Origin of the sequence: Paenibacillus apis (assembly GCF_018333295.1) — a bacterium.
GTDB lineage: Bacteria > Bacillota > Bacilli > Paenibacillales > Paenibacillaceae > Fontibacillus > Fontibacillus antibioticophila.
On record NZ_BORS01000009.1, the window covers coordinates 57,672 to 173,014 of the forward strand.

Genomic DNA, 115,343 nt, shown 5'->3' on the forward strand with positions numbered 1-115,343 from the left:
TTCGATGGTCTCCTGCTTGTGGGGCAAGATGGCGGAACGGGATGAGTCAGGCGTCTCCACATGTTCATCCAGCACTTTAAATACCCGCTGCGCCGAAGCTGTAGCTGCCTGAAGCTGCGAGATAACACCTGTCACCTCGTTAAACGGCTTCGCGAACAAATTGGCGTAGATCAAGAAGCTCGACAAATCTCCGACCGTAATTCTCGCTGCAATGACCATCAAGCTTCCGACAGTCGCGATGACAGAAAAGGTAATATTGTTCACGAGTCTTGTGGATGGATTGGAAATCGAGCTGATAAATTGTGATTTAACTCCTGTCTCATACAAGCGCCGATTCATATCCGAAAACTGCTCATAGCTGCGTTTTTCGTATCGGAAGGCTTGAACGATCTTCTGGCCGCCGATCATTTCTTCCGCATAGCCGTTCAATTCCCCTACAATCTTGGCCTGATCGCGGAACAGCTGCTGGGAGCTTCTTGTAATGTAGCGGGCTACATAATAGGAAGCCGGAGCGGATAACAGAACAGCCAATGTCATGATCGGACTGGTGTACAGCATGAGAACAATTGAACCCACTATTGTTACGATCCCTGTGAGCAGTGTTGAGAAGCCCTGCAATAATCCATCGGAGATCGCATCCATATCGTTGACAAACCGGCTTATACTGTCTCCTTGCGGATGATTATCATGATAGGTAAGCGGCAGATTGTTCAGTCGGTCATACATTTCCTCACGCATGGAGTTGACCGTCTGATAAGCCAGACGGTTCGTCAGATAAGCAAGCAGCCAGCTGAACAGACTGCCCAGCGCATATATAATCGCAAGCCAGCTCAGCAAGCGGAACACAATATCAAATTCCACCGCTCCCTGCCCGAGCATCCGGTCGATGGCTTTACCGATCAAGAGCGGTCCGGCCAGGCTTGCCAGGACGCTGATCAAGGCGCTGAGCGCGGAGCCGAGAAGCAGGAGTCTATGGGCTGCCATGTATTTGAAAATTCTTAACCAGGTTGACTTCATGTTCATCCCTGAACGCCCTCCTCTTCCGACAGCTGTGAATGGCAAATCTCGCGATAAGGCTCACAATGCTTCAGCAATTCCTCATGAGTGCCGATTCCCGCAATTCTGCCTTCTTCCAGCACGATGATCCGGTCTGCATGAAGTACGGTGCTTACACGCTGTGTGACCAGAAGCATCGTCGTATCGGCATGGTATTGTCTGATGGAACGGCGAAGCGCCGCCTCAGTCGCATAGTCCAGTGCACTGGAGGAATCATCAAGAATCAGAATCTCTGAACGGGCCAAAAGCGCCCGGGCGATCGTAATCCGCTGCTTCTGTCCTCCCGACAGGTTCAGCCCGCCTCGTGCCACTCGGGTCTGATACCCCTCCGGCAGCTTGTTGATGAACTCCTCGGCCTGGGCTGCACGCGCAGCCTCCGCAACCTCCTGATCTCCGGCATGCTCATTGCTCCAGCGGATGTTATCAGCCACCGTTCCGGTGAAGAGAATCGCTTTTTGGGGAACCAAGGCAACCTTGCTCCGCAGCTTCTCCAACGAGTAATCCTTCACATTAGTGCCTTCTACATAGATAGCACCCTGTCCGGTATCGTAGAACCTTGGAATCAAATGAATGAGGGAGGACTTTCCTGACCCGGTACCCCCGATAATCCCGATGGTTTCCCCACGATGAACCTTAAAGGAGATCTCCTTCAAGGCTGGATCGCCAGTCGAGCTGTATCCGAAGCTGACATGATCGAACTCGATTAGCGGAGCTTTCGTGTCCGCGGCAGTCGAATACTCCACGTCCGCCGAACCATCGATAATCGTCGGATAGGTATCAAGCAGTTCATTGATCCGTGCTGCTGACGAAGCGGCTTTTGTAAAGATAATAATCAAATTAGAGACCACGATAAGCGCAAGCAAAATCTGTGTTACGTAATTTATAAAGGCGATAATTTCACCGGAGGACAGACTGCCCTGATTAATGTGAACACCGCCCGCCCACAGAATAGCAATGATAGCCGCATTCACCACCAGCATTGTCAATGGACTTAGCAGGGCCGAGATGCGCCCTACCCGAATAGCTGTAACCGTGATGTCGTCGGCGGCTTCCTTGAAGCGGCTTTGCTCTTCCCTTCTCTTGGCAAAGGCGCGAATCACTCTTACCCCGCCCAGGCTCTCACTCAGCACAAGCACAAGCTTGTCGAGCTTCTTCTGGTACAGACGGTACAGCGGCGCTGATTTGGCAATAATCAAATACAATACAACTCCAAAAATCGGTGTAGCCGCAAGCAGGATAAGGGATAAACGAAGATCAAGAATCATCGCCATGATAATCGCCCCGATACAAATAAACGGCGCGCGGATCACCAGCCGAATCAGCATCGCTACAGCCACTTGCAGTTGGTTGACATCATTGGTTACCCGATTGATCAGCGAAGGCGTGCCAAAGCGTTCTAAATCCGAGAAGGACAGCGAGGAGACATGACGGAACAGCCGATTGCGCAAGGTAGTGCCAAACCCTTGCGAGGCTCTTGCTGCGTAGTATTGGCAAATCAAAGAGCTTCCGTAACCAAGGAGCGTCATCGCCAGCATCAGCACGCCCATTTTAAGAACATAACTGCTGTCCCGGTTGCCGATTCCGTGATTAACGGTTAGCGCAACGATGGTGGGCAGCAGCAGTTCCAGAATAGCCTCCAGCAGCTTAAACAGGGGGCCAAGAATCGTTTCTTTCTTATACGGTTTCAGAAATACAGCAAGTCTGAACAAAGCTGAATCACCATCTCTTATTCAATATTGTCACCGGCGTATTGACTTTCTTCCCGTGACAAATATGATTATGACATACCCTGTGACATAGTTAAAATATTGCTTTCATATCTCTATCATACGTTTTCAATATATCAAAATGGGAGGGATAGCTATGGATCTTAAGCAACTCAGATACTTTCTGACCATCGCCGAGGAGGGACAAATTACAGCTGCTGCTAAGAAGCTCCGAATGGCACAGCCTCCTCTTAGCCAACAACTCAAGCTTCTGGAGGAGGAGCTGGGAGTCAAGCTAGCCGAACGGGGCCCTCGAAGCATTCAACTGACGGATGCCGGGGAGATGCTTCGGCGGAGAGCCCAGCAGATGATCGACCTGGCCGACTCCACTGCAAGGGAGATCCGTGATATTTCCAAGGGGCTAAGCGGAACGCTGCAAATTGGAACCGTCTCTTCTTCGGGAGCGGCCTTGCTTACCGAGAGACTGATCGACTTCCTCCAGACCTATGAGGGGGTTAAATTCGAAATTCACGAAGGAAACACCTTCCATATTATTGATTTGCTGCAGAGCGGCGTAATTGAGATCGGGATTGTCAGGACTCCCTTCCATGCCGGAGGGTTGAACTGGATCACGATGAAGCAGGAGCCGATGATCGCTGTGATGGCTCCAAGATTTGACTGGAATTCCGCGGCCGACAGCTGCGATATTGCAGACCTTCAGGGAAGGCCGCTCATCATTTATCGACGATTCGAATCTCTGATTCGGGAGACCTGTGGGAAGGCCGGATTTGAGCCGGAGCTGTTCTGCAAAAATGACGATGCCCGAACCACGCTCCAATGGGCCCATGCTGGACTGGCAATAGGGATTATTCCCCAATCTGCTCTCCGGCTATCCAATCACACCGGGCTTATCGTCAAGACGATCAACAGCGAGCCGCTTCGGACGCAAATTGCCGCCATCTGGTCCAAGGAACGGTACTTGTCTTCCTTGGCCAAACGGTTTATCGGCAGCTTCAGCGAGCATGGATAGAGCTGCTTTATTCAAATGGATATTTAAGTCCCCACTGGTCCCGAATTTCATCCAGCAGCTTCATAATGCTCAATGATTCGTCCAGCGGGATCAACGGGCTCTCCTTTTCCCCTGTCAGCAAGCAGCGGCCCACTTCCTCCGCTTCATAGGCATACCCCTTCGACTCGCGGTCATCCGTGACCTTGATGTCCTCTTGCCCTGCCACCCGAAGCGTCGCCTCCTTGGCATTAATGAAGGAAGGGATATGGATCATCCCCTCTGTGCCGAATATCCATGCGTCGTTGTTAAGACCGAGACGGACTGCTCCGTTTAACGAAGCGGTTCGCCCTGCTCCAAAATCCAGCAAGACAGAGAACTGCTCATCCACTCCTGTCTCCCCAATCCATGCCGTGCTGTTAACCGACTGCGGAGTAGAGCCAAATATCATGGAGGCAAGAGAGATCGGATAGATGCCTACATCCAGCAGAGCTCCTCCGCCAAGCTGCGGATTTAACAGTCTCCCCTCCGGATTCCAGTCGGTGCGGAAGCCAAAGTCTGCCTTCAGCATCCGTACTTCCCCGATCTTGCCTTCCTTCAGCCATGCTCTGACCTGAGAAATAACCGGCAGGAATCTTGTCCACATCGCTTCCATCAGGAATAACCCCCGGCTGCGGGCAGCATCTATCATTTCAGCCAGCTCACGGCTGTTCACCGTAATCGGCTTCTCACACAGTACGGCCTTCCCGGCGGCAAGCGCCAGCAATACATGCTCTCGATGAAGCGGATGGGGTGTTGCGACATAAATAGCATCCACATCAGGATCTAAGACAAGCTCCTCGTAACTCCCATAGGCCTTGGCCAGTCCGAATTTCTCAGCGAAGCGTTCTGCGCTTTCAAGCGTACGCGAGCCTGCGGCATATCCCACTCCGCTGACGGTATGGACAAGATCGCCAGTAAACTGCTCCGCGATCCAGCCGGTGCCCATGATTCCCCATTTCACTTTATTCTCAGAAGATTTATCCATCCTCATCGCCTCCCGTAATTCGATTCTTTCTTCATTGTAAACGAGCAATGGGCTTATTCAAAGGGATACTTTAGTCCCCACTGCGCTCTCAACGCATCCAATAAGCGCATGACCTCCAACGACCAATTCGGTGCAAGCCACTCACATTCCTTCCTGCCGGCAAGCAGACTTCTCCCTACTTCGTCCGCTTCATATTCATAGCCCTTTCCCTGGCGCTCATCGCTATAAGTCTCCACCTCCCGGCCCTCTTTGTAGAGGATAGCGGAAGGAGCTTTATTCATTGAAGGAAGAACAATACAGCCCTCCGTACCGTGAATGACCGCTTCATTTCGCATGCCCAGCGTGATCGATCCATGCAGGGAGGCGGATTTCCCTGAATCATATGTCAGCAAAGCGGAGAACTGCTCGTCGACGCCAGTCTCTCCGATGGATGAAGTACTCATGATTTGTGACGGCTGAGAGCCATAGATGGCAGTGGCTAGGGCCACAGGATACACACCAACATCGAGCAGCGCTCCCCCCGCTAATTCCGGATTGAGCAACCGGCCTTCCGGCTCAGCGTTTCCTACAAATCCGAACTCCGCCTGTACAAGTCTGACCTCGCCGATTCTCCCTTCGGTTATCCATTGCAATGCCTGGCGCATCGGAGGCAAAAATAACATCCACATCGCCTCCATCAGAAACAGATCACGCGCCCTGGCTTCAGAGATCAGCTCCTCAAGCTCCTGACGATTTACCGTAATCGGTTTTTCGCACAATACAGCCTTTCCGGCTCTAAGGCTATTCAGTGAGTTCTCCAGATGATACCGGTGCGGGGTTGCGATGTATACCACATCCACCTCCGGATCTTCGATCAACTCTTTATAACTCCCATAGGCCTTAGGTATATCGAAACGTGAGGCAAAATCCACAGCCTTGCTCATTTGCCGTGATCCTACCGCATAGGGGGTCCCCGTGCTGGTGAATGCCAGATCCGCAACAAACTGCTCGGCAATCACGCCCGTGCCCATGATCCCCCATTTGACTTTCGAGCCTTTTACCATACAAGTTCCTCCCGTTCTTCGCAGAATTCTTCCGTTGATGTACTTGTACCCCAAATCGCTTGCTATGAAGAACGAAAGGCATTCCTTTGCTTCCCGCTTGGAGAATCATTATACTTGTTCATGGGAGCTGTCGGCTCCCTATCCATATCGCTGACCGGAGGCGGATTATGCTATCCTTTGATCAAAAATTGAACATCCTGGATTCATTCCCTGAATTGGAGAGAAGATCCGTATCCCTTGGACGGGTTAATTATCATTTTGAAGGGAGCGCCCATGAGAAAAAAACCGTAGGCTACCACCTTCATCCCAACGGCAACGGATTTATCTATGCCGGTCTGCTCGAGGAATATGACAAGGATCAAAAAGGCTACGTGAATATTCGCGATTTCTCAGAGCCGGATCTGCGCAATCTGGTTCGTCAGTCCATCGATTCACTTGCCGTGCGAGATGAAGCTCCCGCCGAGGTTGCTTCTTCACCTGCTTTATTACATAAGCCTTCATCATCCGGAGGTAACTGGGTGAATGCAGAGGGACATGCACTTACACTGAAGTGCGAGGACGATCTCTGGTATATTTACTCCGGCATTCAGCTGGAGATGGTATTTGAGACCCGTGAAGAAGCAGGAATTTATCTGGAAGAGGAAGGCTTTTACCCTTATAAAAAGTAATCTGCAGGACCTCGCCCCGCTCACGGGGCTATTTTTTTGCCCAAAATCATAAAAAGTTCAAAAAAATGTTTGATTTTAGTCACAAAATGTTCAATAATTAAGTAAGACACAAATTGTTCACATTTAATCAACGACGAATGAAGGAGTTGAATAAGTATGTGGGAACCTGGGAGCAGCAAGTATAAGGGCAATGTATTTGGTATCATTATCGGACTGGGGATCTTCTACGCCGTTTTTTATATCGTGTTTACCTTGTTTGCGATTCATGGCCAATAAACCCGGAAATGTAACCGCTAACAAATGTGTGGATGCCTAAAGGGGCCGGTAACGGATGATCGTTCGGCCCTTTTTTGTTCTTCTCCGTCATCGCGCTATTTCAATCACTTCTGGAGGCAGTTCTATCGCCTCAATCCCGTTAAAATTGAAGAAGGTGCTTCTATCTATCTTTCTTTGCACCATGAGGTTCTCGCCCTCGCCAATCTCCGTCTCACTCTCCATCGATAATTCATGTGGCAAAAGGCTGTCCTTATTGGCCTTGAAGCCTACTTTCATCTTCTTTACTGAATAAGCGGCTGTCAATGAGGGCGCGTTTGAGGACTCGTTCGCTTCCAGACCTGCGTTCGTCATCTCGTCTATCCGCACAAGCTCTTCCTCAGGAAGCTCAAGCGTCATCACATAATAATTGCCTTCCTGCGTAAAAAGCACATCGCCCTGCAGTCTCTCTAGCATGTCCAGCAGTTCCTCCAGATTTTGCGAGTACATTTGTATATCGATTATCTCCCCGTCCAGCTCCTCGCCTGCGAGCTTGACCCAGCCATTTTCTCCGATGCTAGAGAAGCGGCCTGTACCTGGAATAAAATATTCCTCTATTGTCATAGGTTGCATTCCTTCTGTCTTGATCTCCCCCAGCAAATGATATTGAAGCGGCTGCTTGATCCACTGGGCTTCCGTTATCATTTCCGACTTCATGATTGATACTTCTCCATTTAGGGTTCTCTCTAGTTCTTGCTGAGTTTCACCCTTCACGGAGTAGCTGACTGCCTCTTCAAAGGTATCAGCCACTTGACGAATTACTTCACCTGCGGTTAAGAGAGTGCGGCTTTCACTAGGACCTGCCTCTTCATGATCAGTTGCAGATTCCCCCGCCCCGCATGCAGTTAGCACAAGAACCATCCAGAGAATAAGGCCTTTAAAATACCGCTTGTTCATCATTCACGCTCCAGTAATATCCATTTATAGTGACAGACTAGCATAAACCCTGTGATCAGAACAGTGATATAATAGTCAAACAAGCTGTGAGATTTGTTGGACTGCCCTGCAATCGAAAGGAATGACTACTAGTGAAGAATCTTCTTATTACCGGCTATCGCGCCCATGAATTGGGGATCTATAATAATAAGCATGAAGGAATCCCTTACATACGCAAGGCGATCAGGGACCGTCTCCTGCCGCTGGCTGAAGAAGGCCTGGAATGGGTGCTCACACCGGGGCAATATGGCGTCGATCTGTGGGCCTGCGAGGCGGTTCTGGAATTGAAGCTTGAATATCCCGAGTTAAAATGCGCCATCATTACCGCCTTCCAGAGTCAGGAGGAGCAGTGGAGCGAGGAGAAGCAACATTATTTCCGCGATTTGATTTCTAAAGTGGATTATTTTGCATCCATCAGCAAAGAAGGCTATCTGGGACCTTGGCAGTTCTCTGCCCGGGATGATCTGCTGCTGCGAAAAAGTGACGGTATTCTGCTTGTTTATGATGAGGACAGCGGCGAAGCCAGTCCCAAGTTTATTAAACGCCGGGCAATGCAAAAGCAGCATGCGGAAGGCTACCTCTATCTGCAGCTTGGTCTTGAGGATATTCAGTCGGTCGCGGATGAAATGCGAGTATTCCTAGACGTCGACCCAGTGGATTAAGCACAGCAGGTTCACCTTTCCCGGAATCGTTAGGGCCACTCCAAATTCGCCTCGCAATGCAAACGTTTGATCTCAAAAAAGAGAACACATTCCTAAATTCATAATGATTTTTATAAATTTTTAAAAAAATTTGGGTTGATCGGTGTAATTTCCTATCGCATCCGTCATAAAATATGCTAAAATAATCCTCGAAATCGCTTTCACATTGGCAAGCTGCTTTCTATCGGACAAACGTTTGCACAAATTCATCTACTTTCTGAGCGAAACCATCTGCCGGTGTATTTATGAAAAAATACGAGGAGGCTTTTGCAATGAGTGAAAAAAAATTGCCTACTGTAGCGTACTTCAGCATGGAGTACGGGCTGCATTCCGATTTTAAGATGTATGCAGGAGGGCTAGGAATTTTAGCCGGGGATTACATCAAGGGAGCCAAAGATATTGAGGCGCCGATTGTAGCCATCGGCATCAAATGGAAGCAGGGGTACACCGATCAGCGGATTGATGAGCATGGCAAGCCGTACGATACTTATCACAACTATGTATATGATTTTTTGGAAGATACCGGGGTCAAGGTTACGGTGAAGGTACGAAATACCGATGTCGTCTGCAAAGTCTGGAAGACAGAGCATTTTGGCAACAACCCGCTCTACTTGCTCGATACGGACATTCCTGAAAATGGCGATGCCTGGATTACCGGGCAGTTGTACGGATGGTTCGGCGAGGAACGGATTGCTCAGGAGATCGTGCTTGGTATTGGCGGTGTAAAGGCAATGCGTGCGCTTCAGATTCCAATCGATGTCTATCACTTTAATGAGGGGCATGCGGCATTGGCAGCCACGGAGCTGATCCGCGAGAAGATGTGTGCCGGGCGAACCTTTGAAGAGGCTTGGACGGCTACACGCGAAGAGGTTGTCTTCACGACGCACACGCCAATCAAGGAAGGAAATGAGACGCATCCCCTGGATCGTCTGGAATATATGACGGCATTTAACGGCTTGACACGTGATCAAATGGAGCGCATCGGTGGCAGCCCGTTCAACATGACGGTGGCCGGTCTGCGCCTGTCCCGTATTTCCAACGGGGTTGCAGCCCTCCATGCGGATACCTCCAACAAAATGTGGAAGGAAGTCGCCGGACGCTCGAAGATCATCGGAATCACCAATGCCATTCATACGCCAACCTGGGTGGATGATCGGATGACGGCCGCATATGAAAATGGCGGAGATCTGTGGAAGACGCACATGGAGATCAAACGTGAGCTGATCGCGTTTATTCAGGAGCGTTCGGGCATTGCACTGAATGAAGAGAACCTGCTGATCGGATTCTCCCGCCGTGCCGCTCCGTACAAACGCAGTGACTTGATTTTCTCCCAGCCTGAGATCATTGAGCCTTACCTGGAGTCCGGCAAAATTCAGATTGTCTTCTCCGGGAAGGCGCACCCATTGGACGACACAGGCAAGAAAATCGTCAGCAATCTTGTAGCCATGATGAAGAAATATCCAAAGAGTGTCGTCTTCCTTGAGAACTATGACATGACGATCGGCGCCCAATTAACAAGAGGCTCCGATATTTGGCTCAACAACCCGCGCAGACCGCTGGAAGCCAGCGGCACCTCCGGCATGAAGGCTGCAATGAACGGCGTACTGAACTGCTCTATTCTGGACGGCTGGTGGCCGGAAGCCTGCATCGACGGGGAGAATGGCTGGCAAATCGGCGATGGCTTCGAGACGACCGACTTTGCTGTCCTTGACCAGCATGACAGTGACGCACTGTATGATACCCTGTTGAACCGGGTGCTGCCAACCTATTATGAGAACCGTGCCAAGTGGGTAGAAATGATGCGCAAGAGCATCGAGACGACGCGTGAGGCATTTGCCACCAAGCGGATGCTGGAGGAATACTACAGCAAAATGTATATCAAGCGCTAATCTCAGCGCAAAAAGGCTGCTGCCCCACCCACCCCGCCGGATTCCGGTTGGGTGTGGGCAGCAGCCTTTGTATTGGCGCGAGGCGGCTGTACTTTTGGAAAGTGTGCTTTCGATCGCTGTTGTTCGCGGATTTCTATGATTGGACTAAGTTCTAACAAGGGATAAATCCGCTCACAAAGGCGAACGCTGACGCTTGATGCTTCCGAAGTAGCTTTCTTACAGAAAGCTTGTAACACTTCACACTTATGCCCTGATCACTTGGCCTTCGCAGTTTAACTTCAAATACAATGCAGTTTGCACATGACTGCGTCATAGCTGCATTGCAATAAGCTTACCATCTGTAGCAAGCAGGATACTCCGTGCAAGCCTCCTCCCCACTCCCCTTGCGCCAGGCTCTCCTTAGCTAGGCATTACGAATGGAAGTCCGCGCGATTCACTTTACGCACAGCCCAATGGAATACTGGGCGCCTGGAGTTGCGCCCGCTCGCACGTTGCTTCGGCCTTGTTCCGAGCTTCACTCATCCCGCTTATTCAGCCCCAACTGGTCGCGCTCCAATGAAATAACTTACCTTAAATTCTTCATTTGACGCTCGAACTCACTTTTAGTGAAAAAACTTACCTTAGATCGCCAGTAACTAACCAAACCCACGTTTTAGTCAAATTTAAGTACAAAAATTTCACTATATCCGCATTTCTAGCATTTCCACTGAATTTAAGGTAACTTTTTTCACTACATGCGTACGGTCTATATTTTCATGCGGTCGACGAATCGGATCACCGTCATGATGCGAAACACCGCGCGCTGAAAACTGCGCTCGGTGCGAGGTGTACGCATGCGTACTTGGCGGGTATTGCTTAATCTACTGAAATAACCCTTGCTATGCGGGCTTGATGAAATTGGGTATCCCCAATGATGATGCTGTGTAGTCTATTCACTGTTCGAATGCACTCGCAGCATAGAGAGTGCGGTGATTCAGCACTATAAAGCCGAACTAAACTGCCTGCGTAATGGGCATAAGTGTGAGGTGTGCTGTAGAAACGGAGTGTTCGCCTTTGTGAGTGGATTTCTACCCTACTATTTCAATCAAAGAAATCCGCGAACAACAGCGATCGTAAGCACACTTCACACGTTGCCCCTACACGCAGGCAGGATCATCGGTCGGTTTTATGGGCTGTTACTGCGCTCTCGCACAAGATCGCAAAAATGAGCTCGCAGCGCAATTCGATTAGCGCAAATCCGCCGGGAAGGTCAGTCCCATCTGGTGCCGGGCTTCCTCCATAATCTCTGCCACAATCAACGAGTTGTGCAACGTATTGACTGTGCTGTCCCTTCTGCCGGTCTGGATCAGCTCAATGAACTCCCTTGCCTCGTAGAACATGGACTCTTGCATTTGCGGCTGGCGCAAATCCTCAATCGTCCCGTCACGATAATAGATTTTCACATCATAAGGCTGATTGATCTTGTCGATAACCAGGGTTCCGTTCTCCCCTTGAATCTCTGCGGGGGCATAGGAATCCGCGATCTTGGAATACATCACGACCCCGTCCATGTCTGGATAACGCATGAGAATGCTTCCCTCACCATCCACACCGGAGGAGAGCATAATTCCGCTTGCCTGAACCTGCTCCGGCTTCCCGAACAGGGTTACCATCGGATAAATACAGTAAATGCCAAGATCCATCAGCGCTCCATTGGAGAACTCCGGCTTGAATGCATTAAGTACTGTTCCTTGCTTGAAGGCATCAAATCTGGAGGAGTATTGGCAATAGCTTGCAAAATAACGCCGTACTCGTCCGATCTTATATAAGTTGTTCGCAATGACTCTAAAGTTCGGCATCAGCGTCGACTTCATTGCTTCCATTAGCAATACGTCATGATCCTTCGCCGTTTGCAGCATCGCTTGAACCTCTTTTACATTCGACGCCAGGGGCTTCTCGCATAATACATGCTTGCCATGCTTCATGCACTCAATCGCCTGTTCGGCATGCAGCGAGTTCGGGCTAGCAATATAGACAGCATCCAGTTCATCGCTTGAAGCCATCTCTGTTAAATCGGTGTATACCTCAGGTTGGTTGTTGTATTTCGCGGCAAATGCTCTCCCCTTCTCCTCCGTCCGTGAGTATACCGCTTTCAGTTCAAATTGCTCAGTCTCTTCCGCCGCTTGAATAAAACGTTCCGTGATCCAGTTCGTTCCGACAATTCCGAATCGAAGCAAAGAAATGTCCTCCCTTTTTAAACATGATCTCCTTAGTATTCTCTCACTCTGTACAGTCTATGTCTAGCTTGGAGTATCCGAAGTCAGGACATCTGGGTCGAGCAAAAGACTGCCGTAGATGCAGATTCGCCTTGCTTCGATCTCCACGCTCAACTAAAATAAGGTTATCAGGATATGAAGCGGGGTGATTCTCATGAACAGAGACAACCAGAATGTAATTAACGCAATCGCTGCAACCAAATATATGATTACCGGGGATTCCATCTCTAAAGGTGTCATTTATGACGAGATACGCAAAAAATATGTACTGTTAGAAAATAATTATGTAACGCTCCTGCAGGAAAAAATGATGGGTGCGGTGCGAAATACCGCGCGCTTCGGCAATACCTTGATCAAGGGCGTCACCAACTTGAAGAAGGATATCCAGAAGGAGAAGCCGCATATTGTACTGATTGAATACGGCGGCAATGACTGTGATTTCAACTGGGATGAGATCGCACTGAATCCCGATGCGGAGCATCTTCCCAAGACGGATTTTAATATGTTCGAGAAAATGCTGACGGAGACCATCTCCTTCCTGCGTTCCGAATACATTACGCCGATTCTGATGAGTCTTCCCCCGCTTAATGCGGACAGCTACTTCAAATGGGTCAGCAAAAATGATCCCGTCGCTGAACAGAACATCTTAAAATGGCTTGGCAGCATTACCAAGATCTATTGGTGGCAGGAAAGATACAACACCATGATCGTGAAGGTTGCCGAGATGACAAAGACCAAATATATCGATGTGCGCGGCGCCTTTCTTGAGCATCCCGACTTTACCAAGTTTCTATGCTCGGACGGCATTCATCCCAATGAGGCCGGACATCAAATCATTTGCGATAAAGTACTGGAGTTCGTGCAGAACAACTACGGGTTCCTTTTAAAAGACAACAGCAGGCTCGCCCTGGAATAGTCTTCTGAACCATACTAAAAGCTTGCTTGGGGCTGTCCAGTCAGCTCCCAAATAAAAGTTGGACGAGACCTAAGTTCCGTCCAACTTTTTTTCGTTCACTTTCTGTAGGGAAGCAGCGCCGTAATTTCCTCATGTCATTTATAATCTACAGATGCTTGCGGGATTGCAAATCTCTCCATACTTTCTTATTGCTGTACTGCTTATCGGTACTGATATCCTGGCCGAACCACTCCGGCGGTTCAAAGCTTGTCGCCTCTTCCTCCGATTCGAATTCAATCTCCAGCACCATCAGTTTAATCTGATGATAATCGTCAATCTCCAGCATATAATCATTCCATTTGACCGTTGTCCGCTTCTTCACCAGCGGAATTGCCCCGCGGCTATGAATCATTTGCTCGTAAATCCCCGCAGAAATCGGATACTCTACTTCCTCCCGAGCTAGTCCGAATCCCCGTTTGAAGGTATGTGTATAGCTGATGTCCCCTGTAGCCAAATCCTTGATTCTCCGTACCCGGAGCTCCTGATCTTTATCCAAAGCCAGGTAGGTCTGATCGATGACCTGCTCCTTGACCAGGACGATGCTGCCATCCTCAAGGAAAGCCTTCGGAAATTCCGATATCAGAAACTTGCGTTCAATTTCAAGTGCCATGTCCATTCTCCTTACACTGTTTTCACCAGTCTAAGTGTATCATATCCCGGGCTTTGTCGACGACCCCGGCCTCCTCTCATCAGTTCGGATTCACCGTCTGAAGTCCAAGAACATAACAAAGCGGCAGCCGCGTTTGAAAACCAGCGCGGCTGCCGTGAAATATTTTTACGCCATGACCTTGCAGATATTGTTCGTGAACTCTACCGGATCCTCGATTGGCAGACCTTCAATTAGAAGTGCCTGATTGTAGAGCAGGCTGGTGTACAGAGCAAGCTTGTCCTTGTCCCCTGCATACGCCTCTTTCAGGGAACGGAAGACTTCATGGTTGACGTTAATCTCCAGCACTTTATCTGCCTTGACCTCCTGGCCGTTCGGCATCGCATTCAGCACCTTCTCCATCTCAATGGACAATTCGCCTTCAGCCGACAGGCAGACAGGGTGACTCTTCAGTCGCTTCGATGCCTTGACGTTCTTCACCTTGCCGCTAAGCAGGGTGTTCATGGCCTCGAACAGCTCCTGATGCTCGCTGTCGCCTTCCTTCGCATCCTGTTCATCGGATTCGGATTCGATGCCGAGATCCCCGCTGGATACGGATTTGAATTCCTTCTCCTTGTAGGTCATGATCATCTTGATGGCGAATTCATCGATATCATCCGTAAAGTACAAGATCTCATAGCCCTTATCCAGCACCATTTCCGTCTGCGGCAGCTTCTCCAGCCGGTCTACCGATTCACCGGTTGCATAGTAAATGTACTTCTGATCCTCCGGCATCCGGGATACGTACTCATCCAACGTAACCAGCTTCTTCTCTTTCGAGGATGTGAACAACAGCAAATCCTGAAGCACATCCTTGTTCATACCATAATCATTGTATACGCCGAACTTCAACTGGCGTCCGAACGAGTCATAGAACTGCTCGTACTTGTCACGCTCATCCTTGAGCAGCGCCAGCAATTGGCTCTTGATCTTGCTCTGGATGTTCTTCGCAATCAGCTTGAGTTGACGGTCATGCTGGAGCATTTCCCGCGAAATGTTCAGCGACAGATCCTCGGAGTCGACCATCCCCTTGACGAAGCTGAAATAGTCCGGGAGCAGATCGCCGCATTTGTTCATAATCAGCACGCCGTTGGAATAGAGCTCCAGCCCTTTTTCATATTCCTTGGTGTAGTAGTCGAACGGAGTCTTCTCTGGAATGAAGAGGATAGCGTTATAGACAACCGCTCCGTCGGCCTTGATATGGATATGAGACACCGGCTTGTCAAAGCCGTAGCGTTTCTCCATGTAGAAATTCTCATAGTCCTCATCTGTCAACTCACTCTTATTCTTGCGCCAGATCGGAACCATACTGTTAACCGTCTGCTCTTCCTGAACCTCCTCGAACTCGCCTTCCGCACCCTCTTTAGGCCGCTGGGTGGTGACCTCCATCTTGATCGGATAACGGATGAAGTCGGAGTATTTCTTGATGATGGATCTCAGGCGGTACTCCTCCAGATATTCATCGTACTGATCATCTTCGGTATTCTCTTTAATGGTCAAAATAATATCGGTACCGACACTCTCCTTCTCCGTCTCGGAGATCGTGTACCCATCCGTTCCTTCCGACTCCCATTTATAGGCTTCACTGCTGCCCAACGCCCGGCTGATGACCGTAACCTTGTCTGCAACCATAAAGGCGGAGTAGAAGCCGACGCCGAATTGACCGATGATATTATGTCCGTCCTTCGCTTCGTTCTCATTCTTGAAGGCAAAAGAGCCGCTATTGGCGATAATGCCAAGGTTATTCTCCAGTTCTTCTTTCGTCATTCCGATCCCCGTATCGGAAATGGTCAGCGTCCGAGCCTGCTTGTCCGCCTTCAATCGAATGAAATAGTCATCCTTGTTGAACGTCAGATTCTCGTCTGTCAATGCCTTGTAATAGATCTTGTCAATAGCATCACTGCTGTTGGAGATCAATTCCCGGAGAAAGATTTCCCGCTGCGTATAGATGGAGTTGATCATCATCTCCAGAAGTCGTTTGGATTCCGCTTTGAACTGCTTCTTGTCCATGGTACTGCTCCTTCCTTTCTTCGCCTGCAAAATTATTAGCACTCTAAAGTTTAGAGTGCTAATCTTATAGTTCTATATTAAATTTCCTCTATTTTTATGTCAATACGGATTCCTCATCCCTATCGATTTATTCGCGTCCTGAGTTGCTGCACGGCATTCCGCACCTGATCGCCCGGAAGCCCTGCCACGGCCGATATCACGGCAATGCCGTCCGCACCGGCTGATATCACCTCCCCGGCACGCTCCAGCGTGATACCTCCGATGCCGACGAGAGGAAGATGAATGCCCGCCTGGCGCAGCCCGGGCAAAATTTGCAGGCCGTGGACGGCGTGAGCGTCCGGCTTGGAGGACGTCGGATAAATCGGCCCGATCCCCAAATAGTCGGCTCCTTGCTGAACCGCACGCTTCGCTTCCTCCAACCGATGAACCGAAACGCCCAGAATTCCCCCTCCGATCCGGGAACGTACCCATTCGGCATCCGCGTCCTCCTGTCCGATGTGCACTCCGTCTGCCTGGAGCTGCAGGGCCAGCTCCACATCATCGTTAATAATGAAGGGAACGCCCGCCTTCCGGCAGAGCTCCTGAAGCTGAAGCCCCAGCTTTATCCTGGCTGCTCCAGTCAGCGAACCGTCGCCCTTCTCCCTATACTGGACCATGGTCGCCCCGCCCGCCAGCGCCTCCCGGATTACGTACAACGGATCATCCTGACAGTTCGCACTCCCGATGACAAGATAGACCTTCAAACACTCGCGCATCACATCCGCAGAAATCTTCCGGCCGTGAGCATTGAAGCGGCTCCCCGAATTGATATGCCCGTCCATCAGCCAAGCACCGCCTGTCTGCGGCGGTATGCCCAATGATTCGTCGGACCATGCCCCTGTCCAAGGCCGAGCCCGTCCTCGATAGCCGCCTGAATGAAGCGGCGGGCAAGCGCGGCCGCTTCGATGCCGGGCAGCCCCTTGGCTAAGCCTGCCGTCAGCGCCGCCGAGAACGTACAGCCAGTGCCGTGCGTGTGCGGTGTCTGGATTCGCGGATAGCTTAGCTCCGTAAAATGCTGCCCGTCATACAGCAGATCGACTACCTGCTGCTCCCCCGGGCCGGAGTCAAGAGCCTCATGACCGCCCTTGATAATGACCAGACCTGGCCCCAGATCAGAAATTCTGACCGCCGCTTCCCGACGGTCCCGGAAACTGTGTATCGGCATACCAGCCAGCACCTCCGCTTCCGGGAGATTCGGCGTCACAACCGCTGCCAGCGGAAGCAGCACCTCCTTCAGTTCCTTCACCGCATCGCTCTGCAGCAATGAGGCTCCTCCCTTGGCGATCATGACGGGATCGACAACGATGCGCTTCATGCCTTGGCTTTTGAATTCCGCAGCCACGGCATGAATGACCTCCGCATCGAACAGCATTCCCGTCTTGACGGCATCTACGCCAAGGTCCTCGGCGACGCTGCGGATCTGCTCCGCCGCTGCTTGTGCCGGCAGAGGATAGACCCCGCTGACGCCTAACGTATTCTGCACCGTCACAGCCGTTATAGCCGACATCCCATAGACTTCTAGCTCCTGAAAGGTTTTCAGATCCGCCTGGATCCCCGCTCCGCCGCCGCTGTCCGAGCCGGCCACCGTCAGTGCTCTAGCCAGTGTCATTCCGTTCACAGCCATCCTCCCGCTTCCGCGGCCGAGAATTCGGCAACCGCCGCATGACCTTTTAGGGAATGCGGATGCAGCTTGGCCAATTCATCCAGGAATGCCGTCTGGAAGCTGCCTGGCCCGAGAGCGGCTGTCCGCTCCGCTGCCCGGGAGGCTGCGGCGCCATAAAAGGCTAAACCTGCCGTCCCTGCCCGCCTCAGGTCGGGTTCTACAGCTGCGAAGGCTCCGAGCACCGAGGTCAGCAAGCACCCCGTCCCCGTCACTTGTGTAAGCAAAGCATCCCCTCCGCTAATGATCCGGGAAATACTGCCGTCCGTAATCACATCCACCTTACCGGTGACCGCAACAACCGAACCGAACTGCTTCGCCGCCTTTCGCCCAATCCCTGCTTGATCAGCACCGCTGTTCTCCCCGGCATCCACGCCTTTGATCGCCAGGTTCTCGCCGAGTAATTGGGCGATCTCGGCGGCGTTTCCGCGCAGGAGCGAGATACGTACTTCCCGCAGGATGCGGAGGGACGATTCCGTGCGAAACCTCGTGGCTCCCGCTCCGACCGGATCCAGCAGCACCGGCACCCCTGCAGCGTTTGCGGCTTGGCCGGCCAGGATCATCGCATCCACCTGTTCCCGGCTGAGCGTCCCGATATTCAATACCAGCGCACCCGCCTGGGCAGCCATGTCGGCCACCTCCTCAGGCGCATAGGCCATTACCGGAGAAGCCCCCAGCGCATAGAGCCCGTTGGCCGTAAAATTGGTCACCACAACGTTAGTCATGTTATGGACGAGCGGCTTTACCTGCTGCAATTTCGTGATCAATCCTGCGAATTCGTTCTCCGGAATGCTTGAACTCTTGCCCATATTCCAATTCATCATCATCAACCCTTCACCAAAGTATTCGATTCTACCGGCCATGTCTCCACCCGCCAGGCCATATCCCAAAACATATATTCCAGTTGGCAGCTATGACGGAAATGCTCGGCCATACGCGCCCGTTCGCCGGCGGTAGCCTCCGCCGCCAAGCGATCCGCAAGCTCGCATAACCGCTCCGTGCTTCCTCCGGACAGCTTGCCGTAAAATTCGATCCACTCCCGGAACGGGTGAGCTTCTTGCGGCGGCAATTCGGCCATGAGCCGTTGTCCGATTTCGACATACGTCCAGGGACAAGGCAGCAGGGCGGCTGCTATTTCGCCGAGGCTCCCCTCATGTGCCACCGTCAGCATATGGCGGATATAATGATGCGCCGACGGAGCAAGCGGATCTCCCTGAAGCTCCTCATAGCGCACCCCGGCCGCCGTGCAAAAATTCTGATGCGGATGCACCTCGCTGTGAAGAATAAACCCGATCTGCTCTTGAAACATAGCGATGTCTTCCCGCCGGGAGCATTTTGAAATCGCAATTCCATAGATTCGCATAAACGCATTCAAATATTCATAATCTTGCTTCACATAATGGATCAGCTGCTCCCTGTCCAGTTTCCCTCCGGCTATTCCCCTTACAAAGGGATGCTTGAAGATCGCTGCGAACAAGTCGTCATTTTCCTTGCGCAGTTGCTCGGTAAAGCTCATTTCCCCACCTCCGTCAATCCTTGAATTGGAATAATCAAAATCCACGCGAAAAAGCCGCCCCGATAGCGGAGCGGCTGTTGACTGATCGACGAAGTGCCGATAAATCGGACAGATCGAAAAGTTGACCGGCTCCACTTCCCTACGCTAGTACGAACTAGATCAGGTTCAAAGGGTCCAAGATCACTCTTGTCTCAGCCGCTGCCGGCTCCCCTAGTGGAATTTCTTATTCACTTGGTTATTAATCTATCCATATTTTCCCTGATTGTCAATAAGCCGGCTACTTTTTGTCCACCTGTACCACGGTCACATTTTTCACAGCATACGTGTCTTTGATCTTCTCTTCGGAAATAATCTTAAGCTTGATCAGACTGGAAATCTTACTGTTATCCGGCTTGGACAGCATCCGCCACAGCTCCAGATCGGGCAGGGTCTCATATAATCGGTTCTCGTCATATTCTCTTCGCTGCTGGACAATCAGTTTGATCTCATAATTCTCCAGCTCCAAGCGGTTCGAGTCCTGCTCCTTACAGCTGTCTAAAATCTGTTGCCGGAGCTCTGAGAGTTCCTGATCCAGCTCCTTTTGCAGCACTTTGATCTCAAAGTACCGTTCTGCAATTCCATCCAGCTTCTTGTCCTCTACGCTCACACGCCTCACACTCCTTGCTTCAAGGATATGCGGGCAGCTCTTAAGTTAGGACAGAGAAGGAGCAGCCTCCCAGCTACCCAGCTAGACAGCGTTGGCCGAAGGCTCACAAAGCGGCAGGGTGATGGCAAATTCCGTCCCTTGCCTCGGCTCGCTTCGAACCTGCACACTTCCTCCCAGCTCCTCAATGACCTGATAAGAGAAAGCCAATCCCAGCCCGGTACCGGTTGTCTTTGTCGAGTAAAAGACGGAGCCCAGACGCTCAGCCTGCTCCCTGCTCATCCCGATGCCATTATCCCGCACATAGAGAAGGGCCTCGTTATCAAGGGGCTCAAGCGTTAGGGACACAACCGCATTTTCCGTATCATAGCAGGCTTCAATTGCATTTTTAATCAGGTTCATCAGCACCTGCTTAATCTTCTCCGGATTCCCCATCACTCTGCAGCCCCCATCCTCATGCTGAAGTTGGAGCTCTACATTGTTCATATTTGCATACGGGCGCATGACATCCGCCGTAATTTGCAGAATCGCGTTCAGATTAACCTGCTCCCGTCGGTCGGTGGACGGCTTGGTGATTGCCAGATACTCAGAGAGAATATATTCCGCCCGCTCCATTTCGCTAACGCAAATCTCAATGTATCTGTGCACCTTCTCCTGATTGCCCGAGGTCTCGCTAATCAGCTTCAAAAATCCTTTTACGGCAGTCAAAGGATTTCTTACCTCATGGACCAGCGAGGCCGCAACTTGGCCGATCGTCTCCAGCTTTTCCTTCTGCGCATAGATGATCGACAGATTCTTATCAATCACCGCCCGCTGAAAGAGAGAGAGCAGCAGCCATATTCCTATAAAGTTCAGAAGGGGCACGTAGAGTAAATAAAACAGAAGACTTTCCTGTAAAATATCAGGATTGTATAGATAGAGCATTACTGTCGGAATCAGCGAAATAAGCAGTGCGGAGACCACGAAAAATAACGGTCTTCGCTTCACTCTGCGGTATAGATGACTGAGCAGAATCGAAACCGGGAACGATACCAGAATCGTCCCCATGGCGATCTCTACGCCAGGCCCCCCCAGGTATAGACGATACACCATGAACCCGGCAAGCAGCACAAAGCCTATACGTAGTCCCCCGAATAACAGACCGAAGAACATCAGGATATACCGGGCATCATAGATGAAGCCGTTAACGGCCACCTTGTTGAAGGTCATGGATAAAAAAAGACTGATCCCGGTGGTCAGCAGGATGAACGCTGGGGAATAGTTATGCGCCTTGTTACGGTAATACACGTTGTAGCATAAGAACGGCAACAGGGTAAGGAACAATTGCAGAATCATCTCTTTTAAACCGGGCATGTTCATTCACCTTCTTCACCAAACAGAATATAAGACTTCAGACGATTCTACAATCATTAGTTCTTCTGTTTTTGCAGCTGCAACCTTTTTACCCGTTTTTCGTCTGGAAAGTATAGGCATGATTCCAAAAAACAACTGGACCTTATAACTGGAGGATCGAAGAGATGAAGAAAATGAACAAGACAATTGCGGCTGTATCCGTGCTCGCGATGACTGCCCTTCCGATCGCGGCATTTGCACAGACTCAACCTGTGGACACGATTCAACCTATCTCCGCCCAGATACAGCCGGAGTCTAAAGTTGTCCCTGCAACCATGGGATTGATTACCGAATTTCAGAATGACCAATCAGGCAAATTCATTACGGTGACCGGCCGGGGCCTTGCCGCGACTGACCAGAGCGAGATCATCCTTTCCATTACCAAGGATACCAAGATTATTGATGCTAAAGGAAAAACAGTACCGCTGAAAACGGTGATTGATGAAAAGCGGGTCGTCAAAGCCTTTTACGGCCCCAATATTACCAAGAGCCTGCCTGCCCGCGGCACCTTGTTAACCCTGGTTGTTCAAGATTATACGTTCACGGCTATTGACGGTACAGTAGATTCTCTTTCTAAGGCTGGTTTTCTCGTCAAGGGCACGGATACTTACAGCGGCAACGATCAAGAGATCATTCTGAGAGTCGGAGACCAGACCAAGCTGCTGGATCAAAACGGCAACCCGATCACCGAAGATAAAATTCAAAGCGGGATGACGCTGAGAGCTTTCTATGGTCCGGAAGTCATGGAAAGTTTCCCCGTACAGGCCGTAGCTAGCTATATCCGTGTAAACACGGAGATTGCTGAAGAAAATGAGGCAGAACAAGAAGCGCCCGGTACAGATGGAATTATCACCTCCTATAACGACGGAAAAATGACCGTGGCCGGTCACCCGCTGGAGCAAGGAGGCACCAATTACATTATTCTAAGCGTGGATGAAGCAACGCAGATCGTTGACGAGGAAGGCAATGTATTGAACAAGGAAGCCTTGAAGGAAGGAGCTTATGTACAAGCCTTCTATCCTCAAGTCATGATCATGATCTATCCGGCTCAATCCCATGCCGATAAAATTATCGTGCGAAAGGGAGAAGCGCCGAAGGTAGAAGGCACCATTGAAGCTTCGGATTTTGCAGGGGAAGGCAAAGTCTATGTCAATGTCGGCTCCGATTCGGTCAAAGAGAACGACATTGTACTGAATCTGTCGGACGATACGGTTATCATTCCTGTTATCGGCGGAGATACCGTGCTGAAGCCAGGTATGAAAATCACAGCCTTTCACTCCATGGTGATGGCACTCTCTATGCCAGGCATCACGAATGCCGAGGTCATTCTTGTTCAGGAAGACCCATCCGTGTCTCTTCCTGAGTAATTGCAAGTGCAGCAAGTATAAAACAGCTAACGTTTCTGCGTGCCGGGGTAACGTGTGAAGGTTGCTTTCGATCGCTGTTGTTCGCGGATTTCTTGGATTGAACTAAGCCATCATAAGGTAGAAATCCACTCACAAAGGCGAACGCTCCGCTTCTGCAGCAACCTTCTCACTTATACCCTTTTTACGCAGGCTCTTAGTCCGGCTTTATAGCTGCCGAATGCATGATAGTAGCTCTCACACGGCCCCTCCATGCAGTGGCAAAGCACTTGAATCGCTCAATATACATACAGGCTCGTTATACATGCAGGCTCGTTCATCCGGCATATGAGGCGCCGGATGGTGCTGATGCAATAAATACTTCACTGGACCGTGACCAGAATGAGGTTGGTCAGGTAGGGCGAGTGAAGTTCGAAGCAAGACTGGAATGCCAATTGGACAAGCGATGTTTCGAGCAAGGCCGGAACGCTGTGACTGCAATTTAATTGCGCGCTTGTTTCTCCGCATGGGCGCCCGCTCCTGCTATTTAATTGCCTTTCGGCACTTGTTTCTCCGCATGGACGCCTGCTCCTGCTATTTAATTGCTTTTCGGCACTTATTTCTCCGCATGAGCGCCCGCTCCTGCTATTTATTGCTTTTCGGCGCTTGTTTCGCTACATGGGCGCCCGCCATAAGCGCCTGCGTGTGAGACGGAGCGCAATTCCAGGCACGGTCGATATGTATGCCTCCGGCGAAAAAAGAATCGTGCAAAGTGCTGTGTGTGCTTTGCCCAAGGCTTGCGTGCAGTACCTGCTTGCATGGTACGGGGGACTAGCTTATTTCCATTGCAGCTTATTGCGATGCAGCTTATTGCGATGCAGCTTAGGCTTAGTTATTTGCCAATTGCATTGTACTTGAACTGCAGAGGCGAAGTGATCTGGGCATAAGTGTGAAGTGTTACAAGATTTCTGTAAGAAAGCTACTTCGGAAGCATAAAGCGGAGCGTTCGCCTTTGTGAGCGGATTTCTCCCTTGTTAGAACTTAGTCCAATTAAAGAAATCTGCGAACAACAGCGATCGAAAGTACACTTCACACGTTGCCCCATCTAACTCGTCCTTCGCCTTTCGTTGCATGCCAGTCTCTTAACATAGAAGGGGCTTCCCGCCAGATCAAGTCCTTTGGGAAGCCCTTTTTCTTTTATCACGCCTTAGTGAACATAAATAACTGCTATTGGCGAAACCTGCACAGGAATCTCATGGCCGGCCCGGTCTCTTAGAACCACCTTGGACAATTCAATCACATAATAACCTGGTTCGCTTGCCTCGAACGTCAACCTGCCTAGTGAGCCGGAGCCTGAATAGCCGTCCGTTCCTTCCAGGCTGATGAAGTATTCATAACGGGCTGTCGCGCCGCTTGCATCAAGCGGAGTACCAACTAAGGTCAGCGGTGTATCCGGCTGATGCAGTGCCTGGTGCGCTTCGAGCTCCGGCCCCGCCTGAATTCCGGTCAGCGTCAGACTCGTACTGTATTGAAGCTCTATGCTGGCAGAATAAACGGCTTCAGGAACCGTGAAGAACAGGTCCAGATTGAACGGCTGATGATTGCCGACAGCTCCGGGAGTGGCTGGAACGACTTGCCCCCCGTTGTTGTATTCAATGACTTGAACCGGCTCAATTGCACCATTGCCTGCCAAATCATACACATACACCTCATATTGATTGCGGCCAGGCTGTACCGGCACCTGAATTGTAAATCGGCCGCCTGCATCAATACTGCCGTCTGACTGAATCCATTCCCCGTTCGCATCCTGATACAAAGCGGCCACACCGATTACATCCCCGTACGCAAGACCTCTTTGCAGCACAAATAAATCAATAAGCAGATCACTCGTTACCTGTCCACGAATCGTACCCTCCGGCAATCCGCCGGTGTGCTCCAATTCTCCGAATACCTCCGCAACGGGTGCTCCTGTGTCGATTACTAATGGAGCTGCCTGACTCAATAGAGGCTCTGCCTCTTGAAGCGACGTTCCTGCATATGGGACGACAAAATACAACTCATCCGGGATTGGAGGCGACCAGCCGCTTAATTTATAGCTGTTTGGCGAGAGTCCCTCATCTGCTTCCACAATCGTGCCCAACCATTGTCCTGCTGCCGAGAATAAATCAAGCGAGAAATAAGCCGTATATTCATGAATGGTGAAGGTAATATCCGCAGCATCCTGTACTCCATCCCCATTCGGCGAAATAATCTCCGGCGTTAACGCCAGATCGGATACCACAATCACTTCTGGCGCTTCCCCGACATAGATCGAAACAGGCATCCGGATGATGTGGCTGCTTGCCGGATTTGATAGAATGAGTTCACCTTCTGCATAGGTTTCTGTAGTGCTGGCAGGCACGGTCACCGTAACATCAATAGACTGCTCTCCTCCTGCTGGAACAGATACATCATTGGAAGAAACCGAGAGAGAGATTTCCGACTCGCTATACCACAGGGATTGGACGCTGTAATTCGACGCCACTCCCTTGATATCCTTGATTACCACGCTCTTGGAGGAGGTGCCTCCCAAGCCAACATGACCATAAGACAAGCTGCCGGAGTAATGTGTGGTTGGCAAATTATGCTCAACCGACTCTGTTGCCTCTTCTGTCATAGCGATGGCCGGGGCGTCCAACACCTGATCCAGTGCGATTCTTCCTGCACCCTGATCCATGTGCGTGTATCGAGCACCGGTGCGATCCGTAAGCTTGACTGTATTGTTCATCAGCAATGCCTTAATCTCCGATGGAGCAAGGTCCGGATACTTCTGCTTCAAGAGTGCAACGGCACCTGCCACATGCGGAGCAGCCATGCTTGTTCCATTTTGCGCTTCATACCAGCCCTCATATTCCGGCACACTGGATAAAATAGATACACCTGGAGCCGAAATATCCGGCTTCAGATCGAAGGACGGCTTTGACGGACCTCGCGCACTGAAGCTTGCTATCGTATCCTGCTCTATGGTCTGGCCGAAATTAACGTTGACGATACCTGATGCCAGAGCCGATGCTAGTTGGTCGCCATAGACGCCTGACAAGGCATAGATTGGAATGGTCACATCCGTGCCGCCCAACGTCCCGCTCTCCAGGGCTTCCGGTGAATTGTTGTAAATAATCGCTGCCAATGCCCCCGACTGGATAGCATACAAGGCCTTATCTGCGAAGGAAAATTCGCCCCGTTTGATCAAAGCGATTTTACCCGTCATATCCTTGCCTGCATAATCTGATTCATAGCCAAGCCCAACGTCCACTAATTCATACGTATCAGTCAATGCCTCAATTCCGAAGGACTTATCGAACGTCTCCATAAAGAAGCTGCCGACCAGATCTTCCTCCGCAGTTTCGGCCTGCACAATCGGTGTTAACAGCGGCGGTTTTGATGCTCCCACAGTAATCGCCATTTCCGCACTTCCCGGATCAGCGACAGTCGCTTCATCCGGCCCGGAATTGCCCGCAGCGACCACGGCAACGACACCTGTCTTCACTGCATTATTAACCGCAACCGAATCGGCGGACCGCTCATTATTCGACTCAGAGCCGAGCGAAAGATTAATAATATCCATCCCGTCGTCAACAGCCCGTTCAATCCCGGCAATCACGTCTTCGGTCGAGCCATTGCCGTAAGGACCAAGCACCTTATAGGCGTATAGCTCCGCTTCCGGGGCTACGCCCGTAACCGCCCCTTCTCCCGGGATACCGGTTCCTTGACCGGCAACGATCCCGGACACATGTGTTCCATGGGAAGTGTAGTAAGGCTTTCCGTTCTCATTGACCTCCGGGATCGACGGGTCCGCAGCCTGCGCTTGTTCAAAGTCCTGCTTCGTTGTCTCATAAGGTTCAAGATCCTCATTCACGAAATCATAGCCCCAGTATCCGGAAGGATTTACTACCGCCCCCGTCAGATCAGGATGATCATAGGCAATTCCCGTATCGATGACCCCTACCTTGACGCCCTCTCCGCGAATATTCTCCGCCCACAATAACTCGCTTCCGATAAAGCTTGTACTGCTTGGCGGTTGAAGAACAGATTCTGCAGTCTCCCCTATATCGGTTGCAAATACCGTGCTATTGGGATAAATCGCCTTCACACCGGGCATTTGCAGCAGTTCATCGACACGGTCTGCCGGCAGATTCACGACTACCCCATTGAATACACCGGAATACTCGCGTCCAAAGTTGACCGGCAACCGGTTCAACGCTGCTTTCTTGAATGCTTGCTGCTCCAGATTGATCTTCACCTTCTGGGCTGCTCCTGCCGAAGCGCCGGAGGAGCTGCGTTGCTGGATCTGAGCTTGTCCGGCCTCAACAACTTTAGCCGGTTCTTCCTGCAGCTCTACGATGACAGAGGTTTCTTCAGCAAGGTCTGAATGCGGGACGTAATTCTGCGGCCCTTGCCGGGAGATGCCTTGTTCCTGGTCTGCTTCCAAGGGTTCAAGGGCAAGCGGTCCGCCTATATCGGCAGAACGACGGAAGGATTTCGCCTCCGCCCGCTCCCTCTTGCCAATCTCGATCCCGGTCCGTTCAAAAGGAAGTGCAGCATCCGAAGCGGTTTCCAGTTGAAGCCTGGACTCAATCTTCCTCCCGTCATGATCCAAATAGACGGTTCCTTCTTCAGCCCTAACGCCTGGCATCAAAAGCGTAAATGCCAGCATAAAGCTCATCAAACCTGCGACTGCTCTCCTCTTCATCATCTCATCTCCTCTTGTCTTTAATTAGTGATGTCAAACAAGATGTCGATGATTAATTCATTCGCCACAATCCATAAATCCCCTTTTAATTTTTATGATTTTCTTGAAATATTTATTTTTTGTTACATAATATTACATTCGATGATAAAAAAAGCTCGCCCTATCCTTTATTACTTGGACAGGACGAGCTTAAGCAGCCTATTGTTCAGCCTCGAGCTACTTAATGAAAAATTGGGTATAACTGTGTCCATCCTTGGTCTTCTTGACCTCGAGAATGGCAGGAATGGCCTGTTTTAACTCCTGGACATGAGAGATGACGCCAATCATTCGGCCCGTCTGTTGCAGGTCAATCAGGGTATCAATGGCTTTGTTCAAAGACTCTTCATCCAGTGAGCCGAAGCCCTCATCAATGAACATGGTTTCAAGCGATATCCCGCCCTCATAGGCCTGGATCACGTCAGCCATGCCCAGCGCAAGACAAAGGGAAGCATTGAACTTTTCTCCCCCGGATAACGTCTTCACATCCCGAAGCTGGCCGGTATAGTTATCATAGACATCGAAGCCTAGCCCGCTTTGCTTGCCCCGCTTCTCCATCCGGTCACTACGAATGAGATAGTATTGTCCCCCTGAAATCCGCTGAAGACGTTGATTGGCCTGATGAATAATCTGCTCCAGAAACTCCACCTGAAGATAGCGCTCAAAGGACAGCTTCTTGCTGTTCTCCCCGCGAATCACATCATGCAATCCACGGACCAATTGATATTCCCGTTCAGCCTCCTGCCACTTGGCTTCAGCCGCTTGAATCTGTTCCCCGCTCTCCAGACATTTCCTAAGCTTCTCTCCGGCATCCATCGTGCCTGCCCGGGTTGCTTCGATCCGCTGCTCCAGCTCCTGCATCTGCTCCTCCAATTGGGAGAGCATCAAGCGCTCTTTACCGGCTAGCTCTGCCGATAATTCCTCCAGCCGTTTGCGGTTCAGAGCAACCTCTGACTTATACTCCTCAAGCTGCTGCTGCAGCTCCAAGAACGTCGATTCCGGAAGCTTGGCTTCCTTATACCGTTCTTCGGATGCAAAGCCTGCCCGCTCCAATGCTTCATAATAGCTGAGCTGCGATTTTTTACAGGCCGTCTCCGTGTCGATTTTTAACCGCTCCGCATGCTTACGGGTCTCCGTTGCCTGCAACGAGCGGTCCTGGGCCTCGCGGTAGCGTCTTTGCGCTTCCTGCCAGGAAGCCTCCAATTGCTGCTTACGCTGTTCGGCTTGCAGGATGCCTTGCTGTAATTGCTCCAGGCTTCTTAATTCCTCCGGCACCTCGGCCAGAAGCTGCTCCAGCAAAGCCGACTCGCGGGCAAAGCCTGTCCGCAGCTCTCCCCAATGCTGCTGCAGCTGCTCGCGCGCGGTACGGGTATCCTCCTGGCTGCGTTCAAGCGCAGCCAACTGCTGCTTCCTTGCTGGCATGCCGGCAAGCTCTTCCTTCAGTTGCTTCTCTTCTTCCGCCAGTTGTCTCCCTTGTTGAACAAGACGATCAAAGAGACGCTCCAATTGATCCAGGGAGATTCCCTGCTCGCGGGCAAGCGCCTCCTTCTCCTCCAGCTGCTGCTGCAAGGCTTTGCAGCCTGCCTCTGCCTCCAGGTAGTGCCGCTCCGCGTCTGAACGTACCCGGCGCAATCGCTCCAGCTCTTCACGATCCGGAATGTCTTGCTGCGTCTCCGCCTTCTGAGGATGCTCCATACTTCCGCAGACCGGACAAGCCTCCCCCTTATGAAGATGGCGCGCCAGCAGCCCGGCCTGTCCGCCGATCCAGCGCTCTTCAAGCTTCCTGTAAGCCTGATCCCCTTGCTCGAACGCTGTACGCAGCTCGGTTTGAAGCTGTAGCTGGCCCTTCAACGAAGCGTTCAGCTTCGTCAGTTCCTGAATCAGCTTGGCTTGCTCCCTTAGCAGCCGGAGCTTATCGGTTACAGCAGGCAGCTCCGCCGTTCGCGCTTCACTGACTCCGATCTCTTCACTAAGCTTCTGACGATCCCGAGTTAATCCTTCCAGAATCCCCTGCTGCTCCTCCAGCTTCCGTGCTCCTTGCTTCACCTCGGCATCCAGTTCACGAACGACCCGCTCCTTCTTTCGAAGCTCCTCGGCCTTCGGCAAATAGCCTTGAAGACGCTCAAGTTCACGTGCTTGTTCTTCCCGGACCTGCGCAAGCTGCTCCTCCGCTTTGAAGGCAGTCTCCGCTTCACCTAGCTGCTGCTGTGTCTGATGAAGCGCAGTCTCTGCTTCCGCCAGCAGCTTTGTTCTGCGGGCAAGCTCGTCGACTGCCTCCTGGTAATGCTGCTTATGCACCTGAAGCCGCACGGCTTGAGTTGCCAGCTTCAACCGCTGCTCAAGCTCCTGCATAGCCGGCTCCTCAGCCGCCAGCTGATGGAGCTTACTCGAAAGCTGGTCCAGCAGGTCAAACTGTGCATTCAGCACTTTAGCCTGATGATAATGTTCTGCCAACTGCTTGTGCTGAGCCGTCTCCTGCTCCAGCTTGCCTTTAAGCTGCTTCGTAAGCTCTTCGTAATATAAGACCTCTTCACTCAGAGCCTCAAGAACCTGATGCGCATTACAGAATTCCTGCTGAAATACATGCTCAAGCAATGAACCTTCCCTGACCGGAATCATCTTTTTAATATGATCGATATAGCCATCCCGGGTCTGCTGCAGCGCCAACCCAATCTGCTGCATTTCCTTCCGCTTTACATTCAAATGATCGGCGACATGCTTGTAGATCCCGGTCCGGAAAATCCGCCGCAGAATCTCTTCCTTATCCTCGGTCTCCGAGGTCAGCAGCTTGCGGAATTCGCCTTGCGGCAGCATGACGATCTGGCTGAATTGCTCCCGGGTCAGACCGATCAGCTGCCTGATCTTGTCGTCGACCTGAGTGACAATAAAGCGGTCGGTCAGCGGAACAGGCTCTCCGCCGGAAAGCTGATACAGCTCGTAACGATCTCCTGTAGCCCCTTTATTTCCTTCCTTCACATGGGCGAGCTGCCGGAATACCCGGTACACTTGCCCCTTCAACTCAAATTCCAGTTCAACCGAGGTGTGCACCTGATCCTCTGCAAAATGGCTGCGCAGCATCCGGCTGTCATTGCGGTCTTCTCCACTGGCGCTTCCATAGAGCGCGAAGCAGATCGCATCGAAGATCGAGGTTTTACCGGCTCCCGTATTTCCGGATACCACGAACAGACGGTTCTCCGCCAATTCGCCAAAATCGATAATCTCGGTATCCTTATACGGCCCGAACGCCGTCATCGTCAGCTTGATGGGCTTCATGGCGCTCCCCCTCCTCCAGTGCAATTTCCCGCAGTGTCTCCATCAATAGCCTCTCTGTATCAGAGGATGGAGGGCTTCCCGTCACATCCTCATAGAAAGCCTTAAAGAGCGATAAGCCGTCCATCTTGGCTCTTCCGGTGGTGGAGCCGGCCTCCCGGATCCCGGCCAATTGCTCCAGTGCCGGCTTCCGCTCAACATGCATGGCATTCGGGTAGACAGCACGGATTCGTTCCATCGGCGATGTGACCGCCGCTTGATCCAGCAGCCGGACGAAGACATAATCCTCGTTGACCGGATGGCGCTCCAGGTCCGCGATGAAGCCCTCTACCGCCCGCATATCGCGGCGCGGCGACAGCTCCCTTTTCTCAACGGATACCTTGCCCTCCGCATCCAGCTCCACCATCAAATATCCTTTCTTGTGATGCTCCTCCGAAATGGAATACTTGAGCGGTGACCCTGCATATTGCACATGCTCTTGCCCAACGAAATGAGCCTGATGAAGGTGGCCCAGCGCTGTGTAATGGAAGCCGTCAAAGTGCGCCGCACTGACATGCTCCGCTCCGCCAATCGTGAGAGGCCGCTCCGAATCGCTTGTATTCGGTTCTGCTTCTCCATGAGGGGTCACGAAGGCATGTCCCACAAGCACATGTCTTGCCGCCGGGTCCATCTCCTCCCGAATTCGGTCCGTAATCGCCCGCATCGCATCGTGATGGGAGCGTACCGATTCATCGCCGGTCATAAACCGGACAATTCCAGGCTCCGTATACGGCACCAGATGAAAATCCACCGGGCCGAACTCGTCCTGAAGCCGCGCCGTCTGAACCGGAAGCGTAAGCTCCCCGGCCATATGCAGCCCGGAAGCACGCATAATCCGGTTAGCGAAATTAAGACGTGCCGGGCTGTCATGATTGCCTGCAATCGCCAGAACGGGAACCCGAAGGCGCAGCACGATCCGCTCCAGTATTTCATCCAGCAGCTGCACCGCCTCTGTGGGAGGAACTGCACGGTCATACAAATCCCCGGCGATGATCACGGCATCCGGACGCTCCGTCTCGATCACACCCAGCAATTGCTCCAGCACGAACCGTTGATCCTCGGTCATATAGACCCCCTGCACCAGCTTGCCGAGGTGCCAATCTGCGGTGTGAAGTATTTTCATAATTCAAACCTCCATCTCGCCAATTTCTTCATTTTCGCTCCTCATGCAGGTCTAGCCTTTGCCGCAGCATTTCTTATACTTCAAGCCGCTGCCGCAGGGGCAAGGATCATTGCGGCCTGGCTTGGCGCTTGTCGCCATTGCCGCCGGACGCTCCAGCTCCTTGAGCGTATGTCCGCCAAGACGCCAGAGGCGTGTCGTCTTCTGAATATCCTTCAGCAAGCCAAGAACTTCCTCGCCCTGCCGCTGATGCTTGAATAGGATATCTCTTCGCTCAAACTCATGCAGCAACGCCTCAAGCGGCTCTTCCATCGCACAGAGCATTTGAATATCATCCGCCAAATCCTCTGCAGTGACCTCGTCACATGCCATCCGGTCCTGAACATAAACCTTCAGCGCCTCAAGTTGCGGCGTAACTTCAAAATATCCTCCGTCCGCATAGTTCATCAGCATTTCCTGCCCGGGAATGTAGTGCGGTCTTCCTTTCGTCTGAGAGATCAACTGCTCCAATGTTCCTGCTTCCGCATGGTGCGCAAGGCTGGAATCAACGATGAAGCCGCGCTCTCTGACAAATTCCTGCTCTCTCCGCAACAGGAAAGAGACGGCCTCTTCCATCTGCTGGAGGTTTACCTGTTCTGATGGATGATGCCGATTGAGCATCTCCGTCAGGCTCTCCACGGTAAAGATCCCGTAGAAATGTGTCATAGCCGTGAGGTATTTGAAAATCAGCGACATTCTGCTGCGATTCATTTGGAATACTTCGTCATTCAGACGCGTATAAGCGGCCTTGACTTCCTCCGGCATGACCATAACAACCTGAGCATCGTAGAAAAAAGTAGACACGAAACCGTGCTCCAGCAAAAACCGGTAGTAACCGAAAGGAACCCGCTGTACGGATAATTCTTCCACGCGATAAGCATCCTCAAATACAGCCCACTCTTGTTCATCCAGGATCAGCAGAACGTTAGCCAATTGCTCCGGATCCTGAATTGCTTCTTCTATTGCCGTAAGCTGCTCTTCCTTGGACATCCGGGTCTGGCCCGAGATTTCGTGCGCCTTCGCAAGTGCAGACAGCCTGCCCCGGTTCCATAGCTCCAGACATCCCCGCAGGGTATGCTGAGGGACGCCAATAATGGCCTGCTGTATATTCAATTGCTCGATCGATTCTTCAATTTCATGATTTAACAACCAACTTACCTCCATTGCATAGACTGACTCCAATCTCATTATTCTACCACGAATCCCTCTTCCCTCCATAAGAGGCAATTCAGAAAGTCATCTTTGTGATCAAGGAGCAGTAGAAAAAAAGCAGCCTCCTGTGCAAGTTAGCCACAGTTGACTGCCATTCCTATTAAATAGTGCGTGTTCAAAAAGCGGACTTTTTGAACAACTCCTTATAGCCGGACTTCATATTCGCAGCATTCGTCCCCATTTACATTACACTTGATCTCCTTGACATGCACCGCTTTATTGAAAATCCGGCTCAAGGCCCCCTCCATTATGGCACCTTCCAGATCGCAGACAAGGCTTTCCTCAAGCTCGGGAAGTCCTTTACAGAAGCAATCCTCCACCGCAATATGAAGCTTCCGCTCTTCTTCCAGCACGATGCGCGGATCCCCGATCTGAAGCTCTCGGAAAAAGTCCAGCAGCTCGTCCACAGATTGAACCGGCAAGCTGTCGCCGATCTTTCTGCCAATCGCAGCGGTCGTGCTCTTTCCCTTCAACGGCAGGGCCTGATACATGCCGATCAGACGGATCGCCCGGTACAATTCAAGCGGCACCGAATTCGGCAGCTTCTGCCTGCCTGTCTTTTTCATATCCTCATATGTAAATCCTTGAATGGAATCCCTAGTCTCACGTAAAATACTCATAGCTCTTTTCTCCCTTTCTAGATGGATTTCTTTACATTGTAAGGGAGGTTTATTAGGAGTACGTGACTAGAATCACAAAAAGAACCGGGCAATCATGTTATTTTAAATTAAATTTGAAATATCGTTGAAATTAGCCTCAAGAAAGGAGAACTATTTGGCTATGAGAATTTCCTTGCATTTTGATTCCCATTCCGAGGCTCGGCTGCGCGAGCTTCAGGTTCAGACTCCGTCCGTATTCAAGCTATTATATGACACCGAGGACTGCGGCTGCAACGGAGTTCCCGCCATACAGATTATCCGGCAGCCGCTGGACACCGATTTGCCCATTGACGCGGCCCCCTTCACATTTGTGGTCGATCAGCAGCAAGCCTCCCTGTTTGATGCACAGATGCAGCTTGAAGCGAACCTTCCGCTTCCTTCCTTTAAGCTCAGCAGCCCATCCGGCTTGTTCAGCAGCAATGTCCGGCTGCAGGATCTGCGTTAAAACTTGAACCGCCCCGTTAATTCCTCCATCTCCCGGACGACCTCGTTCAGATCATCGGTCGAATGGGAGATCTGCTCCATCGTCGCCAGCTCCTGTTCAATGGAAGCTGAGATTTCCTCCGTGGATGCCGTCGATTCCTGTGTAATTGTTGCAATGCTATGCATTGCCAGAACCGTACCGTCCTTATCCTGATTCAACTGATGAATTCCCTGGACCAATACTTCAATGCCTTGAATAACCTCGGCCACCGAATGTTTAATCTCGCCAAAGGCTTGTCCGGTATCTGCAGAAGCCTCCGTCGTTCTGCGGGCAAGGCGAGTACCCTGATGCATGTGATTCTGCGTCTTCACGATAGCCCCGTTCACCTGCTGCACAATCCCTTCGATGTTCTGAACAGAGCTTGCCGTCTGCTCAGCCAGCTTCCGAATCTGATCGGCGACTACAGCAAAGCCTCGTCCCTGCTCGCCGGCTCTGGCGCTCTCGATCATCGCATTCAAGGCCAGCAGATTCGTCTGCTCGGATACGGCTCTGATCACAGCGGTAATCTCTGTAATCAATTCCGACTTGGATGCCAGGTCATCCATTTCCTTCCCGATCTCCAGGGTCAGTGCTGCATTGTTATCTACAGCCTCCTGAAGCTCCCGAACACTATTCATACCGGAAATACTCGCTTCGTCGACTTGCTCAATTCGAGCCTTCATCTCTTTGGCTTGATCCGTCAGCCGAATGATCTCATCGGCCAACGTCTGTAATCGATTCAAGCCCTCCTGAGAGTAATTCGCTAGCTCTCCTGCCCCGGCAGCCAGTTCATCCGCAGCTCTTGAAATTTCCTCTGTCGAGCTGGCGCTCTCACTAATAACGGAGCTCAGCATGTGCGAGTTGTCTGCAATCTGCTTCGAGCTGCGCTGGATATTTGTCACCAGGACTCCCAGCGTTTGTCTCATATTAGCCAGATCCCTGGACATCACTCCGATTTCATCCTTCTGTTTGAATTGAAGCTCACAGGTGAAATCGCCTTCCGCATATTTCTTTAATTGCTGCGACATACGGGTAAGCGGATGGATAATTTTCTTAGCGGCAATGATCCCGATCAATACGGCTGCGATCATAATGATCAAAGAAATCGTAAGCGTCCAGACGAAGGATTGCCGGATTTGATCATACATATTTTCCAGAGAGATACCGACATTCAGCACACCGGACAGCTCCTGATTATAGGCGAAGTCCGTTGAAATGTTATAGACCTTCTCACCCGAGGGCATTTGCAGAATCGTCCCGATCGCTTCCTTATTCTCCACTACCTTCGCAACACTGCTGTGAGCAGTTGTTGAGGCTGCCGAGGTTGCATCTCCTTGGCTTGCCGATTGGCCTTGGTCCAACTGGCTGTTATCCGAAACAATCAGATTGGAATTCGAATCCGACAGAGACACGTAGACGATGTTGCCTCCACTGTCCTCTTTGATCGACTGGAATATATTTTGCAGATCCTCCGGATTGAGAATCTCGTCCTGAATGACTGCACGCTTGATATTGGCGACAAGTGTGCTGCCGTCATCCTTCATCTGTCGGGTCACGGATTGTTGAATTTCAAAGGATGATATGGCGGTAAAAGAAATCGTGCATGCCGAGATCAGCACGACGATAATAAGCAATATTTTTCCGGTTAACGATTTAAACATGTTTTTTCGAATCTCCTTCTTCATCAGTTCTGTACCATTTTCAATGAAATTTCATAAAAAAACTGTGATTTATATAATACCTGATCCGGCATGCTGTAAATAAAGGGACTGTCCTAAAACCATCGTAGGTGATTGGGGACACCTTTTTCAAAGTGAGGTTAAGCCGTGCGTTGCGTAACAAGTGTCGATAAGCCCTAAAATGATTGGCGAGGATGTTCGTGCGGCGATTTTAGTGCTAAAAGGCATTAAAATTCGCTGGCGTGGGGCTTGGGCGGCGATTATATTGCAGAATGCTAAAGCTTCAATGCTTGCCAAAAGTAAGTTTTGAGGTCGGGCGGATTTCCCCTCGCTCATAACTTGATCAAGAAAGCCGCAGTGGACGCAAGAAACCAAGGAATCAAGCGAGAGAAGGCCGCTTAGCTCCTTGGTTTCTATATAAATATCACCCTATGTTTCTATATGAATACCACCCTATTTTATTATTAAGGATGTACAGAACTTTACTTTACTTTCGGGATACCCTCTTGTTCATTTCCTCTATGGCAAGATATTCATTAATGAACAATTATCTCATAAATCGACGGTCCATAGGGAGGGAAATGGCGGTCTGTCATGAAAATCCGCACATATCTTCCCCTTATATTTTTCCCGCTCAGGTCAATGAATTGGGTCCATCTGTCATCAACCGCACCCTCCAGCTGGAGGGATTCGACGGTCGTCCAGCCCGAATCATCCGCAGGCAGGGTATCAGCAACCTGAAGCTCCATAGCCGCCGGATAAGCCCGCTCCCAATCCACTTGGATCAGGTTCAGGTCATGTACCTTTTCCAAGTCAATATAGACCCACTCCGTCACACTATTTTGATTGTAGTCCGCTTCCCAGCGCGTGTCGGTGTTTCCATCGGTGATCACTGCGGGATTAAAGCTCGTATTCGAACTAGAGGCAACCACCTTCTTATTAAGTGCAAGATTCTCATCACCGGCAGGGGGCTCCGGCGAAGCCGGAAGCTCCCTCAGGACTACATCATCAATCCAGACAATATGCTCTTGATCTGCAGTTGCTTCATCTTCGAAGATGACATTTCCGAGCAGGAACTTTAGCTCGAATGCAGCATCATTTGCGGGTCTGATGACCGTCCGGTGCTCCTTCTCCCGATTGTCCGTCAACGAGAAGGGCAGCTTGTCACCGCTATACCCCGTAAGCTCGATAAAAATCGGGCGATCCATAGATGACCAAGCTCGGAAGGATAATTCATAAGCTTTTCCCTGCTCAATTTTGACGCCCTTTTGGACGAGCTGGGTATACCAGCTTACGGGCACGGGGTCTCCCCACTCTGTAGTTACGCCGCCATAATAGCTGATCTGAATTTCGGCCGTTCCATCCTTTACTTCAAATTGGGAATCCGGGGGATTATTGACCAGCAGCTCCCAGCCCGCAGTTCCGGCAGAGAAGCTGCCATTTGCCAGCAGGTTGCCATCCCCGGCAATCATCGTCTGAGTTACTTTGGTATAGGCGTATCCGTCAGCCAGAACCTTCACCGTATAACTGCCCGAATCCGGGAATACCTCGGCGGCCAGTTTAAGCCGGCTCGCTTCTACCGTATATTGGTCCGCTTCAAGCGGTTCATCCTTTACAAGGACTGTGCGAATATGGCTGCGCCAATCCGGATGATCTGTAAAGGTCAGCTCAATAGGCTCACCAATCCTATTATCGATTTGGTCTGCCTTAAGAAGCGGCGGACGCTTGAGAGGAGCGTCCTTCATTTCGAGCACCACGTTCCGGATTGAAACCTCATGGGCATTTGGAAGCTTGGCATTGCCCAATTGCAATTTGAACGTGGACAATTCATTCTTCGTAACTTTGAATGTATAATCATAGGTCTTCCAAGCGGTTCCGAGAGCGATGCTGCCCGAGTCAAACTGGCGCTGATAGGCCGCATCCTCCAAGGTGAGCAGCGCATTTCTGGCCTCCGAGGATTTAGCCTCGAAGGACAGCTTGTAAGTGATTCCTTTACTCAGCTCGAGACCCGGCTGCATCAGCATCACATTCCAGTCCTGACCTCCAGAATTGGCAATTTGGATGGTTGCCGTCCGATCTTCCGTGTGAAAGGTTGCGGATGCATCCTGAACGAACGGCTCCCAGCCTTCTAAATCCGATTCAAATTGCCCATTAATCAACGGATACATACTAATCTCGCTATAATCCACGTTATGATTACTCTTTCGAATCAGCGAGATCTGATCCAACTTGATTGAAGCGGGGCTTCCCCCCAATTCGAAAATCAATTGACTCTCTTGATCGCTAACCCCTTCCGGCATCGTAAACCCTACAATTTTATTAGTCATTGCGACTCCCACACCTATGGTGCTCTCGTGGTATGTGGTCAGGCCATCCTTGCTGGCCAGCTTGACGTTAATTCCGCGCACTGCATCGGATCGGGCATCGAAGGACAGCTCATATTCATCGCTCTGAAGCAGCTCGATCCCCTTCTGGATGAGACGGACAGATTCTGGACTGCCGCCGCCGTCAGCGATCCTCACGTTTAAGGCCCGCTCCTGAGGATCGACGCTTGCCTGAGCAGTCGCCCCTTCGGCAAGGAAGTTCCAGAACGTCATCCGATCCATCGTCCCCAAGTCAAATGAACCATTATACACGTGGTTTCCATTTTCAAGAGGCGTCTTGATCCCGTTGGGTTCTACAAGCTGTTCAACCTCTTCCAGCCTGACATTGCCGATCCATACCGTATTTGTGTCCAGCCCCACATTGAACTCCAGCCGGGCTGTCACATCCGTGGGATGAGACATCTGGAAGCGATATTCAAAATGCTGCGGATCCGCATCTGAACTTAATACGGTGTCGAAATTATCCGAATAAGCTGCCCATCCGTTATCTGCATCCCCGCCCAGCTTAACCGCAATCGAGCGGTTAGCCGAAGCCTTGGCATCAAAGCTGAGCTTATAGATGCGTCCTTTGACCAGAGGCACATGCTGAATGAGTTGGAGCGAATAATTTTGGTTACCGCCATTGGTTGGTATGATTTTGACAAAAGGACTCTGGTTTATCGGTTCAATAGCCGCCGAACCCGCCCCGCCAAATTCAGGGGTATGCAGGAAGTTCCAGTCGTCCGGATCAAGCGCCTGTCCTGGCACTGTGATATCGTTAAGCCCACGTTCAAAGTTGGGATCGGAAATATAGCTTCCATTTATCGGCTTCCGTGCTTCTGCCGGAATCGGATCCTTATTCAGCACGGGTTCTACCGGCGTTCTGTATGGTCTGCCCGCCAATTCATAAGCCCGAACATAGTCGACCTCCATTTGAGCGGGAAGCTTCGAATCCGGAGGGATCCGGTTTCCGTCATAGGTTCCTCCGACCGCCAGGTTCAGGATCATATGAAATGGCTTATCGAACGGCGCAGGGAATGCGTATTTATCCGGCTGGCCTACGCCCTGACTGCTCCATTCATTCAGCTTGTAATACAGCTTGCCGTCTACATACCAGCGAAGCTCTCCCGGCTCCCATTCCACAGCGTAGATATGGTAATCGCTATCGATGGACTGGCCTGCCGGAAAGTCATATTCGCCTCCGACGTACTTGTTGTTGGGCCATGCCTTTCCAAAGTGAGCCGTCCCGCCAACAACCTCAGGCAGTCTCCCCCTGGCTTCCATAATATCGATCTCGCCTGAGGAGGCCCACACACCGTATTCACTATCCTGCGGCATCATCCAGAAAGCAGGCCAGAGTCCCTCGCCCACCGGCATTTTTATTTTAGCTTCAAATTTCCCATAGGTTTTCGAGAAGGTAGGGGAGGTCCAGATCCGGCCGGACGTGTAAGGCTTATTCTCCACATGCTCCTTCCTTGCGGTAATCGTCAGCTTGCCGTCCTCAACCTTGATATTATCCCTTGAGTAATACTGCTGTTCTTCATTGCCCCAGCCATCCAGCCCGTACTGAGAGCCCGTTCCTTCCTGATACCCCCATTTATCGAGGTCAAGGCCATTGCTGTCCAGATTGCTTCCGCTATTGTCGAACTCATCGCTCCACACCAGCCTCCAGAGCTCCTTGTTGCCATTATCGGTTCCACCGCCACCGTTATTGCCGCCTCCTCCAGATTGTCCCCCAGGCACTGCAGGAGCTTGCGGGGTCGGTACGGTGCCTGCTGGCGCCTTCCCCTTTTCAGTCAGCTGGCCTTCAATGACCTGATAGATCGTACCCGGCGTTAAAGCTTTGCCGCCTAAAGTAACATTTTTAGCCGTATCCTGGATGGTCAACTGTTCAATTGTAGAGGTCTCATTCAACATGATTACCGCATCACTGGATAAGGTTAAATGTCCGATCATGCTTCCATCCACGATGAATTCAACGCTCTTACCGTACTGGCGAGCAATCTCTACGGCGGCAATTGTGGAATTGCTAACACGAACAGAATCTCCTCCGTTCACATACATTGTTCCTTTTACCGTCACGCCCTCCAGCGAAATTCCCTTGCCGTCAGCTCCCGGTGTCACCAGCAAGTTTCCTGCGATTGAAGAGTCTTCCAACGCAACCTCCTGGCTCGCAATCAGCATGTTTCCAGTTGCTGCAATTCCCGAGTATTGCCCCGGCTGATGGATAATCTCTCCGGCCGCACGATCCAGCAGCACGAGGAGCTCGGCACGTGATATGACCGCCTGAGGACGAAGTGTTCCGTCGGGAAAGCCCTTCATACTTCCAGCAGCAACTAGCGCGGACAGCGCGTCAGCCACATAAGAAGCAACCTGTTCTTTATCCTGAAAGCCTTCTAACGAAACCGGATTCGAATTACTCAAATAAAACAAGGCTCCGATCACTTTAGCTGCATCCTGACGGGTAACCCTTCCGCCCGGCTTGAAGCTTCCATCCGGATAGCCCGCCATATATCCTGCTTCTTTAGCGGCAGCTACATGACCCGTATACCATTTTCCTTGCTCTACATCGATGAAGCCTCCTCCAGTATTCCCTCCATCTGTCTTATAGCCGAATAGAGCATTGACCAGTTTGACTAGTTCAGCGCGGCTCACCTCATCTCCCGGCCTGAACTTTCCCTCGCTGCCTTCAGCAATTCCAAGTGCGGCCCACTTTCTGATCTGTTCCCCGGCCCAATGACCTTGCACATCGCTAAACGGCGAATTTATAGCTCCGCTGGTCTGAGCCGCAGCCATACTGCCCAAATCAGCCAGCAAGCTTCCAAACAGCATGAGAACAAGCAGAATAGCCATAAACGGTCTGAGCATTTTTTTACCGGATACCATCATCATAAGACTGTCTCCCCCTTCTTAGATTCCTGTTCGATTCCTAAACCGGTTTCGCAAATAAGATAACAAAGGGCATGATAGCGCTTACCATCTGTGGAACAATCCGAACTCTTCAGCCAGAAAATGTCCTCCTTCCAAACCTGAATCTCTCCTGTGCTGATTAGTTTAGCCTCTCTTTATTTCAAGGACAATCCCTTTGACAAAACATCTATGAAAGTTGAAGAAATCGACAGACTCTATAACCTACTCCTAAGGCGCCTCATCAAAAATCTTGTTTTTTTGAGCTCTCGTACCTCAGCTCCTATAGCTTGCTTCTGGATTTAATATATAGGAAGAAACAGAACTTACACCCGATTTAGCTCAAAATTAAAGAGACAAAACCCATAGGAATTAGTCGCACTAAACTGGAAGAAAAGAGCAGTTTATTCCATACCGGAAACGATTCAGTTATTTGTTGAAACAAATATTTAAAAACGGGTAGACGCCATTTCTGGTAGTGGTATAATCGCTTTAGTTTGTTGATTGGGTACAGAATTTTTTCTCTTCAACATGAATCAAAACAAACCAAAGCGGGTGATGGAATGTTCGAACTAAAATGGCTATGGCAAAATCTTGAGGGTAACCGGGCACGGTATATTCTCGCGCTTTGCCTCTCGGTGGTGGGCTCCTCTCTGATGATTGCGAACCCCTACATAGGCCAACAAATTGTCGACACGTTTATTTCGGGCGACAATGCAATTCAGAACCTGACAGATAAGCGGGGCTTGCTCATCACGCTCTGTCTGGCTATGATCGGCTTTACCCTGTTAAGAACAGGGGTGGCTTATGTTACGACGATGCAATATGAACGCGCTTCACAGAACATGCTTTACGATGTGAGAATTTATCTGTACAACAAGATTCAAGGCCAGGACATGCATTATTACGATCACAATCGAACCGGGGATCTTATGACAAAGATGACCGGGGATCTCGACATGGTGCGGCACTCCTTATCATGGATTATCAAGACGATCATCGAATCGCTCACAATTTTCCTTGTAGCCGTCATCTACTTTTTTTCGATTGATGTGCAACTGACCTTATGGCTGCTGATTCTGTCGCCTGCTATCTTTGCGGTAGCCTTCCTGTTCGCCAAGAAGGTTCGTCCAATGTATGTAGACCTGCGGGAAAGACTCTCGCAGTTGAATACGACAACTCAGGAGAACATTGCGGGAAATCGGGTGGTTAAAGCCTTTGCCCGCGAGGATTACGAAGTGGAGAAATTCACCGAGAAAAACATCAACTATTCTCAAGCGAATAAAAAGGCAGCTCTCGTCTGGCTTGATTACTTTCCTTATCTGGAAACCTTTGCGCAAGCCTTTGGCGTGACACTGTTGTTCGTAGGCGGTCTGTTCGTCATGAACGGCCGAATTACCTTCGGGGAATTCGCAGCCTTCTCCTCTTTGGTGTGGGCCATTTCCAACCCGATGCGTAATATCGGGATTATAATCAATGACTTCCAACGGTTTTTCGCCAGCTTGAGCAAAATTATCGAGGTCTATTATGCCAAGCCCGATATTGTCAACGAGCATAAGCTGACGGAGATGCGCCGTTATGAGGGCCGCATTCAATTTGATCATGTAAGCTTCAAGTATGACGGGATTGAGGTGCTCCATGATGTCAGCTTCACGATTAATCCTGGCGAGACTATCGCTATAATGGGGTCGACCGGTTCAGGCAAAACCACGCTGATCAACCTGATCCCGCGCTTCTACGATGTTTCAGAGGGGACGGTGCGGGTTGACGGCAAGGATGTCCGCAAGCTGGAGCTCGATGAATTGCGCGGAAATATCGGGATTGCGACCCAGGATGTACTGCTCTTCTCCGATACCATTGACGGGAATATCGCATTCGGGAACCCGGATTTATCCGAAGAGGATACGGTTCATAATGCTCGTCTTGCGGCCGCCCATGACTTTATTCTCAAAATGCCTGATGGCTACGATACGATTGTCGGGGAACGCGGCGTGGGCCTGTCCGGCGGACAGAAGCAGCGGATTGCTCTTGCCCGGGCGCTGGCCGTTCATCGTCCGATTCTGATCCTCGACGATACGACCTCGGCAGTCGACCTGGAGACAGAGGAGCATATTCAGAAGAGCCTGCGTGAGCTGGATTATCCTTGCACCAAAATTATTATTGCTCAGCGCGTATCCACAACAGCGCAAGCTGACCGCATCTTGATCCTGGACAATGGTCGTCTGGTCGAGGAAGGCTCACATAAGGAGCTGCTGGCGAAGCGCGGATACTACTATGATGTATTCATGCTCCAAAACGAAGGAATCGGAAGGCAGGTGACCGGAAATGGCACGAAATAAATTCGACATCGACGAAAATCTGGAGTCACCATTTGATATACGGCACTTTCGCCGGGCCATGATCTATATTAAAAAACAGAAAAAACCGATGATTATCGCCTTCATTTTGAGTGCTCTGTCCGCGGCGATCGCGTTGTCTGCACCGCTTATCATGCAGCACGTAGTCGACGTAACCATTCCGGCAAAGTCTGTAGGATCGCTGTTCGGCTGGTCTGCACTGATGCTCGCGACCATTGTTGTCAGCGTGTATCTTGCGACGATCCGCTCCCGGATCATGACCCGTGTCGGACAGGACATTATCTTCGATATCCGGACGGATCTGTTCAAGCACCTGCAAGAGCTGCCGTTCAAATATTATGATGATCGTCCGCAAGGTAAAATCCTGATCCGGGTAGTCAACTACGTTAACTCGGTGTCCGATGTGTTGTCGAACGGAATTATCAACTTTATTCTTGAAATGCTTAACCTGATCTTTATCGCGGCATTTATGTTCGCCGTCGACGTAAAGCTCTCCTTCGTCATTCTTGCCGGACTTCCCGTCTTCCTCGGCATTATGCTGCTTATCAAGAACAAGCAGCGCCGGGCTTGGCAGGCCGTATCGAACAAAAGCTCGAACCTGAACGCATATCTGCAGGAGAGCATCAGCGGTATCCGGGTGACACAAATTTTCTCCCGGGAGCAGCATAATGAAGGTATCTTTACCCGACTGGCAACCAATTTCCGTACAGAGTGGATGAGAGCATTACGCTACAACGCCTTGATTCCATTCTCGGTGGATAACCTGGCAACCATCGTGTCCGCCTTGCTCTATCTGGTTGGGCTTCTGGCCCTCAGTCCACAGGATGTTACCTTTGGGGTTATTCTCGCTATGAGCAGCTATGCCTTCCGGTTCTGGCAGCCTATTCTTAACCTGTCTAACCTGTACAATAGCTTCATTAATGCCGTTGCCTATCTGGAGCGTATATTTGAAACCCTGGATGAGCCGGTAACGGTGAGCGATGTGCCTGACGCCAAAGAACTGCCGCCCGTACAAGGCAGAGTCACCTTTGACAATGTGACCTTTGGTTATGACCCTGGGATTAACGTACTGGAAAACCTGAACTTCGATATCAAGCCTGGCGAGAGCATTGCCCTTGTCGGCCCTACCGGAGCAGGCAAGACGACTGTCGTCAACTTGATCTCCCGCTTCTATAATCTGACCGGCGGAAAGATTCTGATCGATGGGCAGGACATCTCCCAAGTTACCTTGAAGTCGCTTCGCAGTCAGATGGGTATTATGCTTCAAGATAGCTTTATTTTCTCGGGAACGATCCTGGATAATATCCGCTACGGACGTCTGGATGCCACGGAAGAAGAGATTATTGCTGCCGCGAAGACCGTGTGTGCGGACGAATTTATTCGAGAATTCGAGGACGGCTACTTGACCGAGGTGAACGAACGCGGCTCCAAGCTATCGCAGGGCCAACGCCAGTTGATCTCCTTCGCCCGGACATTGCTTGCCGATCCGAAGATTCTGATCCTGGACGAAGCGACCTCGTCCATCGATGCCAAGACAGAACGCCTGTTGCAGCAAGGTCTGAACGAGCTGCTCAAAGGCCGCACCTCGTTCATCATTGCGCACCGTCTGTCTACTGTCAGAAACTGCGACCGAATCATGTACGTATCGGACAAAGGCATCGCCGAATCAGGCTCGCATGACGAGCTGATGGCGAAGCAAGGTCTGTACCACCGACTGTACAGCGCACAGAAGATGGAAGTCGTATAATAAAGATATTATATAAGTTGAACTAAAAATATGGCTGCTGGGGGCAACGTGTGAAGTGTTCTTACGATCGCTGTTGTTCCCGGATTTCTCTGACTGAACTAAGCCATTTGAAGGTAGAAATCCACTCACAAAGGCGATGTTCTTATATAATAGGACTGTTCACTACTACAAGACCCCTGATCCTTATTGGCTCAGGGGTCTTGTAGTAGGCTTGGTTAGGTAAGCAATTTGTTTATCATCGCACGTATCTCATTCATTTTGTCATTCCCTAAATGTCCGAATTGACTAGTCACGATTTTCTTTGAGAACGTATATATCTTATCAACTCGGACAACGGATTCGGTTTTCAGTCTTCCTTCGGATAAATCATCAGGAGCAATTAAAACTGAAAAATCACGCATACTAATATTCGAAGTTATCGCCGCAACGATAATATCTAGGCTCGTATGGTTATATAAATCGTTCGAAAGAACAAGAACCGGTCTTTTCTGACGGAAGAAAGTCACTAAAAGGAAATGGAATAAGTAGAATATCTCCGGCTCTATACCTCATTCCATACCTCGTCATCCACCGGATTGTTCCAGAAATCCATGCTCGTTTCACTTATACGTTCAGGTTCCTTAAGTTCCTTTTGTTCACGTTTCATTTGCAAATATTTAATGAAATCATACACTTCTTCTGCATCTTGATCATGAATGCCGTCAATTAGTTCCTTCAAATCCTCCCTATTCACACTCAAGAAAGACACCACCCTGTATCAAAATGTATACTCCCATTGTAGCATGAACAATTACAAAATCGAAGCAAATCCGGGAGTGAAACTTTAGTCACAGTCTCTCCAGCAGTTGTTTCGCCAGAAAAAAGAGGAGCCCTCAAAATCTAAGGCTCCTCCCCATACTTACTTCAAAATTTCTTCAATCCGCGCCAACACATCTTCGCTTAATTTCACACCCGATGCCTTCGCGTTCTCGATTACCTGTTCAGGCCGGCTTGCGCCAACCAGAGCGCTTGCCACGATCGGCTTGCGCAAAATCCAGGCGAGTGCGAGGTTGCCAACGGACAAGCCCAGTTCAGCCGCAACCTTCTCAAGCTCCCGGACCTTGGCAAGCTTCTCTTCCGTAATTCCTTTACGCATCCCATCCAGCTTCGCAGCCCGGCTGTCCGCTGGAAGGTCGGTGACGGAAGTGTACTTGCCTGTCAGTAGGCCTTGCGCCAGCGGCGAGAATACGACCTGGCCAATTCCGTGGCGCTCGCTGAGCGGCATCACTTCCTGTTCGATGTAGCGCTGGAACATGTTGTAGATCGGCTGGTTAACAACGATCCGGTCGAGCAAATATCGATCCGCGACCGTAAGCGCCTCGGCGATCTGGGAGGCTTGCCATTCGCTGACCCCTACATAGAGCACCTTGCCCTGACGAACCAGATCATCAATCGTGCGAAGCGTTTCATCAAGAGGCGTCTCGGGATCATGGCGGTGACAATAGAAGATATCCACATAATCATGGCCCAGACGCTTCAGGCTGGCGTGGACTTGCTCCATGACATGCTTGCGGGATAAGCCGCGGTCATTCGGTCCATCGCCCATCGGCCAGAAAGCTTTCGTAGCGAGTACATACGATTCTCTAGGATAGGCCTTCAAGGCTTCTCCTACAAGCTCCTCTGCTGCGCCTTTTTCATAAACATTGGCGGTATCAAAAAAGTTAATTCCGAGATCATAGGCAGTTTCGATGGAACGGACGGCATTTTCTTTCTCCACATACCCGCCGTATGTAAGCCAACTTCCCAGGCTGATTTCACTGACCTTCAGGCCTGTACGGCCTAATTTTCTATACTCCATTGAATTTCCTCCTTCAGCAAGTTGATTTGCATTCCTAATCCATTATATACCTTTCCGGTCTCTCTTGCAGAAGGAGGCATTCCTGGCTTTGATTATGAGGTTAATTCACGTATTTCCCGTAATCGGGAACGGCCAGCCATTCGAATTCTGCAGTCAGCCGCTTCAAGCCTTCCGATAATTCGCTTCCCGAGACAGGAATACCATGACCCGTAACAGCTACAGCCGGGTTCAAATCCGCCAGCTTTTTTACGGATTCCTTCGCAGCCGCCCAATCGGTAGTCAAGTATCTCGGCGGGCCGCATATTTCCAGCTTTTGAGTCAGCACCTTGTACAGTTCGTCCTGTCTGACCGTAACAAAAGCATCCCCTGCAATTAAAGCCCGATCCTCTGCTCTGAACAGAGAGATGTGCCCCGGCGAGTGGCCCGGCGTATGGATCCAGCGAAAGCCTTCCATGTAGGGAACCAAGCCGTCCGCAGGCAGCAGACGAAGCCGATCGCCAAGATCGATCGGTTCATTCGGGAATATCGGCGACATCTTCGCAATCCATCCCCCTTCGACGGTTGGATCCGGTTCGGGATAGCTTTCAGTTCCGTTCAGGTAAGGCAGCTCTGCCGGATGGGCATAGACCGGGACCTCCCAGTGCTCCACGAGATCAATGAGCGATCCGACATGATCAAAGTGCCCATGCGTAAGCAGGATCGCCTCCGGTCGGCAACCGGCTCCGAAGCGGGCTTCGGCGACCGAGATGATCTCCTTCGCCGAGCATGGCATTCCTGCATCCACCAACACAAACGACCCTCTACCCGGCTCGCCGAACAGGACAAGGTTTACAATCTGATCGGTGTAGCAATAGACGTCCTTAAGCACCTCCACTCCGGTTCCGCTCTTGATCGACACGGCCGGTATCACGTGATAATCGCTTCCGTAACGCATATCCTCCTGCATTTCATGTCCTCCTCTTGATCTGTCCGGATGCTGCGTTCTGCTCATTGAGGAATCAGGCTTCCTGAACCTGATGGTAAAAGCTCCCCAGCACGGCTTGAGTGGCCGGAGAAGCTGGTTCCAGCGGATAATAACCCTTGCTCACCATCCATTGCCAGACATCATAGGCATGGCGGCAGCTCATGCAGAATGCATCTTCCAGAAAGCTCCGGATTTCGGGATGGCTCATCTCCATAGCCGCCCAGGCGTATTCCCGGCCAGCCCGCTTCAGCGTCAGTAAATAAGCCGTCGCAATTTCACGGTCGTTAAATTGTTGAACCGTTGTTCTCGGGGCGACTGGCACGGCCGCTGCAGGAGCCTGCGTATAGGACGACAGAATAGGGCGCAGATCAGGTATCGGTAATTTGGACGTGGCCCCTTCCGCTTTGCTCAAATATTCGACCTTGATATTATAATCTTGAATATGCAGCGGAAAATGCTGCTCCAACAGGGCCAGCAATTCCGGATCTTGAACTTGGGTCTTGAAACAGGCCATATTCGTAATGGAATTGACACAGCTTAGTGTAAGCTCGTTAAGATCCTGTACTTCATGTGCCGCAAGTTGCATGATTAAAAGCCTCCCAAAACAGTAGTGTGTTGTCTCTCTTAAGCTTTACTGCCGTTTGTGGAAGTATGCAGTCAATCGCGACGGATTCTTGTACTTTTTTAAAAGCCTCTTACGTGTCCTCCCATTTTCTCCTTGTTATCAGCGATCGGACAAAATCTGCTTCGCATATTCGTAAAAAGCGGAAGCCTCCTCCCGGTTGGCAAAGCCTGCCTGCGCCATTTTTTCATTGCCGCCGCCCTTGCCGTTGTAAGCGCTTAGGTTCTCTTTAAAGAACGCTCCGCAAGAGAAGCCCTCGCTTGCTTCCTGTGCCAAGACCACCTTGTTCTCCCCTGCTGCCAGTAACAAGACGGGAAGAGCAGTCTCCGCGACCAGTCTCGTAGCAAGCTGCTGCAAATCCTTCAGGCTCCTGTCCTCAAACTCGTAAGCCACTACTCCGCCAGTGGAACCGGACAGAAGCTCCCGCAGCAAATACCCATCGTTGATTTCCTTTTGAGTGCTCAGGTCGTGTTGCAGCTGCTTATGCTCCTGTTCCCACTTCTCAATCCGGCTTAAAATATCGGCTTTTCCTGTATTGAATTTTAGCGCCAGCGCATTCACTATCCGTTGAACCTCGTTAAACTCCCGAAGTGCCCGATAACCGCACAGGAAATAAATCCGAATATTGCCCTTTTGCCGCTCCGCCTTCAGCAGCTTGATCATACCGATTTCGCCCGTGGAAGAGACATGAGTTCCGCCGCAGGCATTATATTCCACGTCCTGCATCTCCACGATCCGGATCCCGCTGGTCACCTTCGGCGCTTTGACCAAAGGCAGCTCCGCGGCTTCCTCCGCCGTGACGAAATAGCTTGCAATAGCATGATTCAAGTAAATATGCCGGTTGACCTCCCGTTCAAGCATCTCCATCCGCTCCAAGGAAAGCTCGTCAAATCTAATGTCAATCGTGGCATAATCTTCGCCTAGATGAAAGCTTAACGTTGGCGCTTCCAGAGCTTGAAGACATACCGCCGACAGCAGGTGCTGTCCGCTATGCTGTTGCATATGATCAAATCTTCTGGCCCAATCCAGCCGGCATAGGACGGTCATCTCCGGATCTGCCAAGGACAGCCTGTCCACTTTATGCAGGACTTTCTCCTCTTCCATCACTACTTCAAGCACGTTCATCCCGCCGATGGTTCCTTTATCCCAGGGCTGCCCGCCTCCCTCGGGATAAAACGCCGTTTCTTCTAATAGAAGATAAACGCCTTCCGCTCTTTCCACGACCTCACGGATCGTGGTCTGCCATTCCTGCAAATAAGCCGAGTCGTAGTAGAGCTGCTTGGTCATTTCAACGTTCCTTTCTAATAAGCCTGCCAAGCGTATCGCCAGGCTATTTATGGATAAGTGTAGTTTATGACAAATAGCCCCTTCTGTGAAGAAGCGGCTATTTCGGGTAGTCTTTCGCAGGCTGCTATCCTTCAGCGGCTTTTGCAGCCGCTTTTGTCAGATGAACTGTACCGTGCGGATGATGCGGCGGCGCATAAATGGTATAGATTTTAAGCGGCTCATTGCCGGTATTGGTGATATTGTGCCATTTCCCGGCGGGGACCATCACGGCATAATCCTCACGGGCCCTTGCTTCAAAATCCAGCCGGTCCTTGCTGTCTCCCATTTGCACAAGTCCTTGGCCTTCTTCGATCCGAATAAATTGATCCGTCGTAGGATGGACTTCTAATCCTATATCATCACCGACACCGATACTCATCACGGTCACCTGCAGATGTTCCCCTGTCCATATTGCCGTGCGGTAAGTGTCGTTCTGCTCGGTAACCTTTTCTATATTCACGACAAATGGATTGGGGCCGGCATCTCTGGATACGTTCCGATTTAATTCATCGAATTGCGCGATATTTTCGTAGGCGCCTCTGAAAGCATCCATAAACATCTGCTGCAATATAGGAGGCCCTGCCAACTGGCTGTGTGTCCTATATTCTTCATATTCCTCCATGCCTGCTTGATAGGCTATTCGCAAGCCTTCCGCATAACTGGAAAATGCAGCTGGAGCAAATCGGTAAGTAGGAGAGCTGCCCGTCATTGCAGCATAAAGATTGGAGAATTGTTGCAGCCGAGGCCGTTTACTCTCCAGCACTCGCATAATATTGCTCCGGTGCTCTTGTGTTGGCGCTGCGTCCGCCAGACGGCTGCAGAACTCCAGATCCGAAGCCTCTCTTTGGATTCCCGATAGGATGGCTGCAAGCACGGCTTGATTGCTGCCTGTTTCCGAAATATCATACACGTCGCTTCTTCCCTTCTTGGTATGCTAACTCAGCATATGCCCAGACAGGAAAAGAGGTGAACTACCGTCCGGTGAATCGTAAAATACATGTTGCTTCAAGCGTTGGCGTTTGCTAATCTCTACGGTAACAAGAGCTTCGATCGGGTCATGAGGTACCGTGCTCTTGACTCTATCGACTATGGAGACGCCTCAAAATAATCCATGATCGAGGTTTCCTGAAAGCCGCATGATTTGTACAGCTGGAGGGCTCTCGCGTTATCGGCAGCTACCTGGAGGAAGATATCTTTCATCTTAGCCTCCTGCAGCTTTTCGACGGCCTGAAGCAGAAGTTCCCGACCAAAGCCTTGTCCTTGATGCTCCGGTAGTACGCCTAACCCGAAAATCCCTCCAGCACCCGAGCTCATTTGCAAGTGAAACTTGCCAATGGTTGCTCCTGCTTTTTCCGCGAGATAAATCGTCATCCCGCGTTTCTCTTCCTCTTCCGGGAGAAGAGTGTCGCCTGCTTCCCCAAAATAGATGGCGTTCTGCCTTGCAATCTCTTCGGCATCAGCATTATCCGCCTTGCGGAAGACGAGTCGGTCTCCCCATTCTCCCTGCTCCATTTGCCGATCCTTGCCTGCTTTCCGAAATACCATTTCATATTCCGAATGTCTGTATGCCGCACCCGTCTTTTTCACGAAGGACTGTCCCGATAACGATGTTCTGTCGCATAGCATAAGCATATCCCCGGCATTTCTTCGCTTCCGTTCGGCTGTCACCAACGCATACAGCTGAGTGAAGATTCCTTGCCTTCTGAATTCGGGATGCACCATACCTGTGATCTCCATCGGTGAGCCCTGCCCGCCAAATTGACTGATCCCCATATATCCAACCAGCTGTTGACCGGTAAAATACATAAATTCATTCATTTGCTTCAGACCGGTCATTCCGGTTGACTCCACAGCTGCTCCCAGCTTGTAATCCAACTCAAGCTTTAATGTAATTCCATCCTTTCGCACACATAGCTCCTGAAGATGGCTAATCAGTTCGTAATCCTCATGGTCAAGGTATTCCTTGAGCTTGATCCAGGGGGTATTTTCTTTTTTCATGCAAATCGCCTCATTTCTATATACCTTACTTACTGACACAATTTCGTCCCTTTTTCTTAGCCCGGTACAAAGCAGTATCCGCTGCCTTCATAACCTCATCCGGTGTTTTATTCTTCTCGTTCTTCTGTGCAATGCCAATACTGATCGTGATATGTATCGTTCTACCGGCTCTGGTGCTTCCTGATTTCGACCGGCTTCTTCCTTTGCCTTTTCGACGGCCCTTTCCGCGAAGTGTAAAGCCTCGCCCAGCCACCTTCTCGCGCAGCTGCTCCAGGTGAGGCAGCACCTCAGACACGCTTCTGCCCGGGAACAGAATTGTAAATTCCTCGCCCCCGTAACGGAAAGCCTTGCCTCCCCCGGTTACCTCCCTCAAAATGGAAGCTACCAGCTTCAGCACGTCATCCCCTGTATCATGGCCGTATTTATCGTTGAATTTTTTGAAAAAATCGATATCCAGCATGGCTATAGTATAATTCATTCCAAGCTTGAGCATGTCCTGCTTCAATGCCCGTCTGGATGGAAGACCTGTCAGCTCATCCGAGAATGCCATCGAGTAGCTATCCTGAATAATTGAACTGATTAAAATGATACCCGACACAGCCCAGAACACGGCGATCAGAAGTGGATCATAGACTTGATGCAGCGCAAATCCCATCCCTAACAGCACGGCCAGGAACGAAACATCCTGTGATGATGGCCGGCTGATTTGTCTGTATATAAGACGAATGGCCGCCAACAGAACCAGGAAGAGTGCAGCTTGAGACAAGGAGGTGTATTTTTCCAGTGAAAAAGGAAGCAGATCCTTCCGCCATTGATGGAGCAGAGACTGCTGCTCCGGCTTCATCAGCCATACGGCTGCCGCGGCCTGGGCTGCTATTACGCCCACTCTAGTCATTCCCCACATACTAAAAATCCCTCTCTCTTTAAAGAAGGAGAAGATCAGAATGTTTGCCGGAAGAATCAGGCTAATAAGAAGGAGCAGGTCCTCTAACAGGACCTTTCCCATTACTGCGCCAGCCTGAGGCGAGTATTGCAGCAGAGCTAGCGTCAAAGCAAAAACAAGGAGAAGAAAGAACTCCCTGCTGCGATTAAACTTCCAGGCAAGCACACCGCCAATCAGAAAGATAGGGTAGGGTGCCATGCCTAACAAGTCTAGTTGAGGCTCAGTTAACCATTGTGTACGATCAGCGCCTAAATAAGCAAGTATCAGCAGAGCAAACGGCAGGGTGATCATGGACGCAGTTTTCAGTATTTTTCTCAAGGTTCTACGGATCCTCCGTGTCATTTCAGCTATAGTTATTTATCGGCAAGGATCCGCCGCGGCTTAATGTATATAATTTATTGCGTTGGCAAGCGTACCTCAAATTCCGTGCGGATCACATCGCTATGGACAGAGATAGAGCCTCCATGCTGTTCCACGATATTCTTGGCGATGAACAATCCCAGGCCGGTGCTGCCTTCCTTATGCGTTCTCGCGCGGTCGCCGGTGAAGAACATTTCAAAGACATGAGAAAGCTCGGCCTCAGGTATCGAGTTCCCGTAATTCGTAACTGTAATGACAATCTCCGCTCCTTCCAAGCGGCCGGCGATATCCACATATTCACCATCACTGCCGTAACGGACGGCGTTGGACAGTATATTTTCAAATACCCGAGCCAATAGCTCTCCATCCCCGAATGCCACTAGTCCTGAATCGAATTCAAGCCGGGCCGTCAGGCCGTTCTTCTCAAACAGAGGAACTAATTCTTCCGCTAACTGGGTCAGCAGCTCCGTCAGATCAAGGGTTTGCCGATTCATATTCATCTTCCCGTAATTCATCCGCGTAATTTCAAACAGCTCATCGATCAATCGCTCAAGGCGCTGTGATTTGGTATAAGCAATCGTCAAGTAATGCTTCATTTGCTCGGCAGTCAGATCCTTGCCCTGCAGGATGAAGTCCAGATACCCGATGACCGAGGTGAGCGGCGTCCGCAAATCATGAGCCAGATTCAGCACCAGCTGCTCCTTGCTGTTCTCCGCAAAATCGCCTCGCTGAAGCGCTTCCCTCAACTGCTGCCCGGCCAGATTAATGTCTCTGGCGATATCCCCGAACTCGTCGTTGGACGGAATGACGACATTACTCGCAAAATCTCCCCCTGCCAGCTGGTTGATCCCGCGGGAAATCTCCCGGAAATAGCCGACATAGCGCCGGCTGAGCAGGAAAAAGTAAATGAAGGACAACGGAAAGAAGATGATCAGAAACACGTTGATATCGCCGATCTCCCTCATGATTTGACGGACTTCAAACATCGGATCCTCACGGTAAAGCGTATGGTAATAGCGTTGCAGCCCCAAATAGATGAGAAAGGTGGTGAATGCTGACAACAGCATGCTGAGCCCAAACAACTGGATCATTTTGAAACGGAAGCTCCGTAGCGGTTTAGCCATTGAATGTATACCCTACTCCCCAAACGGTTTTGATCAGCTTATTCTTGTGCTGGTCCTCGCCGAGCTTCTTGCGCAAGGTCCGGATGTGCACCATGACTGTATTCCCGCCTTCATAATATGCCTCGCCCCACACCTGCTGAAAAATATGCTCCGAGCTGAACACCTTCTTCGGATGGCTGGCCAGCAGCATTAATATATCGAACTCCTTCGGTGTCAGCTCAATCGGCTCGCCGTACAAGAAGGCCGTCCGCTGCTCGGGAAAAAGACGAACTCCCCCTGCTTCCAGAACGGATACGTCTGGTGTTGAAGCCATCGAAGGGTTCAAATGAATGAACCTGCGCAATTGCGCATTTACTCTTGCTACCAGCTCCATCGGATTAAAGGGCTTTGTCATATAGTCATCCGCCCCGCGGACGAGTCCGGTGATTTTATCCAGATCGGTTGTCTTGGCGCTCAGGAAAATGATCGGCAGATGATACTGCTCGCGAATTTGCCGGGTCACCTCATAGCCATCGATCTTCGGCATCATAATGTCCAGGATGGCGAGGTCGATGGGCTGCGTTCGAATCACATCAAGCGCCTCCTGGCCGTCGCAGGCCTTCATACACCGATAGCCTTCTTTGGACAGATGCAGCTCAATCAGATCGGCGATTTCCTCCTCGTCGTCTGCAATCAGAATCGAAATCGGTTTCATAGCTTCGTCTCCTTTTCAAGGACAGCATAACCGAGACTGCCTGTGATTTCAATGACCAACCCTTATGACATGACCAACAACCCATATGCAGGCACATGGATGATCTGCTCTTGTGTCATCACCATTCCCGTCCCTCTCAGAAAAGCAAAGCTCCCCTGCAGATGGAATCAAAACATACCAACCGCTCCTCTAACGGACATTTTGGATTGTTAGCAAGCCTTTTCAGACTAATTTGATCGCTAACGGACATTTTCGCCACTTAGAACGCTCAATCAACCCTTTCCCCTTCAAATCTATTAGCTAAGTGTACAAAATGTCCGTTAGATTTCCACCATCATCAATGATTAGTTCTAAGAAGACGTAATGTCCGTAAAATTCGGTAATCCGGTGATTGCCCTAGCTATGACGCTGAAGATAAAGTAACCGATAAGCCCTCCAAAGGTATTCAGTAGCAGGTCGTCCACATCAAACTGGCCGATTCTCAATAATAGCTGGGCGCACTCCAGGAAGAGGCTCATCAGAAAAGAATATATTAGAGTGGCCCGTGCAGGAGTCTCATTCTTTTGCAGCATGATTCCGGTGAACAAGCCGAAAGGAACAAAGATCGCCACATTGCCAATCAAGTTGAAGAGACTATGGCCTGTCATCAGTTCCATCGTTCTTGTTATTTCTCTAAACGGCACCAGATTCCCCGTCAGAAGTCTCTGATAGACCAGTCCAGGATGACTTAAGCTGCTATACAATTGGTTCCATAGAAACCCCGGTTCAACGTTCTGCATCTTGAACAGGATAATCTTCACCAGCATGAACAAATAAATAACAAATATAAGCCGAATCCCGGCATGGATTATTCTGGATGAAATACTCATGCGACCATCTCCTTGCCTTCCCAAGCTCGATTGTATTGCTTACTCCGCAACCGTCACAATGATGCCGTCTATATTGTTGCCGGAAAGTGAATATTTTCCTTGTGCGGGTATATAGATGACCTGATCTTCCGAAACCGGGTAATAAAACACCCGATATTTTTGCCCCCCTACTGTTGCGCTCATACTTTTCCGCTTCTTTAGCTCATCAAGATATTGTTCGAGAACCAGGCCTTCTTCCTGCATAATTGTACTATGAGGCTGACCTACATACCGGAAATGCCAAGGCTCGAACCGAATGCCCGTGATGTCCGTCTTGTCTTCCGGATAGCGCAATATAAAGCCGTACTCCCAGGCATGCTGCTTGAGCCACAGTCCTTCAGGCGCTTCGCTCATCTCGCCTTGGGATGAACCGATGTCCAGCGACAGACCGAGGTTATGCTCGCTGAATCCGGCAGGCAGCGCCCACTTGGGGCCCATTTCGCGATACAGCTCGTCCTGTTTGCTCTCATTCCGGTACCCGCTGCTGATCAGAAAATGATGAATGCCCTCCTTGCCCGCTGCCTTAACCATCGCGGTAAAATGCTCAACCAGCCGCGGTGATAACATAATGCTGTTATCCAGGACACCGAAACCATCGATCAACTCAGGATTCTTAACCAGGCTTACCGCTTCCGTCTCAGGATGGAGTCCTTCGGGCACCGGGTAATCCTTGTTCACCAGGAGCAGGTCTCCTTCATAGATCATGGACTTGCTTACTTCGATCGTAAACCCCAGTTCTTCCGTAAAAGTCTCCGGTTCCAGCATCTGATCATTTTGCTCCGCAGGGACGTTCAGCTCTCTATGCCATTCTTCAAGCGTGCTCACTTTCAGCTTCGCAAACCCAAGCCCCAAGAGCAGCAGGATCACCAGGGAAATCAACCACTTCTTCATATGCGTACTTCCTCCATACCTTTTCTTCTTCCTTAAGGATAAGAGGAACTTTTTAAAAAGAACGGATGGTAAATCTAAAGTTTTTCTTAAGTTTGTTCTTATGGAGGATAAAATATGGAGAACCAAAAAAGAAAGGCCAACCGGCTCCGGGTTGTCCCGGTCCGATCGGCCATTCACAAGTTATGCTTTAAGTTTGCTTAAGCGGCTTGCTTCGGCAGGAAGCCCCATGCTCCTACACGAACCTGAATACGGTCGCTTTGGGTTACGCCTGCGGCATTAATCCATTCAGCATAATATTCATAAGTGCCCGGCGCCCGGTCATGGATCTCAGTGACAGCGCGCTGCATACCCGGCGAAGCGCTGGTCAAAGCCTGGGTGTCGATCAATACGCCGTTCTCATAGAGACGGTACTCGGCAGCATTCGTCCCCCACCACAGGTTGGCGCTAAGCTGGTAGCTGCCATCTTCGTCCCAATTGTCATGCGACAATACCGGCTTGCCCGGCGAAGCCTCCGTCACCGTTACGCGAAGGGGCTCCGACTGCGATGCGCCCCAGGCATTGACCAATTCGCCGACATACGTATATACGCCGTTTGCCTTTCCCGTAATATCGACAGAAGCCGTCTGCATCGAGGGGGAAGCCTCCGTCAATGGGACGGTCTGAATCAAGACGCCGTCTTCATACAATTTGAATTCCGACCCGTTATTTCCCCACCACAAATTCATGGTCACCTTATAATCCCCGTCTCGGAGGCCGGTATCATAACCATTATTATCTGACAGTACAGGTTTGCCCGGGGCAGCGGCGGCATGCGGCTGCTTCACCTGGAATACGGCCCGGTCCGAGGCCACGTTGCCTGCGGCGTCCTCTACGCGGTATTCAATGACCTGCTCTCCTGCTCCCAGCTCCTTGGCGCTGATCGTCTGACCCTCTTCAATTGGCTGGCCGTTGAGGAGAAGCTCGCGGGCAATGACCCCGGAGAGCTCGTCCGTGCTGCGAAGCTCAAACTTCAGGGTATCCTGCTCCCATACGTCTCCGATTCGGTTCCCCGATTGCGTCAGCGTTACGGCGGGCGCTGTCTTATCCAGCTTGATTTCTATCGTCTTCGCCTCTTCAACCACACCGCCTGCAGAAGAGTAATATTGAATGACGTTGATCCCTTCCCTGCCGATATCCACAGGACCCGAGTATACGGACTCAGCTCCCTCATTCAACCGATAGGTTGTCGATACCGGCTCCGAACCCGCAGCCGTCAGAGTAAGGGCCACATTCCGGTTAAACCAACCGTTCGAATTCGGCTGTTCTGATAGAACGGCAGTGGTTGCCGGGGGGACATGGGCCTGCGCAAGCGAAATATCGTTTATCCCCCGCACCTTCAATTGATATACGTCTCTAAAGATCGAAGATACACCTTGAAGATTGACAATCTGTCCCTCTTCATAGGGGAAGTCTGCGAGTGCCAGACCCGTTCTGGCATCCACGCGAACATGGTTGCTGACTCCATTCGCGCTGATCGCATCAAATTCAAAGGAACCCGATGGAGATGCCGTAATGATATTGGTGATCTCCACCTGGTGGAGTGCGATCAGTTGGCCTTGATTGGCAGCATTTACGGTATCGACCGCGACTGCCTCCGGCAGATCTGCCGTCCCGGTCTTTTCGATCAAGACCGGGCTCGTTAATTCGAGTTCAGTGTTATAGAGGGCTGTTGAGGCCGTAAGCTTGACCACATCTCCTTGATGAAATCCCGTACTGCTCTGATACACATAGACTCCGCCGGTAGCGTCCTGCAGATAGAAGGTTTGTCCTCCATAGATACCCGGCTCAGTCGTTACAGTACCTTGAACCGTGATCAGGCTTCCTTCCGGCTTGCTTCTTCCTTCCGCAATCGTAATCAATTCCGGAAGCGAGCTGCCTGCATCCGGCAACGGTTCGGCAGGCACATTATCCAGCGTCACGGATTGGGTCAACAGATTATTGCCATTCTGCCGCAAGCGAAGATTGGCCGCCCCGGAGGTGCCCGGTTTGATGCGCATCGTTAAATCCTTATAAGCCCGTCCTTGACTATCAGCAGTCAGGCTGAAGGTGTCCCCGTATCCATAAGCGGTTGGCCAGGTTCCGTCCGCTTTTTGCGTCATGGCTACCTGGGTTCCTCCCGTCAAGTAGATCCCTGCACTAAAGCCGGTCACCGTTGAATTGGCGGGCAGGTTCTCGATGAGAACGCGAATCTGGAACTCTGCTGCATTGGGAAGAACAGATTGGCGGACAAAGCTGTAGACTGGCGAAGCACTCACTCCAGCACCACCATAGGAGCCCGGCTTGAAGGTCGAGCTGTCCCACCATTTATAGCCGGCGGCCGGTGCAGACCATGGTTCGGGCTGGGGCTCCGTTGAAGCCTCAGGCGCTTCGAAGGAATGCAGCTCTGTCGCCTCGTCCAATTGAAGGTCATCGACTTGGGCCAGACTTGTATAGCTCTCCTGGTCTGCCAGCCAATTCATCAAATTGACTAACAAAATGGCATCATCCTGCTCCTTGAAGCCATCATAGGTCGTCTTTTTAGCTCCTGTCTCTTCACGTAAATATTTTGGCGTTGCATCTTCTACCGGCGAGGAATCACCGATGAAGGCCGCTTTACCCAATCCAACCTTGGCTACGGCAACATAAGGTCCCTCATCCATGCCGCCGCCGTTATATACGCCCTGATCGACCGCATTTCCCCATGCCTCATTCGTCTGTGGGAGATACACAATGCCCTTGGCCTTGGTCGGATCGGTAATCGCTAGCGTAGAACCGGCATGCATCGCAACTCCGTCAACTCCCTCGGTGATTCCGAACGCTTGATCGGGCTCTACAATATGATTAGCCGTGATGTCGCCCAGTGCATTATACCGGAATCTAACTCCGAAATTGTCTGCGAGCCAATCCGAGCTGACGACACCTTGCATGGCCTCCGAGTTTCGCTCTTCCGCGCTCATGCCCTTAGTCGGATCCTCCCAAGCCCCTCTGCGATACCCGTTGAAAGCTTCAGAGCCGTCCCAGCGGTTCTTGTTACGGTCCGCATTATAGTGATCGCCGATGAAGAAAATACTTCCGCCGTTTTGTACATATTGCTCCATCGCAGCCTGTTCGCTCTGCTTGAAGGGAATGTTTGGCTCCGCAATAACAAATACAGAATAGCCGCTTAGATCACTGTAGGTAATCGGTGTTGACTTGCGCAGCTCGGCGACATCAAATCCGTCGGCCGCCAGTGCTTGTCCAAAATCGGAAAACCCGCCGTCAATAACCCAGTCTGCGGCACCTGCGGTCTGGGCATGCGTGTTGTCAAAAAGAATTTTCTTGCCGGCATTCTCATTTACCACTTTGGCAGCAATGTAGGGTGCGGGATCGTTCGGCCCCTCGGCATGCACAGGTGCGAGAATCGCGCCCAGCTCCAACTGAATCGTAAATGCCAAGGATACAGCAAGTCCGATCCGCAGCCACTTCGTCCCGATTTTCTTTCCAAGCCCAACCAGCTTTCTGCTCATAATTTCCCTCCCATGAGATTAAGAGTAGTTCAACACCCTTATTTTGGCATGGGATTATTAGCTAAAAAGTAAGGTTATGTAAAATTTAAAGAAATATATTTTTCTTTCCATCTGCATCCTAACAAAAATAACACTGCGTTTACCATGCCGCAGAAGTAGTTGTTTATAATAGCTGTATTCCATTCAAGTTTTACATTTATCTAATCGGTATGGGAGGCAGCCATTGATGGCATCTATGAATTCTATAAATCTGACGATTCTGCATACGAGCGATATTCACGGCCACCTGTATCCGACCGATTACCGCGGCCCTAGCGACAAACCGCTTGGCCTTGCCAAGCTGTCGCGTCTGATTCAGAAAGAGAGAAGCCTGAGCACAAATATGCTCCTGATCGATAACGGGGACTTGCTCCAAGGAACGCCGCTGATGTATCACTATGCCAAGTTCAACCGCCAAGGTCTGCACCCTGCAGCCAGAGCGCTGAATGCGCTTGGATATGATGCAGCCGTGCTCGGGAATCACGAGTTCAATTACGGGCAGGACCTGCTTCGGCAGGCGATCAGCGATTCCGATTGCCCCTGGCTATCTGCTAACATCGTAAACAAGGCTGATGGCAAGCCTGCATTCGGCAAGCCATATCGGATCTTCGAGCTGCCGCAAGGCGTCCGCATCGCCCTGCTGGGGCTTACCACTCATTTCATTCCAAATTGGGAGGAACCAAATCACATCGAGGGCTTGTCCTTCATTGATGCGCTTGATGCTGCTCAGTACTGGGTAGACAAGATTCGTTATACTGAACAGCCGGATGCGGTGATTTTGAGCTATCACGGGGGCTTCGAACGCGATCCCTTAACTGGTGAAGCAACCGAGCCCTTAACCGGTGAAAATCAAGGCTATGCGATATGTGAAACGATCGAGGGTGTCGACATCCTGCTCACCGGCCACCAACACCGCCTGTTAAACGGGGAGATTAACGGAGTAGTCATTACGCAGCCTGGCAGTGCCGGACAAGCGATCGCAAAGGTAGAGCTGGAATTTCAGGCGACTCCGGAAGGGGGATGGCGACTATCGGGCAAATCCTCCTCTTTGCTTCTTGTAGATGAAGGGGATCAGGCCGATGAGGATTTTCTGTCTCTATTTGCTGAGGATGAACGGCAAACGCAGCATTGGCTCGATCAACCCATAGGCCGCACCGAGGGGGATCTCTCCATTCCCGATCCGTTTACAGCCCGTCAGGCAGATCATGCCTTTACGGAAATGATAAACCGGATTCAGATGGAGGTGACCGGGGCCGAGCTCTCCCTGGCTGCCATCTTTACCAATGAAGCCAGAGGCTTCGGGGAGGTAATTACCATGCGGGATGTGGTATCCAACTATATTTATCCTAATACGTTAAAAGTTGTCCGTATGCGAGGCAGCGACATCCGGGACATGCTGGAGCAGACGGCCCGATACTTTGAGGTGAATGAGACCGGTGATAGACTAGGCATTGCGCCCTCTTACCTGGAGCCAAAGCCGCAGCATTTCAATTATGATATGTGGGAAGGCATCGACTATACGCTCGACATCTCAAAGCCCGTCGGACACCGGGTGGTCAGACTGGAGCGCCACGGAGCGCCTCTTGAGCCGGAGGCAAGCTTCGATGTCGTCATGAACAGCTACCGGGCGGGCGGTGGCGGCAATTTCGACATGCTGAAAGAAGCACCTGTCGTTCGTGAAATTCCTACCGATATGACCGAGATACTCGCGGATTACATTTCCCGGGCGGGCGTGATCCAGGCGACTTGTAATCACAATTGGAAGGTTGTCTACTAAGCTCAGCAGGCATCCTCTTCCTGCAAAAGTTCACAATCAAAAAGGCGGCGCCAGAGACACATTCTCTGACACCGCCCTTTTTATCCTTTTACCAGCTTGGTCCGAAGCTTGTTGGACATCCACTCGATGATCAGAATCAGAATAACCAATCCGATCAGAATCGCCCCGACCTGATTCCACTTATACCCGTTCATGGCAAAGATCAGCGGCGCACCGATCCCCCCTGCGCCAACCAGGCCCAGGATGGATGCTTCGCGCATATTCATATCAAACCGGTAAATCGTTACCGAGAGGAACAACGACATCAATTGCGGCAAGATACCGTAGCGTACCTTTTCAAAGGTCGTGCAGCCAATCGAGGTCATGGATTCGAGCACCTTGGTATCCAGCTCCTCAATCGCGTCCACATACAGCTTGGACAGCATTCCAACCGACGTGATCCCTATCGTCATCACGCCCGAGAAGGGCCCCGGACCGGAGACGCGGATGAACATCAAGCCATACACGAGGGCCGGAATCGTCCGGATGAAGATCAGCAGCAGGCGGGTAAGCCAAGCCACCGGCTTGGGTACGATATTTGAAGCAGCCAGAAAGGCAAGCGGAACGGATAAGACCGCCCCTACAATCGTGCCCAAGAATGCAATTGCTACTGTCTCAACCAGCAAGTACAGCACACTCTGTTTTGAGACACTCAAGAGCAAGTTCAAGTCGGGATTCAGAATTCCGGTTATAATATTCTGAGCGATTTTTAGGCCGCTCTGATTAATATCCTTCAAGTTAACAGCAGCAAGCGACCAGGCAAACAGCGCAATAATAATCACCGTAAGCGTCAGCACATACCGCATATTACGCGGGTGAGCCTGAAGTTGCTTCTCGATCGTCGTCACTCACGAACCTCCTCTCTTTCATCAAATCAGCTTTTTGCGGAAATGCTCACTAGTCGTCTCGATCAGATAGACCGTGATTACCAGTGCCAAAATGATCATCCCCACATTCTGATAATCACGCCAGCCCAAATCCTCTTTAATCAACAGGCCAACTCCGCCCGCGCCCACGTAGCCCAGGATCGCCGCATAACGTACATTCCCCTCAAAGCAGAACAGCGAATTCGACAGATAGCTTGGCAGCACCTGTGGGAACAAGGCATAGCGGAATGCCTGAATTCTTGTCATCCCGATAGATTCCATCGCTTCAAATGGACCCATATCCACATTTTCAATCTGCTCATACAGCAGCTTGCCCACATAAGACAGCGTAAACAACAGAATCGCTACTACGCCTGCGGTTGGTCCCAAGCCAAAGATGAAGGTAGCAATCAAGGCTGTAACCAGGGTTGGCAAGGTACGCAGCAGGCTTAGAACAATCTTGAAGAAGGCGGTCACAAACCGGTTTGGAACAACATTAGAGGAAGCCAAAATCGCTATAGGCAGTGCAAGCAGCGCGCCGATCATCGATCCGATAAGCGACATCTGCAGCGTGTCTACAAGCGCTCCCCACAATTTAGGAAAGTACGCCCAATCCGGCGGGAACATCTCGCCGATCATCCCGAACAGCTTGCCTATTCGTGCAAACAGCACTTTCAAATCAAAATTCGTAAATTCCACGGACAGAGCAACTGCCACAATAACGAGCAATAGAATCAGCGGCGTGCGGGAGCGTTTCTCCAGAACGATTTTGCCGTTCGGAAGAGCAACCTTTTTTGGCGGAAATAGTTTGTCATACATAAGCAATCCCTGCCTCCGCTTGGACTGACATTTCCTCCTCAAAACGGCCGCCGTAAATTTCACCAAGCACTGCCGCAGTGACCCCGGAGGCCTCCCCGTCAAAGACAACCTCGCCCTGGCGAATGCCAATAATGCGGTCGGCATATTCCAGTGCTACCTCGACATGGTGAATATTCATAATGACCGAGATATTCATCTCCTGGTTAATCCGTTTGAAATCATCCATAACCATCCTGGACGTCACCGGATCAAGCGAAGCAATCGGCTCATCCGCCAGAATAATATCAGGATTCTGGGCAAGCGTCCGCGCGAGTGCCACCCGCTGCTGCTGACCGCCTGACAGCTGATCCACACGTATATAGGCCTTATCGAGAATACCTACTTTATCTAATGCCTCCAGTGCCTTGATCTTGTGATCCTTCGTGAAGATTCCGGTCAGCTTGCGCCATAGCGGCAGATCAGGGACAAAGGAAACCAGCACATTCTTGATCACGGAAGTTCTCGTCACCAGATTGAAGGATTGAAAAATCATGCCGATTCTCCGGCGGAACCGGCGAACCTGGCCGCCCTTCAGCTTCCCTACATCCACGCCATCCACATGGAGCCGGCCTCCGGTAATCTCATGCATTCGATTAATACAACGAATCAGTGTGGATTTCCCCGCTCCGGAGAGACCGATGATGGCGACGAATTCGCCCTGCTCGATGGACAGATTTATATTTTTCAAGGCTGTTGTTCCGTTTGCGTATTTCTTCTCCACCTGTTTGAATTCAATCATGGCATAAGCTCCGATCCTTTAGTCTGCGTAAAAACGTGAAAAAATGAGGGCATCACGTTGCCATGATGCACTCATTTCATCCCAAAGCTTCCCTTTGACTTTCTCGCCTTGATCCTGGATTACTGCTTTTGGCTCTTGATCAGCTCTTGAGCCTTGCGCTCGTTGTCGTAATCCGAGGATTTTGCTTCCTGGTAGCCTTCATGACTGTACACGGCGATCACTTCTTTTCCTTTGTCTGTCTGAGCAATGGCAATGAAGGCCTTTTGCAGGGCAGACTTGAATTGATCATCCATCAGCGAAGAGTTTTTGCTTACGCTGATCGTATCGTTATAGATTCCTTCCGTAACACCGATCACATTCGTCTCATCCCAGATCGAAGCGGAACGGCTGAACTCGGTTGTCCATTTTTCTTCATAATCTCTTCTTGCATCAGCAAAAGCCACAATGATATCCACTTGACCGGCCGCCAGACGGGCGAACGAGCTTCCGTAAGAGTCCGAAGTCACTACATGCTTCAGATCTGTGATGCTCTTGTCGTAGTTCTTTTGAAGCCACAGTGTCGGGTAAATGTAACCCGCGGAAGAAGAAGTGGACATAACTGCCCAGTTCGCGCTGTCCAGGTCTTCCCAAGTCAAGGATTCGCCTGCATTCACCTTTGCCGCCAGCTCTTTGCCCTTATCCGTTGGGCCCGCGATGGCAATTGAACGGTAGTAGGTTGCTTGTTTGTCTGTAGGTGCTGTCGGCTTATTGTCGTTCCAGTCCTTCGGATTGTCGGAGTCGTTGGACAGACCTGCACGGGTAGCAGTCAGAATCACATCCGCACCGTCATCGTACAGGGCGTATGTTCCGCCCGGGATGAACCCGATGTCCGTCGTCCCTGCTGTCAGCGCCTCACCAACCGCCTCATAAGTCGTACCTACATCGATCGTAACTGTTTCCACGTTATAGCCTTCAGTAGCCAGTTGCTCTTTCAACAAATCCTTCAATGGGTCTGTTGCCGTAATGATTTGGTCAGGGTCCTTGGATGGAACAAAGCTGACCTTAAGCTCCTTGATCTCTGTTGCAGAAGGCGTTGCTTCTTGCGCCGTATTCGTCTGAGGGGCAGGAGTCGTGTTATCCGCTGCCGCTCCGTTATTTGCCGTGTTTCCGTTAGCACCGCATCCTGCAAGAAGGCCAACCCCTAATGCAAATACTGCAGTTAACATCCATCTGTTTCTCACTATCAAATACCCCCACTTTTTATAATTCGGACTCGCCGAGTGTCTTGTCTCTCGTTTGCAAACCCAAATTCATCATACAAGCCCTTTGTTATGTAATGATTATCTGCCTGTAAAAATTTTGAAGCGTCCATTTACATAGCGTTGACCTTGCGAAAACAAAAGTGGTCGAGGGAGCTGGCGTGCTTGCAAGAGTGCGGCGGGCGCGGCAGTATAAAGCCTGCTAATGATTCTGCGTGCCGGGGGCAACGTGTGAAGTCTTCACATTTATACCTTTCTAAGCAGGCTCTTGACTCGGCGTTATAGTTGGCTTGACGCACTATTGCATTACTAACAGCAACTGCGTAACACTGCACCCCATCAAATACGGATCGCGCACATTTAGTGAAAAAAAGTTACTTAAATTTCGGGAAATTGGTGGAAATGCGTATATAGTGAAATTTTTTCGCTTAAAGTTGGCTAAAACGTGGGTTTGGCTAATTACTGGAGATTTAAGGTAAGTTTTTTCACTAGAGATGGATTTGAGCGCGGAATGAAGAGTTTTAGGTAAGTAATTTCACTGGAGCATGACCGAATGAGGTTGATCAAGAGGGAGAGTGAAGTTCGGAGCAAGACCGAATACCAAGCGGACGAACGAAGTCCGAGCAAGGCCGGGACATCGTGAGTGAGGCGGAGCGTAACTTCAGCCATTGACCTGGTACGTAAAGTGAATCGCGTAAGCTGCCTTACGTACGCTTAGCCCAAGTCTTGCGCATAATGCCTTGCCGCGGTTGGCAAGCTTATTGCAGCTTATGGTTTGGCCATGTGCAAACTGCATTTTGTAGTTAAACTGCAGAGCAAAGTAGTCAGGGCAAGAGTGTGAAATGAATCTGAAGAAGCGACAGCGTTCGCCTTTGTGAGCGGATTTCTACCTTGTCAGAACCTAGTCCAATCATAGAAATCCGCGAACGACAGCGATCGTAAGATCATTTCACACGGCTGCCATGCCTTTTAATGTCTGACAAAGTATTCATGCTTCCCGAACTGGGCGATCGCTTCGGCATCCGGCAGCCATACCCATGCATCCAGCTCCGATTGACAGCGGTGTGCCCGAAAGGCAGCCAGCTTGGCCTGGAATTGTCCCGAAACATCAATCTTCACAACATCGTTGCGCGTGTAGCCATAGCGCTCCGGTGCAGCCATCATATTTCCATACGAAATATAATAGAGGCCGCTCTGACAGCCTGATTGCTCATAGGCAATACGAGTAGCCCGGCCGATGGCGCAATGATCGGGATGTCCTCCCCATTGTTCGTGGAAGGTTAGCACAGCGTCCGGTTCGATCTCGCGGATGTATGTCTCAATTCGAGCGGTAAGCTCCGCTTCTTCAATGAATTCCACCGTCTTGTCACGGATATCTAGAAAATGAAGATGGGCAACGCCCAGATGACGGCAAGCCTCTCTCAGCTCTTCTTCCCGTGCGGCTGCAATCGTCTCGCGGTTCAGATAAGGCGGATTTCCCATGCGGCGTCCCATTTCTCCGCGCGTGGCGCTAATCAGCGTAATTTCGGCACCAGCTGCGGCGTACTTCGCCAAAGTGCCCCCGCAAATAAATGTCTCATCGTCGGGATGCGCGAATACTGCAAGCAGCTTGTTACCTGCCCCTAGCAAATCCTCTTTCATTCGGGAAATGCCTCCCTTCCCAAATGAAGTGCTACATCCATACGGCCATGATCATCGTAGCCAGCCAGTAACAGATGCCCTTCCGAGTCGACCTCATAATGGGTCAATCCTTCCATACGCAGCCAGCCCTGCTCATCAAAGCGAAACGCCACACGGTATGAGCCTCTTTCTCCCCCGGCGACGCGCGCTTCTCTCAAGTTCATCCTGAAGTTCCGGACAAATACATAAGATGTAGCTTCACTATGCACATATACCTTTTCCCCAACGAACTTCTGCAGTTCATTTTCTACCTGTTGCCGTTCAATTGAAATCATATCGTCATTCTACCTTCTTTGCTCAAAATCATCCGTCTCATTCTAGAGAGGTTCATGTCGTTCAACGATTCTATTATAACACCGAGACCTATGTACGATTACCCTTGTTTCCCTTGGTATTTGTAAGAATTCTATGAACATGCTGGTTGCGAATGGCTTGATCGGTGATATTGGACTTTAATAAACGATCATAAATTGCATCAATTTGTTCCGGAGAAAGGGATGGCTCTGAGTTCTCCAGCTTCAACCTTGTTAACTTTCTGGAAATATACTCACTTAACTCCACATCATAAACAACCAGCTCGTCAGAGTTAATTTGACGCAATTCAGGGTCTATACTAAATCGGCATCTCATCGTAAAAGAAATCAGGGATACAAATCTTACATTTTCTATTTCTTTTATAAGGCTTTCAATGGCTTTGATATGACCATAGTTTTGTTTTAGAGGATTGTACATTTTGAATCGATTACTTACACTCCATTGTTGGTCCGTTCGCTTCCCTTTGATTTCTCCATTATAATTTTTCGTTTCAATAACAAATAGACAATAAGGCGAAATAACAACGTGATCAATTTGGGAAAAGCCGGTACGAGACTTATTATTAGGAATGAGCAGATCGCTAAGTGATTTACATTCCCGAGGAAGCTGATCCAGTTGAATATTAATCTTATGTTCGCCAAGCTCCCCGATTCTGGTAGATTCTACCCGTGGTTTGCTTTTAGGTGCTTTGGAGACCGTTTTAGCTTTGGAGGGGGTTGAACTGCTTTTCTTAAATAGAGATAGTATAGATTTGATCATATAGAAACCTCACTCTAATTAGTTTTACATTTTATAACCTCATTCGATACAAAGGGCAAGAATTCCTCTCTTCAAAAAAAAGCCCCCCAGTCTGCCGAAACGGCTATTCCGGAAGGGCTTCTTCTATTTATAAGGATACGGCTTCTTCTATTCCACGCTCTTCAGCGCTTCCACCATGTTAATCCGGTTGAGGGTGCGATTAGTCATGCGGTTGACTATAATCGCGAAGCAGAAGGTAATCGCCGCTGAGAACAGATAGCTAATCGGCTTGACATGTACGGCAAAGTACATTGACGGCATGTTGAGTGCCGTGGTCAAGAATCCGCTCAGAATTCTTCCTACCGGTAATCCGACAAGAATACCGATGAGCGTTAGGATCAATGATTCCTTGTTCACGTATGAATGTACCTCTTTATCATAAAATCCAAGCACCTTGATGGTGGCAAGCTCCCGTGCCCGCTCGGAGATGTTTGTGTTCGAGAGTGTGAACAGCACGACAAACGCCAACCCGCCTGCCATCGCGGTAATCAGCAGCACCACGGCATTAATCAGATCAAATCCGAATTCGTCGATCAGAGCCGCTTTGCTTACAGAGGAGAGAACAGCATCATTCTCCAGCAGCTCATCCGCATAAGCGGCTTGATCCGCACGCGGAATGTCTGTAAAGTGAGCCATCACGGCATTCGGAGCGTAAGAACCGAACAGCTTTTCGTACAGCGATTGCGTCATGTAGACGTTATTTCCCAAATAATTCTGAACTACATCCAAGACCACAACCTCACGCTGCACCAGATTCATATCCTGCAAATAAAGAGCGTCTCCCGATGACAGCCCAAGGATCCGGGCCGCGCTGCGGGTAATCAGAATCCCCTCATCATCCGGATCGATCTGCTTGCCGTCCAGATTTTCAATATGAATATAATCCCTAAGGGCACTACGCTCGGGAAGAACCATTAACTGCACTTTTTCGCCCTGTTCGTTCTTATTGATTGCCTTGACACTCTCGATCCGGAGGTTCACCGTATCCTTGACCCGGCTATCCGCAGCCATCTCCTCGACAATCGCATCATTCGCATCGTCTTCGAATACGGCCATCAAATCATAACGGTTGATCTGCTCATACTGCTTCGGCGCCAAATCGGCGATCGAATCCTTAATGGCAAAACCGCAAAGAATCAGGGCGGTACAGCCCATAATCCCGCCAATCGTCATAAACAGACGTTTCTTGTAGCGGAACAAATTCCGGACCGTTACCTTGTTCAAAAATTTAAACCGATTCCAGACGGCCGGAATTCGTTCCAGAAAGACGCGTGAGCCTGCCCGCGGCGCCTTGGGACGCATGAGCGTTGCAGGCATTTTAACCAGCTCGCTGCGGCAAGCCAGCACGGTAGCACCAACAATTCCGACGATGAACAGCAGTACGCCTCCAATGCCGTAGAGCAGATCGAACCGCAGCTCATAGTAGGGCAGGGTATACAGGTCCCGCAAGATAACAGCTACAAACTTCGGCATAAACACAAATCCAAACAGATCGCCCAGGACACCACCCAAAAGGCAGGCTAACAGCGCAAAAAGAATATACTTGCGGTAGATCGCCGCATTTCCAAAGCCCATGGCTTTATACGTACCGATCAGTCCGCGTTCCTCCTCCACCATTCGAGTCATTGTCGTGAGACTCATAAGAACGGCAACCAGCAGGAAGATAACGGGAAATACCCTTCCGACCGCTTCAATAGAGGAGAGGTCACTGCTAAAACTGGAATAGCTGTCAATCGACGTGCGGTCCTGAACATACCACTGGGTCATATCCAGGTTATCCAGTTCCTTGTAAGCGTCAGCCAGCTTCTGCTCGGCCTCTTCCTTTTTGTCAGCATATTCCTGCTCTTGTTCCTTCAGCTCCGCTTCGCCCTCGGCAAGCTCTTCTTTGCCTTCTGCGATTTCCTGGCGGGCATCGGAAATTTTATCCTTCGCCTCCGCCTCCTCGGCAATCAGCTTGGCCTCCCCTTCGGCGAGCTCGACCTTTCCTTCGGCAAGCTCGGCCTCTCCGGCTTTAAGCTCGGCCTTTTTCGACTCGATCGTCTGGCGGGCTGCCTCAATCTCTTTCTCCCCGGCCTTCAGTTCTGCCTCCGCTGCTGCTAGCTGTTGTTCACCGAGTTCCCGCTGCTCCGCAAAGGCACTCTTCTGCTGATCAAGTGCTTGCTGACCGCCGATGATCTTGCCCATGCCGAGTGCGGCCTGAACAGCAGCATCACCTTGTGCAGGCAGGGCAGCAGCGAGTGCGGTGCTCTCTTCCCCGGTGCCGGTTGCAATCGCCTGATCATCCGCACCGTTCGCAGCCAAAGCAGCAGCCGCATTCACCAATGCGCTCCATTGCTCCTCCGGCCAATAGTCGGCAAGGGCTGCCTTCAGCGAAGCAACCTGGGGCTCAAGCTGAGCGCGCCCTGCATCCAATTGCTCCTGCGCCTGCTTCAACTGTTGCTCAGCCGCAGCAAGCTTCGCTTCCGCTTGTTCACGCTCCTTGGCCAGCTGCTCTCTGCCTTCCTTCAGCTTCCGGGCATTGGCATTCAGCTCGCTTTCTCCCTTGGCAAGCTGAGCCTCCCCTTCAGCCAATTGCTTCTCCGCTTCGGCCAGCTTCTTCTTCGAGCTATTAATGGTGGCACGAGCATCGGCAATTTGCTGTGCTGCGTTCTTCTCTTCACGGACAAGCTTGTCCTCGCCCTCGGTCAATTCCTTTCTGGCAGATGAGATTTCGTCCCATGCATCAGCAAACTTCTGATCTGCCTCCGTGAACTTCTCGTCCATGGTGGTTTCGGCATCTGCTATTTTTGAGCGCGCTTCTTCCTGTACCGATTCATATCGCGCCTGCTCACGCTGTGACTTGATTCGGCCTTCAATCTGGCCGATAGCGGCCTGCACAGCTTGATCGTATTCTTCGCTGTAAGTGTCCATTTTCTTTGTTCCCGCCAACACCAGATACGCAGCCGTATAAACCTTATGGTCCACATCATCGGCAGTTACAAAAAAGATAAAGTCCGTAGAAGTATTGGCCCGAAAAATATTACCCGCTCCGCTTCCCTGTATATCCATCGGGTCCAGGACAACACCTGTAATCGTAAAGCTTGATCTTACCAGACTGGAAGCTTCCTCCTCCTCCAGATCCGTCTCCACGTCGAGCTCCAAGTCTTGCTCCAGCGTACCGACTTCGTCTGACGATGCATCCTTTTGATCCGCCGCTGCCGGAGACTCGGTCTTCTTATCTTCGCCTTCCTCCGTATCTTCCATCAGTATCAAGGTATCCCCGATCGACTTGCCGCTTTCCTCCAAATACTTCTTGGTCACGGCAATTTCACCGGCTTGGCCCGGTAAGGCTCCCTCTAGCAAGTGAGGCGCATTTAATCCCTTCGGACTAAGCATCTTGACCTCCGTGCTCTTGCGAATACCCTCGACATCGGTGTAAATCGTCTCACTATATCCGCCTTCTGCCTGCTCGATTCCGTCAATTTGAGCCAGTGCATCCAGATCTCCATCCGTTAATCCAAGGGTGGACATCACCCGAATATCGAATAACTGCTGCTTGTCATAAAATTTATCCGCCGAATAATACATATCGAGACAAGCGGCGTATAAGCCGGTCAGCATGGCCACGCCGAGCGCCGTAATGAACGTAATGGATAAGAATCGCTTCCAGCCCTTCTTGATCGAACGCAGGATGTCTTTTTGATAGGCCTTGTTCATCGCTTACCACTCAATCTGCGCAATCGGTACAGGCTGCTCATTGTGAACAGTCTTGACCACCTTGCCGCTCTTAAAATGGATAACCTTATCTGCCATCGGCGCGATTGCAGAATTATGCGTAATCAGGAGCACCGTAATCTTCTCCCGGCGGCACGTATCCTGAAGGAGCTGCAGGATCTGCTTGCCTGTATTGTAATCCAAGGCTCCGGTAGGCTCATCGCATAGCAGGAGCTTGGGATTTTTAGCTAAGGCCCGGGCAATCGATACCCGTTGCTGCTCCCCTCCGGACAATTGAGCCGGGAAGTTGTTCTTGCGGTCGGCAAGACCTACCTTATCCAGCGTGTCCGAAGCACTCAGGGAGTTCTCGCAAATCTGGGCCGCCAGCTCAACATTTTCCAATGCCGTCAAGTTCGGAACCAGATTGTAAAACTGGAATACAAAGCCGATATCCGTACGGCGATAGCCTACCAGCTGTTTCTGGTTATACTTCGAAATGACTTCGCCATCCACAATCACATCGCCGGTCGACGCCGTATCCATGCCTCCCAGGATATTCAGTGCCGTCGTTTTACCGGCCCCGGAAGCCCCCAATATGACGGCAAGCTCGCCTTTTTCAATCGAGAAGTTCGCATCATCCAATGCCCGAATTGCCACGCCCTCTGAGGCGTATTCCTTGATGACCTTGTTGAATTCGATATATGCCACTTGATTCTCTCCTTTTGCAAAGGGTGATTCAACACGCAACCCATTGACTTTTATCTGTTAATATAATAGCTTAAAGACAACGTGTTGTTTTTACAACCGTCAGTTGAGTTTAAAACGTTAATTTCACGACATTTTCAATAAATGTGTCGGATTAAAAGCATGATGTAGGATTGTGTTGGGAGGAGGCTTGGGCATGAATGAAGTCAAGCTTGACCGAAAAAAACGGTATACCCGGATGGTGCTTCAAGACAGCCTTATTGAGCTGATGAGAGAAAAGCCGATCAATAAAATTACGATAAAGGAATTATGTGAACGGGCAGATATTAACCGGACCACCTTCTACGCGCATTATTCAGATCAATATGATCTGCTTCGCAAGATTGAGGCCGAAACTCTATCCTGGGCGAAGGAAATGATTTCCGGATTCAAGCACAAGACTGACAAGCAGGAAGCCTTGCAGCTTCTGGAGGAAATCTTTCATTACTTTGTTCAGAACAGCAATTACCTTCAGGTATTAATGAGTGAACAAGGCGACCTAGAATTCCAGAAGCAGTTGTTCACGCTTATTTACCAGCATTCCGGCATTAATCCATATGCTGAGCCTGATGGAACGATGGATACGAAGGAATCCTACTTTATATTCATTGTGAACGGAAGCGTCGGACTTATACAGCATTGGCTAAAGTACGGCCATAATAAATCCGCAAGAGAAATGGCGGAGATTATCTATACGATGGCCTTTCAATATGTTCTAGACTGAATCTGTCTATTTAGCGTAAAGCTCGAACTGGGCAACACGCAAAAATGAGGCTGTCCCAATGTCCTAAGCGGACTGGGGCAACCTCATTTATGAGGGCCCGATTGCTCTTCCCTCTTCTCCCTCTATTCATTACGACTCACACGGAAGCCTTGATCGGGCCCAAATCCGTTTGCTTCAAATTTACCCCGATAAGACAGCTCGCTGCTGCCAACGTCGCCAATCCAGCCCCCGCCCCTGACTACCCGAAAACCGCCAGGATTGTCCGAAGCGTCTACATACCAGTCCCAGCACCACTCTCTTACATTGCCCGACATATCGTAGAGTCCCAATTCATTGGGCTTCTTGCCCCCGACCGGTTGGGTCTGACTCCGGTTATTTTCAATCGCAGGCCAGTTCCAGTCTCCGGTTAAATATTCTTCCCCGACGTTTCTCCAATACCAGGCCACTTCATCCGCCTGATTGCTGCCGCTGTACTTGTAGCTCTTGCTCAGCTGGCCGCCGCTTGCGGCATATTCCCATTCCGCTTCTGTCGGCAACCGGTAACCGTTAGCTCCTTCATTTATCGTTACGGTCCACTTTACGGAATCGTTCTCGCTCTTGTTATTAGGATCTTTTGTATACTTGTCTATATTATAATGGGGCTCCAAGCCCTCCAGCAGGCTCCTTTTATTGCAGTACTCCACCACATCGTACCAACTGACTCCTTCAACCGGCAAATTGTCGCCAATAAATCGGGAGGGATTGGTTCCCATAATCTCTACCCACTCTTTTTGGGTCACCTCATATTTTCCGATATAGAAGCCTGATAGAACTGCATCTCCTCCATGGTAGTTGGACTTTGTGTTCACGAAAGCACCTCCCTTGATGAATACCAAGCCATCCTCCTTCTCGGCCCCTCCCTGCGAGCAAGCACTGACAACAAGCATTAATTCTATTAGCAGGAAAATGATCAGCTTTCTCATGGATAGGTCTCCTTTGGGAAAATAGAATTATTATATTTCAACAGTTATGTAGAAGCTGTGGCTTAAAGCATTAAGGCCGCCGGCAATGGAGACCGAACGGCCTCTGTATTCAAGGATCAATCGTTTACCACACCGTTACGTTGGAACTCCCGCTGCTTTGATATCCTTCTGTCGCCAACACCTGGTAAGACCAGCTGCTGCCCAGGTTCATGCCTTTACTTTTCCAAGCGTTGACATGGTTGCTGAAAGTGATAGCTACATTGCTGCCCGTTGCCCGCTTCGACTGACGGACGCTCCAATATTGCTGAAAGGTCTGGGTACCGTCGATGGAAGGAGCATTGTAGCGCATCGTAGTGTAGATGTCATAGGTGCCGCCGTCACTGGTCACGGTGCCCTTATGCGTTCCGGTAGGCCGATACGTGCCCCAGCTGTCAACAACGTAGTATTCGATGAGTGAATTTCTTGTCCATCCGTAGAGCGTCAAGTACCCGTTCCCGGAAGGCGCCCAGACGCCGGCATTATAATTGATCGTCCGATTAGGCGATCCCGTGCCCCAGCCTTTGCCTACAACAAAGTTTCCGGTGTTACTCCATGTGACACTGTAATTACCGCCTGATCCATTGACCGCATTGACGGTTCCGCCGCCGTCGGTCCAGTTTTGCCAGTAGTCCGTTGCTGCATTTGAGGTTGCTCCAAACAAGCCAAAACTCATTGAAGCTACAAGGCATAAGGTCAAAAGTTTCTTATTGAACCCGAACATGAACACTACCTCCTCAAATCGTATTATTGGATTACAATTGATTCACCTGCGCAAAACTACGGTTACCTTCTTTTCCGGCATTGCTCTTATCCCGGAGCATATCCACACCACATCTTACTATCACCTCCTTTATTAGAAAATTATAGAAGGTAAGCGCATACATTACACTTTGCAAATTAAAGGTTCTATCTTCTATTTTTTACATTTTTAATAGAAAAGAGTTAAAAAAGCGCACCCTCCAGCCAAAGGCTGAAGAGTACGCTTAATTTTACGGCTCTATATTAGGAACTTGATCAAGGCAAGCTTACGCCGCGGGAGCTAACGTACAAGGAATACCATTCATCACGGCTCAATTCTATGTTTTCCGCTTCCGCACAAGCTTGAATCCGGGAAGGGTCGGTCGTTCCGATGACCGGCTGGATCGCAGCCGGATGCTTCATCAGCCATGCAAGCACAATCGCCTCCCGTGAGGTCTGCTTCTCTTCGGCAAGCCGTTCTACGAGCGAAGCGGTGCCTTTCACATTATCACTTGCGTCCTGCAGACTAGCCCCGGAGTACAAGCCCTTTGCCAACGAACCCCATGCCTGCAGCTGAATGTTCTCCATCTGGCAGTATTCCAGTGTCCCTTCTGGGAAAATGTTGTTTCTAGCGGCATCCTGGTTCACATGAATCCCCGTTTCCAGCCAACCGATTTTATTCAGACTCAGCTCCAATTGGTTCACGACCAACTTCTCGCTCAATTGGCTTTGCAATAATCGAATCTGACCTGCGCTCATATTAGATACCCCGAAATAACGGGCTTTACCTGATGCTTTCAGTTGATGAAAGGCTTCTGCCACTTCACGTGCATCCATGAGCGCATCCGGGCGATGCAAGAGCAGAACATCCAGGTAGTCAATGCCGAGTCTGGACAGAATGCCGTCCACGCTCTCCAAGATATACTCCTTCGAAAAATCATAACGCGCCGGAATACCCTTTGCTTCATCCGGAAAGCGAATCCCCAATTTCGATTGAATGATCATTCTTTCTCTCAGGGCCGGATTCTGCTGCAGCACTTGACCAAAGACGGTCTCTGCTTTTCCGAACGCGTAAATATCAGCATGGTCAAACATATGGATTCCACGATCCAAGGCGGTCTCCACCGCTTCCTGAGCCTGCTTCACATGAGCAGATTCAATCGGATCCCGGGTCCATCCTCCACCTAGCCCCATACATCCCAAAATAAGCCGGCTTGCTTCCAAACCGTGATTATGAATTGGCAATACTGTCATCTCTCAAGCACATCCTCTGTTATATAATGTATTGTTGAATCGCGCCGTTCTCGTCCATAAAGTTGATGACTGACCGATTATTCTTGAGGTCTACGAATAAGGTACACTGCGAAGCGCCCTTCTCCCAAGAGAGTCGAACTTCATCTGCAGCAGTGTTCAGCACTCGAAACTCTCCGTTAAACGCCTCATACTCATTGCGGAACTTGATCAGCTTCAGCAGTCTTTGAACCACTGCCTGATCCATAGATCGTTCGATTTCCTCAAGGGTAAAGTTATGACGGTTAATTTCGCGCCCCTCACCGGTCTTCGCAACCCCCTCAAGATCGTTCTCTCCTGCCAACAGTCCGACATAGTAAACCTGCGGTACACCCGGCGTAAAGAACTGCAAGGCCCGGGCCGCTAAATAGGCATCATCATCGGAATTGAGCACCGAGTAATAAGAGCATCTGATTTGATGAACGTCGAATCCATCCTCAGCTTTATGCTCATCCGATAATATCAGGCTGAGATTTGCTCCTCTTTCCAGGCAAGTGTCCACGATTTGTCTTGCTTCTGTGGTATCGATCAAATCGTCCAGATCCGGCTTGAGCGGAATGCCATCGTGGCAGTCCAGCATCGTGAATTGTTTATGCGGACGGTTCTTCAGATAGTGCTTCAAAGACTCGCCGGATTTTGTAAGAAGCGTCTCCAATATGCGATAAGGTAAAATAAAGTCATAAATCCAAAAACCGTGCTCCGCCAGTTTATATTGAATCTCGTATTGTGAATGGACCTCAGGCAGTAACTCGATGTCCATGGAATCTGCAAGCTCTTTGATCCAGTCGAGAAATGCATAGATTTCCGGCTCTACGAAAAAACAGCTCGTCCCCATCTTTTTAATGACATAACCGACAGCATCAAGACGCACGATCTTCACGCCATGCTGTTTGAAATGCATGAAAAAATCGGTAAACAGTTGTTTGACCTTGGGAGAGTTCACATCCAAATCGATCTGCTCGGAGGGATCGGTCTTTCCGAAGGTGGTCCACACCGCTTCTTCTGCTCCGGTCTCTTGGATCGTAAACGTCGAATATGGCTTTGGTCTGCGCAGGAACATTTTTTCAATATGCTCTTGCACCGGCTTTCCGTCTTCCCAAATCTTATCCAGCGTGATAAACAAATCCGCATGCTCGGATTCGCGTCCTTTGTTCAGAAAATCCTGAAAATATTGTGACTTCTGCGAAATATGATTCACCATGATATCGACCAATACATCAAAATCCTCGCCGATCGCCTTCATATCCTCCCAAGTTCCAAAGGAAGGGTCGATCTCCAGATACGTCAGCGGAGCGAAACCGCGGTCTCCCGAAGATGGGAACGGCGGAAGGATATGAACTCCGCCCTTGAAGACATCAACAAGCTGCGTGGAAAGAATGCTATGAAGCGTCTTTAGGTCACCTCCCAACGAATCCGGATACGTGATCAGCTGGACTTGATTTTTAACTGCCACATACACTCCTCCTATAAGCCATATATCTCTTTTATGGCTTCCAATTTCGGCAAATCTACAATAGCTCCGGTATATTTCAGCTTATAGGCACTCACCGCGAACCCGCACGACAAGGCTTCTCTGATTGTATAGCCTTTTACTGTTGCTGCGTAAAATCCCGACCAAAAGGCATCTCCCGCCCCCGTCGTATCCGCTACCTCTGTGGCCAGAGAGCTAAAGCGGAAAGTCTCTACACCGTTGGACACAAGTGCGCCGTCCTTGCCCAAGGTTAGAATGACGAGCTTTGCTCCAAGCTCCAAAAACATTTCTATATATTGCTCATGCGTATGCGCTCCGAACAGTCTTTCCGCATCATCCTCGGACGGCTTCACGATGTCCACCTTTCCGATCACAGACTTCACGTACTCGATTCCATCCTCTCCGGCTTCCCAGAGCATCGGATGATAATTAGGATCGAAGCAGACTAGCAAACCATTCATTTTGGCCTTGGAAATGATCTTTTCTATTGTCTCTCTCGCCGGATTTCTAGAAAGCGGCCAGCAGGAAAAGTGGACGATTTTGGAATTCATCAGCTTCTCCTCAAGCTTCTCGGTGTAAGACAAGCGATAATCCGCCCCGCGATAAAAAACGGGAGTTGGAGTGGATTGACTTTTGGTAACGACAACCATACTTGTGGGGCCTTCCGCCGACCTCTGAATGTACCCGGTATCTATTCCAGCCGATTTCAATTCATGGATCAGGAAATTTCCCAAGCCGTCTTCACCTACTACGGAAGCAACTACTGCGTGAACTCCTAGTTTGTGCGCATTCATCGCGATATTGGATGGAGAACCTCCAAAAAATTGTCGGTATGTGCGGCAAGTAAAGTCGTCGTTGTAATCCTCTGAGATCATGTCGATAAGAATTTCTCCTGCCATGAGCAAATCGTTGCCGCTTTTTTTAAGCTCAATATTCTGATCGAATTTAAGCATGTCAAACCTCCTGCATCCGATTATTGAGCCCATATTCTTGTTGAAGTCGATACTTCTTGATTCGGATGCTTCAGCGCCTCTTCCATCTTCAAGGCAATGTAAGTGTCTTGCAGGGCTTCTTTTAAAGAATAAAACTCCTTGTCCGTAGTCAAATATTCACCCATCAGGTCCATACAAGTAGCGACTGCTATTTCGTCATCGTTCAATCGAGCGTTCGTATAAGGATTTCTGTAAACGAACTCTTCACCCAGCATGATTCCGTAGTGAGCCCATTCCTGATTACTGTATCTTCCCAAGTCAATCCGGTTGAGTTCTTGCGTCACCGGCACATTGGCTGAAGTCAGATATCTGATGCTCAAATCATCGATTTCACCTCTGCCCCCTTGCACAGTCAACTGGCGTGTGCGGATAAAGGAGTGATATTGAGCCGGATCGGAGAAATCAAAGAAGGCAACCTTCCCATTTTCAAATTCCAAAGTTAAACGATCTCTTGTACAGGAAAAAACCTCCCCGTCAAAGGCCATGCCTTCCCGGCCGTAAGTTTCGGTCACCTCAAACGAGTATCTCTTTCCGATCAAGGTGCAATTTCCGTAACCTGCATTCAAAGCCTTTCTGATGATGCTTACACCGTGATATCCATGCAGTGACGAAATATTGATATTGCTGACCTCGCCCAGCTTGCCGTCCTGAATCACCTTCAGCCAAGCAGAATACAGGGGTTGAACAAAATATTGCTCCGCAATTTGCACCTTGGCATGGTATTGAACCGCTTGTTCCCAAAGCTCTTCCAGAGCTTCAATCGTTTCCCCCGGAGGAGTCTCGCACAATACCGGGATTCCCCTCTTAAACAGCTCGATTAAATAATCCGAGACGATTCCTCTTTTGATGGACAACACCACATAATCAAGCTGATTATTCAGCAATTCTTCAAGCGACTGAACAACGTTTACTCCGAATTTTGCAGCAAACGCTTCTCCCTTTTCCCGATCCCGAATAACCACTCCGGCTAACTCAAACTTCTCCGGCAGGGCTTTCGCGATGCGGATGTAAAACTCGGCTCTCCAGCCTGATCCTATGAGTCCAAATCTGATTTTGCTCATCCTCATTCTCCTCTGTATGATTTACCCTTTAATCCCGCCGGTAGTTAATCCGGCAATGATCTTCTGCTGGAACATCAGAACCAAGATGATAAGCGGGACTGTTACAACAATTGACGCAGCGGCCATGTCGCCCCATGGAAGCTCATAATTACTTGGGAACAATGCGATTCCGACCGGCACGGTTCTCATGCTGTCATCCGTCATAAAAGTCAAACTATAAATATATTCATTCCAGGAATTGATGAAGACCAACAGACCGACAGAGAAGGTAGCCGGTTTAATGAGCGGCAGCATAATCTTGAAGAAGGTCTGCAGTCTGGAGCATCCGTCGATCGTTGCCGCTTCCTCGAAGCCCTTCGGTAATTGACCAAAGAAGTTCGTCAGCAGCCAGATGGAGAAGGGCAATGCGAATGTGGTATAAGGAATGACCAAGCCCGCATACGTATTCAACAAATTCATGTTTTTCAAGATTAAAAACAAGGGGCTTACCGTAGAAATCGTCGGAAACATGGAAATCGCCAAAATGGACAGCAGGACGACTTTCTTCCCTTTAAAGTGCAGTCTGGCCAGCGCATAGGATGCAGAAGCCCCGATCAGAATGCTCACGACCGTCGTAACCGAAGCAACAATCGCACTATTCAATAAATATCTTGCGAACGGATGCTTCTGAAATACATTGAAGTAATAGTCAACGTTAATCTTGCTAGGTATCCATTTCGCAGGTATCGCTGATATTTCTGCGAGAGGCTTGATCGAGGTTAGAAATTGCCATATATAAGGCAATAAAATAAAAGCCAAAAACAGTAATACAAGCACGTATAGTAAACTCGCCTTTAGGGTTCTTGTGACTTTCATATCCATGGATGTCCCTCCTCTCCGAACCTATGAAGCTAGGTCTTTTCCGATTGATTTCATGTAAATTAGGCTGATGCCGAAGACGAATAAGAAGATAAGAACCGATACCGCCGAGCCATAACCGAAATTCAGGAATTTCATTAAATGCGCATAGGCGTACAAAGATACACTTTCTGATCCGTTCGCACCGCCCGTCATGACAGATACCAAATCGAATACCCGGAACGCATCAATGGTTCTGAACAACAGGGCAACCAGCACGGTGCTTCTCACCATCGGCAATGTAATTTTTACAAATGCCTGGAATGAATTCGCTCCATCAATTTTTGCGGATTCATACAAATCACCTGGGATCATCTGCAGACCTGCCAAGATTAATAGCGCCATAAACGGAGCCGTCTTCCAGACATCTGCAATCACCAGTGCCATGAATGTACCGCCTTCTGTTGCTAACCAAGCTTTATATCCGTCGATCAATCCAAGACGGTAAAGCACATCATTAAACAAACCGTATTGGTCGTTATATATAAATTTCCACATCAGGGCCGAAACCGTAGTAGGAATGGCCCATGGGATCAGAATCGCCGCTCTCACTAAACCTCTGCCTTTAAAGGTTTTATTCATAATCAACGCCGCTGCAAAACCAACGATCAGTTCCAATACCACGGTCGCTATCGTGAATTTGAAGGTAAATACAATCGAAGCTCCTGCCCGTGCATCCCGAAAGATATCCGTATAATTTTTCAACCCTACAAACGGGTATCCCGAGCCAGGGTCAGTTAACACCATTTCATGAAGACTCAACCAAAATGTCCTTAGGATCGGATATACCGCAATGACCAATAAAACGACTAATGCAGGGAGCATCATCAGCCAGGCATCTCTGGTTTCCCTTCTCTGCAAGCTCTTCATCCCTTGACCACTCCATTCTGATAACATGGACTGCAATATGAATTGATCTCCACTCAATTATATTGCAGTCCATGTCCTCTCCAATTTCTTTACTTGTTCAATGCTTCAATATCGCTTTGAATGGTATCCAGAGCTGTCTTGATATCGATGTTTTCAGCCAATGCAGCGTGGATATTTCGTTGAATCGAATCCGACACTCTTGCATATTGAGGAGACATCGGTCTGGCCTTCCCGTTCATGATAATGTCATAGAAATCCGCATAGAATGGGTTCGCTTCAAGTACCTCAGCATCTTGATAGACCGATTTCAGAACCGGTGGCTGAGCTGCAATCAAATTCATTTTCTTCTGAACGCTTTCGCTGGACAGATACTTGATGAAATCGACAGCCGCCTCTTTATGGGCATCATCAATCGCATTGTTGATTACCAAATTCAGACCGCCAAGCGTGGAATGAGATTCTGTTCCTTTAGGACCGACAGGCAGTGAGGTGACACCCACTTTGTCCTTGACTTTGGAGCCTTCCTTGTTCGCTTGACTCCAGAATCCGGACCAATCACGAATAAACAAGGCTTTTCCGTCCAAAAATACTTGCTCGCTTTCCGGCTCGTTGTAAGTTGTTACCCCTTCAGGAGCATAGTTCTTAACCAGGTCCAGCATAATCTGAGTCGCCTCGATGTTATTTTCAGAGTTTACCACCGGATTTCCGTCTGCATCCAAAATCTCTCCGCCGTTGTTCGCGACATATTCAACCCAGTTACATACCAGCGCTTCAGAAAGTGCAGCCTGGAACACGCTTGTGTATTGAACATCGTTTACACCTTGCACTTGGCTCTGAAGATCCATCCAGCCTTGATAAGTCGTTGGAGGCTCTACGCCCAATTGCTCAAGGACGTCTTTCCGGTAGAAGAGAGCGCTTGCATTTGTAAACCAAGGAAATGCAACAAGCTTCTCATTATAGGTTGCAGTTTCAATCGTTCCAGGTAAGTACAGGTCCTGCGTAGCTTGATCAAAATACTGGGTCAGATCCGTCAACCAGCCGGCTGAGGCAAACTCTGCTACATATACAACATCCAGAGCCATAACATCTACGCTTGTATCGCCCGAGGCCAATTTATTCACAAAGTCATCGTGAACTACATTCGCATCCTGCGGCAGAATTTTCGATTCAACAATATATTTTTCTTGGCTTGCATTGTATTCATCAATAAGTGTCTGAGCCGGTTGCCCGATTCCCTGATCGAAGGAAAAAGTAATGGTCACCGGTTCATCTGTGTCCGGTGCTTCTGCGCCCGGTTTGGCCGAATTCCCTCCGCAAGCAGTTAGCGATAACACCAGGGAAGCTGCAATCAATGGCATCCAAATTTTTTTAGCTTTAAACAGTTTCATACAAAGAAACCCCCATCTAAGTTATTGGCTAAATCTCAACGTGCAAAAAACAAATAGAGAACGCTTTCTAAATTGCCATTAGAGTTAAAGTCTTAGATGTTTATCAATAAATTATACAGGAAAACCTTTTCCCAAACTCCCAAAAAAATAATTTCAATCCTAATTTCTTGCTCTACCTCCTTTATATACTTCTTTTTTGAGAATCTCACTTTAGGAAAACCTTTTCCTAAAGTGAGTATAACGCCGTAATAAAATAAATGCAATATACCTTTTAAATTTTTTTTACACTAATTCTTCTGATGATTTTGTGGGGGATAAATTGAGTCATTGGCACGCTTTGCTCTTGTATCAGCTTGAACAGCGTCTTGATTGCTCTAAGCCCTTCATCAAAATAAGAAATACGGACGGTTGTCAATTCAGGACTGAAATACCTCCCGAACTCCAGATCATCAAATCCCATAATGGAAATATCCGCGGGAACCGAAACCTTCGAAGTTTTCAGAAACCGAATGGCACCGATCGCCATAGCATCATTACACACCATAACGGCCGTAGGCAATACACTATTCTCTTCGTAAATTTTTCGCATGCATTCATAGCCGGATTCGAAAGAAAAATCCCCATGTTCAATGTATGAATCCAGGACTTCAATCTTTTGCTCCTCCAGGGCCTGCTTATACCCCTTTAACCGCTTTTGTCCGGAAGAATAGTCATTCTCCGGTCCCCCGATCAGAGCGATTCTTTGATGTCCGTTCTCAATCAAGAAAGAAACAGCATCATACAGCGCTTTCACATTATCATGAATGACGGTATGAATAACCTCTTCCCCATTCGAAGCCTCCTGCGTAACAAGAACGATAGGATACCTCATACTTTTCATTTCTTCTACCAAGGCAGAATTAACATCAACACCGGCAAATAAAACTCCATCTACTTTTTTATCCGCCAATACCCCCAGCAACTCGACTTCCTTCTCTTGGTGCCCCCCCGATTCACACACCATTAGCGTGTAACCCTTCTGCTGGCAAAAGCTGTTTATCCCTCGAGTTAAAGCCCCAAATACCGGGTTAGAGATATCCGGAACAATGATTCCAATAATGTTAGTTCTCTTCATGATCAAACCTCTGGCCAGGGAATTGGGCTTGAAGTTTCTTTTTTCAATTACATCATTTACTCTCTTCTTCAGCTCCGGGCTTACCGCCTTTGAATTGTTAATCACTCTTGATACAGTTGCAACCGAGACCCGGGCTTCTTTTGCAATATCTTCAATCGTAACAGACATGACACCACTCCTAGAAACTCTCTTATCGATTCTCAAATAGATGGTCCAAATACATGCTAATCCTCATTCTGACAAAATATGAACCTGAAATCAACATATATTCTACTGAACGTTATAAGAACAGGCGCCGACGGGCTTTAACCTTTTCCGTATACTCTAATTAAAAGCTTCGCCCAAGCAATTCTGCTTGGGCGAAGCGAACCTCTTGTCAGGGTTCGGCATTGATTATTTTTCTTTCCTCTACAGAGCCCCCGTCGGCGTCCACCAGTTGCCGGAAGCGACGATCATGCTGAGCAGACGGATCGAGTTGCCGTAATAATAATTCCATTCCAAGGCCGTTGGGTTGGAGGCATTCGTATGATAATCCCATAGGTCGTTAACCCATTGCTGATTGTTGCTGGAGATCATTGCACTAACCATCAATGGAGCGGTAAAGTCCATGCCGCCGTCCCACGGACTAAGCTTTGTCTGTCCATCCAGCGAATATCCTGACCAGACCTCCCACGGTTCATCATGCTTGGCAGTGATGAATTGATTCAGTACCGTTAACTGCTGCTTCGCTCTGTTGTTGCCGGTTACCAAGTAATCCGTCCCGATTCGCCACGGTGTTCGGCAGGAATTATAATTATAATCTCCATCAAATTCTGACTCCAGAAAATACCCGTTCGGGGTGTTCCAGGTAAATTGTGAGACAGGCTTGTATTTCCCGTTCGAGTCGCGATATACGAAATCCGGAAGCAGTCCGGTCGAAGGGCTGTAGCTGGCATATACGTCTTCAATGATATTGTAAGTCGTATCTATCACGAGCAACCAGCGTGCATCGCCCGTTGCCTGATAGAATTCCTTCATATGCTGCAGCATGAAGTCCGAAGGACGTGTCGCGTTGCGGTAATCCGGATTGGTCCCCGAGATTTGCACCCAGTCGCCCAACTGCAAATGATAATGAACCGGGTGAACCTCGCTGTTCATAATTGCATTGATCACTTTAATGGCTTCCGCACGGTAGTTAATAGTTCCATCGCTTCCCCATTGCTTGTCGGCTAGCAGCAGCGAGTAGGCGATATCCATATCACCGTCAATGGCTGAGTTCGTTCCATTAATATCTACGATACTGCCGTTGCGGTTGGCCTGCTGCCAAGCCATCAGGTCTGGGTTCTGTGAGCTCGGATGAGCCCGGAAATAACGATACATCCCGTCAAACAAAGTCTTCGCTTGTGAATCATGTCCGCCCATCAAGGCGGTAATCATCATGCCATAGCCATGGGCTTCGGACACGGTGATCGCATCTCCGTTCCAGCCCCCATCGTTGTACCACACATAGTATTGGTTGCTGTTATACGGATTTTGTTTGATATACTTCATCTTATATTCGTTATAGAGTAGCTTGACCTCAGCGTCCATTTGCGTCTGCGTGACATGATTCGGCTTAATCGTACCTGCCGTATACGTCACATGCTGCGGAAAGGGGCGTAACTCTGTGCTTGTGGTTGTCGCCGCGGAACCGATGCCTGCTGATCCCGGAAACAATCCAGCCAACAACGCCGCAAGCACGACCACTGTTACTCCAAAATGCCGTCTCTTCCCATGGCGAAATCCCATAATGATCATCACTGCCTCTCATATTGGATTATTGTTCCTTCTCCTAAATGTTTAAGCGCTTTAACTTTTAAGCTAAAAAACAGCTTCCCCTCCTCCTTCCTAAGTAGAATTACTGCCTGATATATGAAAAAAAAATCTAGATGTCATCAACCAATAATTTCCTTTAATCACTATAATTGTAGTAGCTCACTAGAGGTTCTGTCAACGAAAATTAAAGCGCTTTAACATAATTAGGTCTGACGTATCATTTCTCTTTATTAAGGCGGATGTACGAAAAAAGAGCCTGCTGTAAAACAGCAAACCCTGTTACCGTCCAGGATTATCTGGGTGCGGTTGTCTCCCGAATAACCAGCTCCGGATCGATCTGTATCGTCACTTGCTCCTTGCCCCGCTCTTTAATTGCCGCAAGCAACAAATCAACTCCCAGCTTCCCGATTTTATCTGCCGGCTGCCGAATGGTTGTCAGCATCGGGCGGAACTCCGACGCCAGCACCTGATCGTCAAACCCGATGATGGATACACAGCCAGGGATGGAAATCCCTTCGTTCAAGCAAGCATTCATCACTCCGATAGCGATATAATCATCCGCCGCGAAGATGGCCGAAGGCAGTCTGCCCTCCTTGATCCACTTCATCGCGATCTGATATCCCGAGGGAATCTCAAAGGCTCCCCGCTCCACCCGTTGCGGCACCAATCCCGAATCGGCAAGCGCCGCCAGATAGCCTCGTTCCCGCTCACGGCTGCTTAAAAAATGCTCAGGACCGGCAATATGAGCGATCTCCGTATGTCCAAGCCCGATCAGATGCTTGGTTGCCTCGTATCCTCCCTTGAAGTTATCGACGATGATGGAATTCACAGCGTGATTATGATTCGAATTGTCGATCATGACGAACGGAATATTTTTTTTCATCAAATCATGAATATACGCTTCCTCATCCGCCGGAGATAGAGACAACAGGATAACCCCATCCACCCGATCCTCTGCAAACAATGGACGGTGGACTCGATCCGCATAGCTTCTAGAAACCGAAAGGGCCAAATAATAGCCGCACTCCATCAGCCTTTCATTCATCTCGTTCACGACAGCATCAAAGAAGGAATCATCCAGCGTCGTGAGGGTCAGTCCAATAATCCCCGTCTTGCCTCTCGCCAAACTCCTGGCTGCAGCATTCGGATGATAATCGAGCTCCTTCATCGCCTGCAGCACCTTCTCCTTGTTCTTTTGCCGAACAGAAGAGGAATTATTCAGCACTCTTGAAACGGTAACTACCGATAGGCCCGATTTTTGGGCTACATCAAAGATACTGACCTTCATCATCTGGTCCCCCGAAATCATCTATTTATCTAGGAATACCATATTTTAGCTGATTATTCAATTTTGAAAGCAAGATATGCTCCAGCATATCCTTTATCCCTGTCTATCACCCGACTCCGCCCACTCTCTGACTCTGCGGACGCTCTCTTCCTCCGATAAATCCTCCACCCGGGTCATAACGGACCATCTTACGCCGCAAGGGTCTAAAATGCTCCCGTATCGGTCGCCTGACACAAAGTTCGCAATCGGCTCCCTGACCTTTGCGCCCTGTGCCACTGCATGTTCAAATACCTGATCCACATCGGCAACGTAAATGCCTAGAGAATAGCATGCATGGTCCTCATCCGGCGGCAAGGCCAATTTATAGCCCGGATTCGCGGCTCCCAACTGCAGCAACCCGTTGCCAAAGTCCAATTCCGCATGAGCAATGAACGTGCTGCCGTTCTCATCCTTAAATTCGGTTATATCCTTCACTCTTGCATTGAACACGGCTTGATAGAATTCGATGGCTTTCGAAGGATTATCCACGACGATAAACGGCGTGATGGATGTGAATCCGTTCGGCGTTCCATTCTTCGTATAGTTACCTGACACTCCCTTATACTGCTTGTGCTCCGTCATTAAAATTCCTCCTTGATTATAGTGATATTTGTCCTTAATCATAAAACAGCTTCACTGACAGAGCCTGTCAGTGAAGCAGTAGTTATTATTGGTAATGCTCTATTAAATCCGAAGCAATGGCAACAAGCTTACTCCTTATGCTTTGCGGTTCAACCACCTGAATAGCCTTTCCGTAAGAGAGAAGGAAGTAAGGGACATAGGCTTGAAGCGCTCCTTCATCAATTAAAAAGACAGCTCGTTGCGGCGTCCGCTCCGTCAGATAATGGCCTAAAAACCAATGGATGCATAAATCGTCCAGAGCTTCTGACCTGCCTTCAATAACCAGCGATACTAATCCTTCCTTCCCTTCCACACCCGGCAGAAGATTTTGCATAAAAAATTCTTTCGCAGAGAAATCCGCCGGGCGCGCAAACCTCATTTGCGTCCGCTCGATCCGAACAATCCGCTCCGCTCGAAAACTCCTGATTCCGCTCCGAAGACGGCAGAATCCAACCACATACCATTTATTGTTCCAAAATAACATGCCATACGGATCAATAATTCTTGTCTTGGCCTGTGCCTCATGACTGGTATGGTATTCAATTTCTACGGCAGCTTCATTGGCTATAGCCTGCTCCAGTTCCTCCAAGGTCAGCTTCACCGACGGGGCGATATCCCGATGGATCACTTCAAAACCAGCCAAGTGGCGATTGAGGGTGCTTTCCTGCTCCTGGTTTGCATACCTCTTCAATTTTTGAGTTGCCTGGTTAAGCGACTCGCTGAATGGATACCCCGCTTCGTTGGCAAATACGGCAGCATGAAGCAGTGCCTTCTGTTCCTCCAAGTCGAACAATAAGGGGGCATGGATAAACTTGTTCAGCAAGCTGTATCCCCCGTTCTGTCCCGCATCGGATACAATCGGAACTCCGCTGGCGCAGAGCGAATCCATATAGCGATACACAGTGCGAATATTAATCTCTAGTTTTTCAGCTATTTGCTTTGCCGTTATTTTTGCTCCAGAATGAAGCATCCACAAAATCGCCAGCATATTGTCGTTCTTTGCCAATAGTCACCCTCCCCCATCATTCCATTACGAGATTCGCGACAGAAACCGATGTTCATATAAATAGTCTTAGTGCTGATAGAGCCGTCATGGAAATGATCAGAAGCCTGAAAAATTTCTCATTAATTTTTTTGATGACAAAGAGTCCCAAAACCGCTCCTGCCGCGATGACCGGCAACATCACCGCCGTTAACGTGAAGGAATGCAGCCCGATATTATGCCATGCAAAAATCTGAACGGGAAGCTTGATAAAATTGATAATGAAGAAGAACCACGCATTCGTCCCCATGAAATGATTTTTCTGTAACCCGAGGGCCAGCAAGTAGACGCTGAAAATCGGGCCGGCAGCATTTCCGATCATGGTGGCGAATCCGCTTAAAATTCCCGCTGTGATATAGAACCATGTGCCGGTGGGCACTTTAAAGTTCTTCCCCTTCTTTTCCGCGTACACTAAAATGCCCAGACAGAATAAAACAATAGTTCCGATCAAGATGATAAATACCTGATCACTGATCATATTCCCGACAACGGCGCCGGCTAACATACCAATTAAAGCCCAAGGCAGAGGCGCAAATACGTTCTTCCAATTCACGCTCTTGCGGTAGGACCAGACAGCGATTACGTCTCCGACCAACAGCATCGGGAGCAAAATTCCCGTTGAGTCCTTTCCGCCGAAGAAGCTCGCAAGAACCGGGATCACGAGCATGGTTACGCCGCCAATCCCTGTCTTGGAGAAGCCTACTAAGAACGCGGCAATAATCACTACTATCAATTGAACCTGATTCAAGTCTAATAGCGCCAGAAAATTAAAATTACTCATAAGAAGATCCATTACTTTGCTGCTAATCCTCCCTGCCGCCTTCGTATAATATTGGGCTTTGTAGGATTAATCGTACAAACAGCTTCCAAAACTTGGAGAATGCGATGATTTGTACGAAAAAACATACAATCGCCCTCGTTAATCCTTCAGATAAGCCTATTTTATACGAATAATCGTATAAAGCCCCCAGTATATCGTCAGATGAATGATTTTTGTACGAAATTTCGTATAAAAGAGAGATTCATAATTTCCATCAAAAGCTCAAGATCTGTTTCATCAATCAAGCCGAAGCAGGTTATAGATCGCTTTATAAATATATGATATTCATGATGGAGAGTTCGGGGGTGATGGAAAGGACTCTCTACAATGTTTCGGTATTCAGGGTAAAGCCTTCGATCACCGCATCTTCGTCTACCTCAATCAGGATGCATCGTCTCCCTTGGTAATTAACCTGTCTCACATACTTTAAATCTTGCGGGCTTACGGAAATGGTCGCTACCTTCGTATCAATCTTGATGGATTTGGAAGTGAACTTCGGGACAACACTGCTTGCCTTAATCTCATAGTTCTTGTTATCGACAATCGTCTCAAAGGCGCGCTCCACCTTCTCAACTGTCACGTTATCTACTCCGCTTGAAGTCAACACGCGCTCCACATCTCTGTAGTCCAACCTTGCAGGTTCATCCTCCTCCTGGGTCTCAACCACCTGATGAATCTCCTCGTATACTTGGGCAATGACGGCTGCGTCCAGCTGCTCCCCTGCCACTTCCTTCACGATCTCCTCGAAAATAGCCCGTTCCTCCAAAGCCGTCACCGTCTTCTCCGCGTTCAACACTTCCTCAATGAAGTGCTGGTCCGGGAAATGGACTTTGCCTGAACAGTACAGAATCCGATTCACGTCCGAATACCCTTCCGTCACACTAGGATAGAAGAAGCCCTGCTGTGGAGCACTGAGCTTAATAATCGGATCGACGATCACATTATACTTGTATTCCCGTTCAACGTAATCGAACATCAGCGTCTTCTTCTGCTGCTCCGTGGAATTGATGCTGCACAGAATGAAGGGATTGGCGAACATCTCATCGCTTTCACTCACTTCCGATTCTTCGCTTCTGGCCTTTGTCGGCTGATAATATTGACCACGAATAAATGTCACCACGGTATCCCGCTCAAACTTGGTGTCCGCCATCATTTTGTCCACGAGACCCAGCATCAGCTCAGTCCATTCGTCCGCATCCCCAGTCACCAGACCTTGGTGAAGCATCGTTTTCGTCGGCATCTCCGCTTCCTCATGGAGCTTCAGCTCGAACAGCTTCTGATCGATCTCCCCGGACAACAGCTTCTTAAAATTGCTCATATAAAGCTCCTGCTTCTCCCGGTCCAGCAGCTCGAAGGGATGCCGCTCAAAATGATAGATTTCATTGGTTTCTTTCATAATATAGGCATTCAGAATGTCGTAGATATGAAGTCTCTCGTGATCCAGCTTAAACTGCTTGCGAATATACGCGATTTCTTTTTTCTGCATAACCCAGTTCAACAACTCCCCAGTAGTAATAGAACTTATTTTACATCATTTTCGATATAAAAAAACGAAGAAAAATCAGGCGTGCATGCCTGATTTTCGCTCGTCCTCTATTAAATCTTACAATCCCGCTACATCGTAAATTCGAATTTTTCTGTAATGCTGATTACCTTGCCACCCTTGACTTCCACAAAAAAGGGCACCCGTTGAGCCGGCGGTGAGTCAGAGTAAGCATCGCTTAAATGCCGAATGAACTCCTCTTTATTTGACGTAGTGTATAATCTGTCACCGTCTTCATCGGTAACGAACTGAAGATTAAAGTCGACAAAAGTGTAGGCTGTATGATTAGTAAGTTCAAAGGTTCGTTTCTCTGTGCCTGCATTATAAACATAGTATCCGCTCGGCAGATCGGCGTTTGGATCCAATCCAAGCGCTTCGATTCGCGCTGCATCTTCCGTTGTAATGATTTCAACCTCATCAAGATGGACAAGGTTATCTTCGATGACCATATAGCCTGTTATTAATTTTGGCACAGAGCTATCAGGGTTTGCCAACAGTCCGATGCCGACGGCTGCTGCAACAATAGCGGAGACTGCAATCACCCATAACCGCGGCTTTTTATAGTTCAGTACGTTTTTTATTCTCCCTTTAACATTCCCCTCACCAAAAGCAATCGGACTTCCATTCAGGATATGCCGGCCGGCTGCAAGCGATAGTAACGAGTTTGCATAAGGTTTTTTTACATCCTTGCCCATTTCCTTCAGCACTCTTTCGTCACAAGACAGCTCCATGTCCGTACTCATCAGCATAAACGCAATCCACACCAGCGGATTGAACCAATGGATGGTCAATATTAAAAAGGCTGCTAGCTTAATGATCGGGTCTTTTCGACGAATATGGGTCTGTTCGTGCAGCAAAATATAGGCTCTGTCCTCATCGTTTAGGCCTGTCGGCAAGTAGATCCGCGGACGAATCAAGCCTAATACAAAGGGTGTTTTCAAATTCCTGGACTTATAGATATTCCGCTCCATGAGCTGGGCGTCTTTAAGCTGTCTTTTTAAGCTTAGAATAGATAGAAAGCTATATCCAAGCCATGCAATAACACCAGCAATCCAGATGTAAGCACCTATATCCAGATATAGCTGCCATGGATTCACACTTGCCCCCGAGGCCGGTGCGGAAAGGGAGCTGCGAACAAAGGCATCCACCGCTTCGATTCCATTTTGGAGCTGAGGACTTTGCTGACCGGCGATATCAACTGGGATCGGTACATTGCTCGTACTCCATGGCAAGAAGCTAAACACACTCTCAAAGGAGAAGGGCAGCACAAGACGAATAGCGGCCACGCTCCATAAGGCATAGGAGATGACTTTCGGAGCCCTTTTGAGCAATAGCCTGACGAGTATCACAAAAATGATAACATAGCTTGCCGTAAAGCTCATGTTCAGCACGGAAAGGAACAATCCGCTCATGACTCTCCCTCCTCGTGCTCATCGATCAACTTTTTCAGTTCTTCAGCCTGGCGTTTGCTTAATCTCTTATTACCAATAAAAGCAGTTAGAAATTTAGGCAAGGAGCCTCCAAACGTATCCTCAACGAAACGTACACTTTGCTTGGCGTAATACTCATCCTTTGTCATTCGAGAGGAAACTACCGCATCTTCATTTTGAAAAATGCCCTTCTCACACATTTTTTTTAGCACCGTATAGGTTGTGGACTTCTTCCATGCCATCTTTTTTTCACAGAGCTTGACGAGTTCACCGGAGCCGATCGGCTCGTTCTGCCAAATAATCTCGGCAAACTGTTCCTCGCTTTCCGTGAGTCTGGACTCATTCATAATAATCCCCCCTGGTCTATAAGTTATCGACCTCATATTATAGGTCTACACCTTATAGACCAAAATGTCAATATCTAGCACGGAATAGTCACTTGGGTATACATAAAAGCCGCCTTTCAAAAAGTGAAGGCGGCTTAACTACTTAATGTCTTGACACTAGAGAATCCTTAGATGGAGCCTTGTCAACCTCCCCAACCAGATGTACTATCTAACATCTACTAAATATTTCTATGGAGGAGACGTATTCATGCAAAAATTCGGACCAGAATGGTTGAAGCCAGCTTTTAATCAAAGGTTTAATGACTTAGCAAAACAAGCAGGGATGCAGCCAGAGATTGATCAATTGCAAAGCAGACATCGGGAACTTGAGAATTTGCTGAAAAGCGAGTTATCGCAAGCCCAGTATGAACTATATCTTGAGTTGGAAGAGATCGTTAACTATCGAAGTACACTCATTAAGCAACGGTTATACTTCGCTGGACTAAAGGATGGGGTTCAGTTGTTGAGAGAATTATTATAATCCGTTAATAGGCAATTTGAATAAAGATCGTTTTGATAATGGATATTTCTTATCAATGCGATCTTTATCTCGTAGTTGAGTTTCATTAAGGGCGGACTACCCAATTCTCTCTCTGTGGATTGTTATTCTTTATCATTAACTTCATCATATTCATTCTCAACAAGTTTGATCAACTCTGAAGGCGTAATGTCAAGAGACTTCGACAAAGCAAATATCGTCGTCAGCGTCGGTTGATAAATACCCCTTTCCAGCATTGAAATGTATGTCCGGTCAAGGTCACTCCTAAAGGAAAGTTCCTCTTGGGACATCCTTTTGGCACTCCTTAAGGACTTAAGAACTTTGGAGAATGAGAATTCTAAAGTCATAAATACGCCTCCTCAAAAGAAATATCATGACTTAGTATGATGAACAATTCCACGTAGTATACTCTACAAAAAAGGTTTATTTTCGGAAAAATTTATAGTAGTATTGAACTACAAATAGTTCTAACGACACATTCCGACACCAATGGACAGTATATTTTCGCACAAGACTATGAAATGGATATCTGAAAATTTGGGTTAGAAGTGAGGTGTTTCCAATGCCAGATCATACCAGTGAGCAAGATATTATTAATATATTGAAGATGCTTGACGAATCTCCTAGTTCTCGGATACGTGAAGGAACTGAGTCATTTTCATTTCCTACTCAAAGCGCAGGTGCAAATGTTGGGGCTGCTGATGGGTTTATTAAGGTTGAACAAGGCAAGATATCAGTTGGAAATCCTAGCGATGGGGGGAGATTCCCAACCATTCAAGCCATTCATCCGATCAAGCTGTTTGTAAACAGTAAACAGATCGATAAAGTGACGAAGGTTACTTCTGAAAGCGAAATTAGCTGGGAGATTGATGAAGAGCCTTTATTCGAGATAACGATATCGGATGACAAAGTAGAAGCATATTTAACGATTAACCGGACAAAAAGACATGCTTGGATGTTAACAGACAAGTCTCCTTCCTTGAATGTGATGTTGACTGCTAAGGAAGATTTAACGATCGTCTTGGAAACGTTGAGTTTACAGGATATTATTACGGCTGTTGAAAATATGCAGATCAAAATGAATGTTGATGTTGTGGCGATTCACACCGAAATTCACAGACCTTCTTTTCGTCCTGTTACTATTGCAAGAGGCCAATCGCCTGTTCCAGGTCAAGATGCGCAGCTTAATCTATTTTTCTCAGAAAATATTGAGAACTTCTTTACTGAGGTAAAGGGCTCTATCGACTTCAAAAATCATATGAACATTCCTTCCGTCAAGAAAGGCGATGTTATAGCCAAGAAAGTATCGCCTGTTCAAGGGCAAGCGGGGTATGACGTATTCGGAAACGTATTGTTACCTGAACCCGTCCAGGACATTCATATTTTAGGGAAGGATACTGTTGAGATAACACCTGATTCCAAAGTCATTGCACTTAAAGAAGGACGACCTAGAGTTACAGGAAATAAGGTCAAGTACTTTGATATCAACACAGCATATATCGTACCTGGAAATGTAAATTTGGAGACAGGAAATATCGTGTTTTCCGGGGATGTTATCGTGTATGGCGATGTCATGGACAACATGATCATTGAGTCTCTTGGAAACATCTATGTGTCTGGCAGTGTTTTTAATTCAACATTAACAGCAACCGGGAGTATAGCAGTCAAGGGAAACGTGATCGGAAGCCGTCTATATTCGGGATATTTCGGAATGCTATACAACCGACTCTATAACAGTTCTAAACAATTGATTGAATTACTTGAAAAAATGATAGAAAGTGCGCAGTTATTGCTACATGAGTTGGCCAAGAAAAACATACAAGTAAGATATGGACAAGTCTTAGTCTTGATTACGGAAAATAAATACCAGCAAGTTATGGATGTTGTGAAAGAATTACTCGGCGTCATAACTAGTATTCAATCTTATAATAAAAATGATTTAGATCAATTGAAGAATGATTTGGAGTTATTTTTGCAACCCGCAAAAATGATTGAGGTCATGACTGAGCCGAGGATGGAAGATTTCTTGCGTATTCTGAAAGAAGCTTATATGAGGGTTGCATTAAGCCAGGAAACAAGCGTACAAATTGCCATCGATCAGGGACAAACATCCATTCTTAAGTCGAATGGAGATATTCTTATTCGTAAAGAAGGGTTAATCCAATGTGATCTCTACTCAGCCGGAAACATCATCTTCTTCTCGGAGGACTCCGTATGTCGTGGTTCCAAACTTGAGGCGGGAGATACCATCTCAGCAATGTATGTTGGAGGGACATCTGGAGTAGGGACAAGTCTTAAAGCCGCAAAGAAAGTCATTGTGAAGAAAATGTTCGAAGGAAAGGTCATTGTGGATCGGTATAGTGTGGATATCTTTGAACCAGTTGAAGAAAAGACATTTGATCGCAATAACATCAGACAAATGTCATAAGAAAGCAGGTGTTTCCTATCGATAACACATGGTTTATTGGCAGAAGATTGAACACCAATATCTATTCAGTACACGGCATTGAGATTTGGGCAGAAGATACCGAGTTGGTCACCGAAGTCATCGTTGATGAAGCGATATCAGAAGCTCAGTCGATTTATGAAAAGATACACAATAATTCCACCAAGCTTTCAAATCAGGTTATCCATCATTTCGTAATACCGAAAATTCAAGAATTATGTTTCAACAACAACAATCTTTCGAATGTAATCATAGAATTAAGCAAGAAGGATCATTATACCTTTCGACATTGTATCGGTGTTGCAGTCATTTCCTTCTTAATAGGTAAATGGCTGGGACTGAATGAAGAGGAACTGAATGATCTCTCCATTGCGGGTTTACTTCATGACCTTGGAAAGACAAGGATTCCTGATTCGATCTTGAAAAAAGCAGGCAAGCTTAGTGCGGAAGAGTTCGCTGAAATGAAGCGTCATACTCAATGGGGATATGAAATGGTTAAAAATCTTCCCGGTTTAACGGAACAACAAGCTTTGGTCGCACTTCAGCATCATGAACGGGAAGATGGCAGCGGCTATCCTTTCGGTATCTACGGTGATAAGATCACGTATTTTAGCAAAATCGTAGCGGTTGCCGATGTGTTTCATACGATGATTTCGGAACGGGTGTATAAGAAGCCCGTTTCCTTATACCAAGTGTTTCAAGAAATTTATCAACGCGCTTTCGGATTATTTGACCCGTTAATTGTTCAATGCTTTATTACCAACATCATGACCAGAATGATTGGTGACTCGGTTCTCCTGTCAGATGGTCGCGTAGCTCGCATCATTAAGCTCCATCCAGATGACTTGATTAATCCACTGGTCGAGTACCAGGGTCAATATTATGATCTTCGGCAGTCTAAAAATAAAATCCTGGGCTTTGCCAGTAACCACTAGCTTAATTAACAATCAAAAGAGCTCACGTTTTCTCAACGTGAGCTCTTTCGAATTCGATAAATAGTTCTTTTTGCGTCAGAGATGTGACTATCTTTAATTCATTCTATTTCAGTTCTTACCGCCATAGCCCTTATAAGTAGCGTAGACCTGATTCGCATATTGATCTGCCAGAATAGGACGGCCATAAGAATCTGTAGCTCCCGGATACCAGTTGTCTCCGCCGTTATAGCGCAGTAAGCCGTTATATATGCCGCCGAATCTATTAATCTTCTCCTCCAGGATCAATGCACCCATGCATACCTGGTCTTGTTCACTGCTATGATTATAGGCACGGCCGAATCTTGAGCTGAATTGAGATAAATACGCATTGCGTGTGTTTGGTTCTACCTGCATCAATCCGTCGCCGGCAGATGGACTGCCTGGCAAGCCTGCTCCAAAGCTGCTTTCCTTTTTGATCACAGCACTTAGCAATAGAGCAAAATCCCCGCCCTTACCAAATTTTTTGTCCACATTCATGGCATAGTTCCAGATATGACTAGGAACCTCGGCAGGCTTCGTTACTGAAGAAGACGAACCCGTATAAATCTTGACCGATGACATTTTGTCATTGATTGTATTGCCGACCCAGGAAGAACTTGAAGTAAAGGTCCACTTGGTGCCTCCAAAATGATCATGCTGATAAACTTCTACCGTCCAGCCGCTAGGAACCTTCAGCGAGGACATCCAGTCATTCGGAATTCCTTTTGCATTCAACTGAGACAGTGTATAGTTTCCTATTCCAAGTGTTACTGCTTTACCGCCATAATTTATATCTGCATAAAAGGTTACTCCGTTTGTTGCCGGGGGTGTAGTGGGTGGTGTAGTACCGCCTACGCTTCCCTTCTTCCATAAGGCAGGGGCATTGGACGGCTCCCAACCTACGAGAGAGGTATGTGCCTGAAGACAGGTATACGTGCTTCCACTATAAGTTACGGTGTCATTCACTGCATAAGCAGTATTCGGAGCCCACGCTCCTCTAGCAGCTGCGCTTGCTGACGGTAATGCTGTGAAATAAGCGGATAGAAATACGGCCAAAACTACCAAAAGTGATAAAGCTCTAGAAGGAAAGTTTTTACTCGACATGTTCTCAAACCTCCTTATTTTTGTTTATCTGCAGCCCATCTATAAGACAAACCACAGGTAAAACCGTACTAGAGTTAATTCCACAATTGACGTTTTCTATAAAAATATTACAATTCAAATAATACATTGATATACAAAAAATTCCAATAGGTCACAGGACCTATATAAGTTGAACTATTGAAATTTACGTTTTGAGGGCAACGTGTGAAGTGTGCTTATGATCGCTGTTGTTCGCGGATTTCTCTGATTGAACTAAGATATTATAAGGTAGACATCCACTCACAAAGGCGAACGCTTACGAGCTTATGCTCCCGAAGCAGCTTTCCTGCAGAAAGCTTTCACTACAGCACACTTCACTCTTATGCTCATTTTGTTAGTTTTTTGTTAGCCAAATGGTAGAATAAATGATCTATTTCCCGGCCTTTAAATGTAATAAACTATACTGATACAACAACATAATTCAGGACAATAAATAATAACTGAATGCATTTATTTGTCCCTAACAATCAAGATACAATCTAACTGTAAGCGCTAACAAAAAAATGTTGAGGGGCGATGAAAGAATGAGGAAGAAAAGCATTCTGATGGCATTCATGATGATCTTCGCACTATCCGCCGTATTGGCGGGCTGCGGCGGCGGAAACAGCGGAAACGGAACAACCGCCGATACCGGGAACTCCGAAGGCACGAACACGGCGACCGCAAATTCCGGAAGCGAAGGATCCGGCGAGACAACGCTTAGCGGCAAGGTTACTTTTTTGACCAACCGCACGGACATGATTGGCAAGGAGTACGACGAGTATCTCAAACGGTTCAACGAGAAGTACCCTGACATCAAAATCGAATTCGAAGGCGGTCAGACCGATTACAACCAGCAATTAAAAGTCAGGATGGCGAGCGGGGAGCTGCCCGACCTGATGTTCGTTCCCGACATCCCGAACTCGGATTTGCCGAAATATTTCGCCGAGCTTGACGATATGCCGTTTAGCAGCGCACTGACATTTAAGGACTTCAAGTCTTACGAGGGCAAGCTGTACGGCATTACGACCGGGAACGCCAGCTCGGGGATCGTATATAACAAGCAGGCCTTCGCCGATGCCGGCATCACAGAGACCCCGAAAACCTGGGATGAATTTCTGGCCGCTTGCGAAAAGCTGAAGCAAAACGGCGTTATTCCCCTGTCTTCCAACTTTAAGGACAAGTGGCCGCTGGGCAGCTGGGCATATGATTTGCCGCGCCTGATCGAAAACAACCCTAACTTTCCCAATGAGAAGCTGAACACCGATACTCCATTCACCATGGACAACGGTTACGGCAAATCATTTAGTCTGCTGAAAGAGCTTGCCGACAAAGACTACCTGGAAAAAGACATCAATTCCACCAACTGGGAACAGTCGAAAAAGGATATCGCCAACGGCAAAATGGCGATGTACTACCTGGGCAATTGGGTGATCAATCAGGTCATCGGCGTCGGGGCCGAGGCCGACAATATCGGTTTCTTCCCGCTTCCTTATGACAATTCCGGTCAGACCAGAGCCGGCTTGAGCCCTGACTTCTTCTATGCCGTGAACAAGGACAGCAAGAACCTCGAGGCAACCAAAGCGTTCCTGGCCTGGCTGATCGAGGACTCCGGCTACGAGGACTTCGCAGGCTTTATGTCCCCGCTAGAGGGCCGCGAGTCCAAGCTTCCGCAGCTTGCCGAGTTCCAGGCGCTGGCCGTAGAGCTTCAGGAAGGTGTAGCGGATGATCCGGAGGTCATTCAAATCTCGAACAAGGCGCAAATCGATTTGCCGGCGATCGCACAGGAATTCGTGCTCGCCAAGGATCCGCAGACGGTGTTTGACAAGTGGAATAAGGCCTGGGCCAAAGCAAAGAAGGATCTCGGTTACTAATCCGCACCGGATGAAATGGATTATCGGCCTTCGATAATCCATTTTGCTTTCAACAGCAAGCAGAACCTCCACACATTACAGCGGAAAGAAGGGATTCCCGCCATGTTCGGATCCATGTCGTATTTGAAGCAAAAAAGGATCATCATTTTTACCTTCCTGCTCGTTCCGGTGACCTTGCTTTTATTGTTCACCTACTATCCTGCGTCCAAGCTCGTCTACTTCAGTTTTACTTCGTGGGATGGCTACAGCCCGGAGAAGCCCTGGGTCGGACTGGACAATTACCGGGAGGTATTTTCAAATCCTGATATTTTCGGGGTATTTGCCCATAACTTTGCTTATTTTATCATGGGGCTTGTTCAGAACGTGATTGCTATTTACTTCGCCGTCATTCTGAATACCCGGCTGCGCGGCAAAAACGTATTCCGGCTGCTTCTATTTCTCCCATACATCATGAACGGCGTAGCGGTCGCCTTTATGTTCGGCTATGTCTTCGATACGACACAAGGCTCGTTAAACCTGTTCCTGAATAGCATCGGATTGACCCAACTTAGTGAAACCAGCTGGCTCGGCACGAAGGGACTCGTCAACTACGCTCTGGCCTCCACCGGTCTATGGCGGTTCATGGGCTACAACATGGTGATCTACATCGCATCCCTGCAAGCGATCCCATCGGATATTTACGAGGCCGCCAAAATCGACGGCGCCAACGCCTGGCAGACGTTCTGGCGCATTACTTTGCCGAATATGAAGCCGGTCATCCAGTTGAACCTGTTCCTGACGGTCACCGGCGCGCTCGAAGTCTTCGACCTGCCGTTCGTCCTGACCAAGGGCGGTCCGGCCGGAGCGAGCCAGACCTACGTGCAGCGCGTCGTTGAAACTGCATTTGCCTACAACAACTACGGTCTCGCCTCCGCGATGAGCATCATTTTATTGTTCTTCGTCATCCTTGTCGTCGGAATGCAGCAGTTTGTGCTAAGCAGAGGGGGTAGCAGCAAATGATCCAAACCAAGACGATTGCCAATACATTGAAATATATTACACTGCTGGTCGGGGTTTTTGTTGTCCTGTTCCCGCCTTATGTCGTCATCGTCAACTCCTTCAAAGCGGATGAGGAATTCAATACAGGCAGCACGATGGCTTTACCGGAGAGCTTTTTCAATTTCGATAACTTTAAGGCTGTTTTTGAGCGCGGCGGACTGATAAACGGCTTTGCCAATACGCTGATCATCATTTGCGTCACCCTGGTCTTCAATATCCTGTTCGGCACCATGGTCGCCTATGTGCTGGGCCGATTTGATTTTCGGATGAAAAAAGCGGTGTTCGCCCTCTACCTTTTCGCTACGGTTATTCCGGGGATCACCACCCAGGTCGCCACATTCGGAATTATCAAGTCGCTGGGCCTGTACAATACAATGGGGGCGCCCATCGTTTTATACATCGGTGCGGATGTAATACAAATCATTCTGTATTTACAATTTATTCGCAACATTCCGGTTGATCTCGATGAGAACGCCATGGTCGAGGGGGCCTCCCTGCTTCGAATTTACCGGTCGATCATTTTTCCACTGCTTACGCCGGCGACATCGACCTTGATTATTTTGAAGTCGATCAGCATTTATAACGACATGTATACCCCCTACCTGTATATGCCGAAGCAGGCCCTTGGCGTCGTTACTACGGTGCTCATGCGGTTCCAGAGCCTGAATCTGGCCAACTGGAATCTGATCAGCGCGGCGATCCTGCTCATTTTACTGCCGACCGTCATCCTGTACTTTTTCCTGCAAAAATATATCTTTGAAGGCGTGGCAAGCGGTGCTGTAAAATAGGAGGAAGTTGATTTGAGAGAGTCAGGGGATTTACTTTGAAAAGGCTTTGGACATTTTTCGCCAATTTTTCGATGCAAAAGAAGCTGGTCGTCGTCTTCGTGTTTCTGATCACGCTGCCGATCATCTATGTCAGCTATTCGTCCTACCGGACCAACTCGAATGCGAAGCTGGCGAGCACGACCGAATCAGCCGGCCAGCTGGCGGACAACGCTATGGATAAAGTGGACCGTTACATCGCAGACCTCAAGCGGTATACGATTTTGCCATTATACAACAAGGATGTGCAAAAACTCCTCGATCAGGAAGGAACCGATTGGGACAAAAATTCCACGGTCACAATGTTCCTTTCGTACTTGACGCACATGAAGGAGGAAATCGCTGCAGTTTATATGGTTGACAGGTATGGAATGATTTTTTACAACCATAAGTCGGGCTTAAATGAGCCTTATCCTTATGAGCGGCTGGCCGACTGGAAGGAGCAAACCGCCGTGGCCGGGGTCGCCCCGGTTCTGGTCGGCACCCATCCGATTCGGGTCAACGGCTCCGACGAGCTGCAGGTGTTCAGCATCATGCGCTCCATCCAGTCCATCAGTACGCTGGAGTACATCGGGATGATCGTCATCGACGTCGATGCCCGATTATTCGAGGGAATCGTTCAGCCCTTGAACCATGTGACCCACGGCAATGCCGTCATCGTTGACGAGACCGGCAGGATTGTATACGCCGATGATCCTGCCCGGCTGGGTCAGGACTTAACCGGAAGCGCCCTGCTGGCCGGAGCGACCGGTTCCAGCGGCAGCTTCCGCCTGAAAATCGGCGGGGAATCCTATATTGCCGTTTATTCCGTGTCCTCGCAGACGGGCTGGAAGACAATGGTGACGATTCCGCTGAAGGAATTGCTCGCCCCCATCAAGCAAAGCCGCAATTCCATGTTGGTGATGACCTTGTCCATCCTCGGCGTTGCCCTGGCGGCAGCCATGTTGATCTCCTATGCGCTGACGAAACCGTTGAAACAGACGGTGCAGTTGATGAAGCAGGTGCAACGCGGAAAGCTGGACGTCTGGGTCCATGTCAAATATAACGACGAAATAGGCATGCTGGGCAGCCACTTCAACCGGATGGTTTCCCGCGTCAGGGAGCTGCTCGATGAGGTGGCCGAGACGGAAAAAAGCAAGCAGAAGGCGGATTTTCTGGCGCTGCAAAACCAGATCAACCCGCATTTTATATACAATACGCTGGAATCCATCCGCATGCTGGCCGAGCTGAACGATGACGATCGTGTTGCCGAACTGACCTACCTGCTCGGAATGCTGCTTCGTTACAGCATTACCCGCAGTGATGAAATCGTAACGGTTCAACAGGAGCTGATGCATGTCGAGAACTATTTGCAGCTGCTGCAAATCCGGTTTCCGGGCAAAATCAGCTGCCTGATTCTTGTACCGGAAAGCTTCTACTCCCTGCCGATCATCAAGCTCGTATTTCAACCCATTGTAGAGAACGCTGTCTTTCATGGGCTGGAGAAGCAGCCGGGGCCCGGGATGATTACCATTTCGGCCTGGCGCGAACAGGACGAGATCATCTTTTCCATTCAGGACGACGGTGTCGGAATGAGCGAAGAGCGGCTCGCCGATTTGATTCTTAGTCTGACGGACGGGAAAACGGATAAATTCGGCATCGGGCTTCGTAACGTGAACGAACGTTTGCGGCTTCATTACGGCGACAATTCCAGACTTTCCGTGTACAGCAAATTGGGGGAAGGAACGACGATCATCCTGCGAATTTGAAGGGGGAAACGCAATGCTTCGGATCATAATCGTGGACGATGAAGCTTCGATACGCGAAGGACTGGCAAAAATGATCGGCAAGGAGAGCAGCCGCTTCTTGATTGCCGGCTCCTTCTCCAACGGCCAAGAGGCTCTCGGCTTCATCTCGGCAGAAGAGATTGATCTGGTGATTACCGACATCCGCATGCCGCTGGTCGACGGACTGGAACTGATCAAAGAAGTAAAAATGATCCGCCCTGAGACCAATTGCATTATTATGAGCGGGTTCACTGATTTTGAGTATGCCAGACAGGCCCTCCTTTATGCCGCCGTGGACTATATGCTCAAGCCGATCAACAAAAAGCAGTTGTTCGAACGGCTCTATGCGCTGGATGAGGAGAAAACCGCCAGCCTGAAAAAGGAACAGCAGTACCGTTCCGGGCTGCTCCTCCCTTACCTAAAGACGACTCTCTCTCATTGTTCCCGGCTTCCGGAGCTCGTTCTTCCGCAGCCGTATTTTTCCGTTCTTGCCTTGAAAGCAAACGATATGGATACGCTTCGCTCCGGTGTCCGAAGGTTGCAGCGGCAGGAGCAATGTTGCTTCGACCCGGTCGACGCGGACGATCAAATATTAGCCATGGTCTGCTACTACTCCCATAAACCCGGACCCGAGGATATCGTGCAGTTTGCAGAGCAGCTCCGTCAGTTCCCCCACTCCGGCGGAATCGTCAATATCGGAGCCAGCCCGGGATACGATAACCCTGTCCTGCTTGGCAAGGCCTTTTCGGAAGCGAAAAGAGCCTGCGATCACGGGATATACTGTCACTCATGCTGGAACTTCATTCATTTCATCGAAGCTGCTGATCCTTATCAGGACGCCGCTCTATTGTTCGCGGGTTGCCGGGAAACGCTTGTGCAGGACTTGCAGCTAATAAATATCCCCCAAATCGTCCATGGTCTGGAGGCGTTATTCGAACAATTGCGTGAGAGAAAGGCGGATATGGCGTCCATACTCCACCTATGCAGGCTGATTGATGAGACGGCTTTCGTAGAGCTGCAGGAATGGGGAGAATTATATAGCGAAGGCGCCGCCAAAGCGCTGGAGGCGCAGCTTCTGGCTTGCATGTCCTTCGATGAAATGAAGCGGCTGTTCGTCGGAGAGTTCACTAAGACCCTGGAACACATCCGGTCCGTACGCATGGCGCAGGCGGGGAAGTCCGTCGAGACCGTAAAGCGCTGGATCAAAGCGCATTACGATCAGCCGGCAGAGCTTGGAAGCCTTGCCCGTATGGTCTATCTGACACCCAGCTATCTCAGCAAGCTGTTCAAGCATGAGACCGGCATGACGATTACCGACTATCTAATCGAGGTTCGGATCAAGAAGGCCAAGCTGCTGCTGAAGCACTCTTCCGATATGAAAATTCATGAGATCGGCAGCGAGGTCGGATATCCCGATCCGGCTTATTTCAACAAATTGTTTAAACGGATGGTCGGGATCACTCCCAATGAATACAGACGGAGGGTTCATTAGGGTCAGGTTGCCACCTGGCTAATAAATCGCTATCGGCCCATAAGGGCCGTTAATAATTTCTATTTTCGTCTCAAAAATATCTGTCAATATCTCGGGCTTCATAATCTCTTCTACCGTTCCATAAGCGGCTATTTGACCATCCTTCATAGCACAGATTCGATCGGAATATTTGGCTGCAAAATTTATATCATGCAAAACGGTCAGAATTGTCCTTCCAAATTTATTAGCAGCAAGCCTCAAATGCTCCATCATTTGAACAGAACGCGCAACATCGAGATTGTTCAGAGGCTCGTCCAAAAGCACATATTCCGTTTCTTGGCACAACACCATTGCTACATAGGCCCTTTGTCTTTGACCGCCTGAAAGCTCATCCAAATATCGATTCTCTAGATCAGTCAAGTCTAAAAAATCAATATATTTAGAAATAATAGCCTCATCCTCTTTCGTTAACCTTCCGTTCGAATAAGGAAACCGTCCAAAGCCAGCTAATTGTCTAACCGTAAGTCTCGTTACAAAATGATTTTCCTGCCTCAAAATCGTGATGATTTTAGCCAAGTCCTTTGATTTAGTTGCAGAAACATCCATATTGGCTACCCTGATTTGGCCTTCATCCAAATTCAGAAGTCTTCCAATCATTAGAAGTGTCGTAGACTTTCCAGCACCATTTGGCCCAATTAAAGAAGTAAAACCGGCCTTTGGTATTTCAATATTCAACGGTCCGATGTTTACTTCGTCGTTATATAACTTTCTGGCATTCTCAATCTTTATCATAGAGCCCTCTTCCTTAAAATGACAATTAGGAATATTATTCCGCCAAACAACTCAATAATAACTGAAACCACACCTTGAGCATTGAATATATGATTCATAAAAAAGTAGGCGCTGGTAATTATCAAAAAACCTATAGCAAGAGCCATCGGAAAAATATATCTGTGATCATAGGTGGGCGCCGCTTGATAACTCAAAGTTGCAACTAAAAAACCATAGAAAGTAAGCGGTCCAATCAACGCTGTTGAAATTGACATCAGAATAGACACTAATACAAGCGTATAGATGACGCTGGCTTGGTGATTAACCCCAAAAGACGTAGAGACATCCTTGCCGAGTGATACCACATTTAATTTCCTTGAATTAGCTAGAAGCAATAAGGCGACAATGATGACCATTGGAATTACAATAGGGAAATAATCAGGATCCGAATGATTGACAGAACCAAATAACCTTGCCTGTAAAATATCAAACTCAGACGGCGCAAGAAGTCTTCTCATAAAAGTAGACACCGAATTCAGCCCGGCTCCAATAATAATTCCAATCAAGAGCATAAGCTGCAGATTGCCATACTTGCCGGAAAGCAACCATCCATACAGGATCAAGCTCATCAACACCATAATAGCAACTTGAAATAAAAATGGTCCCGTACCCGTAAAATTTATCAATGCACCCGCACCAAAGAAAAATATGGTACTCGTATGAATTACCGAGTAAAGGGATTCGAACCCTAAAAGCGAAGGGGTTATAATCCGATTATTCGTAATCGATTGAAAGGTAACGGTCGATAGACTCTGACATATTGCAGCAATAATCATGGCAACAATAGCTACCATTCTTCTTCTAACCACGGGGATAAAAGAAGGAGAATCAATTGGGACGGGATTGTTATACACTAAAAGTCCATAAGCAGAAAGAACACCCAAAGCGATAAATGTGATCAACAGAATCCAATACCGCCGTTCTTCTTTCTTAGAACGAAACGCACCAGCTGATCTATTTTTACTAGGGAGACTGGAATCGATGCCGACATTTTCTTTATTTCTATATTCCAATGCGTTCATCTTAGCCTCCTTGGCTTTCTTTGTCTCAATAAAAGAACAATAAATACGGCCGCCCCCACGGTTCCCAGGATTAAAGAGACAGGGACTTCAAAAGGCATTATAATTGTTCGGGAAATAATGTCGCAGACCATTATCGTGCCCATTCCTAATACACATACCCAAGGCAGGTTGCTTCTAAGATCATCTCCCCTGATCATGGAGACAATATTAGGAACGATTAATCCCAAAAATGGTAAATTTCCAATAACAGCTGCAACAATCCCAACGGCAACAGAAATAAGACCCGTACCAATAAGAACGATCCTGTTATAATTTACTCCAAGACTTGTCGCCACATCTTCCCCTAGTCCGGCCAAAGTCAATCTGTTGGCATAAATAAAGATAAGAACGGTAATCAGGATAATTATCCACAAGTATTCATATCTTCCAACTTGAATCGGCGCAAAGGAACCTACGAACCAGGTCTCAATATTTTGTGTCATTTGAAATAGGAGCCCAATAAAAGTAGAAACTGCTGAAATGACCGCACCAAGCATCAACCCAATAATCGGGACGATCAAAGACGAACGAAGTTTAACTCTCCTGAGAAACAAAAAGAAAATCATAGTCCCTATAAACGAAAAAATGATGGCTCCCGTCATTCTCAGAACTAACGTTGGTGCAGGAAAAAATAAATAAACCGCAAGAAGTCCCAGGCCGGCCCATTCAATCGTTCCTGTTGTGGTAGGTTCAACTAGACGATTCTGTGTAATCAGCTGCATTACGAGTCCTGCCATGGACATGGCAGCTCCGGTTAGCATTAGGGCCGCTGTTCGTGGAACGCGAGTGATGAAAAACATTTGTATCCCATCCTCTTGTCCGCGCAGATCATATACTCCGGTAAACAGCGATATAATGCTCAACACAGCAACAGCTACAATCGCCACTATAAAAGGTTTAGTCCATATCTTATTGTGATTATAAAGCCGGGGTTGAGAATCTTTATTCTCAACCCCGGAAATGACATTCTTCGTCACTATGTTATACTCCTTCACACTACTTGGCTAAAGTATTTGCAAGGTTTCCGAATAACTCGATATAGGTTTGGATGGATTCATTTGTATATGTGTCATTTGGTGCATAAACAATCTGTCCCTCAGTAACGGCCGTGACATTTTGAAGAGCCGGTGAATTATTAATTACGTCCTGAGCAGGAACGGCATCCGTTGTTGAAGAGATTGAAGCATCGCGATCCAGTACAAAAATCCAATCCGGATTACTTTGTGCAATAGCTTCAACCGAAACCTCATCCCCTTGATGATCTGAAGAAGAATTGTTAACTTCTAATGCGGATGCCCATCCGAAAATATCATACATAGGTCCCCAGACACGTCCGGAATGAGGTGCTGAAAAACCAATATTCCCGCCAGAAACGATAACACTCATAACCGTATCTGTGCCGTTATATGCAGATTTAGCATCCTCAATCGCTTTTTCAAAATCAGCTATCAATTGTTCAGCCTCTTGATTTTTGTCAAAGATTTTTCCTAAAGTACTTGTCGTATCCTTAAATCCATTTACAAAGTTTTCTCCCGGTGCAGCGGCTTCCTCAGAAACATCAAAGTTAAGATCAATTACTGCTGCATTAGGTACTAATTTTTTGATCTCATCGTAAAAGCCGCCAAATCTTTGGCCGACGATTACAAGCTCAGGGTCTGCCGCGGCTATAATCTCAAGATTCGGCTCACGGTGATTTCCAATATTCTGAACGGAATCATCACTTACATAGGGTGAATCCGCAGGCATAACATCCTTGGGAGCAGCCACTAATTTAATATCCCAATCAGACAAGGTTTCAAATGTTCTGCTATCCAAGGCAACTACATTTTTAGGATTTACAGGCACAGTAACAGTTCCATGAGTATCCGTAATTTCAACCGTTGTTGGAGCTTCATTCGCAGCATTGGCCTGCCCATTATTTTCAGTCTGGTTAGCTCCGTTACCATTACTTGAAGCCGAATTACTAGGAGTTGAATTATTAGAAGCTGAGCAAGCTACCAATGCCATAGCAAAAATCGCTATAATAACAGTTAATTTCAAATTCTTCAATTTCCATCTCTCCCCTTATATAAGCTTTGTTGATCATCAGATTATTGAATTGATAAATCAATATCGATATAAAGTTGAATGAATGAAGTTATGTAGGAAAGGAATAAGTTCGGGATATACTTCCGAGCATACTCCATGCGTTATCTAAGCACGTGTAATCATTAATTCACCTTGTACATTTCGTCATATATTTCGTCGATAATGATTATCATTTTCAATAACTCTATACAAGTATATCAATTTTAAAGAAAGTGTCAACCATTTGGGAGGACGTGCACACAAGGGTGCTTAGGAATTGAAGCAGGCACAAAAACCCGCCGATTGGGCGGGTTTTTGTATTTGGTACAAAGTATCAACATAAAATCAAACATTCTGAATTTTCATATATTCGTCATAGAGCTGCTCAAATGAATCGTATCGTTCCACTTTTCTTCCGACCTTGTTGTATTCATCCAGGTATTGATCCATTGTCTGCAGGAATTTGTCCTGGAACAATCTCGATCAACATTTGCTTAGTAAGATCATCCATAACATTTCAACCCCCTCGACGGCCTGAACGTTTGCCTATAAACCCCAGTCTGATTCCATTATATAGGCGTACCGTCTCAAGGAATATTCCAAGTTCCATTAAAGGAAAGATATACCTCTAATTAAAAGACTCTCAATGCTAACCCACGTATACAGGAAAAGGTGCAGCCTCCTCTTTTTCCAAAGAAGAAACTACACCTTTTGATAAAATCGATTTTCAAGTGACCTAATGTCACCAACCGGTGGGCGAACGGTCAACCCCATCAATGATTTTCGAATGCGTTCCTGAACGGCCTTTTCTTGTTTGGCTATAAACTTTACAGCATCACGATTTAGTGTCAGTTGGTAAGTAAAGCTCATTCATCGCTTCCTCCCAAGACATAAATCCGCTCTCACTATTTAATTGACGCACTTCTTCTTCGCTCAATGGTGCAGTATCCGGCGCCAATTTCACAATATCATCCCAGTCAAGCTGACTCTGCTTGGCGGAAAGGTATTATATATAATCAAATGCTGACTGTTGTGCCGATTCGGTCAATTGCTCAAATATTTGCAGTACTTTGTGTTTATCAACCGCCATATAAAGCACCTCCGAATAGGGAGTATTTTTGGTTACCCCATTATAACACATTGTCAAAATTATTCTAAAACATGTTTGAACTGTAACGAAGAGCTGCACCTTTTGATAAAATCACTTCACAATACACTACGCCGCAATTCATAAAAATACTGCACAACCGGATGCTTTAACTTGATCTTCTCGGACATGTTTACAATGCGTTTTTTACCGACTCTTTTGTCCACTAGGGCTAGAACATTCAATAGAATATCGTTGCTTTCCAGGCTTTCCTCTATTGGAGTTGTTAAAAACTTATTAGCCGCCACAATAAAATTTGATTTGCTTAACGCAGCCTGTGCGGACAAAAGCTCTTTTGCATGTTCTGTACTTTTTCTGCCTCTGGCAATTACTATTAAGCGATCCTCCGGCACTGTCCCCGGGGTACCTTTTCTGACCGCTTCAATTTCTTCACTGCTGACAGGAATCTGAATATCCGGATCATTCTTAATCTCCAGCTCGGTTTGATACCAGCGGATCGGGTTCGTTTTATCACTCATATGGAGTATGTTCTTTTTATCCACCAGGATATAACAAATCCCTGATTTATCAGGCAGATAACGATACCCCGGCGCCCGGTATTCCACCCTTCCGTTTAAGGCAGGGCTGAGAAAGACCTCCAGTTGCTGCTTCAATTTACTCCAGGACATGGTATCCCCTCATTCCTCCGTCCCATCCTGCTCCTTACTTCCAAACTCATAGAGCAGCGTCCGCACTTCATTTGTGGACTTTGCGTTCATTAAGGTATTTCTTAATTCGCTTGCCCTGCGAAATCCGCGGACATATATTTTGAAGAACCGGGCAAGAGGCCGGAACGAACGCGGCTCCAGTCCTGAATATTGATCATGGAGATCCAGATGCAGCCGCAGCAGATCAAGCAACTCCTCACTGCTGTGCTCCTTGGGCTCCTTCTCAAAAGCAAACGGATTATGAAAAATTCCGCGCCCGATCATAATCCCATCCACACCGTATTGCTCGGCGAGCCTGAGACCCGTCTGGCGGTCAGGGATATCCCCGTTAATGGTCAGCAGGGTATCCGGCGCCACTTCATCACGAAGCTTCTTAATCTCCGGAATCAGTTCCCAGTGGGCAGCCACTTTGCTCATTTCCTCTCTTGTGCGCAGATGAATGGACAGATTAACAATGTCTTGCTTCAAAATATGGGTTAACCAGCCGCGCCATTCATCTACGTCGCTGAAACCGAGCCTTGTTTTTACACTGACGGGCAGTCCCCCGGCTTTAGCAGCCTGTATGAGCTCCGCGGCGAGGTCAGGACGGCAGATCAGACCGCTCCCCTTCCCATGCTCTGCTACATTCGCCACAGGGCATCCCATATTAATATCGATGCCTTTGAAGCCTTCTTGCGCCATTCCGATACTCATTTGACGAAAGTATTCTGGCTTATCTCCCCAAATATGCGCTACAATGGGCTGTTCATCCTCTGTAAACGTCAGCCGCCCGCGCACACTCTGGTTCCCCTCCGGGTGACAATAGCTCTCTGTATTTGCAAACTCCGTAAAAAACACATCCGGTCTTGCCGCCTCACTTACGACATGGCGAAAAACAACATCCGTCACATCTTCCATTGGCGCCAGTATAAAAAAAGGCCGCGGCAAATCACGCCAAAAATTATCTGTCATATCAATAACCTCTCTATAAATATCTGGATAGACATTAAAGAGTATATCATAACCCGGCGAAAGCATATTTAGCCAATATATTCACAAAGGATAATATGTAATGATTACATAGATGAATTGGCTGAATAGGAGCCAACGGCTGTTCCTGGATTTGAGGAAATTGCGGTGGGTTTTTAGGAATCGTTCCATCCTTTATCAAGTCCTCTGATATGGAGATAAACTTGTACAAAGCTTAAAATAGGGGCGTGAGTATCTTACGTCCCTATTTCGTCCCAAACATTTACAAGCGATTCCGATCACTATTTCAACATTCCTACAATAGTATTCATCATTAAAAATCCCCCTCATCAGCGTGAGCCGTAATTAAATTGATCACCGGGAGGGCACTATTATGTTTGAAGATACGATTAGAAATGAATTATTCCATGTATATTACAAACGCTGGATTACTGTTTACAAAGAAGGTGCTATACGATCAGTTACAATGGCAAAATACTTGATGACACATCAATGGCTGGTCAAATTAGTCCCCAACATGAAGGTGGGCGAGATGACACGCATTTCTTATCAGCAATTGCTTAATGACTATGCCACAGAACACGAACGTCAGACGACGATGGATTTCCACCATCAGCTTAAAGGTGCAGTCCTTGATGCCGTTGATGAAGGCTTGATCGAACGCGATCCAACACGTAAAGCAATCATTAAGGGCAGAACACCCCGTGAAAAGAAGCCCAAATACTTGAATCAATTTGAACTTCACACCCTGCTGACACATTTGAATTTAAGGCAAGAAATCAATTGGGACTGGTTTATTCTTCTGCTTGCAAAAACGGGCATACGATTTTCAGAAGGATTAGCGTTAACACCTAAAGACTTTGACTTTACACATCAAACATTATCCATCAGTAAAACTTGGAATTACAAAGGCGATGGCGGATTCTTGCCAACCAAGAACCAATCTTCAGTACGAAAAATTCAACTCGACTGGCAAACCGTTATTCGATTCTCTCAATTACTAAAAGGACTACCAGAAGATAAGCCGATTTTTGTGCGCACCAACGGGAAAATCTATAATTCAACAGTAAACGATGTACTAACTCGCTTATGCAAGAAAGCAAATGTGCCAAACATTTCAATTCACGGCTTGCGGCATACCCATGCTTCCCTTTTATTGTTTGCAGGTGTCTCCATTGCTAGCGTAGCACGACGGCTTGGACATGCGAGCATGACCACAACCCAGAAAACATACCTCCATATCATTCAGGAACTTGAAAATAAGGATATTGATCTCGTAATGCGTTCACTATCCAGTTTAAGCTAATCAACACTATCAGCCTACGGCTCACGCTGATGAAGGGTGATGAGGTGGTCGAGGCCGGAAAAGAACGTGCCAATTTGCTTTTGTTCAGCTCTACTTGGGACTGGAAATTCAAAATTTCTAATCTGACTTAAACCCAAAAATTTCTGAGTACCACCTGCATTTTCTTTTTTTATATATCTGTAAAATACAGGAGATTTTAGTAACTGAATTAAAAACTCATTTTCTACTTCGCCATCTCTCTTTATCAGCGCAACATTCTTAATGGCGAAATCATCACGATTTAGAATAACAGGGTTACCAATAGTTCCTATCATTCCAAATATAATATCGCCAACATCAACCTTTGAGCGTTGATTTATTGCATAAAAATCTTCGTCAGAAATAAGAGAAACATCGGTCATATCTAAACCATGTTCAGTAAGATTTTTTGATGTAACAAGTGGATGCCCCTCATTATAATACTTCGGCGAGTCATGCGTTCCATCTCTCACATCTTTAACATCAGACAACTTACACTGTTCCCAATCGAAAGTAAAAAAAGAGCCAAGGAATAATATCCTTGACCCTCTTTCATCAACTTTTACACATTTATACCCAAAGTTTTCAACTGTTCATTGATTTTAGCTTCAAGATCCGCGATTTCTTGTTTGTCTTGCTCTAATAGCTTAATCACTTCATCAAGGTCGATGGTTTGCTCTTCTTCAGACGTATCCACGTAGCGAGGAATATTTAAGTTGAACTCGTTTTCTTTGATTTCTTCAAGGGATGCCACATGAGCATATTTATCAACATCTACACGATTTCGGTACGTTTCAATGATCTTATTGATGTTGTTATCCGTAAGTTTGTTTTGATTCTTACCTTTTTCAAATTCATTGCTTGCATCGATAAACAAGATGTCTTTTGTTTTACGGTTCTTCTTAAATACTAGAACCGTAGTCGGGATGCTCACACCGTAGAACAAGTTAGCTGGCAAACCTATAACTGTATCAAGGTAGTTTTTCTCAATGATGGTTTGGCGAATCGCACCTTCGGCTGCACCACGGAACAAGACACCGTGCGGCAATACAATCGCCATGGTTCCCGTATCATTCAAATGATACAGGCTGTGCAAAATGAATGCATAATCCGCCTTGGTTTTCGGAGCGAGTTTACCGTATTCGCTAAAGCGGGGATCTTTCAGTTTCGTTTCGCTGTTGTCCCAATGAGCAGAATAAGGAGGATTCGCAACCACAGCGTCAAAAGAGCGTGGGTGATCAATTCCTTGGGCATCCGGTCCATCAGGCCAATCGCTCTCAAGCGTGTCCGCATTAGACAGCGTCATGTTGTTAAATGAAACGCCATGCATCATCAGGTTCATGCGAGCTAAGTTGTAGGTTGTCGTATTCTTTT

General features: G+C 48.7%; 94 protein-coding genes and 1 riboswitch (2 of these 95 cut by a window edge). Of the genes, 21 read left to right on the forward strand and 73 right to left on the reverse strand.

Annotation, left to right across the window (positions count from 1 at the left end; all coding sequences use genetic code 11):
• Positions 1 to 1,023 carry the 5' portion of an ABC transporter ATP-binding protein gene (locus KI362_RS14025; protein WP_301627873.1) on the reverse strand. The gene continues 732 nt to the left of window position 1, outside the view, so only the first 1,023 of its 1,755 coding nucleotides appear in the window; it begins with the start codon at positions 1,021 to 1,023; the stop codon falls past the left edge of the window.
• Positions 1,020 to 2,765 carry an ABC transporter ATP-binding protein gene (locus tag KI362_RS14030; protein WP_301627874.1) on the reverse strand — a complete coding sequence of 582 codons (1,746 nt, stop codon included), beginning with the start codon at positions 2,763 to 2,765 and terminating at the stop codon, positions 1,020 to 1,022. Before KI362_RS14030 ends, KI362_RS14025 begins: the two co-directional genes overlap by 4 nt.
• A 154-nt stretch (positions 2,766 to 2,919) precedes the next feature.
• Between KI362_RS14030 and KI362_RS14035 the strand changes: the two genes are divergently transcribed.
• Complete coding sequence (locus tag KI362_RS14035; protein WP_044477306.1) at positions 2,920 to 3,792, forward strand: LysR family transcriptional regulator; 873 nt, start codon at positions 2,920 to 2,922, stop codon at positions 3,790 to 3,792.
• Between the two features lie 7 nt (positions 3,793 to 3,799).
• Here KI362_RS14035 and KI362_RS14040 read toward each other — a convergent pair whose 3' ends face one another.
• Positions 3,800 to 4,795, reverse strand: a complete 996-nt coding sequence (locus KI362_RS14040; RefSeq protein WP_301627877.1) for a Gfo/Idh/MocA family protein — start codon at positions 4,793 to 4,795, stop codon at positions 3,800 to 3,802.
• A gap of 53 nt (positions 4,796 to 4,848) precedes the next feature.
• Positions 4,849 to 5,838, reverse strand: a complete 990-nt coding sequence (locus KI362_RS14045; protein ID WP_301627879.1) for a Gfo/Idh/MocA family protein — start codon at positions 5,836 to 5,838, stop codon at positions 4,849 to 4,851.
• Between the two features lie 167 nt (positions 5,839 to 6,005).
• Between KI362_RS14045 and KI362_RS14050 the strand changes: the two genes are divergently transcribed.
• Positions 6,006 to 6,506 (forward strand): hypothetical protein, encoded by a 501-nt coding sequence (locus KI362_RS14050; RefSeq protein WP_301627880.1) that lies wholly within the window; start codon positions 6,006 to 6,008, stop codon positions 6,504 to 6,506.
• Positions 6,507 to 6,869: 363 nt separating this feature from the next.
• On the opposite strand, the gene KI362_RS14055 is transcribed toward KI362_RS14050, so the two are convergent.
• Positions 6,870 to 7,715: a DUF6612 family protein gene (locus KI362_RS14055; protein WP_301627881.1), complete on the reverse strand. Its 846-nt coding sequence runs from the start codon at positions 7,713 to 7,715 to the stop codon at positions 6,870 to 6,872.
• A gap of 131 nt (positions 7,716 to 7,846) precedes the next feature.
• On the opposite strand from KI362_RS14055, the gene KI362_RS14060 reads away from it, so the two are divergent.
• The gene (locus KI362_RS14060; protein ID WP_301627882.1) at positions 7,847 to 8,416 is read left to right on the forward strand and encodes a DUF1273 domain-containing protein; all 570 of its coding nucleotides are present in this window, start codon (positions 7,847 to 7,849) and stop codon (positions 8,414 to 8,416) included.
• A 311-nt stretch (positions 8,417 to 8,727) separates the two neighbouring features.
• On the forward strand, positions 8,728 to 10,344 hold the full coding sequence (gene glgP, locus KI362_RS14065; protein WP_301627883.1) for an alpha-glucan family phosphorylase: 1,617 nt from the start codon (positions 8,728 to 8,730) through the stop codon (positions 10,342 to 10,344).
• A 1,226-nt stretch (positions 10,345 to 11,570) separates the two neighbouring features.
• On the opposite strand, the gene KI362_RS14070 is transcribed toward glgP, so the two are convergent.
• The gene (locus KI362_RS14070; protein ID WP_301627884.1) at positions 11,571 to 12,560 is read right to left on the reverse strand and encodes a Gfo/Idh/MocA family protein; all 990 of its coding nucleotides are present in this window, start codon (positions 12,558 to 12,560) and stop codon (positions 11,571 to 11,573) included.
• Positions 12,561 to 12,753: 193 nt separating this feature from the next.
• Between KI362_RS14070 and KI362_RS14075 the strand changes: the two genes are divergently transcribed.
• Positions 12,754 to 13,515, forward strand: a complete 762-nt coding sequence (locus KI362_RS14075) for an SGNH/GDSL hydrolase family protein (RefSeq protein ID WP_301627885.1) — start codon at positions 12,754 to 12,756, stop codon at positions 13,513 to 13,515.
• 145 nt (positions 13,516 to 13,660) lie between these two features.
• Here KI362_RS14075 and KI362_RS14080 read toward each other — a convergent pair whose 3' ends face one another.
• The 8 genes from KI362_RS14080 to KI362_RS14115 all read right to left on the reverse strand — a co-directional run bounded on the left by KI362_RS14080 (position 13,661) and on the right by KI362_RS14115 (position 21,403).
• Positions 13,661 to 14,164, reverse strand: a complete 504-nt coding sequence (locus KI362_RS14080; protein WP_044477297.1) for a CYTH domain-containing protein — start codon at positions 14,162 to 14,164, stop codon at positions 13,661 to 13,663.
• 165 nt (positions 14,165 to 14,329) lie between these two features.
• Complete coding sequence (gene htpG / locus KI362_RS14085) at positions 14,330 to 16,210, reverse strand: molecular chaperone HtpG (RefSeq protein ID WP_301627888.1); 1,881 nt, start codon at positions 16,208 to 16,210, stop codon at positions 14,330 to 14,332.
• Positions 16,211 to 16,329: 119 nt separating this feature from the next.
• Positions 16,330 to 17,031 carry a thiamine phosphate synthase gene (thiE, locus tag KI362_RS14090; RefSeq protein WP_301627889.1) on the reverse strand — a complete coding sequence of 234 codons (702 nt, stop codon included), beginning with the start codon at positions 17,029 to 17,031 and terminating at the stop codon, positions 16,330 to 16,332.
• A complete protein-coding gene (thiD, locus tag KI362_RS14095) occupies positions 17,031 to 17,867 on the reverse strand; it encodes a bifunctional hydroxymethylpyrimidine kinase/phosphomethylpyrimidine kinase (RefSeq protein ID WP_374705667.1) in 837 nt (278 codons plus the stop codon). Before thiD ends, thiE begins: the two co-directional genes overlap by 1 nt.
• Positions 17,864 to 18,718 (reverse strand): hydroxyethylthiazole kinase, encoded by an 855-nt coding sequence (gene thiM, locus KI362_RS14100; RefSeq protein ID WP_301628177.1) that lies wholly within the window; start codon positions 18,716 to 18,718, stop codon positions 17,864 to 17,866. Before thiM ends, thiD begins: the two co-directional genes overlap by 4 nt.
• 17 nt (positions 18,719 to 18,735) lie before the next feature.
• Positions 18,736 to 19,425, reverse strand: a complete 690-nt coding sequence (tenA, locus tag KI362_RS14105; protein WP_301627891.1) for a thiaminase II — start codon at positions 19,423 to 19,425, stop codon at positions 18,736 to 18,738.
• Between the two features lie 119 nt (positions 19,426 to 19,544).
• A riboswitch (TPP riboswitch) is annotated at positions 19,545 to 19,647 on the reverse strand.
• Between the two features lie 55 nt (positions 19,648 to 19,702).
• Entirely contained in the window at positions 19,703 to 20,071 is a 369-nt protein-coding gene (locus KI362_RS14110) for a hypothetical protein (RefSeq protein ID WP_301627894.1), read from the reverse strand.
• A gap of 81 nt (positions 20,072 to 20,152) precedes the next feature.
• Positions 20,153 to 21,403: a sensor histidine kinase gene (locus KI362_RS14115; RefSeq protein WP_301627896.1), complete on the reverse strand. Its 1,251-nt coding sequence runs from the start codon at positions 21,401 to 21,403 to the stop codon at positions 20,153 to 20,155.
• A gap of 182 nt (positions 21,404 to 21,585) precedes the next feature.
• Here KI362_RS14115 and KI362_RS14120 point away from each other — a divergent pair, with 182 nt between their 5' ends.
• Together KI362_RS14120 and KI362_RS14125 are read left to right on the forward strand one after the other, a co-directional pair.
• On the forward strand, positions 21,586 to 22,827 hold the full coding sequence (locus tag KI362_RS14120; RefSeq protein WP_301627897.1) for a peptidase: 1,242 nt from the start codon (positions 21,586 to 21,588) through the stop codon (positions 22,825 to 22,827).
• A gap of 266 nt (positions 22,828 to 23,093) precedes the next feature.
• The gene (locus KI362_RS14125; RefSeq protein ID WP_301627900.1) at positions 23,094 to 23,309 is read left to right on the forward strand and encodes a hypothetical protein; all 216 of its coding nucleotides are present in this window, start codon (positions 23,094 to 23,096) and stop codon (positions 23,307 to 23,309) included.
• Positions 23,310 to 24,010: 701 nt separating this feature from the next.
• Here the strand turns inward: KI362_RS14125 and KI362_RS14130 are convergent.
• The 5 genes from KI362_RS14130 to KI362_RS14150 all read right to left on the reverse strand — a co-directional run bounded on the left by KI362_RS14130 (position 24,011) and on the right by KI362_RS14150 (position 33,868).
• A complete protein-coding gene (locus KI362_RS14130; protein WP_301627902.1) occupies positions 24,011 to 27,532 on the reverse strand; it encodes a S8 family serine peptidase in 3,522 nt (1,173 codons plus the stop codon).
• Positions 27,533 to 27,748: 216 nt separating this feature from the next.
• A complete protein-coding gene (locus KI362_RS14135) occupies positions 27,749 to 30,841 on the reverse strand; it encodes an AAA family ATPase (protein ID WP_301627903.1) in 3,093 nt (1,030 codons plus the stop codon).
• Positions 30,798 to 32,000, reverse strand: a complete 1,203-nt coding sequence (locus KI362_RS14140) for an exonuclease SbcCD subunit D (protein ID WP_301627906.1) — start codon at positions 31,998 to 32,000, stop codon at positions 30,798 to 30,800. The genes KI362_RS14135 and KI362_RS14140 overlap by 44 nt, the downstream gene beginning before the upstream one ends.
• A gap of 51 nt (positions 32,001 to 32,051) precedes the next feature.
• On the reverse strand, positions 32,052 to 33,185 hold the full coding sequence (locus tag KI362_RS14145; protein ID WP_301627910.1) for a YecA family protein: 1,134 nt from the start codon (positions 33,183 to 33,185) through the stop codon (positions 32,052 to 32,054).
• Positions 33,186 to 33,391: 206 nt separating this feature from the next.
• The gene (locus KI362_RS14150; protein WP_301627912.1) at positions 33,392 to 33,868 is read right to left on the reverse strand and encodes a V4R domain-containing protein; all 477 of its coding nucleotides are present in this window, start codon (positions 33,866 to 33,868) and stop codon (positions 33,392 to 33,394) included.
• 160 nt (positions 33,869 to 34,028) lie between these two features.
• Here KI362_RS14150 and KI362_RS14155 point away from each other — a divergent pair, with 160 nt between their 5' ends.
• Positions 34,029 to 34,352, forward strand: a complete 324-nt coding sequence (locus tag KI362_RS14155; RefSeq protein WP_212938833.1) for an iron-sulfur cluster biosynthesis family protein — start codon at positions 34,029 to 34,031, stop codon at positions 34,350 to 34,352.
• Here the strand turns inward: KI362_RS14155 and KI362_RS14160 are convergent.
• Together KI362_RS14160 and KI362_RS14165 are read right to left on the reverse strand one after the other, a co-directional pair.
• Positions 34,349 to 36,031 carry a methyl-accepting chemotaxis protein gene (locus tag KI362_RS14160; protein WP_301627921.1) on the reverse strand — a complete coding sequence of 561 codons (1,683 nt, stop codon included), beginning with the start codon at positions 36,029 to 36,031 and terminating at the stop codon, positions 34,349 to 34,351. The two genes, KI362_RS14155 and KI362_RS14160, sit on opposite strands and share 4 nt — an antisense overlap.
• Before the next feature lie 554 nt (positions 36,032 to 36,585).
• Positions 36,586 to 41,304, reverse strand: a complete 4,719-nt coding sequence (locus tag KI362_RS14165) for a carbohydrate binding domain-containing protein (RefSeq protein ID WP_301627922.1) — start codon at positions 41,302 to 41,304, stop codon at positions 36,586 to 36,588.
• A gap of 578 nt (positions 41,305 to 41,882) precedes the next feature.
• Here KI362_RS14165 and KI362_RS14170 point away from each other — a divergent pair.
• Both KI362_RS14170 and KI362_RS14175 read left to right on the forward strand, forming a co-directional pair.
• On the forward strand, positions 41,883 to 43,658 hold the full coding sequence (locus tag KI362_RS14170) for an ABC transporter ATP-binding protein (protein WP_301627923.1): 1,776 nt from the start codon (positions 41,883 to 41,885) through the stop codon (positions 43,656 to 43,658).
• The gene (locus KI362_RS14175; protein WP_301627925.1) at positions 43,645 to 45,423 is read left to right on the forward strand and encodes an ABC transporter ATP-binding protein; all 1,779 of its coding nucleotides are present in this window, start codon (positions 43,645 to 43,647) and stop codon (positions 45,421 to 45,423) included. The genes KI362_RS14170 and KI362_RS14175 overlap by 14 nt, the downstream gene beginning before the upstream one ends.
• Before the next feature lie 215 nt (positions 45,424 to 45,638).
• Here KI362_RS14175 and KI362_RS25565 read toward each other — a convergent pair whose 3' ends face one another.
• The 14 genes from KI362_RS25565 to KI362_RS14240 form a co-directional block, all read right to left on the reverse strand.
• Positions 45,639 to 45,929: a type II toxin-antitoxin system PemK/MazF family toxin gene (locus KI362_RS25565; protein ID WP_374705668.1), complete on the reverse strand. Its 291-nt coding sequence runs from the start codon at positions 45,927 to 45,929 to the stop codon at positions 45,639 to 45,641.
• A gap of 35 nt (positions 45,930 to 45,964) precedes the next feature.
• Positions 45,965 to 46,156 carry a DUF2281 domain-containing protein gene (locus KI362_RS14180; RefSeq protein WP_301628179.1) on the reverse strand — a complete coding sequence of 64 codons (192 nt, stop codon included), beginning with the start codon at positions 46,154 to 46,156 and terminating at the stop codon, positions 45,965 to 45,967.
• 165 nt (positions 46,157 to 46,321) lie between these two features.
• Positions 46,322 to 47,260, reverse strand: coding sequence for an aldo/keto reductase family protein (locus KI362_RS14185; protein ID WP_301627927.1), 939 nt, complete (start codon positions 47,258 to 47,260; stop codon positions 46,322 to 46,324).
• A gap of 100 nt (positions 47,261 to 47,360) precedes the next feature.
• Entirely contained in the window at positions 47,361 to 48,206 is an 846-nt protein-coding gene (locus KI362_RS14190; RefSeq protein WP_301627929.1) for an MBL fold metallo-hydrolase, read from the reverse strand.
• 52 nt (positions 48,207 to 48,258) lie between these two features.
• Positions 48,259 to 48,810: a spore coat protein gene (locus KI362_RS14195; RefSeq protein WP_301627930.1), complete on the reverse strand. Its 552-nt coding sequence runs from the start codon at positions 48,808 to 48,810 to the stop codon at positions 48,259 to 48,261.
• A 138-nt stretch (positions 48,811 to 48,948) separates the two neighbouring features.
• Positions 48,949 to 50,133: an alanyl-tRNA editing protein gene (locus KI362_RS14200; RefSeq protein ID WP_301627932.1), complete on the reverse strand. Its 1,185-nt coding sequence runs from the start codon at positions 50,131 to 50,133 to the stop codon at positions 48,949 to 48,951.
• A 124-nt stretch (positions 50,134 to 50,257) separates the two neighbouring features.
• Positions 50,258 to 51,082: a cupin domain-containing protein gene (locus KI362_RS14205; protein ID WP_301627934.1), complete on the reverse strand. Its 825-nt coding sequence runs from the start codon at positions 51,080 to 51,082 to the stop codon at positions 50,258 to 50,260.
• Between the two features lie 176 nt (positions 51,083 to 51,258).
• Positions 51,259 to 52,170, reverse strand: coding sequence for a GNAT family N-acetyltransferase (locus tag KI362_RS14210; RefSeq protein WP_301627936.1), 912 nt, complete (start codon positions 52,168 to 52,170; stop codon positions 51,259 to 51,261).
• 25 nt (positions 52,171 to 52,195) lie between these two features.
• Positions 52,196 to 53,431: a GGDEF domain-containing protein gene (locus tag KI362_RS14215; protein ID WP_301627938.1), complete on the reverse strand. Its 1,236-nt coding sequence runs from the start codon at positions 53,429 to 53,431 to the stop codon at positions 52,196 to 52,198.
• 77 nt (positions 53,432 to 53,508) lie between these two features.
• Complete coding sequence (locus KI362_RS14220) at positions 53,509 to 54,597, reverse strand: sensor histidine kinase (protein WP_301627940.1); 1,089 nt, start codon at positions 54,595 to 54,597, stop codon at positions 53,509 to 53,511.
• The gene (locus KI362_RS14225; protein WP_044477272.1) at positions 54,590 to 55,291 is read right to left on the reverse strand and encodes a response regulator transcription factor; all 702 of its coding nucleotides are present in this window, start codon (positions 55,289 to 55,291) and stop codon (positions 54,590 to 54,592) included. The genes KI362_RS14220 and KI362_RS14225 overlap by 8 nt, the downstream gene beginning before the upstream one ends.
• 350 nt (positions 55,292 to 55,641) lie before the next feature.
• Positions 55,642 to 56,160: a VanZ family protein gene (locus KI362_RS14230; protein ID WP_301627943.1), complete on the reverse strand. Its 519-nt coding sequence runs from the start codon at positions 56,158 to 56,160 to the stop codon at positions 55,642 to 55,644.
• A gap of 39 nt (positions 56,161 to 56,199) precedes the next feature.
• Positions 56,200 to 57,090, reverse strand: a complete 891-nt coding sequence (locus KI362_RS14235; RefSeq protein WP_301627945.1) for a M15 family metallopeptidase — start codon at positions 57,088 to 57,090, stop codon at positions 56,200 to 56,202.
• 197 nt (positions 57,091 to 57,287) lie between these two features.
• Complete coding sequence (locus tag KI362_RS14240) at positions 57,288 to 60,614, reverse strand: endonuclease (RefSeq protein ID WP_301627947.1); 3,327 nt, start codon at positions 60,612 to 60,614, stop codon at positions 57,288 to 57,290.
• A 226-nt stretch (positions 60,615 to 60,840) separates the two neighbouring features.
• Between KI362_RS14240 and KI362_RS14245 the strand changes: the two genes are divergently transcribed.
• Positions 60,841 to 62,430 (forward strand): bifunctional metallophosphatase/5'-nucleotidase, encoded by a 1,590-nt coding sequence (locus KI362_RS14245; protein WP_301627948.1) that lies wholly within the window; start codon positions 60,841 to 60,843, stop codon positions 62,428 to 62,430.
• 80 nt (positions 62,431 to 62,510) lie between these two features.
• Here KI362_RS14245 and phnE (KI362_RS14250) read toward each other — a convergent pair whose 3' ends face one another.
• The 9 genes from phnE (KI362_RS14250) to KI362_RS14290 form a co-directional block, all read right to left on the reverse strand.
• A complete protein-coding gene (gene phnE / locus KI362_RS14250; RefSeq protein WP_212938857.1) occupies positions 62,511 to 63,317 on the reverse strand; it encodes a phosphonate ABC transporter, permease protein PhnE in 807 nt (268 codons plus the stop codon).
• Between the two features lie 21 nt (positions 63,318 to 63,338).
• A complete protein-coding gene (gene phnE / locus KI362_RS14255; RefSeq protein WP_212938858.1) occupies positions 63,339 to 64,154 on the reverse strand; it encodes a phosphonate ABC transporter, permease protein PhnE in 816 nt (271 codons plus the stop codon).
• Entirely contained in the window at positions 64,147 to 64,932 is a 786-nt protein-coding gene (phnC, locus tag KI362_RS14260; RefSeq protein WP_301627951.1) for a phosphonate ABC transporter ATP-binding protein, read from the reverse strand. Before phnC ends, phnE (KI362_RS14255) begins: the two co-directional genes overlap by 8 nt.
• Positions 64,933 to 65,051: 119 nt before the next feature.
• Positions 65,052 to 66,152, reverse strand: a complete 1,101-nt coding sequence (locus KI362_RS14265) for a phosphate/phosphite/phosphonate ABC transporter substrate-binding protein (protein ID WP_374705669.1) — start codon at positions 66,150 to 66,152, stop codon at positions 65,052 to 65,054.
• 987 nt (positions 66,153 to 67,139) lie between these two features.
• On the reverse strand, positions 67,140 to 67,811 hold the full coding sequence (locus KI362_RS14270) for a PIG-L deacetylase family protein (RefSeq protein WP_301627953.1): 672 nt from the start codon (positions 67,809 to 67,811) through the stop codon (positions 67,140 to 67,142).
• Positions 67,808 to 68,125 (reverse strand): DUF1806 family protein, encoded by a 318-nt coding sequence (locus KI362_RS14275; protein WP_044477263.1) that lies wholly within the window; start codon positions 68,123 to 68,125, stop codon positions 67,808 to 67,810. Before KI362_RS14275 ends, KI362_RS14270 begins: the two co-directional genes overlap by 4 nt.
• Positions 68,126 to 68,213: 88 nt before the next feature.
• Positions 68,214 to 68,924 (reverse strand): nuclease-related domain-containing protein, encoded by a 711-nt coding sequence (locus KI362_RS14280; protein WP_301627956.1) that lies wholly within the window; start codon positions 68,922 to 68,924, stop codon positions 68,214 to 68,216.
• 147 nt (positions 68,925 to 69,071) lie between these two features.
• The gene (locus KI362_RS14285) at positions 69,072 to 72,659 is read right to left on the reverse strand and encodes an FtsX-like permease family protein (RefSeq protein ID WP_301627958.1); all 3,588 of its coding nucleotides are present in this window, start codon (positions 72,657 to 72,659) and stop codon (positions 69,072 to 69,074) included.
• Positions 72,660 to 72,662: 3 nt separating this feature from the next.
• Positions 72,663 to 73,364, reverse strand: coding sequence for an ABC transporter ATP-binding protein (locus KI362_RS14290; RefSeq protein WP_216477511.1), 702 nt, complete (start codon positions 73,362 to 73,364; stop codon positions 72,663 to 72,665).
• A 193-nt stretch (positions 73,365 to 73,557) separates the two neighbouring features.
• On the opposite strand from KI362_RS14290, the gene KI362_RS14295 reads away from it, so the two are divergent.
• The gene (locus KI362_RS14295; RefSeq protein WP_044477259.1) at positions 73,558 to 74,124 is read left to right on the forward strand and encodes a TetR/AcrR family transcriptional regulator; all 567 of its coding nucleotides are present in this window, start codon (positions 73,558 to 73,560) and stop codon (positions 74,122 to 74,124) included.
• 122 nt (positions 74,125 to 74,246) lie between these two features.
• On the opposite strand, the gene KI362_RS14300 is transcribed toward KI362_RS14295, so the two are convergent.
• From KI362_RS14300 to KI362_RS14385, 18 genes are all read right to left on the reverse strand, one after another.
• Entirely contained in the window at positions 74,247 to 75,086 is an 840-nt protein-coding gene (locus tag KI362_RS14300) for a formylglycine-generating enzyme family protein (protein WP_301627961.1), read from the reverse strand.
• A gap of 124 nt (positions 75,087 to 75,210) precedes the next feature.
• Positions 75,211 to 75,846, reverse strand: coding sequence for a glycoside hydrolase family 11 protein (locus tag KI362_RS14305; protein WP_301627963.1), 636 nt, complete (start codon positions 75,844 to 75,846; stop codon positions 75,211 to 75,213).
• Between the two features lie 293 nt (positions 75,847 to 76,139).
• The gene (locus tag KI362_RS14310; protein ID WP_301627964.1) at positions 76,140 to 77,117 is read right to left on the reverse strand and encodes an aldo/keto reductase; all 978 of its coding nucleotides are present in this window, start codon (positions 77,115 to 77,117) and stop codon (positions 76,140 to 76,142) included.
• Positions 77,118 to 77,136: 19 nt separating this feature from the next.
• Positions 77,137 to 78,606: a sucrose phosphorylase gene (gene gtfA, locus KI362_RS14315; RefSeq protein ID WP_301627966.1), complete on the reverse strand. Its 1,470-nt coding sequence runs from the start codon at positions 78,604 to 78,606 to the stop codon at positions 77,137 to 77,139.
• An 11-nt stretch (positions 78,607 to 78,617) separates the two neighbouring features.
• Positions 78,618 to 79,577 (reverse strand): carbohydrate kinase family protein, encoded by a 960-nt coding sequence (locus tag KI362_RS14320; protein WP_301627968.1) that lies wholly within the window; start codon positions 79,575 to 79,577, stop codon positions 78,618 to 78,620.
• A gap of 20 nt (positions 79,578 to 79,597) precedes the next feature.
• Positions 79,598 to 80,677, reverse strand: a complete 1,080-nt coding sequence (locus KI362_RS14325) for a Gfo/Idh/MocA family protein (RefSeq protein WP_301627970.1) — start codon at positions 80,675 to 80,677, stop codon at positions 79,598 to 79,600.
• 21 nt (positions 80,678 to 80,698) lie between these two features.
• The gene (locus KI362_RS14330) at positions 80,699 to 81,538 is read right to left on the reverse strand and encodes a carbohydrate ABC transporter permease (protein ID WP_249412910.1); all 840 of its coding nucleotides are present in this window, start codon (positions 81,536 to 81,538) and stop codon (positions 80,699 to 80,701) included.
• A gap of 21 nt (positions 81,539 to 81,559) precedes the next feature.
• A complete protein-coding gene (locus KI362_RS14335) occupies positions 81,560 to 82,444 on the reverse strand; it encodes a carbohydrate ABC transporter permease (protein WP_301627973.1) in 885 nt (294 codons plus the stop codon).
• An 89-nt stretch (positions 82,445 to 82,533) separates the two neighbouring features.
• Positions 82,534 to 83,832: an ABC transporter substrate-binding protein gene (locus tag KI362_RS14340; protein ID WP_212938871.1), complete on the reverse strand. Its 1,299-nt coding sequence runs from the start codon at positions 83,830 to 83,832 to the stop codon at positions 82,534 to 82,536.
• Positions 83,833 to 84,103: 271 nt separating this feature from the next.
• Positions 84,104 to 85,114 carry a LacI family DNA-binding transcriptional regulator gene (locus tag KI362_RS14345; RefSeq protein ID WP_212938872.1) on the reverse strand — a complete coding sequence of 337 codons (1,011 nt, stop codon included), beginning with the start codon at positions 85,112 to 85,114 and terminating at the stop codon, positions 84,104 to 84,106.
• A 240-nt stretch (positions 85,115 to 85,354) separates the two neighbouring features.
• Positions 85,355 to 86,722, reverse strand: a complete 1,368-nt coding sequence (locus KI362_RS14350; RefSeq protein WP_301627976.1) for a glycosyl hydrolase family 8 — start codon at positions 86,720 to 86,722, stop codon at positions 85,355 to 85,357.
• Positions 86,723 to 87,032: 310 nt separating this feature from the next.
• Positions 87,033 to 88,028 carry a LacI family DNA-binding transcriptional regulator gene (locus tag KI362_RS14355; protein WP_301627977.1) on the reverse strand — a complete coding sequence of 332 codons (996 nt, stop codon included), beginning with the start codon at positions 88,026 to 88,028 and terminating at the stop codon, positions 87,033 to 87,035.
• Positions 88,029 to 88,121: 93 nt separating this feature from the next.
• On the reverse strand, positions 88,122 to 88,649 hold the full coding sequence (locus KI362_RS14360; protein WP_301627979.1) for a VOC family protein: 528 nt from the start codon (positions 88,647 to 88,649) through the stop codon (positions 88,122 to 88,124).
• Positions 88,650 to 88,734: 85 nt separating this feature from the next.
• Positions 88,735 to 89,694 (reverse strand): helix-turn-helix transcriptional regulator, encoded by a 960-nt coding sequence (locus KI362_RS14365; protein WP_301627981.1) that lies wholly within the window; start codon positions 89,692 to 89,694, stop codon positions 88,735 to 88,737.
• A 52-nt stretch (positions 89,695 to 89,746) separates the two neighbouring features.
• A complete protein-coding gene (locus KI362_RS14370; RefSeq protein WP_301627982.1) occupies positions 89,747 to 90,511 on the reverse strand; it encodes a sulfite exporter TauE/SafE family protein in 765 nt (254 codons plus the stop codon).
• A gap of 361 nt (positions 90,512 to 90,872) precedes the next feature.
• On the reverse strand, positions 90,873 to 92,036 hold the full coding sequence (locus tag KI362_RS14375) for a DUF4317 domain-containing protein (RefSeq protein WP_301628184.1): 1,164 nt from the start codon (positions 92,034 to 92,036) through the stop codon (positions 90,873 to 90,875).
• Positions 92,037 to 92,164: 128 nt separating this feature from the next.
• The gene (locus tag KI362_RS14380) at positions 92,165 to 93,505 is read right to left on the reverse strand and encodes a M56 family metallopeptidase (RefSeq protein WP_301627983.1); all 1,341 of its coding nucleotides are present in this window, start codon (positions 93,503 to 93,505) and stop codon (positions 92,165 to 92,167) included.
• Positions 93,502 to 93,870 carry a BlaI/MecI/CopY family transcriptional regulator gene (locus KI362_RS14385; RefSeq protein ID WP_301627984.1) on the reverse strand — a complete coding sequence of 123 codons (369 nt, stop codon included), beginning with the start codon at positions 93,868 to 93,870 and terminating at the stop codon, positions 93,502 to 93,504. The genes KI362_RS14380 and KI362_RS14385 overlap by 4 nt, the downstream gene beginning before the upstream one ends.
• Before the next feature lie 247 nt (positions 93,871 to 94,117).
• Here KI362_RS14385 and KI362_RS14390 point away from each other — a divergent pair, with 247 nt between their 5' ends.
• Entirely contained in the window at positions 94,118 to 94,390 is a 273-nt protein-coding gene (locus KI362_RS14390; RefSeq protein WP_301627986.1) for a hypothetical protein, read from the forward strand.
• 122 nt (positions 94,391 to 94,512) lie between these two features.
• On the opposite strand, the gene KI362_RS14395 is transcribed toward KI362_RS14390, so the two are convergent.
• Positions 94,513 to 94,698: a helix-turn-helix domain-containing protein gene (locus tag KI362_RS14395; RefSeq protein ID WP_306432840.1), complete on the reverse strand. Its 186-nt coding sequence runs from the start codon at positions 94,696 to 94,698 to the stop codon at positions 94,513 to 94,515.
• Positions 94,699 to 94,970: 272 nt separating this feature from the next.
• Here KI362_RS14395 and KI362_RS14400 point away from each other — a divergent pair, with 272 nt between their 5' ends.
• Both KI362_RS14400 and KI362_RS14405 read left to right on the forward strand, forming a co-directional pair.
• Positions 94,971 to 96,836, forward strand: a complete 1,866-nt coding sequence (locus KI362_RS14400; protein WP_301627989.1) for a DUF342 domain-containing protein — start codon at positions 94,971 to 94,973, stop codon at positions 96,834 to 96,836.
• A gap of 47 nt (positions 96,837 to 96,883) precedes the next feature.
• Positions 96,884 to 97,789: an HD-GYP domain-containing protein gene (locus KI362_RS14405; RefSeq protein ID WP_301627993.1), complete on the forward strand. Its 906-nt coding sequence runs from the start codon at positions 96,884 to 96,886 to the stop codon at positions 97,787 to 97,789.
• A 108-nt stretch (positions 97,790 to 97,897) separates the two neighbouring features.
• Here the strand turns inward: KI362_RS14405 and KI362_RS14410 are convergent, their stop codons facing one another.
• Positions 97,898 to 98,911, reverse strand: coding sequence for a carbohydrate-binding protein (locus KI362_RS14410; protein WP_301627995.1), 1,014 nt, complete (start codon positions 98,909 to 98,911; stop codon positions 97,898 to 97,900).
• A 563-nt stretch (positions 98,912 to 99,474) separates the two neighbouring features.
• Between KI362_RS14410 and KI362_RS14415 the strand changes: the two genes are divergently transcribed.
• The 5 genes from KI362_RS14415 (at position 99,475) to KI362_RS14435 (ending at position 105,923) form a co-directional block, all read left to right on the forward strand.
• A complete protein-coding gene (locus KI362_RS14415; RefSeq protein WP_301627997.1) occupies positions 99,475 to 100,803 on the forward strand; it encodes an ABC transporter substrate-binding protein in 1,329 nt (442 codons plus the stop codon).
• A 102-nt stretch (positions 100,804 to 100,905) separates the two neighbouring features.
• Entirely contained in the window at positions 100,906 to 101,802 is an 897-nt protein-coding gene (locus KI362_RS14420) for a carbohydrate ABC transporter permease (RefSeq protein ID WP_044479701.1), read from the forward strand.
• Positions 101,799 to 102,629, forward strand: coding sequence for a carbohydrate ABC transporter permease (locus KI362_RS14425; protein ID WP_301627999.1), 831 nt, complete (start codon positions 101,799 to 101,801; stop codon positions 102,627 to 102,629). Before KI362_RS14420 ends, KI362_RS14425 begins: the two co-directional genes overlap by 4 nt.
• A 71-nt stretch (positions 102,630 to 102,700) precedes the next feature.
• On the forward strand, positions 102,701 to 104,413 hold the full coding sequence (locus KI362_RS14430) for a cache domain-containing sensor histidine kinase (RefSeq protein WP_301628001.1): 1,713 nt from the start codon (positions 102,701 to 102,703) through the stop codon (positions 104,411 to 104,413).
• Positions 104,414 to 104,426: 13 nt separating this feature from the next.
• The gene (locus KI362_RS14435) at positions 104,427 to 105,923 is read left to right on the forward strand and encodes a response regulator (RefSeq protein WP_301628002.1); all 1,497 of its coding nucleotides are present in this window, start codon (positions 104,427 to 104,429) and stop codon (positions 105,921 to 105,923) included.
• 18 nt (positions 105,924 to 105,941) lie between these two features.
• Here KI362_RS14435 and KI362_RS14440 read toward each other — a convergent pair whose 3' ends face one another.
• The 7 genes from KI362_RS14440 to KI362_RS14470 form a co-directional block, all read right to left on the reverse strand.
• On the reverse strand, positions 105,942 to 106,694 hold the full coding sequence (locus KI362_RS14440) for an iron ABC transporter ATP-binding protein (protein WP_301628004.1): 753 nt from the start codon (positions 106,692 to 106,694) through the stop codon (positions 105,942 to 105,944).
• Entirely contained in the window at positions 106,691 to 107,755 is a 1,065-nt protein-coding gene (locus tag KI362_RS14445) for an iron chelate uptake ABC transporter family permease subunit (protein ID WP_301628006.1), read from the reverse strand. The genes KI362_RS14440 and KI362_RS14445 overlap by 4 nt, the downstream gene beginning before the upstream one ends.
• Positions 107,752 to 108,771 (reverse strand): ABC transporter permease, encoded by a 1,020-nt coding sequence (locus tag KI362_RS14450; RefSeq protein WP_301628008.1) that lies wholly within the window; start codon positions 108,769 to 108,771, stop codon positions 107,752 to 107,754. Before KI362_RS14450 ends, KI362_RS14445 begins: the two co-directional genes overlap by 4 nt.
• A 19-nt stretch (positions 108,772 to 108,790) precedes the next feature.
• Positions 108,791 to 109,843 carry a siderophore ABC transporter substrate-binding protein gene (locus tag KI362_RS14455; RefSeq protein ID WP_445376006.1) on the reverse strand — a complete coding sequence of 351 codons (1,053 nt, stop codon included), beginning with the start codon at positions 109,841 to 109,843 and terminating at the stop codon, positions 108,791 to 108,793.
• A gap of 720 nt (positions 109,844 to 110,563) precedes the next feature.
• Positions 110,564 to 110,731, reverse strand: a complete 168-nt coding sequence (locus KI362_RS14460) for a hypothetical protein (protein ID WP_301628009.1) — start codon at positions 110,729 to 110,731, stop codon at positions 110,564 to 110,566.
• Between the two features lie 336 nt (positions 110,732 to 111,067).
• A complete protein-coding gene (locus tag KI362_RS14465) occupies positions 111,068 to 111,637 on the reverse strand; it encodes an SF0329 family protein (RefSeq protein ID WP_301628010.1) in 570 nt (189 codons plus the stop codon).
• Positions 111,638 to 111,646: 9 nt separating this feature from the next.
• The gene (locus KI362_RS14470; protein ID WP_301628012.1) at positions 111,647 to 112,627 is read right to left on the reverse strand and encodes a tRNA dihydrouridine synthase; all 981 of its coding nucleotides are present in this window, start codon (positions 112,625 to 112,627) and stop codon (positions 111,647 to 111,649) included.
• 391 nt (positions 112,628 to 113,018) lie between these two features.
• Here KI362_RS14470 and KI362_RS14475 point away from each other — a divergent pair, with 391 nt between their 5' ends.
• On the forward strand, positions 113,019 to 113,951 hold the full coding sequence (locus tag KI362_RS14475) for a site-specific integrase (RefSeq protein WP_301628014.1): 933 nt from the start codon (positions 113,019 to 113,021) through the stop codon (positions 113,949 to 113,951).
• A 14-nt stretch (positions 113,952 to 113,965) separates the two neighbouring features.
• Here KI362_RS14475 and KI362_RS14480 read toward each other — a convergent pair whose 3' ends face one another.
• Complete coding sequence (locus KI362_RS14480) at positions 113,966 to 114,508, reverse strand: restriction endonuclease subunit S (protein WP_301628188.1); 543 nt, start codon at positions 114,506 to 114,508, stop codon at positions 113,966 to 113,968.
• A 23-nt stretch (positions 114,509 to 114,531) separates the two neighbouring features.
• Positions 114,532 to 115,343: the 3' portion of a type I restriction-modification system subunit M gene (locus tag KI362_RS14485; RefSeq protein ID WP_301628016.1), read on the reverse strand. The gene runs 787 nt beyond the window's last position; 812 of the gene's 1,599 nt are visible here — the last part of the coding sequence; its start codon lies beyond the right edge, outside the window; its stop codon occupies positions 114,532 to 114,534.

Bases quoted from the DNA above. Each gene is read 5' to 3' on its own strand.
- KI362_RS14035 (WP_044477306.1), top strand. From the start codon at position 2,920: ATGGATCTTAAGCAACTCAGATACTTTCTGACCATCGCCGAGGAGGGA.
- KI362_RS14040 (WP_301627877.1), bottom strand. From the start codon at position 4,795: ATGGATAAATCTTCTGAGAATAAAGTGAAATGGGGAATCATGGGCACC.
- KI362_RS14045 (WP_301627879.1), bottom strand. From the start codon at position 5,838: ATGGTAAAAGGCTCGAAAGTCAAATGGGGGATCATGGGCACGGGCGTG.
- KI362_RS14050 (WP_301627880.1), top strand. From the start codon at position 6,006: ATGCTATCCTTTGATCAAAAATTGAACATCCTGGATTCATTCCCTGAA.
- KI362_RS14055 (WP_301627881.1), bottom strand. From the start codon at position 7,715: ATGAACAAGCGGTATTTTAAAGGCCTTATTCTCTGGATGGTTCTTGTG.
- glgP (WP_301627883.1), top strand. From the start codon at position 8,728: ATGAGTGAAAAAAAATTGCCTACTGTAGCGTACTTCAGCATGGAGTAC.
- KI362_RS14075 (WP_301627885.1), top strand. From the start codon at position 12,754: ATGAACAGAGACAACCAGAATGTAATTAACGCAATCGCTGCAACCAAA.
- KI362_RS14080 (WP_044477297.1), bottom strand. From the start codon at position 14,164: ATGGCACTTGAAATTGAACGCAAGTTTCTGATATCGGAATTTCCGAAG.
- htpG (WP_301627888.1), bottom strand. From the start codon at position 16,210: ATGGACAAGAAGCAGTTCAAAGCGGAATCCAAACGACTTCTGGAGATG.
- thiE (WP_301627889.1), bottom strand. From the start codon at position 17,031: ATGGACGGGCATATCAATTCGGGGAGCCGCTTCAATGCTCACGGCCGG.
- thiM (WP_301628177.1), bottom strand. From the start codon at position 18,718: ATGGGCAAGAGTTCAAGCATTCCGGAGAACGAATTCGCAGGATTGATC.
- tenA (WP_301627891.1), bottom strand. From the start codon at position 19,425: ATGAGCTTTACCGAGCAACTGCGCAAGGAAAATGACGACTTGTTCGCA.
- KI362_RS14115 (WP_301627896.1), bottom strand. From the start codon at position 21,403: ATGATTCTGCAATTGTTCCTTACCCTGTTGCCGTTCTTATGCTACAAC.
- KI362_RS14120 (WP_301627897.1), top strand. From the start codon at position 21,586: ATGAAGAAAATGAACAAGACAATTGCGGCTGTATCCGTGCTCGCGATG.
- KI362_RS14130 (WP_301627902.1), bottom strand. From the start codon at position 27,532: ATGAAGAGGAGAGCAGTCGCAGGTTTGATGAGCTTTATGCTGGCATTT.
- KI362_RS14135 (WP_301627903.1), bottom strand. From the start codon at position 30,841: ATGAAGCCCATCAAGCTGACGATGACGGCGTTCGGGCCGTATAAGGAT.
- KI362_RS14140 (WP_301627906.1), bottom strand. From the start codon at position 32,000: ATGAAAATACTTCACACCGCAGATTGGCACCTCGGCAAGCTGGTGCAG.
- KI362_RS14150 (WP_301627912.1), bottom strand. From the start codon at position 33,868: ATGAGTATTTTACGTGAGACTAGGGATTCCATTCAAGGATTTACATAT.
- KI362_RS14155 (WP_212938833.1), top strand. From the start codon at position 34,029: ATGAGAATTTCCTTGCATTTTGATTCCCATTCCGAGGCTCGGCTGCGC.
- KI362_RS14160 (WP_301627921.1), bottom strand. From the start codon at position 36,031: ATGTTTAAATCGTTAACCGGAAAAATATTGCTTATTATCGTCGTGCTG.
- KI362_RS14165 (WP_301627922.1), bottom strand. From the start codon at position 41,304: ATGATGATGGTATCCGGTAAAAAAATGCTCAGACCGTTTATGGCTATT.
- KI362_RS14170 (WP_301627923.1), top strand. From the start codon at position 41,883: ATGTTCGAACTAAAATGGCTATGGCAAAATCTTGAGGGTAACCGGGCA.
- KI362_RS14175 (WP_301627925.1), top strand. From the start codon at position 43,645: ATGGCACGAAATAAATTCGACATCGACGAAAATCTGGAGTCACCATTT.
- KI362_RS14185 (WP_301627927.1), bottom strand. From the start codon at position 47,260: ATGGAGTATAGAAAATTAGGCCGTACAGGCCTGAAGGTCAGTGAAATC.
- KI362_RS14190 (WP_301627929.1), bottom strand. From the start codon at position 48,206: ATGCAGGAGGATATGCGTTACGGAAGCGATTATCACGTGATACCGGCC.
- KI362_RS14195 (WP_301627930.1), bottom strand. From the start codon at position 48,810: ATGCAACTTGCGGCACATGAAGTACAGGATCTTAACGAGCTTACACTA.
- KI362_RS14200 (WP_301627932.1), bottom strand. From the start codon at position 50,133: ATGACCAAGCAGCTCTACTACGACTCGGCTTATTTGCAGGAATGGCAG.
- KI362_RS14210 (WP_301627936.1), bottom strand. From the start codon at position 52,170: ATGAAAAAAGAAAATACCCCCTGGATCAAGCTCAAGGAATACCTTGAC.
- KI362_RS14220 (WP_301627940.1), bottom strand. From the start codon at position 54,597: ATGGCTAAACCGCTACGGAGCTTCCGTTTCAAAATGATCCAGTTGTTT.
- KI362_RS14225 (WP_044477272.1), bottom strand. From the start codon at position 55,291: ATGAAACCGATTTCGATTCTGATTGCAGACGACGAGGAGGAAATCGCC.
- KI362_RS14230 (WP_301627943.1), bottom strand. From the start codon at position 56,160: ATGAGTATTTCATCCAGAATAATCCATGCCGGGATTCGGCTTATATTT.
- KI362_RS14235 (WP_301627945.1), bottom strand. From the start codon at position 57,090: ATGAAGAAGTGGTTGATTTCCCTGGTGATCCTGCTGCTCTTGGGGCTT.
- KI362_RS14240 (WP_301627947.1), bottom strand. From the start codon at position 60,614: ATGAGCAGAAAGCTGGTTGGGCTTGGAAAGAAAATCGGGACGAAGTGG.
- KI362_RS14245 (WP_301627948.1), top strand. From the start codon at position 60,841: ATGGCATCTATGAATTCTATAAATCTGACGATTCTGCATACGAGCGAT.
- phnE (WP_212938858.1), bottom strand. From the start codon at position 64,154: ATGTATGACAAACTATTTCCGCCAAAAAAGGTTGCTCTTCCGAACGGC.
- phnC (WP_301627951.1), bottom strand. From the start codon at position 64,932: ATGATTGAATTCAAACAGGTGGAGAAGAAATACGCAAACGGAACAACA.
- KI362_RS14270 (WP_301627953.1), bottom strand. From the start codon at position 67,811: ATGAAAGAGGATTTGCTAGGGGCAGGTAACAAGCTGCTTGCAGTATTC.
- KI362_RS14275 (WP_044477263.1), bottom strand. From the start codon at position 68,125: ATGATTTCAATTGAACGGCAACAGGTAGAAAATGAACTGCAGAAGTTC.
- KI362_RS14280 (WP_301627956.1), bottom strand. From the start codon at position 68,924: ATGATCAAATCTATACTATCTCTATTTAAGAAAAGCAGTTCAACCCCC.
- KI362_RS14285 (WP_301627958.1), bottom strand. From the start codon at position 72,659: ATGAACAAGGCCTATCAAAAAGACATCCTGCGTTCGATCAAGAAGGGC.
- KI362_RS14295 (WP_044477259.1), top strand. From the start codon at position 73,558: ATGAATGAAGTCAAGCTTGACCGAAAAAAACGGTATACCCGGATGGTG.
- KI362_RS14300 (WP_301627961.1), bottom strand. From the start codon at position 75,086: ATGAGAAAGCTGATCATTTTCCTGCTAATAGAATTAATGCTTGTTGTC.
- KI362_RS14305 (WP_301627963.1), bottom strand. From the start codon at position 75,846: ATGTTCGGGTTCAATAAGAAACTTTTGACCTTATGCCTTGTAGCTTCA.
- KI362_RS14310 (WP_301627964.1), bottom strand. From the start codon at position 77,117: ATGACAGTATTGCCAATTCATAATCACGGTTTGGAAGCAAGCCGGCTT.
- KI362_RS14320 (WP_301627968.1), bottom strand. From the start codon at position 79,577: ATGCTTAAATTCGATCAGAATATTGAGCTTAAAAAAAGCGGCAACGAT.
- KI362_RS14325 (WP_301627970.1), bottom strand. From the start codon at position 80,677: ATGAGCAAAATCAGATTTGGACTCATAGGATCAGGCTGGAGAGCCGAG.
- KI362_RS14330 (WP_249412910.1), bottom strand. From the start codon at position 81,538: ATGGATATGAAAGTCACAAGAACCCTAAAGGCGAGTTTACTATACGTG.
- KI362_RS14335 (WP_301627973.1), bottom strand. From the start codon at position 82,444: ATGAAGAGCTTGCAGAGAAGGGAAACCAGAGATGCCTGGCTGATGATG.
- KI362_RS14340 (WP_212938871.1), bottom strand. From the start codon at position 83,832: ATGAAACTGTTTAAAGCTAAAAAAATTTGGATGCCATTGATTGCAGCT.
- KI362_RS14345 (WP_212938872.1), bottom strand. From the start codon at position 85,114: ATGTCTGTTACGATTGAAGATATTGCAAAAGAAGCCCGGGTCTCGGTT.
- KI362_RS14350 (WP_301627976.1), bottom strand. From the start codon at position 86,722: ATGATCATTATGGGATTTCGCCATGGGAAGAGACGGCATTTTGGAGTA.
- KI362_RS14355 (WP_301627977.1), bottom strand. From the start codon at position 88,028: ATGAAGGTCAGTATCTTTGATGTAGCCCAAAAATCGGGCCTATCGGTA.
- KI362_RS14360 (WP_301627979.1), bottom strand. From the start codon at position 88,649: ATGACGGAGCACAAGCAGTATAAGGGAGTGTCAGGTAACTATACGAAG.
- KI362_RS14370 (WP_301627982.1), bottom strand. From the start codon at position 90,511: ATGAGTAATTTTAATTTTCTGGCGCTATTAGACTTGAATCAGGTTCAA.
- KI362_RS14375 (WP_301628184.1), bottom strand. From the start codon at position 92,036: ATGCAGAAAAAAGAAATCGCGTATATTCGCAAGCAGTTTAAGCTGGAT.
- KI362_RS14380 (WP_301627983.1), bottom strand. From the start codon at position 93,505: ATGAGCGGATTGTTCCTTTCCGTGCTGAACATGAGCTTTACGGCAAGC.
- KI362_RS14385 (WP_301627984.1), bottom strand. From the start codon at position 93,870: ATGAATGAGTCCAGACTCACGGAAAGCGAGGAACAGTTTGCCGAGATT.
- KI362_RS14390 (WP_301627986.1), top strand. From the start codon at position 94,118: ATGCAAAAATTCGGACCAGAATGGTTGAAGCCAGCTTTTAATCAAAGG.
- KI362_RS14395 (WP_306432840.1), bottom strand. From the start codon at position 94,698: ATGTCCCAAGAGGAACTTTCCTTTAGGAGTGACCTTGACCGGACATAC.
- KI362_RS14400 (WP_301627989.1), top strand. From the start codon at position 94,971: ATGCCAGATCATACCAGTGAGCAAGATATTATTAATATATTGAAGATG.
- KI362_RS14410 (WP_301627995.1), bottom strand. From the start codon at position 98,911: ATGTCGAGTAAAAACTTTCCTTCTAGAGCTTTATCACTTTTGGTAGTT.
- KI362_RS14415 (WP_301627997.1), top strand. From the start codon at position 99,475: ATGAGGAAGAAAAGCATTCTGATGGCATTCATGATGATCTTCGCACTA.
- KI362_RS14420 (WP_044479701.1), top strand. From the start codon at position 100,906: ATGTTCGGATCCATGTCGTATTTGAAGCAAAAAAGGATCATCATTTTT.
- KI362_RS14425 (WP_301627999.1), top strand. From the start codon at position 101,799: ATGATCCAAACCAAGACGATTGCCAATACATTGAAATATATTACACTG.
- KI362_RS14430 (WP_301628001.1), top strand. From the start codon at position 102,701: ATGCAAAAGAAGCTGGTCGTCGTCTTCGTGTTTCTGATCACGCTGCCG.
- KI362_RS14435 (WP_301628002.1), top strand. From the start codon at position 104,427: ATGCTTCGGATCATAATCGTGGACGATGAAGCTTCGATACGCGAAGGA.
- KI362_RS14440 (WP_301628004.1), bottom strand. From the start codon at position 106,694: ATGATAAAGATTGAGAATGCCAGAAAGTTATATAACGACGAAGTAAAC.
- KI362_RS14445 (WP_301628006.1), bottom strand. From the start codon at position 107,755: ATGAACGCATTGGAATATAGAAATAAAGAAAATGTCGGCATCGATTCC.
- KI362_RS14460 (WP_301628009.1), bottom strand. From the start codon at position 110,731: ATGAGCTTTACTTACCAACTGACACTAAATCGTGATGCTGTAAAGTTT.
- KI362_RS14465 (WP_301628010.1), bottom strand. From the start codon at position 111,637: ATGTCCTGGAGTAAATTGAAGCAGCAACTGGAGGTCTTTCTCAGCCCT.
- KI362_RS14470 (WP_301628012.1), bottom strand. From the start codon at position 112,627: ATGACAGATAATTTTTGGCGTGATTTGCCGCGGCCTTTTTTTATACTG.
- KI362_RS14475 (WP_301628014.1), top strand. From the start codon at position 113,019: ATGTTTGAAGATACGATTAGAAATGAATTATTCCATGTATATTACAAA.